The organism is Chryseobacterium sp. UF-290 (genome assembly GCF_058245615.1).
The window spans coordinates 1-87,463 of record NZ_JBSICB010000020.1; the positions used below are offsets into that span (position 1 = coordinate 1).

74 protein-coding genes, 3 tRNA genes and 1 riboswitch are annotated in these 87,463 nt (G+C 37.8%); of the genes, 50 read left to right on the plus strand and 27 right to left on the minus strand.

What is annotated here, in order from left to right; translation table 11 throughout:
- Together AC4IF5_RS18195 and AC4IF5_RS18200 are read left to right on the plus strand one after the other, a co-directional pair.
- A tRNA-Lys gene (locus AC4IF5_RS18195) sits at nt 1–72 on the plus strand.
- 66 nt (nt 73–138) lie between these two features.
- Nucleotides 139–211: transfer RNA gene (locus tag AC4IF5_RS18200), tRNA-Lys, on the plus strand.
- Between the two features lie 46 nt (nt 212–257).
- On the opposite strand, the gene AC4IF5_RS18205 is transcribed toward AC4IF5_RS18200, so the two are convergent.
- A complete protein-coding gene (locus AC4IF5_RS18205; RefSeq protein ID WP_490737021.1) occupies nt 258–734 on the minus strand; it encodes a GNAT family N-acetyltransferase in 477 nt (158 codons plus the stop codon).
- A 286-nt stretch (nt 735–1,020) separates the two neighbouring features.
- Here AC4IF5_RS18205 and AC4IF5_RS18210 point away from each other — a divergent pair, with 286 nt between their 5' ends.
- The 4 genes from AC4IF5_RS18210 to AC4IF5_RS18225 all read left to right on the plus strand — a co-directional run bounded on the left by AC4IF5_RS18210 (nt 1,021) and on the right by AC4IF5_RS18225 (nt 11,807).
- The gene (locus AC4IF5_RS18210; RefSeq protein WP_490737023.1) at nt 1,021–2,460 is read left to right on the plus strand and encodes a tetratricopeptide repeat protein; all 1,440 of its coding nucleotides are present in this window, start codon (nt 1,021–1,023) and stop codon (nt 2,458–2,460) included.
- Nucleotides 2,461–2,607: 147 nt separating this feature from the next.
- On the plus strand, nt 2,608–4,026 hold the full coding sequence (locus tag AC4IF5_RS18215; protein WP_490737025.1) for a tetratricopeptide repeat protein: 1,419 nt from the start codon (nt 2,608–2,610) through the stop codon (nt 4,024–4,026).
- A gap of 811 nt (nt 4,027–4,837) precedes the next feature.
- A complete protein-coding gene (locus tag AC4IF5_RS18220; protein ID WP_490737027.1) occupies nt 4,838–7,861 on the plus strand; it encodes a reprolysin-like metallopeptidase in 3,024 nt (1,007 codons plus the stop codon).
- An 898-nt stretch (nt 7,862–8,759) separates the two neighbouring features.
- The gene (locus tag AC4IF5_RS18225) at nt 8,760–11,807 is read left to right on the plus strand and encodes a reprolysin-like metallopeptidase (protein WP_490737029.1); all 3,048 of its coding nucleotides are present in this window, start codon (nt 8,760–8,762) and stop codon (nt 11,805–11,807) included.
- 92 nt (nt 11,808–11,899) lie between these two features.
- Here AC4IF5_RS18225 and AC4IF5_RS18230 read toward each other — a convergent pair whose 3' ends face one another.
- Entirely contained in the window at nt 11,900–13,069 is a 1,170-nt protein-coding gene (locus AC4IF5_RS18230) for an FAD-dependent oxidoreductase (RefSeq protein WP_490737031.1), read from the minus strand.
- A gap of 25 nt (nt 13,070–13,094) precedes the next feature.
- Nucleotides 13,095–13,850 (minus strand): DUF6597 domain-containing transcriptional factor, encoded by a 756-nt coding sequence (locus tag AC4IF5_RS18235; protein ID WP_490737033.1) that lies wholly within the window; start codon nt 13,848–13,850, stop codon nt 13,095–13,097.
- Nucleotides 13,851–14,222: 372 nt separating this feature from the next.
- Between AC4IF5_RS18235 and AC4IF5_RS18240 the strand changes: the two genes are divergently transcribed.
- Complete coding sequence (locus AC4IF5_RS18240; RefSeq protein ID WP_490737035.1) at nt 14,223–15,170, plus strand: NADP-dependent oxidoreductase; 948 nt, start codon at nt 14,223–14,225, stop codon at nt 15,168–15,170.
- Nucleotides 15,171–15,292: 122 nt separating this feature from the next.
- Here AC4IF5_RS18240 and AC4IF5_RS18245 read toward each other — a convergent pair whose 3' ends face one another.
- The 5 genes from AC4IF5_RS18245 to AC4IF5_RS18265 form a co-directional block, all read right to left on the minus strand.
- Entirely contained in the window at nt 15,293–15,469 is a 177-nt protein-coding gene (locus AC4IF5_RS18245) for a hypothetical protein (RefSeq protein WP_490737037.1), read from the minus strand.
- 403 nt (nt 15,470–15,872) lie between these two features.
- Entirely contained in the window at nt 15,873–16,220 is a 348-nt protein-coding gene (locus AC4IF5_RS18250; RefSeq protein ID WP_490737039.1) for a 4Fe-4S dicluster domain-containing protein, read from the minus strand.
- 170 nt (nt 16,221–16,390) lie between these two features.
- Entirely contained in the window at nt 16,391–16,960 is a 570-nt protein-coding gene (locus AC4IF5_RS18255; RefSeq protein ID WP_490737041.1) for an NADPH-dependent FMN reductase, read from the minus strand.
- Nucleotides 16,961–16,966: 6 nt separating this feature from the next.
- Nucleotides 16,967–17,467 carry a DUF2480 family protein gene (locus AC4IF5_RS18260; RefSeq protein WP_490737043.1) on the minus strand — a complete coding sequence of 167 codons (501 nt, stop codon included), beginning with the start codon at nt 17,465–17,467 and terminating at the stop codon, nt 16,967–16,969.
- A gap of 12 nt (nt 17,468–17,479) precedes the next feature.
- Nucleotides 17,480–18,106, minus strand: coding sequence for a superoxide dismutase (locus tag AC4IF5_RS18265; protein ID WP_490737045.1), 627 nt, complete (start codon nt 18,104–18,106; stop codon nt 17,480–17,482).
- A 194-nt stretch (nt 18,107–18,300) separates the two neighbouring features.
- On the opposite strand from AC4IF5_RS18265, the gene AC4IF5_RS18270 reads away from it, so the two are divergent.
- Nucleotides 18,301–18,921, plus strand: coding sequence for a helix-turn-helix transcriptional regulator (locus tag AC4IF5_RS18270; RefSeq protein ID WP_490737047.1), 621 nt, complete (start codon nt 18,301–18,303; stop codon nt 18,919–18,921).
- Nucleotides 18,922–19,022: 101 nt separating this feature from the next.
- Here the strand turns inward: AC4IF5_RS18270 and AC4IF5_RS18275 are convergent, their stop codons facing one another.
- Nucleotides 19,023–19,649 carry an RNA polymerase sigma factor gene (locus AC4IF5_RS18275; protein WP_490737049.1) on the minus strand — a complete coding sequence of 209 codons (627 nt, stop codon included), beginning with the start codon at nt 19,647–19,649 and terminating at the stop codon, nt 19,023–19,025.
- 241 nt (nt 19,650–19,890) lie between these two features.
- On the opposite strand from AC4IF5_RS18275, the gene AC4IF5_RS18280 reads away from it, so the two are divergent.
- From AC4IF5_RS18280 to AC4IF5_RS18315, 8 genes are all read left to right on the plus strand, one after another.
- Nucleotides 19,891–20,838 (plus strand): FecR family protein, encoded by a 948-nt coding sequence (locus tag AC4IF5_RS18280; protein ID WP_490737051.1) that lies wholly within the window; start codon nt 19,891–19,893, stop codon nt 20,836–20,838.
- A 48-nt stretch (nt 20,839–20,886) separates the two neighbouring features.
- Nucleotides 20,887–24,168 carry a TonB-dependent receptor gene (locus AC4IF5_RS18285; RefSeq protein WP_490737053.1) on the plus strand — a complete coding sequence of 1,094 codons (3,282 nt, stop codon included), beginning with the start codon at nt 20,887–20,889 and terminating at the stop codon, nt 24,166–24,168.
- Nucleotides 24,169–24,516: 348 nt separating this feature from the next.
- A complete protein-coding gene (locus AC4IF5_RS18290) occupies nt 24,517–25,815 on the plus strand; it encodes a beta-helix domain-containing protein (RefSeq protein ID WP_490737054.1) in 1,299 nt (432 codons plus the stop codon).
- Between the two features lie 78 nt (nt 25,816–25,893).
- Complete coding sequence (locus AC4IF5_RS18295; protein WP_490737056.1) at nt 25,894–26,817, plus strand: T9SS type A sorting domain-containing protein; 924 nt, start codon at nt 25,894–25,896, stop codon at nt 26,815–26,817.
- Between the two features lie 174 nt (nt 26,818–26,991).
- On the plus strand, nt 26,992–27,732 hold the full coding sequence (locus AC4IF5_RS18300) for a hypothetical protein (protein ID WP_490737057.1): 741 nt from the start codon (nt 26,992–26,994) through the stop codon (nt 27,730–27,732).
- Nucleotides 27,733–27,739: 7 nt separating this feature from the next.
- Nucleotides 27,740–29,092, plus strand: coding sequence for a S41 family peptidase (locus tag AC4IF5_RS18305; protein WP_490737059.1), 1,353 nt, complete (start codon nt 27,740–27,742; stop codon nt 29,090–29,092).
- Between the two features lie 47 nt (nt 29,093–29,139).
- Entirely contained in the window at nt 29,140–29,409 is a 270-nt protein-coding gene (locus tag AC4IF5_RS18310; protein WP_490737061.1) for a hypothetical protein, read from the plus strand.
- Nucleotides 29,410–29,745: 336 nt separating this feature from the next.
- Nucleotides 29,746–30,468: a sterol desaturase family protein gene (locus AC4IF5_RS18315; protein ID WP_490737062.1), complete on the plus strand. Its 723-nt coding sequence runs from the start codon at nt 29,746–29,748 to the stop codon at nt 30,466–30,468.
- A 49-nt stretch (nt 30,469–30,517) separates the two neighbouring features.
- Here the strand turns inward: AC4IF5_RS18315 and AC4IF5_RS18320 are convergent, their stop codons facing one another.
- From AC4IF5_RS18320 to AC4IF5_RS18345, 6 genes are all read right to left on the minus strand, one after another.
- Nucleotides 30,518–30,907 carry a phytase gene (locus tag AC4IF5_RS18320; RefSeq protein ID WP_490737064.1) on the minus strand — a complete coding sequence of 130 codons (390 nt, stop codon included), beginning with the start codon at nt 30,905–30,907 and terminating at the stop codon, nt 30,518–30,520.
- Between the two features lie 91 nt (nt 30,908–30,998).
- Entirely contained in the window at nt 30,999–31,382 is a 384-nt protein-coding gene (locus AC4IF5_RS18325; protein ID WP_490737066.1) for a hypothetical protein, read from the minus strand.
- A gap of 189 nt (nt 31,383–31,571) precedes the next feature.
- A complete protein-coding gene (locus AC4IF5_RS18330; protein ID WP_490737068.1) occupies nt 31,572–32,105 on the minus strand; it encodes a Crp/Fnr family transcriptional regulator in 534 nt (177 codons plus the stop codon).
- Between the two features lie 46 nt (nt 32,106–32,151).
- Nucleotides 32,152–32,691, minus strand: a complete 540-nt coding sequence (locus AC4IF5_RS18335; RefSeq protein ID WP_490737070.1) for a TetR/AcrR family transcriptional regulator — start codon at nt 32,689–32,691, stop codon at nt 32,152–32,154.
- Nucleotides 32,692–32,772: 81 nt separating this feature from the next.
- On the minus strand, nt 32,773–33,486 hold the full coding sequence (locus tag AC4IF5_RS18340) for a hypothetical protein (RefSeq protein WP_490737072.1): 714 nt from the start codon (nt 33,484–33,486) through the stop codon (nt 32,773–32,775).
- 128 nt (nt 33,487–33,614) lie between these two features.
- Entirely contained in the window at nt 33,615–34,496 is an 882-nt protein-coding gene (locus AC4IF5_RS18345; RefSeq protein WP_490737074.1) for a cupin-like domain-containing protein, read from the minus strand.
- A 190-nt stretch (nt 34,497–34,686) separates the two neighbouring features.
- Here AC4IF5_RS18345 and AC4IF5_RS18350 point away from each other — a divergent pair, with 190 nt between their 5' ends.
- From AC4IF5_RS18350 to AC4IF5_RS18365, 4 genes are all read left to right on the plus strand, one after another.
- Complete coding sequence (locus tag AC4IF5_RS18350) at nt 34,687–37,254, plus strand: M1 family metallopeptidase (protein ID WP_490737076.1); 2,568 nt, start codon at nt 34,687–34,689, stop codon at nt 37,252–37,254.
- Nucleotides 37,255–37,601: 347 nt separating this feature from the next.
- Entirely contained in the window at nt 37,602–37,775 is a 174-nt protein-coding gene (locus tag AC4IF5_RS18355) for a bacteriocin-like protein (protein ID WP_490737078.1), read from the plus strand.
- Between the two features lie 326 nt (nt 37,776–38,101).
- On the plus strand, nt 38,102–39,097 hold the full coding sequence (locus tag AC4IF5_RS18360; RefSeq protein ID WP_490737080.1) for an MsnO8 family LLM class oxidoreductase: 996 nt from the start codon (nt 38,102–38,104) through the stop codon (nt 39,095–39,097).
- A 92-nt stretch (nt 39,098–39,189) separates the two neighbouring features.
- Entirely contained in the window at nt 39,190–39,750 is a 561-nt protein-coding gene (locus tag AC4IF5_RS18365; RefSeq protein ID WP_490737082.1) for a DUF6624 domain-containing protein, read from the plus strand.
- An 89-nt stretch (nt 39,751–39,839) separates the two neighbouring features.
- Here the strand turns inward: AC4IF5_RS18365 and AC4IF5_RS18370 are convergent, their stop codons facing one another.
- On the minus strand, nt 39,840–40,172 hold the full coding sequence (locus AC4IF5_RS18370) for a nuclear transport factor 2 family protein (protein ID WP_490737084.1): 333 nt from the start codon (nt 40,170–40,172) through the stop codon (nt 39,840–39,842).
- A 317-nt stretch (nt 40,173–40,489) separates the two neighbouring features.
- On the opposite strand from AC4IF5_RS18370, the gene AC4IF5_RS18375 reads away from it, so the two are divergent.
- Nucleotides 40,490–41,269 (plus strand): hypothetical protein, encoded by a 780-nt coding sequence (locus tag AC4IF5_RS18375; RefSeq protein ID WP_490737085.1) that lies wholly within the window; start codon nt 40,490–40,492, stop codon nt 41,267–41,269.
- A gap of 32 nt (nt 41,270–41,301) precedes the next feature.
- Here the strand turns inward: AC4IF5_RS18375 and AC4IF5_RS18380 are convergent, their stop codons facing one another.
- Nucleotides 41,302–42,456, minus strand: coding sequence for a tetratricopeptide repeat protein (locus tag AC4IF5_RS18380; RefSeq protein WP_490737087.1), 1,155 nt, complete (start codon nt 42,454–42,456; stop codon nt 41,302–41,304).
- A 263-nt stretch (nt 42,457–42,719) separates the two neighbouring features.
- Here AC4IF5_RS18380 and AC4IF5_RS18385 point away from each other — a divergent pair, with 263 nt between their 5' ends.
- The 9 genes from AC4IF5_RS18385 to AC4IF5_RS18425 all read left to right on the plus strand — a co-directional run bounded on the left by AC4IF5_RS18385 (nt 42,720) and on the right by AC4IF5_RS18425 (nt 56,184).
- Nucleotides 42,720–44,492 (plus strand): S41 family peptidase, encoded by a 1,773-nt coding sequence (locus AC4IF5_RS18385; RefSeq protein WP_490737089.1) that lies wholly within the window; start codon nt 42,720–42,722, stop codon nt 44,490–44,492.
- A 556-nt stretch (nt 44,493–45,048) separates the two neighbouring features.
- Nucleotides 45,049–45,462 (plus strand): type VI secretion system tube protein TssD, encoded by a 414-nt coding sequence (gene tssD / locus AC4IF5_RS18390; protein WP_490737090.1) that lies wholly within the window; start codon nt 45,049–45,051, stop codon nt 45,460–45,462.
- 210 nt (nt 45,463–45,672) lie between these two features.
- The gene (locus AC4IF5_RS18395) at nt 45,673–47,835 is read left to right on the plus strand and encodes a type VI secretion system Vgr family protein (protein WP_490737092.1); all 2,163 of its coding nucleotides are present in this window, start codon (nt 45,673–45,675) and stop codon (nt 47,833–47,835) included.
- Nucleotides 47,836–47,840: 5 nt separating this feature from the next.
- Nucleotides 47,841–49,109 carry a tetratricopeptide repeat protein gene (locus AC4IF5_RS18400; RefSeq protein WP_490737094.1) on the plus strand — a complete coding sequence of 423 codons (1,269 nt, stop codon included), beginning with the start codon at nt 47,841–47,843 and terminating at the stop codon, nt 49,107–49,109.
- An 8-nt stretch (nt 49,110–49,117) separates the two neighbouring features.
- On the plus strand, nt 49,118–53,854 hold the full coding sequence (locus AC4IF5_RS18405) for an RHS repeat-associated core domain-containing protein (RefSeq protein WP_490737096.1): 4,737 nt from the start codon (nt 49,118–49,120) through the stop codon (nt 53,852–53,854).
- Nucleotides 53,855–53,876: 22 nt separating this feature from the next.
- The gene (locus AC4IF5_RS18410) at nt 53,877–54,467 is read left to right on the plus strand and encodes an SMI1/KNR4 family protein (RefSeq protein WP_490737098.1); all 591 of its coding nucleotides are present in this window, start codon (nt 53,877–53,879) and stop codon (nt 54,465–54,467) included.
- Nucleotides 54,468–54,507: 40 nt separating this feature from the next.
- The gene (locus tag AC4IF5_RS18415) at nt 54,508–55,137 is read left to right on the plus strand and encodes a hypothetical protein (RefSeq protein ID WP_490737100.1); all 630 of its coding nucleotides are present in this window, start codon (nt 54,508–54,510) and stop codon (nt 55,135–55,137) included.
- Nucleotides 55,138–55,302: 165 nt separating this feature from the next.
- Nucleotides 55,303–55,575, plus strand: a complete 273-nt coding sequence (locus tag AC4IF5_RS18420; protein WP_490737102.1) for a hypothetical protein — start codon at nt 55,303–55,305, stop codon at nt 55,573–55,575.
- A 114-nt stretch (nt 55,576–55,689) separates the two neighbouring features.
- Entirely contained in the window at nt 55,690–56,184 is a 495-nt protein-coding gene (locus AC4IF5_RS18425) for a hypothetical protein (protein WP_490737104.1), read from the plus strand.
- 338 nt (nt 56,185–56,522) lie between these two features.
- Here the strand turns inward: AC4IF5_RS18425 and AC4IF5_RS18430 are convergent, their stop codons facing one another.
- From AC4IF5_RS18430 to AC4IF5_RS18445, 4 genes are all read right to left on the minus strand, one after another.
- A complete protein-coding gene (locus tag AC4IF5_RS18430; RefSeq protein ID WP_490737106.1) occupies nt 56,523–57,329 on the minus strand; it encodes an SDR family NAD(P)-dependent oxidoreductase in 807 nt (268 codons plus the stop codon).
- A gap of 59 nt (nt 57,330–57,388) precedes the next feature.
- Nucleotides 57,389–58,531 (minus strand): alkene reductase, encoded by a 1,143-nt coding sequence (locus AC4IF5_RS18435; RefSeq protein WP_490737108.1) that lies wholly within the window; start codon nt 58,529–58,531, stop codon nt 57,389–57,391.
- 11 nt (nt 58,532–58,542) lie between these two features.
- Nucleotides 58,543–59,406, minus strand: coding sequence for an alpha/beta fold hydrolase (locus AC4IF5_RS18440; RefSeq protein ID WP_490737110.1), 864 nt, complete (start codon nt 59,404–59,406; stop codon nt 58,543–58,545).
- Nucleotides 59,407–59,468: 62 nt separating this feature from the next.
- A complete protein-coding gene (locus tag AC4IF5_RS18445; RefSeq protein WP_490737112.1) occupies nt 59,469–60,056 on the minus strand; it encodes a TetR/AcrR family transcriptional regulator in 588 nt (195 codons plus the stop codon).
- A 186-nt stretch (nt 60,057–60,242) separates the two neighbouring features.
- On the opposite strand from AC4IF5_RS18445, the gene AC4IF5_RS18450 reads away from it, so the two are divergent.
- The 7 genes from AC4IF5_RS18450 to AC4IF5_RS18480 all read left to right on the plus strand — a co-directional run bounded on the left by AC4IF5_RS18450 (nt 60,243) and on the right by AC4IF5_RS18480 (nt 65,249).
- Nucleotides 60,243–60,773 carry a hypothetical protein gene (locus AC4IF5_RS18450; RefSeq protein ID WP_490737114.1) on the plus strand — a complete coding sequence of 177 codons (531 nt, stop codon included), beginning with the start codon at nt 60,243–60,245 and terminating at the stop codon, nt 60,771–60,773.
- 190 nt (nt 60,774–60,963) lie between these two features.
- Nucleotides 60,964–61,923, plus strand: coding sequence for a hypothetical protein (locus AC4IF5_RS18455; protein WP_490737116.1), 960 nt, complete (start codon nt 60,964–60,966; stop codon nt 61,921–61,923).
- Nucleotides 61,924–62,125: 202 nt separating this feature from the next.
- Complete coding sequence (locus tag AC4IF5_RS18460; protein ID WP_490737118.1) at nt 62,126–62,755, plus strand: hypothetical protein; 630 nt, start codon at nt 62,126–62,128, stop codon at nt 62,753–62,755.
- 11 nt (nt 62,756–62,766) lie between these two features.
- Entirely contained in the window at nt 62,767–63,717 is a 951-nt protein-coding gene (locus tag AC4IF5_RS18465; RefSeq protein ID WP_490737120.1) for a phage tail-like protein, read from the plus strand.
- Between the two features lie 68 nt (nt 63,718–63,785).
- Nucleotides 63,786–64,304, plus strand: coding sequence for a hypothetical protein (locus tag AC4IF5_RS18470; protein ID WP_490737122.1), 519 nt, complete (start codon nt 63,786–63,788; stop codon nt 64,302–64,304).
- Between the two features lie 10 nt (nt 64,305–64,314).
- Nucleotides 64,315–64,743 carry a transposase gene (locus AC4IF5_RS18475; RefSeq protein ID WP_490737124.1) on the plus strand — a complete coding sequence of 143 codons (429 nt, stop codon included), beginning with the start codon at nt 64,315–64,317 and terminating at the stop codon, nt 64,741–64,743.
- 140 nt (nt 64,744–64,883) lie between these two features.
- Nucleotides 64,884–65,249, plus strand: coding sequence for a helix-turn-helix domain-containing protein (locus tag AC4IF5_RS18480; RefSeq protein WP_490737126.1), 366 nt, complete (start codon nt 64,884–64,886; stop codon nt 65,247–65,249).
- 238 nt (nt 65,250–65,487) lie between these two features.
- Here the strand turns inward: AC4IF5_RS18480 and AC4IF5_RS18485 are convergent.
- From AC4IF5_RS18485 to AC4IF5_RS18505, 5 genes are all read right to left on the minus strand, one after another.
- Nucleotides 65,488–65,572, minus strand: a tRNA-Ser gene (locus AC4IF5_RS18485).
- Between the two features lie 252 nt (nt 65,573–65,824).
- A complete protein-coding gene (locus tag AC4IF5_RS18490) occupies nt 65,825–67,318 on the minus strand; it encodes a hypothetical protein (RefSeq protein ID WP_490737128.1) in 1,494 nt (497 codons plus the stop codon).
- A gap of 189 nt (nt 67,319–67,507) precedes the next feature.
- Entirely contained in the window at nt 67,508–68,452 is a 945-nt protein-coding gene (locus AC4IF5_RS18495) for a 3',5'-cyclic-nucleotide phosphodiesterase (protein WP_490737130.1), read from the minus strand.
- 192 nt (nt 68,453–68,644) lie between these two features.
- A complete protein-coding gene (locus tag AC4IF5_RS18500; protein WP_490737132.1) occupies nt 68,645–69,274 on the minus strand; it encodes a dioxygenase family protein in 630 nt (209 codons plus the stop codon).
- A 71-nt stretch (nt 69,275–69,345) separates the two neighbouring features.
- Nucleotides 69,346–70,185, minus strand: a complete 840-nt coding sequence (locus AC4IF5_RS18505) for a LytR/AlgR family response regulator transcription factor (protein WP_490737134.1) — start codon at nt 70,183–70,185, stop codon at nt 69,346–69,348.
- Nucleotides 70,186–70,478: 293 nt separating this feature from the next.
- Here AC4IF5_RS18505 and AC4IF5_RS18510 point away from each other — a divergent pair, with 293 nt between their 5' ends.
- The 8 genes from AC4IF5_RS18510 (at nt 70,479) to AC4IF5_RS18545 (ending at nt 82,933) form a co-directional block, all read left to right on the plus strand.
- Nucleotides 70,479–73,562, plus strand: a complete 3,084-nt coding sequence (locus tag AC4IF5_RS18510) for a DEAD/DEAH box helicase (protein WP_490737136.1) — start codon at nt 70,479–70,481, stop codon at nt 73,560–73,562.
- Between the two features lie 421 nt (nt 73,563–73,983).
- Nucleotides 73,984–74,169, plus strand: a riboswitch (cobalamin riboswitch).
- A 172-nt stretch (nt 74,170–74,341) separates the two neighbouring features.
- Complete coding sequence (metE, locus tag AC4IF5_RS18515) at nt 74,342–76,645, plus strand: 5-methyltetrahydropteroyltriglutamate--homocysteine S-methyltransferase (RefSeq protein WP_490737138.1); 2,304 nt, start codon at nt 74,342–74,344, stop codon at nt 76,643–76,645.
- Nucleotides 76,646–77,250: 605 nt separating this feature from the next.
- Nucleotides 77,251–77,847 carry a hypothetical protein gene (locus AC4IF5_RS18520; RefSeq protein WP_490737140.1) on the plus strand — a complete coding sequence of 199 codons (597 nt, stop codon included), beginning with the start codon at nt 77,251–77,253 and terminating at the stop codon, nt 77,845–77,847.
- Nucleotides 77,848–77,945: 98 nt separating this feature from the next.
- Nucleotides 77,946–79,202, plus strand: a complete 1,257-nt coding sequence (locus AC4IF5_RS18525) for a phage tail-like protein (protein WP_490737141.1) — start codon at nt 77,946–77,948, stop codon at nt 79,200–79,202.
- Between the two features lie 115 nt (nt 79,203–79,317).
- Entirely contained in the window at nt 79,318–79,752 is a 435-nt protein-coding gene (locus AC4IF5_RS18530; protein ID WP_490737143.1) for a helix-turn-helix domain-containing protein, read from the plus strand.
- Nucleotides 79,753–79,821: 69 nt separating this feature from the next.
- Nucleotides 79,822–80,139 carry a helix-turn-helix domain-containing protein gene (locus AC4IF5_RS18535; RefSeq protein ID WP_490737145.1) on the plus strand — a complete coding sequence of 106 codons (318 nt, stop codon included), beginning with the start codon at nt 79,822–79,824 and terminating at the stop codon, nt 80,137–80,139.
- Nucleotides 80,140–80,392: 253 nt separating this feature from the next.
- Entirely contained in the window at nt 80,393–81,337 is a 945-nt protein-coding gene (locus AC4IF5_RS18540; RefSeq protein WP_490737147.1) for a helix-turn-helix transcriptional regulator, read from the plus strand.
- 951 nt (nt 81,338–82,288) lie between these two features.
- Nucleotides 82,289–82,933 carry a DUF1062 domain-containing protein gene (locus AC4IF5_RS18545; protein ID WP_490737149.1) on the plus strand — a complete coding sequence of 215 codons (645 nt, stop codon included), beginning with the start codon at nt 82,289–82,291 and terminating at the stop codon, nt 82,931–82,933.
- Between the two features lie 345 nt (nt 82,934–83,278).
- Here the strand turns inward: AC4IF5_RS18545 and AC4IF5_RS18550 are convergent, their stop codons facing one another.
- Nucleotides 83,279–84,205, minus strand: coding sequence for a Dyp-type peroxidase (locus AC4IF5_RS18550; protein ID WP_490737159.1), 927 nt, complete (start codon nt 84,203–84,205; stop codon nt 83,279–83,281).
- Between the two features lie 210 nt (nt 84,206–84,415).
- Between AC4IF5_RS18550 and AC4IF5_RS18555 the strand changes: the two genes are divergently transcribed.
- The 5 genes from AC4IF5_RS18555 to AC4IF5_RS18575 all read left to right on the plus strand — a co-directional run bounded on the left by AC4IF5_RS18555 (nt 84,416) and on the right by AC4IF5_RS18575 (nt 87,363).
- Nucleotides 84,416–85,165 carry a sulfite exporter TauE/SafE family protein gene (locus AC4IF5_RS18555; protein ID WP_490737150.1) on the plus strand — a complete coding sequence of 250 codons (750 nt, stop codon included), beginning with the start codon at nt 84,416–84,418 and terminating at the stop codon, nt 85,163–85,165.
- A 21-nt stretch (nt 85,166–85,186) separates the two neighbouring features.
- A complete protein-coding gene (locus AC4IF5_RS18560) occupies nt 85,187–85,429 on the plus strand; it encodes a MoaD/ThiS family protein (RefSeq protein ID WP_490737152.1) in 243 nt (80 codons plus the stop codon).
- A 55-nt stretch (nt 85,430–85,484) separates the two neighbouring features.
- Nucleotides 85,485–85,901 (plus strand): molybdenum cofactor biosynthesis protein MoaE, encoded by a 417-nt coding sequence (locus tag AC4IF5_RS18565; protein ID WP_490737154.1) that lies wholly within the window; start codon nt 85,485–85,487, stop codon nt 85,899–85,901.
- Nucleotides 85,902–85,948: 47 nt separating this feature from the next.
- On the plus strand, nt 85,949–86,821 hold the full coding sequence (gene fdhD, locus AC4IF5_RS18570; RefSeq protein WP_490737156.1) for a formate dehydrogenase accessory sulfurtransferase FdhD: 873 nt from the start codon (nt 85,949–85,951) through the stop codon (nt 86,819–86,821).
- A gap of 167 nt (nt 86,822–86,988) precedes the next feature.
- Complete coding sequence (locus AC4IF5_RS18575; protein WP_490737158.1) at nt 86,989–87,363, plus strand: GxxExxY protein; 375 nt, start codon at nt 86,989–86,991, stop codon at nt 87,361–87,363.
- Nucleotides 87,364–87,463 lie beyond the last annotated feature (100 nt).

Sequence of the window (87,463 nt, forward strand, 5' to 3'; positions counted from 1 at the left end):
ACTCGGTAGCTCAGCTGGTAGAGCAATACACTTTTAATGTATGGGTCCTGGGTTCGAATCCCAGCCGGGTCACAAGAGAAAAGAAGTACTGTTTCAGTCGTTTTCTTTAAATAAAAAATTACTTAAAAATAAGTGGCCGACTCGGTAGCTCAGCTGGTAGAGCAATACACTTTTAATGTATGGGTCCTGGGTTCGAATCCCAGCCGGGTCACAAGAAAAAAGGAATTACTGAACTTCAGTAATTCTTTTTTATTTTATCATGGATATTTCATAGTAAAACTATGGATGTTTCCTTCCGTTTTATTCCCAATTTCTTTAAATCCTGCTTTTTTATACAGAAAATAGGCTTTATCATTTCCGGAAGCTACTTCCAGAACAATTTCAAGATCACCAAATCTTTCATCAGCTTCATGAATGACAGCTTTTATCAGCTGTAAACCTATATTTTTACCCTGAAATTCTTTTTTTACATACATCTGGTAGATACTTCCCGCATTGTTTTCATTTTTCACAAAAACACAAATGCCGATAAGCTCCTGATCAGCAAATGCACCCATGACAAACTTATCCTGTGTCTGATCTTCAATATCACTTTCTATTCTTAGTTTTTGGGTGTTCAGCGCTTCCTGGTAGTCTGCAGAAAAAGCTTCCGGAAATCTTTGAAGACTTTCCAGGCGGATGTTCCGGTACATTTTACTTTCTTCCGGGAGAAGTTTTCGATAGGTGATATTCATGATCTGTTTTCAGATGTAAGGGTTCAATTCTCAAATATAATCAATTGTTCAGGTTTTTATCTGTTGGAACATTTATTTCTATTTAAGAAGTGATTCGTGGTTTATGATATTAATATTTGAAAGAATTAGATATATTTTTACTTAAATTATGTATATTTATGACTGAGATTATTAAAATGGTCTATTTGGATATGATTAGGTAGGTATAGGTAATAATGTATCTATATCAAACTATAACAAATCAAAATTTGATGATATTAAAAATAATAAAATATATTCGGAAATCATGATGAAAGCTTTGATCTGCTCATTTTGTGTAGGTTTGTTACTGTTGATGATTTCATGCGGTCAGAATTCTACCGAAAAGGATAGAGAAAAATTCGATACTATTCTGTTGAACCGGAACTCAGAACTCCATCTTTCCGGTGAATATGAAGCTCTTATTGCTTTTAATATGGAATATCTGAAAAAAGCGGCTAAAATGGGATATAAAGAAGGAAGAGGACTGTGTTATCTCAATTTAGCCGATGTAAATGTTTCCGCAGGAAATTATGAAAAAGCGTTGTTCTTTTTCAATAAAGCCGGGAAAGATCTGGAAAGTTCCGAAAATCCGTTTCATAAAACATTATTCTATAATGACTATAGTATGTATTATTCTTATCTTGAGTTACCTGATAAGGCTATAGTCTACAATAATAAAGCGTTTTACCATATTAAAGGGGCAAAAAAATCTGAGCTTAAAGAAAAATTGCTGCCAAGGCTCTATACCAACCGTGGAATTTATTTTGCAAAAAAAGGATGGTTTGGAACCTCTCTGAAGTGTTTCCTTAAAGGGAACGAATTGGAAAATTCGGCTTACAGCAATTGTATGGTGGCTCAGTATTATCTTTTTACCAATCAGCCGGATTCAGCCGGAATTTATATAGCCAGGGCGGATGAAAAAATGTTCAGTCAGAAGACAAGTGATGTGGAGTCTCTCTGGGTATATTATACAATGGGTTATTATTATAATGAAGTTGATAATAACGATGAAGCTGAAAAAAATCTTAAAAAAGCCCTTGAGATCAATATAAAAACAAGACGTACCTATTCTACCCATATAAACGGTGTATATAAGTCTTTGGCAGAGCTGTACAAAAAAAAGAATGACGGAGGTAAGGCATATTACTATTTGAAAAGGTATATGGAAGAGGAGGGGAAGCTCGATGTTGCCCGGCTGGCTTCGATGAATAAGGCTACGGAAGACTTTATTCTGGAAATGAAAAAAGAATCTGACTGGCACAAAAGTGAGCTGCCACTATTTATAGCTTTATCAATTGCCGTACTCACTATCTCAGGAGTGTATGTAAGGAAGGTGATCAATATGCTGAAGCTGAAGAAAAGAGATTTGAAAATAGAAACGGATCAATTGAAAAGCTATGTTCACACCAAAAAGCTGAAAGAAGTTATTGAACTTGCTAAAAAAAATGATTCTTCTTTTTTACTGAAATTTAAAGAATTATATCCTGATTTCATAAGTGAGCTTCTCAAGATCAATCCCGATCTTGAAAACTCTGAGCTTACTTTCTGCGCTATGCTGAAACTACGTTTTTCATCCAAGGAAATTGCTGACTATACCTTTGTACAGCACAGATCGGTCCAACAGAAAAAATACAGGATCAGGAAAAGGCTCAATATTCCGGGAGAAACGGATATCTATGATTTTTTTGAGAATATAAAAGTATAAAATAGTATAGCGGATTTTTGTTTTGTTACCAATAGTGCCAATATTATCAGTAATTTAGATCATAATTAAAAAAATATAATTTTTGTTTCTTATAAAAAATAATGTTTTATTACTTTATACTGAATTTAGCTTAAATAGAGGATATAGATGATGCGTATTTTTCTTGCTGTTTTATTGATTACCTTGATCTCATGTCATTCTCAGGAAGAGTATGAAAAAAGTTTTGACGTTCCCTTAATGACACAAAATGAAAAGTTCAGGCTTTTGGGAGAATACGATTCTCTTGTCGATCTCAATAAAAAATATTATAAAAAAGCGGAAGAAATAGGATATGAGGATGGTAAGGCATTGTGCTATATAAATCTGGCACAGATCAATATATCCTTAGAGAACTATCAGAAATCAAAAGTTCTCTTTGATAATGCCGAAAAGATACTGAAACATTCAAAAAATAATATACATAAGGCTATATTTTATAATAATTATGGAAGGTTTAATAATGAACTGAGAAGAAGGGATAAAGCATTTGAGTATAACAATAAAGCCTTAAGCAGTATTCAAAACAGTAAAAGCTCCGGACTAAAAAATACAGTTCTTTATAATATTTATATCAGGCAGGGTGAATATTATATACAGAAGAACCAATACAAAAATGCATTAGAATATTTTCATAAAGCGAGAAAATTTGATAGTACCGGTATTGCTGATTGCGGCATAAGTGATTATGTATATATGCATAAAAATAAAGACTCTGCCTATAAATATATTACAAGGGCCTATAATAAAATGATTTTAGCAAAAAGAAATGATGCTATTGCCCTCAATATACATACGATCATGGGAGAGTATTACCTTACCTATGGAGAATATGAGAAGGCAGAGAAAGAGTTTTTGCAAGCTTTGGAGATCGATAAGAAAACCAGACGCATTTTTTCACAGTATAGTAAATATATCTACAATGATCTGAGGAACTTGTACAATCAGATGGGAGATCAGGAAAAGGCCTATTTTTACCTCAATGCTTATACTGAAGCAAAAAATAAAATGAATACATCTCTACTGGCAACGATCAATCAGGATATGGAATCTTTTATTGCGGTAACACAGGAAGATACGGAAAAGCATAAAAGCAATATACAATGGGTGGTGCTTTTCTCGCTTGCCGGCCTTTCGTTATTAGGGATATATGCCTGGAGGGTTATCAGCCTGCTCAGAAAAAGAAAAATGATCCTTAAGAATGAGGCAGAACATCTGAAAACCCATATGAATGATAATAAGCAGGAGGAAATTATGGAACTGGCCAGAAAAAATGATCCTGAGTTTCTGGATCGTTTTAAAGAAGTATATCCGGGATATATTGACAAGCTTTTAGCGATTAATCCAGGTCTTGAAAACTCTGAGCTGGCCTTCTGTGCTATGCTGAAGCTACATTTCAGCTCCAAGGAGATCGCTAATTATACCCTTGTTCAGCACAGAACGATTCAACAGAAAAAGTACAGGATTAGGAAAAAAATGAATATCCCTGCAGAAACGGATATTTATGTTTTCTTTGACAATATAAAATGATCATCATCAGTACCGTACCTGAAAAACATAGATAATAGAACTTGGAAAAAAGTATCATATTTCTGTATTCATTCTTACATATTCCTTCTTTTATTAGTTTCATTCCGAAGACTCAATATTCCCATAGAAGATGATGTACTTATCAGTTTTTTGGTTGACTGGATTAATTCCAAAAAAAACTGTCTGATTCATGTCAGACAGTATTCGAAATATATTTTTTTTTCGCCACTTGAATTTTTTAGTGGTCTCTCATTCAAAATTGAAAATTTTTAGCCAAATAAGAAAAAATATTTCTACTACACGAATACTACATCTTGTATTTTTGTATTTAATTCATTGATATTCAGTTTTTTGATTTTGCATGAATATGATGCCTCTTTTTGTACAAATAATGGAAGTATACCAACATATATCTGGTAATGTTGAAATATTTGTATCATTTTCCTCCATATGTTTCTCTGTATTTTTTCTATTCTTTTCATAAAAATATATCATTACAGGCTGCATTTATTTTTTTCTGTTCAGATAGATAATCTGTAAAACGGGTTTTGTACATTATTGATTTTCAAATAATTGCGTGGGTGGTGTATTAATGTAGTAGGGTATTTTTTTACTTTTTTGAATTTAAAATATATATTTGTGTTAAGAACTCAAAATAGGATATGGATAGATAAATGACATATTTGTTATTGTATTGATTGTTGAGCTGATTTTTGTTTGTGTATTTAATATTAAAACTTAAAGCATATTCATTTTTTTATAAATGTCCTGATTGGGTCCACTCAAAAAAAACATAAAAACAAAAAAATCTATGAAGAAAAAAGTATTATTGATGAGTGCATTGGCTATAGGAATGATAAGTGTATATGGCCAGAGATGGGAACCGGCTTCGCAAAGAACATCTCAAATCAATAAAAACACTGAAGTTCAGTATTCTTACAGGGTCGATCTCCAGACATTGAGAAATCTTCTGAAAGATGCTGTGGAAACAGGGAAAGACGCAAAACCTGTTATAATTTCTCTTCCTACGGTAGAAGGGAAGATTGAAAAATTTGCAGTATACAGCAATCCTGTTATGGAGAAGTCTTTAGTTGACCGTTACCAGCTGGGCTCTTATGTTGGGATTGGAGTAGATGATCCTTCTAAATATTTGAGATTCAGTACTTCACCTACGGATATGCAGTCGATGATTATCAAAGATGGTAAATTTCAGTTTATAGAGCCTATCACTACTGATAAGCAGACCTATGGCGTTTTCTATAAAACAAAGGAGGTAGGAGAACATGGCTTTACATGTGAAACAGGAGAACACAATTTTAAGGATATCAGTAAGTTAGCTGATCATGGTAAAAAAATGCTTTCTGGTGTAGGCATTACCCGCAGACCAACGAATACAAGATATAGAGATTTTCGGCTGGCCATATCAGTAACTGGTGAATATACTCAGTTTCATGGAGGAACAGTGGCTGGGGCTCTTACTGCTATCAATAATACAATAACCCGGGTAAACGGTATTTTTGAAAGAGATTTTGGAGCTCACTTTACAGTACAGGATTTTCCGGCAATTATTTATACAAATGCGGCAACTGATCCTTATACAGACAATCTGAATTTGCAGCTTCAGCAAACACTGACTTCTTTAGTGGGCAATAATAATTATGATATTGGGCATGTGTTTAATGCAGCAGGTGATAATGGAAGTGCCGGTGTTATTGGCTCAATTTGTGATAATCCTTCAAATAATACTTCTTTAGGAAAAGGTTCTGCATTTTCTCAAAATGCTCAGCCGGTAGGTGATGGTTTTGACTTGATTGTTGCTCATGAAATGGGACATCAATTGGGGGCTAACCATACGTTTTCAACTTGGTCTGAGGATGCTATTACTGGTGCTAGAGCCAATGTAGAACCTGGCGGAGGCAGTACATTAATGAGCTACCCGGGCGGAAGAACGATATCTCCTGTACAGAATGATTTTGATGTTAGATTTCATTATAAATCCATAAGTCAGGTGCTTAATAATCTGGAAAGTAAACCTGGATGCGGGATTCAAACGAACATTGCTACAAATACCGCTCCTGTAATAAGTGCGCTTACAGCATATACAATTCCTAAAGGAACAGCTTATTACCTGGATGCAACAGCAACAGATGCTGAAAATGACCCAATTAATTATAGTTGGGACCAGTATGACAGTGTTGGTGGTAACAACTCCATATCAGGAGATAGTGGGGATGGGTACAACTCAGAAGGCGCATTGGCCAGATCATATATAGGAACGGTAAGCGGGAGAAGATATTTTCCTAAACTGGAAACCATAATGAACGGAATACTTACAGATAAAGCAGGGTGGGAAACCGTTTCTTATATCCCAAGGGTATTAAACTATGCTGTGACAGCAAGAGACGAAAACCCACAATTGCCTATGCTTTCCACTGCTGAGACAACAGTAACTGTAGCTGATGATGGCCCTTTTAAGTTCAATGGACTTTCTACATCGTCTGTATTGTATAATGATGCTTCTAATATCATCAAATGGGAAGTGGCCAATACCAGTACAGCGCCTTACAATGCTGCAAATGTTAAGATAGATTATACCACAGATAACGGAGTTACATGGACGGACCTGGTGGCTTCTACCCCTAATACAGGAAGCTATACAGGACAAATGCCGGCTAATTTAAGCGGAAGTGTTAAACTGAGAATATCGGCAATAGGTAATATTTTCTTTGCTATTTCTCCTGCAGTTACTGTTGGATCTGCTCCTACCTCTATTACAGCTGCGCCGACCGGAGTCTCTGCAACAGAGAAAGATATCACTAAAACAACAGCAATAGTATCCTGGAACAGTGTACCTGGTGCCGCATATTCTATTAATTACAGGAAAGAAGGAACTACGAACTGGACAAATACTACAAGTACTACCAATTCCGTATCGTTAACCTCTCTTGAAGATGAAACAAATTATGAAGTACGGGTTGCCGCTGTGGTAAATTCTGTTACAGGAGATTTTTCAAATAATTATACTTTCAAGACCAAAGGATTAAAAACAGGAATTGATTACTGTTTAATGACTACCGGCGGATCTATTTTGAGTGACAATCATTTGATCAGCGGACTTCTTCAGATGAGTTTATCCAATTTATCATACTCCTCAGGAAATGTAGCCAATGCCTTAAAAACATATTTGGATTACAGTGAGGATCCTGATAGAATAATTAATTTAACCAGAGGAAATCAATACACTTTACAATATGCAAATGTTGGTAATAAAGCGAATCTAAATGATTGGATTGAAGTTTGGATAGATTACAATAGAAATGGAACTTTTGAAGCCTCAGAGAAAATTGTTTCCAAAAGTGCCGTTCCTGTCAATAATCCGGGGTTAGCCGGCTTTAGAGTTCATATAGGAACAGCTACCTTTACAGTGCCTGCTAATGCCTATTCAGGAGATAAAATTTTGAGAATGAGAGTGGCAAGTACTTTTGGCAATGCAGCCAGTGGCCCTTGTGGCAGCCCTGTTATACAAGGCCTTTCAATAGGATCGTTTAAAGATTTCTCAGTAAGAATTACAGACAACACCGCTCTTGCAGCAAGAGAAATAGAAAATATAAGCTCTGAAGTATCCATCTATCCAAATCCTGCAGATACCTTCGTGGAAGTGAAAAATCTGAAAGGAAAGGCAGATTATAAAATCTATTCTGCTGACGGCAGATTGATTCAGGAAGGTAAGATTGATGGGCAGAGAATTAATGTTGCCTCTTTGTTGAAAGGAATGTATGTCGTTACGATAAAAGATGATAAAAATACCTACAATACCAAGTTGATCAAAAAATAAAATTCAAACGAAGCTCCAAAAAGGAGATAAGGAGCATCAGCTTTTAGTTGGGAAAATAGCTGTTTCAAAAATCTGAGGCAGCTGTTTACACCCACTGATTCTATTGAATACGTTTTAAAATATCATTTCGTTTACAAAATGATACAAGAATACAAGAAAAGACCTTTGTAACAGCAGAAATTCTATACAAATTTCTGAGATCATTGCTTTTTCTGGTGTGGTGGTACCCGTTGTATAGCTATTAATCTTAAATACTTTTTACTGCTCAAAAATTATAAATAACTAACGAAAAAACACAAATGAATCTCCCGTATCAGGATCTAAGGGAGAGAAAAAATATTTATTTTTTTAGAGGGAAAAAGTGGCTGTCTCAGAATAGAGACAGCTTTTTTTATTAATTAACAGGAATAGGTGTTGATGTAATGAAGATACTCCATTTTTTGAGTACCACTGTTGTTGGGTTTAAAGTAGTCTTTTTCATCCCGGATTTTTAGCTGAATTTTTTCAAAGCAATACGTTGTAATGTAGATAAATCTTCTTTGAACAATTCCATATGGAAATAATGCTATAAAACATTTTTTTATATAAATCTTTCCGGATAACTAAAATGATATTGCTTGTGGGGATTTAATATGTTGTTTTTTATTTATTTGATATTCAGTTATTTATATAAGTGTTGTATTAATGTAGTAGGGCATTTTTTTACTTTTTTGAATTTAAAATATAGATTTGTGAGTGCAATTCAAAATGATATATAGTTAAATAAATTGTATGTTTTTTATTTTATTGATTATTAAAATCCTCTTTGTTTGAGTATTTGCTATTGAAACTTAAAGCGGATCTATTTTTTTACCATTCTGAATTGTGGCATATTAAAAAAACATAAAACAAAAAATCTATGAAGAGAAAAGTATTATTGATGGGTGCATTGGTCATAGGATTGACAAGTGTATTTGGTCAGAGATGGGAGCCGGCCTCACAAAGAACGTCTCAAATCAGAAAAGAAGTGGAGGTCCAGTATTCTTACAGGCTAGACTTACAATCACTTAGGAATATTTTAAAAGATGCTGTAGAAACAGGAAAAGGAGCACAGGCAGTGATCGTTTCTCTCCCTACAGCAGAAGGGAAAATTGAAAAATTTGCCGTATATAGCAACCCTGTAGTAGAGAAATCCCTTGCAGACAGGTATGAGCTTGGATCTTATGTTGGGGTTGGAGTGAATGATCCCTCTAAATATGTCCGATTCAGTACCTCTCCTGCCGGAATGCAGTCCATGATTATTAAAGATGGAAAATTTCAGTTTATAGAGCCTATTTCTTCAGATAATCAAATCTATGGAGTTTTCTATAAAACGAAAAGAACTTCCGGAGAGCATGGTTTTGAATGTACTACAGAAGAAAAGAATTTCAGGGATATAAAATCATTGGAAGCAAACGGTAAAAAAAAACTTTCTAATGTAGGAATTACAAGCCGCCCTTCCAGTACAAAATTCAGAACCTACAGACTGGCTCTTTCGGTAACCGGAGAATATAGCCAGTACCATTTAACAGCAGCCAATACCCCTGCAAATGCTACAGATGATGTAAAAAAAGGAGTAGTTCTTTCAGCGATGAATAATACCATGACCCGTGTAAACGGAGTTTTTGAAAAAGATTTCGGGATCCAGCTGATCGTTCAGAATTTACCCAACATTATATATCTGGATTCTGTTTCTGATCCATATTCAGATGCAGCAGAGGGTGTTGATGATGCTTTATGGAGTCCCGAACTTATGAATACTCTTCACAACATTGTAGGTGATGGTGCTTTTGACGTAGGGCATCTTTTCGGGGCTTCAGGTGGAGGAGGCATGGCAGGATGTATAGGATGTGTATGTAGCAATGATATGTCGGTAGATCAGAACGGCCTTCCGGAAGATTATAAAGGGTCAGGCTTTACTTCTCCCAATGATGGTGATAATCCTGTAGGAGATTCTTTTGATATAGATTTTGTGGCCCATGAAATGGGACATCAATTTGGAGGTAATCATACATTCTCAAATAAAAGTGAACCTTATGGTGCGAATGTAGAGCCTGGAGGGGGAACAACTATTATGGCATATGCCGGAATTACAAGTGACAATGTTCAGGCAAATTCTGATGCCTATTTCCATTTTAAATCTATAGATCAGATTTTAACTAACCTGGAAGGTAAACCAACATGTGGTACTTCAGAAGCAATTACAACGAATACTCCGCCTGTAATTACTATGCCACCTGCATATACTATTCCTAAAGGAACAGCTTTTTATCTTGAGGCTTCAGCAACAGATGCACAAGGAGATCCAATTAAATATACATGGGAACAGAATGATAGTGTAACCAGCCTGGCTACAATCTCAGGAGATAGCGGATGGGGCTACAATACACAAGGAGCTCTGACGAGATCCTATTTTGGGACCGCCAGTGGAAGAAGATATTTTCCTGGTTTGCAGACTGTAATGGATGGACAGCTGACAGATAAAGTAAATTGGGAAACAGTATCTTATATTCCAAGAGTATTAAACCATGCAGTAACAGTCAGAGATGAAAACGCACAGAGACCGATGTTGTCTTCTGAAGAAGTACTTACCACAGTAGGTGAAGATGGGCCTTTCAAATTTAATGGCTTGACAACAGCTTCAAAACTGTATAAAAATGCAAATAACGTTATTCAGTGGGAAGTGGCAAATACAAACAATGCGCCATATAATTCGCCAAATGTAAAGATAGATTACACCTCTGATAATGGTGTTACCTGGACTGATCTTGTTGCTTCTACCCCAAATACAGGGAGCTATACTGTTCAGATGCCAGGTACCATTAATGCACCTATTAAATTGAGGATATCAGCCATTGGAAATGTTTTCTATGCTGTTTCTCCTCAAATTACGGTTGATGATGCACCTACTTCTACGACAGATGCACCAACAGGAGTTTCTACAATTGATACAGAAGTCTTCAAAACAACAGCCAGAGTATCTTGGAATAGTGTACCGGGTGCTACTTATTCTGTCAACTACAGAAAATTAACTGCTTCTAACTGGACAAATGTTGCCAGTCCGACAAATTCTGTAGTTCTGACGGGACTTGAAGATGAAACAAACTATGAAGTACAGGTTGCTGCTGTTGTCAACTCTGTTACAGGAGATTTTTCAAATAATTATACGTTTAAAACAAAAGGTTTAAAAACAGGAATTGACTATTGTATACTAAACACAGGAACTTCTTATGTTGGAGCAATCAGAAGAGTAACTGTTGCCAATATTGCTTATGATGATTCTTCACTAAGATCTTATAAAGATGTATCTGAAAATCCGAATCAGATTATCAATCTGGTTCAGGGGAACTCATATGATCTGACTCCCGTAGTTAGACAAGCATTTAGTAATAGTAATGTTCCTTTAAATGTTTCTGTGTGGATTGACTACAATAGAAATGGAGTTTTTGAACTATCGGAAAGAATAATTTCTGTATCCGGAGGTGTTCCGCCAGGAAATATAAGTTTTGGAGCACAAAGTTTTACAGTGCCTACGACAACATATGCTGGAGATAAGCTATTAAGAATGCGGGTTGTATCAAAATATAATACATCTGCTTTAACGAATGCGTGTGGAGAGATTACCAGCGGTGGTGGTGGAGTTATGGATCTGCCTGTTAGAATTACAAGCACTTTAGCGGTAAACGAAACAAAAGATGCAAGATCATCCGAAGTATCGATCTATCCGAACCCTGCCGATACTTTTGTAGAAGTGAAAAATCTGAAAGGAAAAGCGGATTACAAGATCTATTCCGCTGACGGAAGACTGGTTCAGGAAGGTAAGATTGACGGGCAGAGAATTAATGTTGCTCGATTGTTGAAAGGAGTATATGTTGTTACTATCAAAGATGAGAAAGATACTTACAATACCAAGCTGATCAAAAAATAAAACACAAATGAAATCTCCCGATCAGGATCTAAGGGAGATACGAAATTAATTTTAAAGTGGCTGTCTCCATATGGGGACAGCCTTTTTATGAATTACGGCATTAAATGTCCGTTAAAAAATTCCAGCATTTTCTTTAATGAGGTTTCAGAATGCATCAGTTCTCCGTTTTCAAGAGATTCCTTTGTCGCGGTTGCGGCTCGTTGTCGCATACTATTCTCATATAGTGAAATAGCCTCCTGTAAAGTATTGCAGTCATTGCCTGTTAAATATTGGCTTAATTCCAGAGCGTCAAGCATGGCCATATTGGCCCCTTCTCCTGCAAATGGGGGCATTACATGAGCTGCATCACCTATTAATGTTAGATTGGACATCGGTTCCCAGGATTGCTCTGGCGGTATGTAGTAAATAGGACGGGGAATAAAAGGAGTTGCAGTATTTTCAAATAATTCGTACCAGACATTACTCCATTCTGAATAGGTTTGCTTGAACCATTTCAGTATCTGCTGCGGATCAGAAAGATCCAGACCACTGTTTACAGCCCAGTTTTCATCAGCCTTAAAGCTTGCATAAAAACCCAGGTCACCGTTTCCCTTTTGTCCGAGCAATATATTCTTAGTATTTCCGAAAGCCATTATTTTACCGCCTTTGGCCATTGTACTAATATGGGGAGCTTTTTCCTTTGAAGTATTTCCTTCAAGCATGATAACTCCGGAATAAACAGGTTTTTGATCTGTCAGATAAGGGCGTACTTTAGAATTGGCGCCGTCTGAAGCGATTACGAGATCTGCGTAGGCTGACATTCCGTTTTTGAAATGAAGCAGCCAGCCGTCATGTTGGCGTTCCATAGATATAAAATGACTGTCCCAAATTACTGTTTCCGGCTGCAGGGAGTTCAACAGCATGCTTCTTAACGGGCCACGGTCTATTTCAGGGCGAAAATCTTCCGAACCGAAATCTTCATCCGGCTTGGTTTCATGATCACTGAAAAATATTTCTGCCTGTTCATTCACAATCAGTGTTTTATCTGCTCCGGGACGGAAATTTTTCTTAAATTCTTCCAGCAGTTCAGCCTGACGTATCGCTTCAAGTCCGGAATCTTCATGCATATCGAGAGGAGATCCCTGAACACGGGCATACCTATTTGCATCTCTTTCATATACTTTTACATTTGCATTTGCATTTTTCAGCTGTAAAAGTCTTGCCAGGGTCAGTCCCGCAGGACCGCCACCGACGATGGCTATTGATTTATTGTCTATCAGCATTTAATTTAAATTTTACAGGACAAAATTACTTTCCTCTCAGTACTGATAATAGTATAAATCGGTCGTTTTGGTTTTTAGATAATTCTTTGGGAGCAACCCCTGAAAATTTTTTGATCTCCTTGATGAAATGGTTTTGATCCGTATAGTTGAGTTCCGGAAAAAGCTTCCCTTGTGCAATATGTTCCAATGATGATCTGAAACGAAGGATCGTAGAATAGGCCTTTAACGATAATCCCAGCTGCTTCGTAAAGTAGCGATTGATCTGTCTGCTGCTCCAGCCTGTACTGTTTGAAAGCTCCCTTACGCTCATTTCGCCTTTTGAGGAATAAATGAGGTTAAAAAGTTTTCGTTTTCTTTCATCTATTTCCCCGGGTATCATCTCTTTTATTTTTTGTGTTGCTTTTATACAGCAAAGTTCAAAATCCTGCAGATCATCGGCTTTAATATCCCAAAAGCCGTTAGAAAGGTTTTTACCTGTATTTAACAGATCCGCAATAGAGGTTTTTAAAATATACTCAACAGCAATGGGCTTGAAGCTGACAACAAATGCGGTGGTGTGGGAGTGAATTTCTCTTTGCTCAGGATAGGTTTCCAGTCCGATGAGACTAACCTGAAAAGGAGCAGAAGGAGATTGCATAAAAAACAGATCTACCCGCCCGTCAGGAATGATGACTACTTCCTTAGGCATATCTGAGAGGTTCTGAAACGTTCCGAGGTTTTCTACGAAATCAGCAATGCTTTGATCAGGTTCTATAAAATTATATTGAAAGTCATTATCCATTGTGATGAGTCGCTGTATTTTTTAGGATTTAAATTACAAAAATAAGGTTGAGTTACGGAAAATAATTTAGTAAATCGGACTTAACTAAAAAATACCAATCAAATGACTGTAGATGAAACCTATCACCTTTGACGGAAATTCAGATGCAGGGTTTATCCGGCATCTGAAATTACAGGATACCAGTCTCTCGGTACACACAAATTAAAAAACATTCGTGCATCCGTGCAAATGAAATAGACAAGGCGGTTTTGAAAAATACCATATTGTTTGTGTCCGGCAGAATATTGTATCCAAAATATACCCAAATATCCTTGAAATATACCTGCTTTAAAGATATATTTCAGTCTATTTTTGTGATATGATAAATGGATTATGAAAGTAATCATATTGGAAAAGTTGGGTGGAACAGAACATCTTCTTTTGAAAGAAATAGAAAAACCGGTGATAAAGAATAATGAAGTTCTTGTTAAGGTAAAAGCAATCAGCATTAATCCTGTGGATGTCAAGGTTCGAAGCCGGAAAGCTCCGTTAGCTGAAGAATTGATACAATATGATCCGTTGATTCTGGGCTGGGACCTGTCGGGAGTAATTGTTGAGAAAGGAGATGAGGTGATTCAGTTTCAAATCGGAGATGAGGTTTTTGGGATGGTAAATTTTCCCGGACATGGAAAAGCTTATGCGGAATATGTAGCCGTTCCGGCAGATCATCTGGCTATTAAACCTTATAATATTACTCATGTTGAAGCAGCAGCAAGTACATTGGCGGCGCTTACTGCCTGGCAGGCATTTGACAGCTATGGTAAGCTGAGGCCTACAGACAAAGTGCTTATTCATGCGGCGGCAGGTGGCGTTGGGCACTTTGCTGTGCAGATAGCGAAGCATATTGATTCCTATGTTATTGCAACCTCTTCGGAGTCCAACCGGGATTTTGTATTGGGACTGGGTGCGGATCTGCATATTGATTATAAGGCAGTCCGCTTTGAAGAAGTCCTTCATGATATCGATTTTGTGCTGGAAACTGTTGGAGGAGAAAATTTTCAAAGATCAGTTCAGGTCCTGAAATCTTTCGGGTCGATTGTTGCCTTACCTTCCGGCCATACTCAGGAAGATGAAAACGTGGCTTCTGCAAAACATTTGCATGCCTGTTACTTTATGGCTGTTTATTCCAGTGGTCGGGATATGCGGAATATTGCTTTCCTGCTGGAAAAAGGAATTATAAAACCACATGTTTCCCATGTATTCGGGTTTGATGAAATGGCGGAAGCACATCTGCAGATAGAGACAGGACGTACCATTGGAAAAGTAGTTGTGGAATTGTAGATGAACTACCGGATAAACCATTTTCAGGGAAAGGCAGGTCAATCGTTTTTATGCTGATGAGAAGAAGCAAAAACTATTGATTTCCCTGATAACCACTGAGCTTGCAAAAAGAAAGAACCGTTCTAGTTGATCAGATAGTACAGGAATTTTCCGAAACTTTTCCCGGCATTGAATATAAACAAGGCAGAAAGAGCTATGACGATAATTCCAAACGCTGGACTTTTCTGGGATTTTTCTATTAAAAACGGAATAAGATCTTTTGCTTTTATTTTTTTAAGGTCGTTAAATATATTTTTCATAGTATGCTGTTTATCAATTAGTAGATCATACCACATATTTGTTACAATAAAATGAGATCTGGAGAAAAAGATGCTTTTTAAATGAAACAGATAAAATAAAAATCTGCGTAATCAGCCCAATCAGCAAGATTAAAAAAATGCTTTTAGATCCTATAGATTTTGGCTGAAGTCAAAGAAAGCATATGATTCAGGCGGGTTTTAACCCGCCTGAAGTGATACTAAATGGTATCAGAAATAGAAATTTAAAATAAAGAGAAACGCTTGCAGATCTAACAGATTCCGCAGATTTATAGATATTATTGATTGTAGAAATTTATTATAAAGCTAAAATTAGTGTTGTCTGATTAATTTTTATAATCCTCTGATCCAAAATTCATCATCTAAAATCCAAAATTTAAAAAAATCAGTGATGCAGAAATTGCTGGCGGCTCAGCAGAACATCCTCTGTTTCCCGGTGGTCAGGATCATCGATGCAGCAGTCTACAGGGCATACGGCCTTACATTGTGGCTCTTCATGAAAACCTTTGCATTCGGTACATTTTCCGGATACAATATAATAAACCTCATCTGAGACGGCCTGGTTGAAAGCGCCGGCATCTGCTTCCGTACCATCAGGAAAGATTACATTCCCTGATAATTTTGTTTTGTCCTGCCAGCGCCAGTCGATGGCTCCCTCATAAATGGCCGAGTTGGGACATTCAGGCTCGCAGGCCCCACAATTGATGCAGTCATCAGTTATTTTTATAGCCATATCATTTATTTATCGTGTTTGAAAAAGGGATTTCTTCAACATTATTCAACTTTTGAAATCCTTGCTAAACTTAATTGAAAAAGACCAGTGGTTTATGCGCATTATAAACTGTTCAAAACTGTGTCTTCAAATCAGGCATCAATGATCAGTAATATGTCTGTTCTGCTATATTATGATTGATTTATTGTCGTTTTTTCTATCTTTTTAGACGTTGCAATGCTGATAAGTGTGTCGAGTTTTACGGAATAAAAGTCTGAGATCTTTGTTTTGTTCTCACCGTCAAATAGAGAAGATTTCAGAATAGGAACGCTGAAAGGAAGCGGCCATGCCCGTAGTGACTTGGCAATGGCATCCATTGTATTGATTCCCTGCATGGCCTGCAGACCATCTGCCCAGCATACTAAGCCTACAGTTTTGTCTGTAAGATAAGGTTCATAGGCATTAGCCGTTACCTCAAGCCAGTCCAGGCAATTCTTCATGACTCCCGGGATACTTCCATGATAGAGAGGGGCCAGCCAGAAATGAAGGTCGGCATCCCGGAACATTTGGGTCATGCGTTCCACAGCCACAGGTGTTTGGGTAAGAGTGACATCGAATAGAGGAATTCCGGAATCGGCAAGGGTAAAAATATCAGTCTGAATTCCCAGTGCTTCAAGCCGTTCAGAAAAATACCTCGAAATAAGTCCGGAGGTAGACTCTGTTCTTCTTTCCAGAGATCCGTTAAATATGATTGCTTTCATTTTGGTTTATTGTTTGAAAATTACTTTTGGCAGACCTATTTCACCATACATAAGGCTTTTAACCAAAGGTTTCAGAAGTCCGGCTGCCAGTAAATACAGAGCAGGATCATGATCCGAATTGGCCCTGACCACCACTTTCTGATTCTTATAATGTTTCAGATCTGCGTAGATAAGACGGCGTTTCCAGAGGTCAAGCAAAATTTGTTTTGCATTGTTCAGGTCTGCATAGACAGCATAAGGAGAAAGCTTTTCCATGAGCAGCATATAAGCCCAAGGCGGAATGATAGCATCTGTAGAACAGATTATTCCTACCGCTTTTCCTTCATAGATGGAAAAGTCTACGGCAGCAATGGATTCTTTAAACTCTTTTTCCTTGACGATCATTCCCATAAAAAGATGATCTTTGAGATCAAGTTCTACAATCTCCGTTGTGGGCTTATAATCTAAAAGATCAAGAGCAATGATACCCGAAGCTTTTGCTTTATTGATAAAAGTTTTCTGATTCATAATGTATGCGGACTATCTTAGGTTTGAAAGGACTTTTTCATATTTTCCTTCAACAGAAGACCAGTCCAGTACAGACCAGAATGCATCCAGGTAATCTGCTCTTTTATTCTGATAATTCAGATAATAGGCATGTTCCCACACATCTATTCCAAGGATTGGGAAGCCTCTGTTCGTCGAAAGAACATCCATCATAGGGTTATCCTGGTTAGGTGTGGAGCTTACTGCAAGAGAGCCATTGAATTTTACGTACAGCCAGACCCATCCGGATCCGAACTGAGCCAGACCGGTTTTCTTCATTTCCGCCTTGAGATCTTCAAGACTTCCAAAAGTTGCTGTTATGGCATCATTAAGCTGTCCTTCAGGATTTAACTTGGGCTGTGGAGAAAGGATCTCCCAGAATAAAGAATGATTATAGTGACCTCCGCCATTATTTCTTACAGCCGGACTATATTCACTTATTCTTTGTAGAAGGGAGTCCAGATCAGGGCTGGTCTCATTGGTCTGTGCTAAGGCGGCGTTCAGATTGTCCACATAGGCCTGATGATGGCGCTGATGGTGGATAGTCATTGTTTCTGTATCTATAAAAGGAGCAAGAGCATCATAAGCATAAGAAAGCTGTGGTAGTGTAAATGGTTTCATTGCATTTATTTTTTTGATTAATGTATCACAAAGGTAATAATATATTTAAATAAAACAACTTTTTAGTTGTTTTATATATGAAACGGTCTTAACATTGAAATTATTGTAAATGATGTATTTAAGCCTTTATTTTTGAGATTATAGAAAATGACTATCTTTGTTGTTGAAAAATAAAACAACCTAAATATTGTCAAATGAAGAAACCGGCGGCAGATCGTATCCTGATGTTTTTAAAAATGAGGGGAGAAGCCACTTCACTTCTTATTTCTGAAGAACTGTCGATAACCAAAGAGGGTGCGAGAAAGCATTTGCTGAACCTTGCTCAGGAAGGGCTGATACAGCCTCATGTGAAAAGTGAGGGAGTTGGCCGCCCGTCGACTTATTATGCGCTTACTGAAAAAGGATTAGCCCAGTTTCCGGATACCCATGCGGAAGTTACGGTTCAGCTGCTGAAATCGGTTAAAAACCTTTTAGGTGAAAACGCGCTGGATCTGTTGATCAGTGACCGGGAGAAAAATACGCACGAACGCTATGAAAAAGCTCTTTCCAAAACAAGATCCCTGGAACAGCGTCTGAGCGCCCTTGCTGAAGCACGAAGCAGAGAAGGCTATATGGCAGAATGGAAAAAAGAAGGAAAAGAATATTTTCTTATAGAAAATCATTGCCCGATATGTGCAGCAGCAGCAGAATGTCAGGGATTCTGTCGTGCCGAACTGTCGAACTTTCAATCTTTAATAGGAAAAGAATATACGGTTGAAAGGATCGATCATATTATTTCTGGAGGGCAGCGTTGTGTTTATAAGATCAGCTCATGATATAATAAAGCGGGTGGTGAATAGTGAATCTGCTTAGCAGTGAATTGTTATAACCATTATATTTGATTGCCGGTTACATGGTAAATCATTACTCATACTGATCAATACCTTGTCAATATTTCCATCAGCATCAGGATAGAAACCAGTTTTTTAGAAGACTGATATTCCGGGCTTAGCTGTTCCCTGATTTCGCCCAAAGCTTTGCTCAATTTATTGCTTACGGTTTTATTGCTTATTCCTAAGGCTTTAGCTGTTTCGTCTACAGACTTATTTTTCCGGATCCTCATATCATATACCTGCTGCTCTGTTGGGGAAAGCTGTGATACCACTTTATCAATCATGGACAATAAAGCTGAGATTTCATTTTCTTCCAGAATCTCAAAGTATTCTGTATCTGAAATATCCATTTCTACAGGCAAGTCAAACTCGTCAATACTTAGTGTTGAAGGGGATTTCTTATAGCTATTATAGTAATCCAGTATCCGATAATGCAGATGGCGGAGCAGATATCCTTTCGCGCTTTCCGATTCATCTGTTTGTATGGTATCCGTATTTTCAAGGATCTTTACCCATAGATTCTGAAGCAGCTCTTCCGAAACCTCTTTGTCCCTGGTTCTTACAAAAACAAAGCTGTAAAGACCATCCCAATACCGGTCATACAGCATCATAAATGCAGGGCGGTCGCCTGATTTTATTTTCCTTAATAAAGTATAGTCTGTTAGGTCCATATTGTTCCAACAAAATTACCTAAAGGAAAATTAACTTTTTGTGAACTTTGGTTATGGTAAAGTTAAATATTTCTGAAAATCGATGCTCAAATATGAATCTAATGTTGAATAAATGTAAAATAGGTTGAAAATAATCCAAATTACTATCTCAATATAAACAAAACGTTAAGAATTCTCTGGGGAAGTTTTTCATTTTCACAGTCTTATAGGTAGAAGCATCTGTGAATACGATGAAAATTTTATGAAACATCTGAACTATAAAAATATTGAGACTTTTGTTTTCAAATTGTGGGAGCGGGAAGTTTCGGGGCATAAGATCTCTGAAAAAGAAAACGAGATTTTAAAGGAATGGAAGAACCATGCAGAAAAAGATCTGGACCCATTTCATAGAATAGAGGTGAGAGAAAGAGTCCTTGCCGGCCTCGAACATTATTTTGAACTACCTGAAAGAAAAAAATATGGAAGAAGCTTTCAAAAGAAAGTCTATAGGATCGCAGCGATAATTGTCCTGCTGTTTTCATTAGGAGGGTTCTTTACTTATCATACATTTATCAGGCCGGATGTTTACCTTGCCGGACAGGGAAACCGTATCGTTCATCTTGAAGACGGGTCTGTTATTACCTTATTGCCCGGTGCAAAGCTTACTGTCGCAAAATCATTTCCTGCCTCTACCAGAGTAGTAAATCTGAAAGGGGATGCCGTTTTTTTCATAGCAAAATCAAAAGCGCATCCTTTCATTGTGCACGCAGACGGATTCAGTACCAGAGTATTGGGAACAGTATTTAAAATTACCCAATCCGGAAGGAAAAAGGCTGTGGATCTTTACGAAGGTAAGGTCGCTGTATCGTCTGAAGGAGTTCCTGTTTCTTATCTTAAACCTCATCAGAAATGGACCAATCTTGGAGTGGCCCGTACTACTGCTGTCATTTCATTTGCTCCTTCCAAAACTGTAGGAAAGCAGGTTCCTGAGCTTCTGTCATTAAGTTTTAACGATGTTCCTTTAAAAGAAGTTATTATGGTTCTGGAAGGCAATTACAGTACAAAGATCTATTATCCGAAAGAAGCTGAAAATAAAAAGATCACCGCAGATTTTACAGGCGGTACAATGGGAGAGAATATTGAATCACTGGCCTTTATACTGGGATTTGAAGTACAGAAAAAAGATAATACATACACCCTCAGAAAATAATTAAAAAGTAATAATCAGATAATCTTTAATCAAAGAGAACACTCACGTATGAAAAGTTTGAAATGTGGTCTTACCATAGCGGCGTTATTTTTTACTGTTGCGTCAGAAGCGCAGGAGCTGGTTCAGAAAGTATCATTTTCAGTACCGTCAAGCAGGTCATTAATTGAAGTTTTGGAAGAATTTGCCGGAAAAACAGGGATGAGGCTGGCCTATTCAAAAGTAGACATTAAGGAGCTGAAGGTAAAAGGAGTAAAATGTGAAAATTCCTCTGTCAATAACTGCCTGAAAGATATCATCAACGGACTTCCTGTAGTATTCCGTCTCCATGGAGATCTTATTTCAATAAAATATGAGCGTTCTAATGTTTCAATGCCGGGAAACGGACGAATCTCCGGGAAAATAGTTGACGACGTGGGAAATCCTGTTGCAGGAGCAGAGGTTAGCATTGCAGGAAAAACCATTGTAACAGATAATAATGGTGATTTTTCAGTAGATCTTCCTTCAGGAATCTATAACCTGACCATCAAAGCAGCTAAGTATTATACGCTTCGGGTAGAAAAACTGACGGTCATCAACAGAGAGACCAGTACAGTTTCATTCGCATTGAACAGAGCTTCTGATAAAATTACAGACATTAAAGAAGTGGTCGTTACTGCTACACGCAAAGCCGATACCCAGGCCGGATTACTGGCTCAGCAGAAAAAAGCGGCACAGATGAGCGACGGAATTTCTGCGGAGCAGATCGCTAAAACACCTGATAATGATGTGGGAGGAACCTTAAAAAGAGTAACGGGGATCACCACCATTGATAATAAATATGTAGTTGTGCGGTCTATGGGAGAACGTTGGAATACAGCTGCCATGGACGGGATCAGCTTGCCAAGCACAGAAACATATAATCAGAATTTCTCTTTTGATATTATTCCTACGGCCATGGTAGAAAGTGTAGTGGTGAGTAAATCTGCAACGCCTGATATGAATGCCAATTTTGCCGGAGGTTACGTGGAAGTAAGAACAAAAGATATTCCCAATGAAAACTTCACAACAGTAAGCATGGGAACATCCTATAATGACCAGTCAGCATTTAAAGAATTTCTTACCCGTAAAAGAGGTAAATATGATTATTTCGGATATGACGACGGAACAAGAGATTTCCCGAAAGGGCTTGAAGCGATGAGCTGGAATAATCCCGTGTTTTTTGAGCAGTCCAGGCAATTTACGAATGACAATTTCACCACGTATAAGACAAAAGGAGATATGGGTTCCGGTTTACAATTGGCATTAGGAAGAACTTATGCTCTTAAAAACAATAACAAGTGGGGATTTGCCGGAGCGTTTATTATCAGAAATGAACAGAATAAACTGGATATTGACCATACAGGAAGGGGAAACTGGCTGGATACGACCGGAGTACCTGATGCCGATGGAAAAATTCCTTTCTATAATTTTAAAAACCAGGGAGCATCCTATAATTATAATTCTACTGTAGCCGGAATGCTTAATTTCGGGTTACAGCTCAATAAAAGCAGAATCTCCTTTCGTAATTCATACACCCATATTTATGATAATACACTCACAAGAATTACAGGCTGGGACGAATATACAAGCGGAAGCGGTCTTCCTGCCAATGCTGAGGCTTCGTATAATTATTTTTATCATGGAATTATTCCTGATAATGATCCTTCACAAATTCAGTTTTTAGATAAGCCTTTCACCGGAAATACGAATTATCCTGTTTATCAGATGTTTTTGCAGAATAAACTGGAGGGGAATCATAAGTCCGGAAATATGGAAATCAACTGGTTTGCCGCCAGAACGGGAGTTTCATCAGATACCAAAGATTATACCCTGCACGAGACTCTGTATAGCTTTGTAGGACGTGAAATCTTAAGCTATCATGAGATCAATAATTCCTCAAGTGGCTTTGCAAGAGGATATATTGCCAGTAAAGAAACGGATTACAATTATGGAGCTTCTTTCAAATGGAATCTGGACAGGGAGAATTTTAAAAACGATATAAAAATAGGCTATGCCGGGGCTTCAAAGACTAATACAAACCGGCAGCAGAAGTTTTTGCTGAGGGTTGATGAAAACAGGAATGTTTCGAATCCCAATATTCTAAGCTTATACGGGGCTCTTGCCGATTGGTTCGATGGGTCCCATTATATACCCGGAGGAATCGGTTGGCAGACAAGGCCTCTGTACAGTAACGACAAATATGAAGGTAAGGTGGAGCAGCACGCCATGTATGTGATGTTTGATAACCGTTGGAAAAATAAATTCCGGTTGGTCTGGGGATTACGGGCTGAATATTTTAAATATGACCTTATTTCTCAGCAGTTGGAAGATCAGGATTCCAGGAATTTTACCCGATATGGCATTGATGATCAGCCATGGCAATGGATGCCCTCTGCCAATTTCACTTACAGCCCTACCAATAAAATGAATCTGAGGTTGGCTTACGGCAAAACTGTAATTCGCCCCCAGTTTAATGAAAGAACAGGATTGCCCTATTTTGATCCGATAGCCAATGGTCAGATCTATAATACAGAAATGGTATCGTCTGTGGTGAATAATTATGATTTTAAATTTGAATGGTTTCCGGGGCTGGGAGAAATATTCTCTGCAGGAATATATTATAAGAACATAGATCATCCTATTGAGCGTGAAGGTTTCATCTCCAATGAAGGGAATCTTTACCTCTATAATGGGAATTCAAAAAATGCGAAGCTGAAAGGGCTGGAAGCGGAAGTGAGAAAGAATTTAGGCTTTATTGCTCCGGACTCTTTTTTATCAAAGCTTTTTGTTAGTGGAAATTTTACCTGCAATGATACCAAAGTAATAGCCTTTAAAGACAGGGAAAAGAATGGAGACGGCGATGCTACCTATGAAGTGGACAGACCGCTTTACGGGCAGACCCCTTATGCCTATAATTTAGGATTAATGTATGATGGGGAAAGATTGGGGCTGAGCTTTTTGTATAATGCGAAAGGTGACCAGTATATCACAGTAGGATATGCCTATAACGGAGAGGAAATACAACGGGCGTATGCTGTGGCAGACGCACAGGTCTCTTATAAATTCCTCAGGAGCAGAAACCTTGAAGTGAAGCTGAACGTCAGAAACCTTTTCAACAGGGTAAAAGAATATTATAACAATTTTAATTCCTATGTCAGCAAAAAAGATGCGGGAAGTAATCTGGAAACAGTAAGAGAATCTATGGAACTGCTGCCCGGGGCAACGAATAAGTATGACAGGAATATTGACAAAATTCTGTTTCGTGCTTATAGTGGAAGGATATTCGGGCTAAGTGTGAATTATACTTTTTGATCACTTACTGTTGTAGAATAAGATTTTAAAAGCAGAGATTTTGGATATCTGGCTTCCTGCTTTGAAAAGATAAAGAGCTCTTGATATAGAAATGTACAGGTTTCGGTAGCCTGAACATGACCCGGATCAGTACTGATGATGCGCACAGCAGTACCTGGGCAGCCAAAAACCGGACGTTGCTGTATTTTCCCGGGCAGTAACGGATCCACAGGGAACCCGGCAGACCAGCTCCTCCTGGGATGCACAGGGCAACAAAAACCAAATCGCAGAAATATAGAGGCGGATATTTCTGAATATTAAAAATTTCCGGATACAAAATATACAGCCGGATCTATTAAAATTATAACAATGAAAAGATTAACTCTGATTGCAGCTGCTGCATTATCTCTTACTGCTTGTCAAAACGATCATATAGCAGACTCTTCAACTCCCTTCGAGATGAAACCTACTTCAGCTGAATACCTTACAGCCTCTTCACTTCCTGTCACTACAGTGAGTGGTCCGATTACTTCCAACACCACATGGAGCGGTGTAATAGAGCTTGATGGTACTGTAGCCGTTAAGAATGGAGCAACACTTACGATCCAGCCCGGAACTTTTATCAAAGCAAAACCTAATGCATCAGGGGAAGGTTCAGGGATCCTGGTTATTACTAAAACAGGTAAGATCAATGCTACAGGAACTGAATCTCAGCCGATTGTTTTTACAAGCTACAACCTTTTGGATGGAGACGAAGATACAACAGCCTCTCCAGGTGATTTCGGAGGAGTTATCCTTTTAGGTGATGCTCCTACCAATGTACCTTCTACAACAACGATCGAAGGATTAAGCGGTAGCGATTACTATTTCGGAGGTACCAACCCTTCTCATAATGCAGGAACAGTGAAATATGTACGTATCGAGTTTGCGGGTTATGACTTCGTGGGAGCGAACTCAGGTAATGAAGTGAACGCTTTAACCCTGGGCGGTGTTGGAAATGGAACGACTTTAGATCATATCCAGGTATCTTATGGGCAGGATGATTCTTTCGAATTTTTCGGAGGAACGGTTAATGCTTCCAATCTGATCTCTTTTGCTGCAGAAGATGATAATTTTGATTTTGACAATGGATATACCGGAACCATTACCTGCGCCCTTTCTTTAGCTGATTACAATTCGGCACATACTGTAAGCGGTGGAAGCCCTGATTCTAACGGTATTGAGCTGGATAACAATGCAACAGGGACAGCTACCTCACTGATTACAAACCCTGTTATCAACAATCTTACCATCATAGGAGCTAAATTCGGAACATCAGGGCAGGGAGCAGCATACGAAAATGCAATCCACATCAGAAGAAATGGTAAATTAACTTTAAATAACGCTGTAGTAACAGGATATCCTGTAGGAATCAGGGTAGAAGGAACAGGGTCTGAACTTTCTTCAGCATCTAATCTTTCTTCAATTCAGGTTCACGGCTTTACCACTTCCGTTATAGGAGCAGGTACTGCCGGAATCCCTGCTGCCAATCTTCTTACAGGAAGTACAGCTGCATTATGGGGAATGAGCCAGCCGTTCTTTAATGAAGGAAGCTGGAACGTATCTCCAAGAAACTGCGGAGGATTCCAGGGAACCTGGACAAAATACAATTTTGCGATTGTAGAATAAAAAAACTTCAAAAGCAGGGAAACAGTGTATGCTGATTCCTTGCTTTTATTCTTTAGAAAAATCTTAATAATCAGTATCATGAAAAAAATAATTTTATCATCTGTTCTTTTTTTGTCTCAACTGGCTATGGCGCAATCCCTGGTGTGGGAAAATACCTTTGATACTCCTGCTGATCTTCAGGGATGGACGTTCCATGATCTGAATAACAATAACAACGGATGGATTCAGGGACAGAATATTTATCACAACGGTACTTCTTTGGTTTATGGAAGTACGGGGGTTCTCAGACATTCTATGAGCCTGGTGCCGACTGGAAGTGCTACAGGATTTGCCACAGAAAATGACTGGATCATTTCTCCTCAGATAGATCTTACCAATACTGCAGGAACAATCACTCTTGCTGCCTATATCGGAAGACAGAGAGCTACACATACCATTCTTGGACGGGATCTTTACATCTTTGTAAGTACTCCTCAAAAAGAGGTTCCGGATTTGGCTGATTTTCAGGCTATGACAATAGATGCGTCAGGAAATGATTTGCCAAGTCCATATAAGATACAGGTGGGGGGATCAGACAATCCTTTTCCGGCTGATCTTACTCAGTTTGTAGAAAATCTTATCGATCTTTCAGCTTTTGCAGGAAAGAAAATCTATATAGGAATGTGGTCAAACAGAAAGCCGAACGGTAATAATATCCAGAATATCAATATAGATGAAATGGCTATTTATGCTACATCATTCCTGAATACAAAGGATATCAAAAATAAAGAGAATCTGACGAAGATAGCAGAAAACCCGGTAAAAGAATACTTATTACTAAAGCTTAGTCCGGTATTAAAAGAAAGCACAACAGTGGTTAATATCTATAATGGGGCCGGGCAGAAAGTCCTTACGGCTCCGTATTCCAGGTCTATCCATATAGAAGGTTTATCTGAAGGGATATATATAGCGGAAGTGACGGATGGAAAAATCACAGAGCGGCTGAATTTTATAAAAAAATAGTAAAAACAAAAACTGTTCTTTAGAATACTATGAAATTTTAAATATACAATAAAGGAGGTCTGTCTTTGAAAAAGAAAGGACGTCCGGAACATATCCAATTAGTTTTTTTATAATAATATATTGCCCTGCACAATGGGTGGGGCAATATTTTTAAAGCTCAAAATAAGATTAAAGATGAATAAGATCTTTGCATTACTATTATTTACCGTATTGTTTTCCTGTACAGACAATACTGTAATGGAGAAGTATGATAAAATACAAAAGCCGGGAGAAGTGACGGTTAAAGGATATTCTAAACCCGATGTTATTCAGCTGAAGTTTAACGGGGAACCTGTATCCATTAACGGACAAACTTCCTATACCAATAAAATAGAAACCAAGCTTCAGTTTGTACTGGATCAGGGAGAGATCAACAGGCTGGCAATATATAATAATGAAACAGGCTCGGAAATTATGAAATATAATATTACCTATGATAATGTTGAAGACTTTAAAAATTTATATTTCTTTAATTTACCGGATATCTTTTTGCAAACCAATGTTGTAAAGCCACAGGTAAATCTGGGAAAAGTAGGCTTTGAGTTTATTTTCCCGAACCTGGGTGAATACTCAGGATCCTCTCTGAAAAGCGTCAAAGGAGTTTTGAAAAGAGAAAATGGAGTAGTGCTGGCAGAATTTGATGATATTGGAAAGGATAATTTCACTCCCGTAAAAATCTATACTTCTTTCAGCTCAACGGCTCCGGTCTATCTTGAACTCTATAAGCCCGGAACTGCGGAACCTTATATCGGATCAGAAATAATAAATGTTAAGTTAAAGCAGCATATGGGAGCTAATATGATCGTACTTCAGGAAAAATCCGAAAATGGAGTATGGGTGGTAAAAGGGGACATCGATGTATCAGAATATCTGTAAACGGAATATGAACAGCTTTTTAAAAATTCAGCTTATTATCGCCATAGCTCTTCTCATCTCGTGTACGAACAATGATGAAGGAGCACCTGTATTTCCTGAAGGAAGTACAGAATCCGTCAATGTCTGGGTACAGGACAGTATGAGAAGGTATTATTACTGGGCAGATCAGATGCCCGCACAGCCTGATTATCATCTTCCGGTAAAAGATTTTTTTAAAAGTCTGCTGGTACCGCAGGATCGCTTTTCTTTTATCGTTAATACTGAAGACCCCTCCAGCTATCCCCGTTCCATCCGGAATATGTATGGCTTTGATTATACCGTTATTCAACGGGCAAATGGAGAAGTAGTTACTGTGGTTAAACTGGTTCTTAACAATTCCCCTGCATTCAATGCCGGACTTGAAAGAGGGATGATCATTACCAAAATCAATGGAAAGACACTGACAGCAGCTAATGCGGAAATGATGACTGCATCTATGAAAGATTTTATGGTTCTGGATCTTAGTGTTGGAAACTGGAAAGCTGGAAATATTGTTGATGAGAAGGAGATAAAAGTATATTATGGTTTCTCTTTTGAACAGCCTGTATTGTCTAAAATATTTCAAAAAAATGGTAAAAAAACCGGTTATCTTTATATTTATGACTTCCCGGACGGGATGACTCCGGTACTCAACCAGAAATTTGCAGAATTTAAAGCAGCCGGAGTACAGGAGCTGATCCTTGATCTGCGGTACAACTATGGAGGATCGGTATCTGCGGCGGCGGCTCTTTGTGCTCTGATCCCCTCGGGAATTTCCTCCGGTTCTCCGTTCATTATCTTTAAGGGAAATAAGAACGGAGGTGAAGTAAAAAGAACCTTCTCCCAACAAATCGCTTATGAACCTAAAATTATTGACTTCAATACATTACGTTCAAATGCACTGGCATTAAGCAGAATTTATATTCTTACATCAAACAGTACAGCTTCTGCAGCTGAGATCGTTATCAATAATCTGAAACCTTACCTGCAGGTTATCCAGATCGGAGATCTGACTTTAGGTAAAGATATGGCCGGATTTACAGTGGAAGACAGACGTAAACCCAGAAAAATTCCCTGGCAGATCCATCCTGTCATTTATAAGGTTTTTAATGCTGATGGTGCAGGGGAGTACAGCAACGGAATTCCACCACAGGTTGCTGTTAATGAATATGCTGTATTGCCTTTATTACCGTTGGGGAATCCTGATGAAACCTTAATTTCTTCTGTTCTGAACGGAACTTATCTCAAGTTCGCAGATAAAGAAATATCTCCCGAAGAAGTTAGAATTTTGTACCAGAGTGATGTACCTCCTATAGACGTGGGCAAAAGTGCGAAAAGATAGTAGTTCGCCTTTTCATTTACACTGAATTAATAATTAAAAAAAAGACCATGCAGGGAATAGAGCCAAAACTTCATACGAGCCTGACCAGCCGTATCGAATATTACCGCCTGCTGATAGAGGCGGCAGATGATTCTGAAATCCGGTCATCCGATATCAGCACACAGATCTCAGAATTAAGTTATCTGTATGATGAGTATTTGCTCAATAAGAAGAATCTTGAGCAAAGCATTAGAAATTATAGAGCGTATCATAATGATCTCAGAAAAAAACTTACTGTAAGGCTTCGGGAGCTTAAAAGAAAGGCGAAGCAGAAATAATCATGATATAGTGGTCAAGCAATCTCTTAAATATTATTATTTAAAAAACTTAGAGCCTGTTTAAATTTGTATTACAATATTATTTCTCGCTGATTTTGCAAATCTCGCTGATTTGATTTACGAATAATGATCTGCTGAATCGGCAAAATCAGCGGGAAAATAAAAAAATAAAGCATTAAATTAATTAGACAAAATGATTAGCAATTAAATTTAAACAGGCTCTTAATGATTTTCAGCCTGAAAGTTCTCTTCCAGATTAAGTTTTGACCGGCTTTTCCTACTTATTTATCCCGAAATTCATACATTTATGACATCAAATTGAAAGATGATGAATTTATGGATTTGAATCATACAGAATTATCCGGTTATTTGCATCTGTTTTGGAAATTTTCCTGGCTTCAATGGATCGCATTCAGTCTTATGATCAATGTTCTTCTCTATCTGTTTTCAATAGGACTGTATCTTTTCATCGATAAGACGTGCCGCAAAAATATGTTGCAGGAACGGGACCATCCTGTTACAGGATCAGATTTTTATTTCAGCCTTCTTACCATTATCTGCAATACTTTGGTGTTGCTTATTGGTGTCCTCTTATGGAAAAATGGTTGGATTGTACTTGGAGATGGGGGTTCAGTACCTATGGTCATTTTAGAAGCTGCCACACTGCTTTTTTTGATGGATCTTTTGATGTATTTCTTCCATTATGCCGTTCATTTACCTTTTGCCTATAAGCTTCTGCATGGGAAGCATCATGAGCATGTAAGTACCAATTATCTGAGCCTTTTTGTCCTTCATCCGCTGGAATGTGTTGGTTTCGGATTGATGATATTGGTTTTGCTGATGGGATATGACTTCTCAATTATTTCCGTTTCAATTTACCTGCTGATCAACCTTATCTGGGGAACAATAGGGCATCTGAACAGAGAGTTCTTTCCGGCTTCCTTTGACAGGCTTTTCATTGGAACGACCAGATTTCATAATCAGCACCATCTTGATGGAACTAAAAACTTTGGATTTTATACTTCTATCTGGGACAGGCTGTTCGGAACTTATAAGTGAGTGAAGAAAATTACAATATTCACAGGTAGCATGAAGCTTTGCGTTTCCATTAATTCTGTTTACTCAGAGCTGCTTTAATGCTGTCTTCAACGATTCTCCAGTCATATAAATGAAATACTCTGCCATTGCTCATCGCAACAAATACTCCTTTGGGAAACTTAGCTCCCAGATTAACATGAGCCACCTCAGAGCCATTGCTTTCACTTGTAGAAACCGGGATCTTAGCAATTTTTCCTTTTGCAGGATCCTCTCTCAGATATACATTGAATGTATCATTCTGCTGATTGGAGACCAGAATATATCCCGTTTCTTTGGACGTGGGATAAATGGGAATTCCTTCCACATCAGACTTAAAATCCCCCTTTCCAAACACCAGTAACTCTTCATTTCCCTTGTTCGGATCTGCAATATGGAAGCCACTGAAATGTAGCCCAATCAAAAGAACAGCTTTTATTAACCGGTGAAAGCTGTTCTGTAAACTTTTAAAGTATCCTCTGAACCGTGCCTGAAACCTCCATTCATGGCCCCTCTTACTTTTCAGATCCCAGGTTCTTCGCAATATGATCTCCTTCCATCAGAAAGGTCAGTTCATCACATCGTATAATCTGATCATCCTTAATCGTAAATTCAGCCAATACTTTATGGGATACCATACTTCCATCCTTTAATACAGATCTTACCACATGATTGGTGAAGATGATATTTCCATTTTCAGCATGGTTCAGGATTTCAACCTTTTGCCCGGCTGTCTTTTCTTTCAGCTTTTGGATATGCAGGACAAATTCGTCATAGTTCAGCCGGGTATGATCTACAAGCTGGACATATTGTTTGGAAAAGTACTTATCAATCAGGGCCGGATCAAAAACAGGGTTCTCAAGAACCTCAGTGAAAACCTGTTGGATAAAATGTTTCATAACTTTATTATTTTAAAACAAAATTACTTCCGGGTTTGATGACCGAACGATAACAATTGTAAAGAATTTACCGTTGATAAAACGATTTGATGCTTTCAAAAAAAAATGATCATAAAAAATGCCCTTAAGCCTTGATTTTCTCCTTATGTGAATTAAAGCGCTTCAATGAAATCTTTTGTGATAACAGTATTATCTGCGGTTCCTGATTCTGCTCAGTGAAACACTGGTAATTCCAAGATAGGATGCAATATAATGCTGGGGAAACCTGAGAAGAAGCTCCGGCCTGTTTCTGAGAAGCTCTTCATATCTTTGCTGAGGAGAATCTCTGATAAAGGACATAAGCCTTTTACTGATTTCGCTGAACCGTTTGTAAAACAGCATGTTGAAATTCTGCTGAAACTCAAATGTTTTCATCCATTCCCGAAACATTTCAACGGGGATTTCATAAACGACTGAAGGTTCCAGGGTTTCTATCAGAAACTCACTACGGGTTCCGTTCAGAAAGCTGTCAAAAGAAGCTACTGCCTGGTTTTCTGTGATAAATTCAAGGGTAAGCTCACGTCCATCGCTGTAAAAATATTCCCTTAATGCCCCGCTTTTGACCAGAAACATCCTGGCTGAGATCTGACCTTCGTTGAGAAGCAGGGTTTTTGCCGGATATTTTACTTCCTGAAACAGGTGGTTTTGAGCATTGATGAAGGCTTCTATGTCGGGTATTTGCATGGCTGAGATGATGAGGTTTCTTTGACCAACTGAAAGGACAGAAAATTCAGTGTGAAGAAGATAAGAGCAGCTCTTTTACTATTATTTTAGATTTTTCGATTAATTCATTTGATCTGTAAAGCTGGCTGGTAAGGATAGCGCTTTCAAAAAGAAGGTAAATATGATCTGATACAATGTCATTGTTAAGATCCATGTAAAAGGCATCTCTCAATGTTTTTTTATGACGGCGGATTACATTATGAATTTCTACTTTTTCACCCGGTATTTCTGATAGTATATTCAAAAAGCTGCAGCCTCTGAAGTCTTCTTTTTCATTCATATGGATGAGAAAATCAAATGCTTTCAGAAATTTCTCTTCAAGCGTCTGTGCTCCGGATACAAAACTTTCCAGCTCAGATACCCAGTAAGCATATCTTTTGTCGAGAAATTCGATACACAAATCGTCTTTTGATTTGAAATGCTGGTAAAAGCTTGCTTTAGATACGTCAGCATCATCAATGATCTGGTTGATACCGGTATTGTTATAGCCTTGTCTGTGAAACAGAATCATGGCGGTATCTAATATTCTTTCCCGGGGTTTTGCCATGGAGATAAATGTTTTTACAAATTTAAATAAAATAGGAACAGACTGGTCATTAATCCTTACTGTAAATGCTTAAGCCGGTTTTTACATGAATCCTCTTGAGTAATAAAGCTGTATAAGAAAAAACAATAAGGTAAAGAACCATACGATATAAGAGTGATACCGGAAGTTTTCCTTTAGGATATAGTGCAGGGCTTTAAATAACTTAAAGAGACCAATAATTCCTATAACGATAAATACCAGAAAAACAACAAAAAATATATAATCCCGGAAGCCATAGGTGCTGAGTTTATCAAAATGATCCAGATAGGACTCTACATTGATCGTATGTCCCAGAAACATTGCCGAAAGGATTAATATAAAAAACGGAGTTGAGGTATAGACGGTCGTATAGATAAAGGAAAAAAGTAATGTACGAAAGGTTGTTGTATTTACCTTTTCCCCCTTATACCATAATAATATCACACTGAATGATACGGCTGTAAAATTATTGATCAGAAATATGAATAAGGCTTTTTCCACCATACTCAATTCTTTGATCTTCGAAATAAAGTTTTGCTCTCCGCTGTAGTCCATCAAAAGTACGGAAACAATTACCGATGTATAAACCGAAAGCTTGATAGGAGAAAGGTAATCCCGGAAGCGTTCTGTTTCTTCCTTTTCCATTTCATGTACAGAAAAGTCATAACAACGGCGGGGGTCCTGAAACAATTTGTAAATAGTCACGGGAACCAGCAAAATTTCAATAATGATCTGCAGGCAAAGCTTTTCAAAGCTGTCAATCAGTTTTTCAAACATACACGAGTATTAAGGGAACAGGTTCAATATGCAATTTAAATAAATTTTAGATTGCCTGTCAAATAAAACAGGTGAACTTTAAAAATACAGGTGTGTTGATAATAAGGATAAACCGTGGGGAGAAGCTGTTATTTCGGAAGTCCTTTCTTCAAAGCGATATTGGCTTTTTCAACAGCTTTTCTTTCTTTCCAGTCCATATACCTTTTCTTGTATCTTCTTTTCATGAAATTATCAAAGTTACGCTGAATGGCAAGATTCCAAAGGGAATGTGCTTTTACAGCCCAGCTCTTGTCCCAGGCACGCAGCGAAATAGAGAAAGAGCCATCCAGGTATTTCATCCAGTGCCACCAGCCGGTCGGCATAAACAAAGTATCTCCGTGTTCCAAAAAGCATTCTATCCCTTCAATTCCATTCAGAGCCGGGAATTTTTCAAAGTCCGGATTGGCGATGTCGTAGTCTTCCAGGGCATAGGTTGCATAAGGTAATTTGTATAAACGGGTTTTCCATTTGTATTCGAAAAGGAGAACATGCTTTCTGCCGTTAAAATGGGTATGGAAGATATGAGGCATATCGATATCATAATGCAGGAAGGTTACCGAACCCTTACCTCCGAAGAACATACTCGGGTATTTATCCAGGAAGCCCCCCATCAGGTTTTTGGGCGGAATGTAATCATCCAGCAGTTTAGGGGCAAATTTAATAGGATCGAAAAAAAAGATCCTGAGGTCTGTAGGTTCCCGTTGGATAAGGTCTACATACTCACTGAATGGCATTTGGGTAGTCGGGGTATTGATAGGAGCGGCAGGATCAGCTTTGGAGCTGTCATATAAGGGCACTATTACATCTCCCACAACTTCTTTCATGTACTCCATTGTCCATTTTTGATAGGCAGGCCATTTTCTTGCCATATTTTTGATTACCACTGGCTTGCATGGCTTTAGATATTTTTCACGAAAATCTTCTTGTGAAATATCATCTACAATATCAATAGGTTTAAGGACTATTCCCATTCGTTTCAATTATAAGGCTAAAATATTAAATATTTATGAGAATGAATGGAAAGAATCTGATTTATTTGGAATTAATATAAATAAATGAAAAAAAATTGTAATAAATAGACCCTTCTGATAAAAGGAGGGATGAAAAGCCGGTTTTTCCTACCCTGGATCACAATTCCGATTCTATTCTTATATTTGATCTATGAAAAAAGGTTTACTCGCATTATCTTTCGTCGTTTTAAGTAACGGATATTTTGCTCAAATAAAATCCCAGCCCAAATCAGAATCCGGGGTCTCATATGAATTGGCTCAGTTGAGAAAAAGCACATTAAGTGATATTAAATATGAACTCAGTCTTAAGATTCCTGAAAGTAGATCAGAAAGAATTACCGGAACAGAGATTCTGTCTTTCCACTATAAAAAACAAAATGAAGTCCCACTGTCAATAGATTTCAAAGAAGAAGCTGCATCCCTGACCTCTGTTTCTGTCAACGGACAGGCTATAAAGCCGGTTCTGGAAAATGAACATATTATCATTGATGCAAAATACCTGAAATCAGGATCTAATCAGATCAGATTTAGCTTTCTTGCCGGTGATTCAGCCCTGAATAGAAGGGAGGGCTATCTGTACACCTTATTTGTGCCGGATCGGGCCCGAACCATGTTTCCATGTTTTGACCAGCCCAACCTTAAAGCGAATTATTCCCTGACTTTAACGCTCCCGGAAAAATGGAACGCTATAGCGAATGGCAAACTTAAAGAAACAACCGTACAGCAAGGAAACAAAACTCTTTATTTTGAAACCTCAGACCTGATTCCTACCTATCTGTTTTCTTTTGCTGCCGGGGACTTTAAAGCCTTTACAGAAAAGATTGGCCTTCAGGATTCCAAAATTTTATACCGTGAAACCGATTCTGTGAAAATAAAGAACAGTATGGATTCTATTTTCACCCTGTACCGGAATTCGTTGGACTATTTTGAAAAATGGACGGATATTCCACATCCTTTCCAAAAGCATGGAATGGTTGCTGTTCCTGATTTTCAGTTTGGAGGAATGGAGCATCCCGGAGCAATCTTATTTCAAAACTCTACTTTATTCTTAGATAAAAATGCTACTCAGAATCAGCTGAACAACCGTTCCAACCTTATTGCCCACGAAGTCGCCCATCTCTGGTTTGGAGATATGGTGACGATGGATTGGTTCAATGATGTGTGGATGAAAGAGGTTTTTGCCAATTTTATGGCGGACAAAAGTACGGGAGCCGCTTCTGATAAAAAGGTCTATGATCTGAAATTTTTAACGACTCATTTTCCGGCGGCTTATTCTGTAGACCGTACATTGGGAGCCAATCCGATCAGGCAGGTTCTGGATAATCTGAAAAATGCAGGAATGATGTACGGACCGATCATTTACAACAAGGCACCTATTATGATGCGCCAGCTGGAGTTGCTGACCGGAGAAGAGAACTTCCGGAAGGGAATTGGCGAGTATCTTAAACAATATGCTTACAGCAATGCAACCTGGCCGGATCTTATTGAAATTCTGGACAGAAACACCAGGGAAGACCTGCAAAGCTGGAATAAAGTATGGGTCAATGATCCCGGAAGACCTATCATTGATTACAATGTGAGATATAAAGATGGCAAGATCGAAGCTTTTACGATTTCCCAGCATCCCGAATATGGAAAAGAACAAAAGATCTGGCCGCAGGAATTTGAAATAAGCTTATTTTATCCTGATAAAGTTGAAAAAGTTAATGTAAGACTTTCAGGAATACAGCAGGAAATATCTGAGTTAAAGGGAAAAAAGAAGCCTCTTTTTATCCTGCAGAATTCATCAGGCATAGGATATGGCGTATTCAGCATTGATAAGACTGTAATGGCTGGTTTCTCATCAATAAAAGAGCCCATACACCGTGCCAGCGCCTATATTTCGTTATATGAAAATATGCTGAACGGTTCGGGAATTACTCCACAGGATTTATTGCATTTCCTGGCCGGACAGCTTCCAAAAGAAACGGCGGAACTCAATATTCGTCTTATCACCGACTATATTTATACGATGTATTGGGAATTTTTACCTGAAAATAAAAGGATAAAAGAAACTGAAAATTTAGAAAATATAATATGGAAAGCATTACAGACACAAACGGCAAAAAATAATAAAAAGATTTTGTTCGATTGCTATCAGGGAATTTTTCAAACTCAGCAGGCATACGATAACCTGTATAAAATATGGAAATTCCAGACTCCGCCTCAGGATGTTTCCCTGAATGATGATGATTTCACCGGTCTTGCTCTTTCCTTATCACTGCGAAATAAAGACAATAACGAATTATTACAGGAACAGTTAACCAGAATTAAGAATCCGGACCGTGCAAACCGTTTTAAGATCATTATGAAAGCGGCTGCTTCGGATCAAAAAGTTCGTGATGACTTTTTTAACGGTCTTATTCAAAAGCAGAACAGAACCAATGAGTCGGCTGTTGGAGCTGCATTGTCTTATTTACATCATCCATTGAGACAAAAGACGTCCATTCATTATCTTCCGAAAACTTTAGACCTGTTGCAGGAGATCCAAAGAACAGGAGATATCTTTTTCCCGGACAATTGGCTTCGTTCCACGTTTGGCAATTATAAGGATCCGAAAGCCCTTGAAGTGGTGAATCAGTTTCTTTTGCAAAATCCGGATTATAATACCATCCTGAAGAATAAAATCTTACAGGCTACGGATAACCTGAAAAGAGCTCAGACATTGGTAGCAGATTGATTCATTCTTTGATAGGGATCTAATTATTTCAATGCCTTATTTGTTATTGCCATATTGAAAATTTCGCTTTTTCAGAGCAATTGGATGTCAACTTATAATTATGTTATCAATTGGTACGGGAGGAACGTCCGCACCGGTGGAAAGATTTTTATTTTTGATTTGTCATTCCTTAGGAGGGTGGAAATCTTCGATTGTTGCAAAATGGAAAGACTGAAAAAATATACCGGAAAGGAGATTTCAGTGAGTTGAATGCACTTAAATTTTAACCATTTAAAAAAATAGGATTAATAAATAGGTATTTCCATAGTTTTTATTAAATTACAACTACAAATTATAACGTATTTATTATGAAAAATTTAATGAAAATCTCAAGAGAAAATTTAAAAACGATTACAGGAGGACGTCCACCGGCAGGCAGTGAATGTGAGGCTTGCGGCTGCCCTGCAGGAACAACGGTATGCTACTACAAAAATGGAAATGGCGGCGGCGGTGGCTGTGCGGACATTCTTTGTGTAAGATAATCCATAAAAAATCCTTCCGGAAATAGAGTACCCCTAAAAAGTTAGATACTTTTTAGGGGCATTTTTTATGATGTTTAAAATAAATGGAATACTATCAGAGACTTTACGTGCTGTAAACCTCTTAGATCATACACGCAAAAAAAAAGGAAAAAGCGATCCCGGTTATTGAAACCATTATGAAGTTCGGCTATGATCTGATAAAAGACGAAGGAATTGTTTTTCCGCCGGGAGAAGAAAAGAAGGCAGATTAGAAATTTAGGTTTAGGATATAAACCGGTGCTCTTTTTTCATAACTTCACAATTCCTGAATAAAATTCCTTAATACGATGAAGCTGAAATTAGGTATACTTGATCAGACACCCATTGCCATGGGGAGCAATGCCGCAGAAGCATTGAATAACAGTATCAGTCTTGCCTTATGGGCGGAAGAAACAGGATTTCATAGTCTTATGTACTCCGAACATCATGGGGTAGAAGCATATGGAAGCTCTAGTCCTGAGCTCCTGGCTGCGATTGTTCTCAGCAGAACAAAACGGATCAAAGTAGGGACTGCCGGAATTATGATGAGAAACTATTCTGCTTATAAAATTGCAGAATGGGCCAAAATGCTGGGGACGATCTATCCCGGCAGGTTTATCCTCGGCTTAGGAAAGGCTCCAGGTGGATTGAAAGATGCTGTAATGGCGCTGAACAGTCATAAGCTGACCGTTTTATCCAATCAGGAAACCAAGCTGGAAGAGATCCTCCAATTCGTAAAAGAGGAAAGAGGGGGTTATGAAGGACTTATTGCACAGCCCAAAAATGTACAGCATCTACCGGAGATCTTTTGGCTGGGATCAGGAATGACATCAGCAAACGAAGCGGCAAAGCATGGGATAGGATATTCTTTTGCAGCCTTTATGAACAGTGATAATGGAGCAGAAAATACAGGATATTACCTCAATACATTTGACAATACACAATACGCTTCTCAACCTGCATTACAGATTGCCGTTGCCGTATCTGTTGCTGCTGATCGTCAACAAGCCAGACGAAATGCTTACGGGATGGCCTATCAGTTTTTGCAGTCCAGACAATTGATGAGCCCTGATGTCCTGTTTCCTCCTGAAATTGTAGAACAGAAGATTTTAGGAAGCCAGAATGAAAAAGAATTTTTTACGATCTTAGACAGGATAATCGCAGAGACTCCTGATACGATCTCCGGAAGACCAAAGCAGATGGCAGAAAAATATAACACTGATGACCTATTGATTCTATGCAATATGTACCGCGAAGAAGACAGGATCAATACTTACAAAAGCATCATCGGAAATAATCAATAATTTCATTGTATAAATTGTATAATTAGAAACCCCGTTTGATGCTGAGTTATACTTACATTATTTATTTAATACTGATGAAAAAACTATAGGAGATGAATGACAGATTAGCTAGAGAATTAATAAAACTGTCAGATGAGGATTGGGCTGTAAGAGAAGAATTGCTGGCTGCTGGAAAGTTGTCACACGGATATCATCCCGAAATGGAGAAGGTACATAAAGACAATGCGAAACGGTTGCGTGAAATAATAGCAGAAATAGGATTCCCAACCATCTCAAAAGTAGGAAAGCAGGCAAGTGATGCAGCCTGGCTGATTATCCAGCATTCTATTGGTGAACCCGGTTTCATGAAACAATGCTATAAAATGATGGAAGAGAGCCTTCATGATATTGATCCTAAAAATAAAGCGTATTTATACGACCGGATTCAGGTTTTTCAGAGCAGGCCGCAAAAATACGGAACACAGTTGACTGCTGAAGGCATCCCTTATCCGGTACAAGATAAAAAGCACCTGAATGAAGAGCGGACAAAAGTAAACCTGCTTCCATTATCAGCAGAAGAAATAAGCCGGATATCCGACTCTGATAGCATACCGGAAATAGAGGCGATGGATAGCAGTTATAATGTCTGGAGAAAAAAAGTGGGGTGGCTGTAAAGGAGCTAAAATTTAAAGTTCAAGGTTAATATTCCCCACAGATTTCTCAGATTTTCTCAGACTTATATTTTCTTTTTTTAAATTACTGTTTATCCTAGTAAAGGTCTTGGATCAAATAGCACCCTTAAAGAACGGATCTTTCCATCGATCACCTCATACCATCCGGAGGCCGGAACGCTTTTTTTACCCATATCGATATGATACCAGAAACAGACATTTTCACCTGCAGTAAAGGTCTGAAGGATCTGATATTTAAACTTCATCTGCTTCATATCATTGATATAGACTGAAGCATTTTCCCTGCTGCCCAGCACTCCTGTAAACTTAAATTCAGGGTCGAGGCAGCTTTCTGCCTTATCAAAATTTTCTTCATTTAAATACTGAATAAACTCCTCTGCGACATTGTTGGCTGTATTGCTCATAAATATTGTTTTTGTGTAAGACAAAATTAGTGGATCAGAGGCTCTTCTTTCTGTGACTATCGTCACAAAATTTTTTTTATTAGCCTTTTTCTATAGAGTATTCCATGTAAAATTAAGATCGTTTATAAGGTTTTAAGCTGCCGGAAACCTTTAGAAACAGAACTTTAAAATCATCAATATACAATAAGACATAGAGCCAATTATCAGAAAGATGATCTTTCCAGATTCAACTTAAATGAAATGATACCGGATATTTTAATGAAAAATATGAGACTGAATTCCCGAAAAGTGTAAATTTGGCTATCATCACAAAAAATATGAATAACAAACATTCTTATTTCACAGGATTGAACTGGCTGTCCGCCCTTTCATTGATTTTGATCTTCAGCTGTTCAAAATCGGATAAAAAAGAAACAGTAACAGGAAATAAAACAGATAGAAAGGTTACTGTTGATACCATCGTACAGGATAATCCGGTTGCTGAAACCAAAAAAGAGATCACTGATTTCGTTCCCGAAGGTTATTATCTTTTTGAAAAATCCTATGGAGATCTGAATAAAGACGGAGTAAAAGACTGTATACTCATTATCAAGAAAATTGATGAAAAAAACATCATTACCGATGAGACCCGTGGCAAGCTGGACCGCAACCGCCGTGGAATTATTGTACTTTTCAAAACAGATAAAGGATATAAGCTGGCATCAGAAAATGACAGTTGTTTTTCATCAGAAAATGAAGAAGATGGTGTCTATTATGCTCCCGAACTGATGGCTTATGAAGAAAAAGGAAACCTCAATATTCATTATGCCCATGGAAGATATGGCTACTGGAAATATATTTTCAGATATCAGAATTCTGATTTTGAGCTGATTGGCTATGAAAGCAGTTCAAACAGCGGACCCGTCGTCAACAACACAACCAGTATCAATTTCTCCACTAAAAAGATGCTTACGCAGGAAAATACCAACAAAGACGCAGACAGTGGAGAAGAAGTTTTTGAAAAAACATGGACCCATATTAAAATAGACAAACTGTTTAAGCTTTCAGAAATCAAGGATTTTGATGAGCTGGAAATGGAGTCAATGTATCGGAAGTGAATTTCCGGTTTGAGGGCAGTTCAATAGCGGTTCTATTTTGTTCCTGTCAAAGCTGTAATCCTGCTTTTAGCATAAGCGATCTGTTCTTTTTCTTTTTCCTGATCAGGCTTATTTTTAAGATAGAGCTGATAATAGCTCACCGCATTTTTAGGCTGTTTCAGATTGAGGTCATAAAGAAGACCTAACCGGTAATAGATGATATTGCTCTGACCAAAAGTTAATCCTCTTTTATAAGACTCTAATGCTTCGTTATACTGGTTTTTATCTTCATAAATACCTGCCAATGCCGCATAATATAATGTTGTATGGTCTGAGATCGCTTCATCGATGGTCTTTTGAGCATAGACGGCTGCATTATTATAATCCTTTAATGCCCGGTAGCTCAAGGCCATATAATATAAAGTTCCTTCATTCTGTACACCAAGTTCTTCCAGAGTTTTATACATGGTAATGCACTTATGATAATCTTTTACATAGAAATAGGCCTGACCTAAATCATTGATGATATTAGGATCAGTATTGATCTTCAGCAGCTTTTCACCCGTTTCTATAACTTCCTGATATTTTCCGAGTTGATTGGATAAAGGCAATTGTGCCTGTTGCAGGCTAAAGTTCTCCGTATCAGCTGCAATCGCCTTTTTTAATACATCATAGGCCTGTTGATATTGCTTCAGGTCACGATAGACCATAGAAAGGTCATAGGCTACATCAGGATCGGTGGCATTGAGCGTATTGGCTTTTTTAAGATAGTTTAGTTTAGCTTCGGAAGAATCTTCGTAAGCAGCTATTTGCTTGTAAGCGCTAAAGTTCATGCTGTCCAGCTTAATGATCTGCTGAAGGTATGATTTCGCTTTGGCAGCATTGCCACGTCTGGAGTTGATGTTGACCAGGCTGAATAAGGTCGGTAAGTTATCAGGTTGTATAGCATTGACTTTCAGGTAGCTTTTTTCTGCTTCAGGCAGTTTGCCTGCCATCATATTACAATAAGCGATCTGGCCAAGTGCCTTGATATCCTGAGTATCATCAGTGTATATACTCTGCAGGTATAAGGCGGCATCAGCATAGCGTTGTGTTTCATAATATTCAAGCAGCTTTTCAGTATTGATTTTTGCTGACTGGGCGGTCATGTTTTCGAAACTTATCAGGACGATAAGCAGAGAAATCCAGGGTTTCATTATCATCATCATTATTATTTTTTAACTAAGATATCAGTTATTGAATAAGTTCCCAAATTTTTTGTCACCTGATGGTGAATTTTTTAAATGATTGGAATCATTTATATTAAAAATTGGATCTTCTGCCATAACATTTCTTATATTCACAATACAGAAACAATATAATAATCTGATTGAGCTCCGGGAAAATGGAAATAAGATCTGTAAAATCATTCATCAGCTATTATGAAAAATAAGGTGGGTTAATTTGTATATTAGCCGCTAAAAAAATAACAATGACCAAACCTCTTATCATTCCTTTATTACTGCTGGTAAACTCTGTATATGCCCAAGCAGGTACTGAACTGAAACCTGGAGATACGCTGAAATATTCTCTCCGGTCTGATAAGCCTGCCTGGATATCGGTACAGTCCACTGATGCTAATGTCGCCGTATCTCTTTTTATGGATGGTAAAAAAATAAAAGAACAGGATGACTCCAGAGGAATAAAAAGTGTGGAAAGGCTATATTACAGGCCGGAAAAAGGCCGGAAATATGAGCTTAAGATCTGGACTAAATCTTACCTGGAGAAGAGCAAAACAGCCAGAGTTTCTATCAGCGAATCTAAAAACGTTGATGTCCTGAAAGGCCAGCTCAGCCCCGATCAATTTGTAGAAGATCTTCATGTCTTTCGTTCTATCAGGGAGGAAGTAAATTCCGGATTGTATGTATACAGAAGCAAAAACCAGATCGACAGCATTTATCAGCAGGCGGAAACAGAAGCAAAAAACTGTAAAACGGTCTTTGATTTTTATAAAGTGATCGCTAAGCTTACAGGATTTGAGGGCAGCTGTCATAATTATACGGATCTTCCTAACCATGCATCCTATTACCTGACCCAGAAAGAAGAGTATCTGCCGGTTACCTTAAAAAATATTGATGGACGTTTGTTACAGGACTCAAAAGATACAGCTTTACCTGTTGGTGCTGAGATTCTCTCTGTCAACGGAATTCCTGCCAAAGAGATGATCAGCCGTTTGGCCCGGTACTATTTTTCTGATGGATTTTCAATGCCTTATAAAGAAACTACAGGCTTTGAAAGGGGAATGCTTGACAAATTTTATATAGAATTCGGAACGCATAAAAATTATGTGATCAGCTACAGGTGGAACGGAAAGGTCAATGAAGTTTCTCTGCCAGGAATATCTTTGGAAAGCTTTAAAAAACTTCAGGAGTCCCGCCACTCACTTGCCTTTGATAAAAAACTGCTGTCAGAGAAATATAGCTTCACTAAAGAAGGAGAGGGAATATACCGCTTATCCTTAAGAGGTTTCGACTTTGCTGTGGGTAAAGAAGATCCTGCCTACAAGAAGTTCAGTGCATTTCTCGATCAGATGATTGATACTCTTGAAAAAGAGAAAATTGAAAATCTGATCGTCGATTTGAGAGGAAATACGGGAGGTACGGGGGCCCTTTATGAAAAAGTTTTTACTTATCTTACCCAAAGACCTTTCCGTGACAGCCATTACGCCTATACGAAATTCAATGAGGTTCCCATGGAAGAAAAGCTGGTGATCACCCCTCTTTTCCTATCCAATGGAGTAACAGATAAACATGGTCTGAATGCTTACCTGAAATCACTATATCCCAAAGCGGTTCAGGGAAAATACTATTGGGCAGATGACAAGAACCCTTCGATTTTACCGAATGAAAAAACATTTAAAGGCCAGCTTTATCTGTTGGTAGACCAGCGTGTCGCTTCAGCCGCTTCGCATTTGGCCTCTTTGATTAAGTCTTATACCAATGCGATTGTCATTGGAAAAGAAACTGTCGGAGGATACTATGAACACAACGGACATCTTCCGCTAGTTTATGAACTCCCGAATACCGGGATTCAGACCGGCTTTTCTATTGTTCATGTGATTCAGGATGCTCAGAATCTTTCGGATCAGAAAAAAGGGCAGGGGATTATTCCCCATATTGAAGTGCATCAGACCGATCAGGAATTTTTGGACCAGGCCGATCCTTATTTGAAAAAAGTTTCAGAGCTTCGAAACAGTAAAAAGTAAGGAATGCTGGTCTGAATTTAAATAACCTGAGTTTGAGATAAAAAATAAAGGTTAAAGGAGTTCGGAGCTGGAAGCTGGAGGCTAATATTGCAGGAATAATTTCTGCAATTATTGTAAAGCTCGATGAAGTACGTTTTAAAATATGGATCAATTGAGCTTCATCTTTTCCTATCCAATTTAAAATAAAATGCCTCATGCCGTACTCAGGCTAAATAATAATAAGTTAAGGGTTTTGCTGCTTGTCGGTGAAACCCTTTATTTATTTCTGATGACTGTTAGTCGTTTTTAAAGAGCGTGCCCTATTTGATTATTTCTCTGCATAGTGTGCAATTTTTTGTTTTTATTATCTTTAAAATAGTTAAATACTTAGCTGATATATAGCTTGTTGTTTGTTTTTTTTAAATCAATCATTTTAGAATTATTATACAAAAGTCGTAGAACTACTACAAATTTTCAAATTGAGGTCTTAAAATTTTTTGAATATAAATAACCGTTTTATCTTTGTTATACAATCACACAATTACAATATATTATTAACCATTAAAATTTACTAATCATGGCTGAAAGAAATTCAAGAGGAATTTTAAAATTCAACGGAGGCGAAGGACAAAAGCTACTAAGACTCAACTACAGTGTATCCAGATCTACTGATGTATCCGGACGTGTAGCGTCTGATCCTTCCAACGCGCTCATCAAACTTACAGTAGAAGCTACTGAGAAGTCTGATATCTTGGAAAGCCTGCTGAACGGAAAATACAAGCCGACAAGCGGGGAGATCACATTCAACAAATCCCATGAAGAAGGAACATTGATTACTCTGAACTGGGAAAACGGATATGTGATCCAGCATGAAGTTGACTTTGATGCGATAGACAGCAATAGTATGCTGATCAGCTTTATTGTGAGCGCAGAAAAGATCAACTACGGAAACTCTGAATATGACGGTCTATGGCCGGCAGTGGCGATGTAGCTTATCATCCGTAAAACAGTATTGATACAGAACAGCCGACTTCACCGGAATATGCTGTTCTGTTATCCCTTTTTACAAATATTCTAACCTGTTTTTGAAATTGTTATTTCATTGAATGCAATGGAATAGAAAAAAAGGCATCTGATCATTAGTCTCAGATAAATTTTAGCATTAAGAATACGACATCCAATCAATCAAAATAATAAAATTATGTTTCAGGATGATAAGTCAACTAAAATATCCGGTTTTCAGAACGGAATCTCCCCTGTAGATAATGTCAGGGAAACCGTAAAGAACCAGGCGGTCACTAAAACAACCCAGGAAATTCAGGAGAGATCTGGTGAAAAAATGAAGAAGGCAACGGAGAAAATGGCCCAGGCACAACCCTATATGGGAATGGTCCAGAATGGTTCACAAATGTTTATGAACCAGGTGAAACAGCCGAATTCTCCAACTTTGGTGGAAGATAAAGTCTGGTCAAAGCAGCCGACATCAGGGATATATAACGCCAATACCATTCCCGGAAACGAAGTTTTAGGGATCAACCGGGTTGTAAAACTTGAAATTGTGATTGACGGAAAGGTCATTAAACATTTCAAGCATTTCAAATTAAAACAAAGCGCCGTAAAGCATCATGAATTTGATCTGATGCTGGCTCACGATACCTTAGGAAGCTCCGAAAACCATAATCTTGAAGGATCTCAGAATTTCCTCGGAAAGCGGATTACCGTGATCTTCAGGTATAAAGATGTGGAAGACGGTCCTGAAAGAAACTTTGTGGGAGTCATTACCGAAGTAGGCTTCAGCCAGGAAAAAGGAAGCCTGGGAAATATTGTGCTTACAGGATCAAGCCCTACTGTTCTATTAGATGCAGCCCCTCATATCCAAAGCTTTGGCGGAGCACAGGAAATCAGCCTGAACAGCATTGCAGATCAGGTGATCAAGGAAGGATTAGGGCAAAATACATTTGACTTCAGAGTAGATGCAGCGCATGGAAATGTTTCATACAGCTCCCAATACGAAGAAACCCATTACAACTATCTGGCAAGAATTGCAGAAGCCTATGGAGAGCAGTTCTACTACGATGGTGAAGTCCTTCATTTCGGAAAGCTTCCGCCACAGGAAAAGCCTGTGAAGCTTACTTATGGAAGCAGTGTAAGTGATGTAAAGATCAGAATGAAAGCCCAGCATGTGAATCCTACATTCTATGGCTATAACAGCAGTAAGAATGAAAAATTAACTGCCGGAAATTCGAAGATCAACCATACTTCAGATATCGCCAAACGGGCATATGAGATTTCAGAGAAAACTTTTGTTACCCCGTCTTTAAGGGTGGCTCCGATCAAAGCAGTGTCCTTTATGGATGTGGAGACTTCCCAGAAAGGAACAGCCGGAAGCAAGGCGTCGGAAGTTTTTGTGATTTCAGGAACAACGACAGTTCCTTTCCTCTATCCTGGCTGTATCGCAGATATTGAAATGAGGAAAACAGAAAGTAATGAAACAACCTACTTTACAAAGCTGATGATCACAGATATGTATCATGAGGTGGATGCGAGAGGATATTATACCGGAACATTTGAAGCCATTGCTTCCGATACAGGATTTATTCCACGTCCGGAATTTCATACCCCGAAAGCAGATTCCCAGTTTGCCAAAGTGATTTCCAATACAGATCCTATGAATCAGGGACGTGTACAGGTGCAGTTTGACTGGCAGAACGGATCTACCACTACAGAATACATCCGGGTGATGACTCCTGATGGAGGAGGAAGCGAGAAAGTGAGTAAAAACCGAGGATTTATGGCTATCCCGGAAGTAGGCGACCAGGTGGTTGTCAATTTTGCCCATCAGCACCCTGACCGTCCGTTTGTAATGGGAGGAATGTTTCATGGAGGAGTTGGAGGCGGCGGCGGAAGCGGAAATAATATTAAAAGCCTAAGCAGTAAAAGCGGACATACCGTGAGTCTGGATGATGGAGGCGGAATTACCGTAAGAGATAAAGATCAGAATTCAGTTTTTCTGGATGGAGCCGGAAATATAAGTATTGATAGTAAAATAACCATTACACTGACATGTGGAAGCAGTTCCATTTTTATGGATAAAGAAGGAAATATTCAGATCAAAGGAAAAGAAATCATGGTGCAGGGCGAAAATATCGGAGTTGGAGGGACCACAAGTGTAGGAATTGGAGTAGGCCCCGAAAACGGAGACCCTACCTCAGGAGTCGGAATTAAATCTGATACTTTAGATGTGGGTACCACCACACTTTCCATGAGAGGAGATACAGAAGCGAATCTCAGCAGTGGAGGAAAGATCAATGTAGGTGGCGGAAGTGAAACCAATATCGTAAGTGGAACCGTAAAACTGAATTAAAGCTGATGAATCCTGTAGATCTGGAGTTGGTAAAACTAAAAAGACAATGGCAGAAAGTTGTTTCAAAGAACGGGGAAAAGCCAATGCTGATCTGTTTAGGCGAAAAACATGAAACCGATCTTTTTGATGGATTTATAAAATCAAGGCTGTCTGAAGATGAAGAAAGTGACGATATTTTTTTGCTTCACTATCAGGAATTTAACGGGATGAATTCTTTTGGCCAAACCTTATGGGATGAATGGAAGGAATATTATGAAATATTGGAAAAAAGTGAGGGGAAAATGCCGCAATGGGAACTCAGTGCTCCGGATCAAAGGTTTAAAACTGATGCTTATAAAGCATTTTATCCCTTACTGGAATTAAAGAAAAACTTCCCCAATATTCAGGATTCCAGAATTTACCTCTATATCGCTCCGGTAAGGATCAGTGATATTGAAGAACTCTCTTTATGGGTGAAAGAATGGTGCAGGATCTGTCAAACCTCAGGAAATCAGGATATAAAACTGGTATGGGCAGAACATCACACCTATAAAACCTTACCTCATAACCCTTTGGCCTATAGCTTCAGAGTGGAAGTGGATATTCATCAGCTGATGCAGAATACCGCAGCACATACCAACCGAAAGAAAAACAGTGTGGATACGGATTTTCAGCAGCAGATCCTTATCGCAAGCAATCATTTAAGTAAAGGAAGATTCAGGGAATCGGAACATGCATTAAAAACCGCTGTAAAGCTGGCCAAAGAACAAAAAAATAAACAGGGGGAGATCTCTGCATACTTTATGCTTACTCAGGCTTACGTTGCCGACAGGAAAAAAGATAGGGCGGAAGATACTTACCGGATCATATTTGCAGAAGTGGAGCCCGATTCACCGTTGGAAGTTCAGATGTATATGAACTACGGAAGTCATTTATTGGGTAATTCTAAAAAAACTAAAGCTGAAAAAGCATTTGAAAAAGCAGCGGAGATAGCACAAACCATTGGTGAATATGCTATGGCAATTGAATGTTACAGGATTATCGGAACATTGAATGATTCTGTTCTGACAAAAGATAAAATGATAAGGTATTTTGAGAAATGCCTTGAAATAGCGAGACTGATGGAACCTTCAGCCAGAGAGCAGAGCAGCATACGGTTTGTAGCTTCATTGCTTGCTCTCAAATATGAAGGAGATAAAGATAAGAAAACAGCGCTGGAAAGCGAAATGCAAAATTATTTTGGTGATGACTGGAAAGTGAATGTAGAAAGGCCAAAATCTGGTAATCTCAAATAAAAAGTATCATGGCAGATCAGAATAAAAAGCAGATCAAAACAATAAAGGTCGCAAAGCCGGATATGAACCCGGACCGTTCTCTGAAAGTTAATACAGACGTTACTTCAGTAAGCTGGGACAAGACCACACAGGGATGGAAGAACGGAATGAAAAATAATTTCGATTCCCTGAATCCGGTTTCTATGGCTAAATCTATTGCCGGAGGAGACAGCGGACCATCACAGGATAGCGGCAGCGGAGGAGGAAGTGGTGGGGGATCTGTCACCGCAGAAAAAGCAGCACCCGAGAGTAAGGTAAAGCTGATCAAGGTTAATGCGCCAAAGCTTACTTCCACTGCCGTTCAGCATACCAGTAAGCATTTTGATATTGTACTGGCGATCGATATTCACTGGACACTGATCCCGCCGCCACCTTCATTTATGCTGATTCCATTGCCGTTACCGCATCCGTTTATCGGAATTGTCTTTGATGTGATGGATTATATTACGATTCCCATTCCGGTTCCGCAATTTGTGAGAAATGTTTTTCCTTCACTTCCTGAAAGTATCCCGATGGGAGGATCCATTTTTGTTCACGGCAGGCATAAAGCTACGACAACAACGAGTGTTATGGGGGTAGTGATTCCTTTCCGGCATGTGACTTCCCTGATTCCTGTTTATCTGATCCCCTTCCTTCAGGAAGCTCCCCATGAGGGAGAAGTATATTACGGTTCACAGACAGTATTGGCACAGGGAAGTAAAATGAGCGGAAACCAGCCGCAACAGGTTCTGACCTGTATGGGACTGCCTTTCGGAATGACCATGCTGCCTGCAATGCCGGATAAACCGAAGAAAAACCCGCTTGCCTATTTTGCATTTTATAATAACTTTTCCAGCATGTATATCCAGATCAATACGGGTGGTCCCGTATTGGTAGGCGGTGCTTTTGTTCCGCATGTCTATACCCCTGGCGAAATGCTGATGCGTCTTGCCGGTATGGCCTTGATGAAAGGACTAACAAAAGGTTTGGGGAAATTAGGCTCAATTGGCTTAACCAAATTAAATAACAGTGTTCTTAAAAAAGGTCCTTTAAGTAAGCTTAAAGTATCTCAGGCTTTATCCAAAAAATTATGCAAATGGGGATTTGAACCCGTTAATTTTGCTACAGGAGCAATGGTTTTTGAATGGGATGATTTTGAAATTCAGGGAAGCACTCCGTTGACCTGGAGGAATATGTGGCACAGTGACAGGCCATATGATTTCGGACCGCTAGGAAACGGTGTTTTTAATAATCATGACCTGTTCATCCTGCCTGACGAAAACAACCAACTGGCAGGCTGGATGCATCCTGACGAAAATATGGCCATGCTGATTCCGGCTCCTGAGATAGGAGAGGAAATGACCTACTTCAGAGACCAGAAAATATGGCAGTACAGGCCCAATAACAGTATCTGGATGATCCGTAAAGGAACGGATATTTATACTTACAAACGTTTCCTTCATCCTGCAGAAGGACCAATTTATAAAGTGATCCATGTTGAATATGGTGACGGAACTATCAGGGAGTATGACTACCAGGATCACAATATTGTTTTAAAAAGCATTAAAGATGTCAAAAGCGGATTCAGTATAGAAACAGAAATCCATCCCGAACTTAAAAAAGTAACGGAAGTATATTACTGTTACAAAGATCAGAGAGATCTGCAGGTTCGCTATAATTATGATGAACGAGGGAATCTTACCCATATCTGGGACATCCATAAAAAAGCTATTCTTTTCGAATATGATGGTGAAAATCGTGTCATCAGAAGAACCAACCGGAATGAAATGAAATACACCTGGGAGTATGATAAAAAAGGAAGAGTAGTTCATACCAGGGGAATGGACGGATTCATGGAAGGAAGGCTCCGTTATGACGACGACGAAGGCCTTACAGAAGTGATCTATCCGAAACAAGGCAATAAAACAGAACAATACCACTACGATGAAAATTTTCTGATCTATAAAAAAGTAGATGGGGAAGGAGGTGAAACCTGGTACGATTATACAGTTCACAACGAACTGAAGATGATTGGAACCCCAGAAGGAAGAGTTCAGGGGTATACTTATGATGAAATGGGAAATATTAAGATCTTTCACAGTCCGGATGGAGAAGAATACCATTATCAGTATAATGAATTCGGACAGGTAACCGCCCGTTTCTCTCCTTCCGGTGCCTCGGAAACATGGAACTATGATGAAGACGGAAGACTGATCAGCTATACTGATCCTGCAGAAGAAAGCATACACTATGAATATGCTTACGGGGAAAAAGTTCCTGAAAGCAGCGTAAGACAGAATATTGTCACACATTACGAGTACAATCAAAGAGGCCAGCTTATCTGCCTGACCAATAGTGCCGGGGCTGAGCAGTACTGGAAATATGATGAGTACGGAAGACTGCTGGTCTTCAGTCCAAAACCTTTAAACAGAACCCTCTGGAACCGGGATAGGATGGGAAGGGTGATTGAAGTGAACGAACAGGGACAATTGCCATTAAAACTTCGTTATGATGCTTATGATCTTCCTGTATACGCTACGGATGGGCGGGCGGAATGGCTTATGAGCTATACCCCGATGGGAAGTCTGAAACGTCAGGTTCGCCGGAATGCGCTGACCTATAAAAAAGAGGAAACCTTAGTCTTCGGATATGACGCTTATGAAAACTTAATGAGCATTACGAATGAAAAAGGAGAAATCTATCAGTTTGAAAGAAATTATAATAACGAAATCACTGGAGAAACAGGTTTTGATGGGCAGAAAAAGTTTTTCATCAGAGATAAAGACGGCCTGGTGAGCCAAAGCCGGACTCCTCACGGAAAAAATATATTTTATGAATATGATCTGGCCGGCCGATTGACACAGGCACATTACCCTGACGGAACCTGGGAGGCTTATCAGTATGACACTTCAGGATTATTGGTAAGGGCAGATAATGAGAGCAGCAGTGTGGCCTTTCAGAGAAATAAATTAGGACAGATTACCAGTGAGAAACAAGGAGAACACTCCATTCAATATGAATATGACAGTCAGGGGAATTTGATGGGTCTAAAGAGCAGCCTGGGAGCAGAGATCGATTATTCTTACAATGATCTTGGCCTGCTTAAAAAGGTAACCGCTGCAACTCAGGAAGTTCATGTACCCTGGAAGATGAATCTTGATATCAGCCGCAATGGACAGATGCATTCCCGTGAAATGATAGGCGGAGTAGAAAGCACCTTTGAATTTGACCATATCGGAACGCCTATAAGCCAAAAAGTAACAATCAATACAACAAATACCACTTTTCATAAAGATTATGACTGGGGTGCTGGAAGCCGTTTGTTACATGTTCTGGACAGAGTGATTGGCGGAAGGACAAGGTTTGATTATGATGCTTTCGGAAGCCTGGTGGCAGCAGAATACTCCAACGGGGAAGTACAGTATAAAAATCCGGATGAAACCGGCTGCCTGTATGAAAGTGTCAAACGGACCGATCGGATCTATGACAAAGGTGGAAAGCTGATGCGGGATAAAAACTGGTTTTACCATTACGATGAAGAAGGAAATTTGCTGTTGAAAAGTAAACGCCCGGTCAATAATATCAGGCCGGAGCCTGCAGAAGAACAAAATACGATCCATCCTTATTATAAAACCATTGCTTCAGATTGGCTGAACCATCCGAAAATGCAGGATGGAACTGTTGTATCTGATGTACATACAGATCCTTCAGCAGAAATCCAAAACCCGGAATGGGAATCCGGAGACTGGGCTTATTCCTGGAATGCCAACGGAATGCTGAGGAAAGTGAAGCGCCCGGATGGGAAGGAAGTACATTTTGAGTATGATGCGCTGGGAAGGCGAACTTCAAAAATTGGCTTAAAGAAAATAACTCGCTATATTTGGGATGGTAATGTTCTTTTGCATGAATGGAGCTATGATATTGAAGATAATCCTGTAACAGTTGTGGATAATGACGGAAATGTCATTACTGGCAAAGAACCGGTGGAGAATGTGGTGACCTGGGTGTATGAAAGGGGAAGTCATGTGCCATGTGCTAAACTACTCAATGAAGAAAAATTTAGCATAATTTCTGACTACATTGGCAGACCAATACAATCATATAACGAGCAGGGACATTTGGTGTGGAGTACAGAATATGATATTTATGGAAATCTTAAAAACTTAAAAGGAGATCAATATTTTATTCCATTCAGACAGCTTGGACAATATGAAGATATAGAAACAGATGGTCTTTATTATAATCGTTTTAGATATTATGATAGTGAAGCAGGAAATTATATTTCTAAAGATCCTATTGGATTACTAGGAAGTAACCCTACAATCTATGGTTATGTTAAAGATGTAAATGCATGGATTGATATTTTTGGATTACATGAAGTGATAGGAGCACTTGATGGGGTTCCTGTAACAACTCCTAAAGGAGGTTATTCTTGGTATAGTACTCCTGGTTCATCCAAAGCACCATTTAATGGATTTGGAGCTAAAGGACATAGTGAAGCAAAATTATTAGAACACTTAGAAAAAACAAAAGGAGGAAGTTTGAAAGGAACTAATTTAGAAATAATATCAATGGGGCAAATGACTCAAGGAGGAAAAGGACAACTATCTACTTTGCCACCTTGTGATAGATGTTTGAAGGGGCTTGAGGCTTTTGCGAATAAGCATGAAATGGATATCTCTTACAAATGGGAGGGTGGAGAAGTTACATTTAAAGGATATAAATAAATTTACTATAATACAGAATAAAATGAACATAGATTACATAAAAGACAAACTCAATTTCTTGCAATCAAACCCAGACAAGTTAAATATAATAATACCAAAAGAGTTCTTTCTTAATCCTGTAATTCCTGAATCAGAAGTTCTTTCTATTGAGAGTAATAAAAATATTAAGTTTCCCAAAGATTACAGAGATTTCATTACCAAAATTGGGAATGGTTGTATTGGACCAGATTATGGACTTTTACCATTACAGGAATCAATGATTGACTTTAAACTTAAAACAAAACCTACGATTGATTTATCATTACCATTTCCCTATTCTGAAAGCTGGAATGAAGACTGGATTTTTGATATTGACTGGGATAGTGGAGAAAGACCAGATGAAAGTCAGTTAAATCCATATATGGATACTAGTCATATAAATGGTTGTTTACAGATTTGTCATATTGGGCATGGCTGTACTTATCTTCTGGTTGTAAATGGAATTGAATATGGAAATATTTGGACTGATGACAGGGCTGATTATGGTGGAATAAATCCTTTACTGGATGATAATGGTTTGATAATGTCTTTTGAAGGTTGGTATACCAATTGGCTTGAAGAGGTTATTAAGTAGCAGAAAATATGCAAACGCAGAAAATGATCATTCCATATAAATGAAAGAAACTTTTATAGAAATAGTAGAATTACTAAAGACGAAGCTTGAAAAATATGATTTTATTCCTAAAGGTAAAGATACGTTTGTAAGGAAAAATAAAGATTTTAATAGGGAAGATAGAATTGTTTTTAGTTACAGAAAAGGTAAAGGGGCAGGTTTTGAGAATACGATTTACATAGCTGCTATTGCTAATATTACTTTTCCGGATGTTAATAAAGAGGAAAAAATAATTATTAAGGATCATTTGTCTGCATATCCTTTAATTGCCGGCTCTATAAAGCATTTTTATGATCCTGACCCGGGATATCTTTCAATACAGGTTGATGGAAATACAAATATTGACAGTGTTGCTAAAGAAATAATATATTATGTAGAAAATGGTGCTTTCAAATTATTTGAAAAATATAAGTCGTTCGGTGATATTCTTCATGCAATTGATAATGATGATAAGAACTTTAATGACTTCAATAAGTTTTTAGATTTCAGAAACGCGATCAGGGTGGCTACTATCAGATATATTATAGAAGGTAAAGAAAATGCGATTTCTTGGTTTGAAAAATTAGAAATTCCCAGTGATGATCTTAACAAAGATGAGATTTTAGAAAAAATGAAGTCAAACTGGAAGTAGAATCATATTATAATTCTTAGTTACGCTTTTAAAGAAGTAGGATTATAGGCAGCTTTATAACAGAAAAAGTAATATGCCATTAAATTACATCAATAATGGATAAAAACAGAGTTATTTCTAAATTAGGTTGGTTTACACTTGTAGATTCAATCCTACCTTTAACAGATGAATATAAAGATAGGCAACGCCGTTTTTTTGAAAACGTTATTCATTTTTTACAAGATAACAGCAAAAGTAATATTAAAAAAAGGTGAAAAAGCGACTGATGAATCAGAAATTAAAATTGGGGATTTAACAGACGAAGGCTTTAAATTCTATCCGCCGGGCATAAGAAAACGGAGAGAAAAATATGATAAGGCAAAGGACAAAGAGAAAGCCATTAATGATCTTGAATTTATTGACAAGAAACTAAACGAGTTCAGGGAAAAACAAAAGTAAAATTAAAGAGCTTTTATTTTATAATGCTTAAAAATTCATAAAGCTTGGAATTTATCTTGAATTTTAGGTGATGAAAAAAATAAAATGTAAACCAAATCTTATCAAATATATACTATGAAAAAAATATTTTCTGAACTTAAAGGTTTTGTGATTTATAGTCCGGAACTTTTAGCAGGATATCTGCAGGAATACAATTTGCCGGGTAATAATATTTTAAAGTATTTTGTAGAAAACGAGCATGGAGACGAGATAACAAAGCTGGGAATTGCTATTCCGGTTATAGGAGTAGAAGAGGATTACTATTCGTTTCAGGTTTCTGCTGGTGAAGAACGTATTTTAGACCTTAATGAAACTGAGGTACAATCTGAAGGCTGGATATTTCAGACAACCAATAATCAGGTGAAGATCGTAGGTATTGGCTATTTAAAAGATATTGCCTTAATCAACGATGAAAACAGCATAACCCTTCCTCTGGAAAACGGATGGTTTTCGTTGAAGATACGTGCCGGAAGAAAAAACGGTGAACGGCTGTTTGAGCTGAATATGAAAAAACAGGATGTTCAATTGGACTTCAAGGGAGATATTACCACTGAATATTATTATGAGTAAAAATTGATAGCATAACGATTATAAGTCCATTTTTTGTTGACTTAATATATATTTTCAGCAGCCCATATCACAAGGGCTGCTGTTTATTTTTATATTTTTAATTTCAATGTCTGTCCTTCAATAAGCGGTCCTCTTGACAGTTCTTATTTTAGGTTAATATTCATATAATCATAAACAAACGCCTGAAAAACAGTAGCGGGAAAATTATCTCTCTGACCACATTCTGCTGCATGGCTAAAGCATGTTCATCTAATTATGTAAATATTTAAGTTTACTATAGATCATCATATCAAGTCCTGTTAGCACAAATTGTTCTAACTCTAAATCATAACCTTCAGTTATCCATGCGCTGCAATGGAAATTTCGTTCCAGTCCTGCCAAAGCTCCAATTTTTGTTCGTATTGTTGTTTGACAAATGGAAATGCAACTTTTCCCAGAAATAACCGTAATGGAGGATTTTCTGTTTCTGCCAGTTTGATAAGGGCGCCAGTAGTAGCTTCTACTTGGCCAAATTCTATTTCTGATGCTGCAAGAGCATTTCTCAATCCATCATATACCGGAATCTCTTGTGCTTTAATTCCTGTATGCCAGATGTTGCTGGCGTAGCCATTGGGTTCTACCAATGTCACCCGAATTCCAAAGTCTTTCACTTCAGCAGCCAGCGCTTCTGTAAGACCTTCCACCGCAAATTTAGATGCACTATAAAGCCCAAAGGTTGGTAATGCTGCTAAGCCCAAGATCGAAGATACCTGAATGATATGGCCACTCTCTTGTTCTCTCATGATGGGTAGCACAGCCTGAGTAAGCCAAAGTGTACCAAAGAAATTTGTTTCTAATTGGGCTCTTGCTTCCTGTTCACTTGTTTCTTCCACAGTTCCGACCAACGAATATCCCGCATTGTTGATCAATATATCAATTGAACCAAAATGTTGATAAACCTCCTTTACTACCCACAAAGATTCTTCGCGGTTATCTACGTCCAGTGTAAGAGTTAATATATGATCCGTGTATTTATCCTTGAGATCTGCTACGGTGGATAAATTTCGTGCTGTAACGGCTACGTTATATCCTTTCTCTAAAAATGCTTCTGCCCACACGCGTCCAAATCCTTTTGATGCGCCTGTAATTAATACTGTTTTTGCCATTGTTTTTCTTATTTGATTATATGTATATATGACCATCAGGTCAATAAATAGACTGTTTTTTATTGATTATTTTTAACATTCTGTATCTTAACATTACAAAATTCTTTATTAGAATCTTTTCCGTAATTGGGATAGTCTGTGTAGCCATGTTCGGCACCACCGTAAAAAAGTGTACGATCGGCAACCGCTAATTCCCAGTTATTCTTCATTCTTTCCGGAAGATCCGGATTAGCAATAAATGGAAATCCAAATGCTGCCAGATCAGCCAAACCTTCTTTAAGCAAAAATTCAGACTTTACTTTTGTCAGGCCTCCAGCAAGTATAATCGTTCCACTAAACCAACCCCTAAATCTTTCTAAGAAACCTGTCGGAAATGTATAGCTTCCCCAAGATTCCTGATCCATTAAATGGAGATAGGAAATATTCCGCTTGGACAGCTCCATAGCCAAATACTGATACGTATTTTCTAGATCATCATAATGCTTCATGTCATACAACCCACCATATGGGCTTAATCGAACTGCAACCTTATCTGATCCTATTTTTTGGATACAAGCATCTATTACTTCTAACAGAAATCTACTTCTGTTCTCCAAAGTACCACCATATCGATCAGATCGTGTGTTGACATGAGGATTCAGAAATTGCTCGATCAAATAGCCATTGGCACCGTGGATTTCTATACCGTCGAATCCTGCTTCAATGGCATTTACAGCAGCATTTGCATAATCTCTGACTATTTCTAAGATTTCAGATTCCAATAAGACTCTTGGCTGAGAGGTAGGTACTAAACTAATCGTACCATTTTCATCCAAAATGCGAACCCTACTATTTTCTGCGCGGATATCCGAAGGACTTACCGGCGATTGTCTATTGGGTTGCAAAGAAGTATGGGAGATTCTTCCGACGTGCCATAACTGGGCAAAAATTATAGCATCTTTACTATGAACAGCAGTAGTGGTTAATTTCCATCCTTCAACTTGCTCTTTGGTATAGATGCCTGGAATAAAAACACTTCCTATTGAACTTGTAGATATGGCTAAGCCTTCTGTTACAATCAATCCCGCACCAGAACGTTGTTGATAATAATCAGCATTCATGAGATTAGCTATCCCATTTGGATTTCGCGACCTTGTCATAGGAGCCATCACAATACGATTTTTAAGTTTTGCTCCCTTTAAATTATATTCTTGAAATAACATATATATGAGATTTAATTACCCAAAAAAGATTCCACTTCTCTCACAAAATCCTCATGATATTGAAACAATGCGCCATGCCCGGAATCACTCCAAAGTACCAGTTTGCAGTTGGGAATGTGTTTAACCATATCAAATGAATTGATGCTGTCCACCATGATATCATTTTCCCCATTGACAACAAGTGTAGGTTGTTTGATAGATTTTAATTGTTTGAAATGCTCATTGTCCTGATGACCATAATCTACGATTGCTTTGGCCTGATTTGAAAATGATTCATCGCTCAGTACAACATCCCTATCTTCAGTTCTTGATTGAAGTCGTATCAGGAATTCTTTTCCTGCTCTGACACTTGAATCCGTTTGGGAAAAGAACAGATTGATAAGGATATTTTCAGGACCATCCTTCTGCGCAAATTCCAGATGGGAAAATAACTGACTGATAGATTTACCACCTACAGTACTTGTTCCTGCAAGAATCAGCTTTTCAATCAAATCGGGATTTTCAGCAGCTATTTTTTGAGCCAAAAAACCACCCATCGAGAAACCTAATAAATGGACTTTTTTTAAACCGAGTGCTTCAATAAAAGCAACCGCGTCATCGGCCATTTGAGAGATATTATCAGGAGTAGTACCTTCTGAACTTGCTACGCCTTTGTTGTTGAAAATTATAATTTGATGGGTTTTAGCCAAAGGATTTAAGACAGCTGGATCCCAGTTATCCATAGTACCTGCAAAGTGAACTAAAAAGACAATCGGTATTCCGCCTTGTCTTCCAAATGTACGGTAAGCATATTTGTGTCCATTTACATTAATTTGCTTAGTGGGTGCAGTTTCATGAGTTAACTCATTTAATGCAATGTTTTCCTTGTTTTTCATTTTGATGTATTTAAATTGTTAATTATTAAATGACCGAACGGTCATTTTTATGGTAAAAAAAATTATAGCACTTGCTGTATAATCATTTGTTTTAAAGTTTTTGATATGATTTTAGCACTGGAGTCATCTTTTGTAATCCTACTGATCATTACTCCACCTTCTATCATTGAGAAAGCCAATTTGGAGAAATCCTGGTAATTCCATTCAGGTTTAAACTCTCCGGCCTGGATACCTTTTAATATTATTTCTGAAATTAGACGATGCGATTTTTGAATTTCTGAAGCAATCTTTTTGGCAATAGCAGGATCGGTGTCGTCGGCCTCAATACCAAAATTCATCATCGGGCAACCTCCAACAACAGGCGGATTGTGAATATCTGTTAAAACGTCTATATAAGCAAAGAGACATTCTTTAGCGGAATTATATTTATTAATGTTGGAAACAACACTATCGGTTAATGTTTTCATATTGTATGAAAAAACTTCTGCAATAAGCTCCTGCTTATTTTTAAAATGTACATATAGAGTTCCCTTGGAAAGCTTGGTAACTTCCATGATATCACTCATTGCCGTTGCCTCCATACCTTTTATATTGAAAACTGGTGCTGCTTTCTTGATTATAAATTCTCTTGTTAATTCTCCTTTAGACATTTTATTTAAAAATTACAATGCAAATATATGACCGATCAGTCATAAAAGCAAATGTTTTTTAATATTTTTTTAAAACTTCAAGATAATGATATACTAAAATGTACCAAAAGTTTTGTTTCTTCAAAATTGTAAAAGGAATTATATAGCAGTATATTGAAGTATTGTGAGTGTAGTCTAATTTTATTATTGGTACATTTAAATATATTAGCAACTTATTTTTATGGTCAGACCATTGTTACAGGAATGGAAAACATCAGTGTCAGCATCGGAACTGTTGTCAGCATTAAAAACTATAGTGATAACGGGATCAGCTACAATGAAAGAATAATCCAGGATGTTGAAGATAAGGATACCTTGACAATTAGATTTACTAATAAAAAATATTCTAATAATAATTTTTTAAAAGCCAAAACAAAAACACTTGGGAAAGTAAAAAAGAAGAGTAGGACGGTATATAAAACACCACAACCTCAGAAAATAAAATTCGTTAGCAAAACATTTCCTAACGGTTCTTCATTTTCCTTAAGCCCAGGAAATCAGATTATGGTATTTTCTGTTGATTTTCAATGGAAAGTGATTAGTCTTTATGAGCGTTTTAATTTCAATATTGTTTATATTCCCGAAAGTAGCAACGAATTCTTTCGAAAAGAAAATATTCTCTTTTATCATTATTTCTCAAATATTTTTTTGCGAGGCCCTCCAATTAGTTATACATGAAAAGGATCACTGCTTGGCTTCTGTATCGTATCATCCAGGATAATAGACAGCATAAAAATCTTAATAATCCTAATAACCTAATAAATTGATTCTGTTGGATCAATATCACCATAGTAAATCTCTCTGAACGGAAAATCAGACAGCATATACGTTGTTTATTAATGTAAAAATGAAAAAAAATAATAATAAAATGAAAAAATATAGAATATTAATTATAGTACTAATTATAAGTACAAATGCTTTTGGACAGGTCGGTGTCAATACGCAGTACCCTAAAGGAACTTTTCATATAGATGGCGGGAAAGACAACCCTGCAGATAATAGCAATCCCGACCCTGCTCAAAGTGCAAATGATTTCATCGTAATGCCAGATGGCAAAGTAGGACTAAAAAATGCAAACCCTGATCATACGCTGGATATCTATCAGAATGTAACAACCGGGAATGCTACTATGCAATCTGTACCCAATATAGCTTTACGTTTAATAAATCCCAACAATGCAAAATCTATTATACAACGATTCACAGCATACAATTCAAGCGGTGTGGAAAAAACATTTCATCTGGGAATAGCACCGGATGTTTTAGGCGGAAATGGGGTGATTTCGATAGGTCGTATAAGCGCAACTGATCTGCGTATTAATCTTGTTAACGGAAATATCGGATTAGGTGCCGAACCTAACGATATAAGAAAGCTTCTGGTAGGCGGAAGTATGAAGGTAAACAATGATAATTCCAATAAATACGTAGTAACATTTCGTTTAGGAGCAGACGGTTCCGGCTATGGTAACAGTGGTGAGAACCGGGGAATTCAATTTATTTCGGAATCAACTACTGCAACTGGAAACCCATTTATAGCATCCATTACCGCCGGGTCTACAGCTCCCACTGGATGGACGGCAAACGGAAGATATATGAGTCTCAATTTGTATGATGATACCAATCCGGTTCTCACATTAAAAACAACTGATGCCGGGGTTACCAAACGTGTGGGAATTGGGACCACTACTCCTGCCACATTGTTAGATGTCAATGGCTCTGTTAAAATAGGCAATGACGGAGATACGGGGCCGGAAGGAACAATCCGGTACAATTCTGCTCTGAAAAAGTTTCAGGGACGTACGGATACAGGGTGGGTAGATTTGAATTAACAGAAACTGAAACTGAAACATACATTTGTTAGATCTTTTCTCAGTTTTCTGGGACACAATTTCTTAAAGAACTGCATATGGCTGTTAATAAAATGTTAACCTTATAATACTGCCAATACTGTATGTTATTTATTCTGAAAAGAATAGACAGATGTGCTGAATGGAATGGATTTTTTAATTTTCTTCTGAACAAAAAATAAAAATGATAAAACGAATTATACTATGCTTATTTTTCCTGATAAGCTGTCTCAATTTAAATGCCCAATGTACATTGCAAAGGGTGACGAACCCGACGTTTTTGTCTAATGCCTCTGGCTGGACGAAAACGGCTAATGTACAACCTGGCAATCCTGGTGTTAATTTTGGTGTTGATAATAGCACTGACTATATTTACCAAGACTTAACCAATGTAAACCCAAACGGGGTTTCACCAGTAATAAATATGTGTGTTGGAACCAGAGATGCTGTTCCGTTAGGAGTAGGCAATGTGTCCGGATGGGCAAGGTTAGAGCTTTGGTACGCCGGTACACTATATGTCACTATGACGAACGCGGCCGGTCCTGTTAATGATGTCGGGACACCCGGAACTGTAGCATACCATGCTGGAGCAACAGGAAATACTAATACCCTGATCAAAAATACCCTGGCTGAAATTAATAGTATATGTAAAAATAGCATGACGGTAACTCTACCTTCTAATGCTCCGAATAACGGAAGGCTGGAGTTCAGGTATTTCACGCAACAGAATAATCCTGCACATAATGGAAATCCTCAGGCAGATGACGATTTCTATGTTGGAAGCGTAACCGTAAGTACAAGGATGATTTACTGATTTCCGGAGCTGTGGGGCAAACCTATGATGCTGGCACTACCGGCATCTATACTGTAAAAGTAATATCAGGAGGATGTGTGAGTGCTGCATCTGCCGGAGTAAGTGTTACAGTTTATAATTGCCCTCCTATAGGATGTCCTGACCCGCAGGAAAGAATATCCAACGGAATCTTTCCAACCACTCCTGCCGGAAATACCAATACCATTCCGGACTGGACAGTGGGAGGAACCGCATCCGGAAACAGGATACAGATCAGCTCAAAAGGCATCAGATTCTTTAAGGATGGCAGCGCAACGACAACGCTTACCCAACCTTTAACCAATGTTTCTGATGGAGCTGTTATACAGTTAAAAAATGCATATTGGACAAGAACTGGGCAAAACAATGCCACAGCACATTCAACCTTTACGGTAGCCTATGCGGGTGTAGTGTACGCCACCTTTGATATATCGGGAACCAATCCTACCATTACAGGGCAAAACGGAGCTTTAGCTCTTCCGGGTAGCATGCCGGCTGTTGCAACAACTTATACGGATTCTACTCCGATTGATATTAACATTTATTTACCATCGGCATTGCCATTAGCAGGAAATCTAGTATTGACTTTAATAGCAGGTAGTTCCGTAACTGAAGCAAGGGATTTCGGATTAAGCGCAATCTCGTTAAAATCCTGCGAATATTACTGCGTGAAACCGGGTGACTTCTCCTCAGGTGGGACATTTACTAAGGTGGGAATTACCATTCAGAAAAAGCTTATGGGGTGGCCGGAAAGCGTACCAAATGGTTTTATTGCTTTAGAATCCAAAACCAAAGGCTTCGTAATCACAAGAGTGCAGAACTCAGGTGCCATTCCGGTCACTGAAGCTAAAGAAGGAATGCTTATCTACGACATCGATGCCGATTGTGTGAAACTCTACAACGGAAATAAATGGAAATGTATAGCAAGAAGCTGTAATGAATAATTTACTCTAGTATAATCAATGTTGTTAGGGCTTTAGAGTCCTAATAACATTGTAAAATCAACAAATAAATGAAAAACACAATATATACGACAATATTCTGCTTATCAGCACATTTTGCTTTCGGGCAAGTCGCTATAGGAAAGGAAAATATTGATGGTAACAATACCATTCTGGACTTTAACAATACGGCAGGGAACACTCGGGGGATTATCCTTCCTGCAGTGGACAGTGCACCCTTGTTAACAGCTGCCAATAACGGAACATTTCTGTTTGATAAAGAAGATAAGAAAGTAAAGATGTACGAAAAAAATATATGGGTGGAATTAACCGGTAAAGGTAGTATAACCACAGCTCTTGCTGCTAACGAAAATACATCCGCAGAGGAAGGGGGTGTGATTATCGGTGCGGAAAGCAGTCCTGCTGTCGGAGTCCTGGTTCTGGAATCTCAGAATAAGGCAATGATTCTGCCAAAGATTGCCAATCCTCATACCATTGTGAAAAGCCCTTATCCGGGAATGATGTGCTATGATACAGTAAGCAAAACACTTGCGGTTTTCGACGGAGCAAACTGGAATTACTGGAAATAAAACTTTTGATGTGAGATTTAAAGAGATTTGTATAGGAGGTCTTATCAGCCAGAAAGTTACAGAAAGCGGGGTAGAAATATCCCGGATCTGTAATTTTTTTAAATGCAGTGAAAAAGAAATAAACGAAATGTATTCTTCTCAATCATTGGACGCAGAGATATTATTAAAATGGTGTAAATTGTTGGAGTACGATTTCTTCAGAATCTATTCCCAGCATTTGATTTTATATGCTCCACCTGCAGCCAACGAAAAAATAGAACAGCAAAAAGATAAAAAAACGAACCTGCCTCAATTTCGCAAAAACATCTACACCAAAGAAGTGATAGACTTTATTTTGGAATTAATTGCAAATGGAGAAAAAACAAAAAAACAAGTAATTGAGGAATACAGAATACCTAAGACCACTTTATACAAATGGATAAGCAAATACAAAAATTAGAGAAGCTGGTTAAAGAAATTTTTAACAAAACCAAAAGCCAGACCCGGATGAATTTCGAAGCAGTTTCTAAAAGCCCCTACGCTGGGTTTCATCTGAGTACATCCGGAGAGCAGGTCGACAATTAAAATTGAATATAACAAATGACACCAGATTATAAACGCATCTACTCTGATATTCTTACCAGAAAATTTTCTCATAAGAAAGAAGAATGCAGAGCATTGCTTAATAAAGATGATTTGTCTGTTCTTAATATTATAGAGCTCAATCAGAAGATTTTCGGAATAGCAGATAAACAAACCGAAAATTTTAATCAGAAGCATCGCTCATATAGCAAGTCTGACATCTTGAGAATATTAGAGTATCAGAAAAAGTACAAGCTCAATAACATTCAATTAGCCAATCACTTTAAGCTCAGCCGGAATACGGTGACAAAGTGGAGAAAATGTTTTCTTCCGAATCCTAATCTAAAGAAAATACAGGAAAAAAATAGCAAAAACATATCTTAAAATTGACGAATATATTGGTTGATGTTTAGATTTGCTATGCGTTTACTTTCAATTAGTTACGTGGTATTTTGTGGCGCTTTTTGCTAAATTTAAAAATTGCCACAGAATTGCCACAAACTTTTAGGTTATTTTTGAACATTACAGCAATTGCCATAAACAAAAAATCCTGCAAAATCAATGATTTGCAGGATTTATCTATTTTTTGATGCTTTCTGAAAACTTTCATTTTCTTAGCTTGCGGAGAGTGAGGGATTCGAACCCCCGGACCTGTTACAGTCAACAGTTTTCAAGACTGCCGCAATCGACCACTCTGCCAACTCTCCCTGAACTCCGGTAGTACCGTCGTTTTCAGTGGTGCAAATATAGAAAGTTTTTTAATACTGACAAAATGTTTTTTTAATAAAATTGATGTTTTTCGTTTGCTATGAAAATTTATTTTAATTGAAAAATAAAAAGCAAATTTTTAAAATCTAATATTCAGGCATTTAAAAATAAAATTGATTTATAGTGTACAGCCTGAATTTTATTCAATGAATAGTCCCCAAATTGTTTCCGTTGGATTTGATATTGAAATTTCAATCATTTTCGTCCTTGTTCTCCAATTCAAGAAAGAAAATCAGAATATCCTGTTCACTCGGAATGTTTAGCTTTTTTCTCAACCTGTATTTCTTCTGCTGGGCAGACTTATGCTCAATCGACATATAGGAAGCAATCTTTTTGGAACTGAGATCCAGTCTGATCATAGCACACAAACGAAGATCTGCTGCAGACAGATCACTGTTTCTTTTTAGAAGCTTTTCTATAAAGCCAGGATGGATCTCCTGGAATCTTGTAAGAAAAGATGAATCATTGCTTTGAAGAAGGTGCATAAGCTCGTTATGGCTTTCGCTGACTTTATTACTCAAAACTTCAGTCTCAGTCTGCAGATTCATCTTATATTCTTTCAGATTGGAGTTTTCCTTTATCAGCTGGTTTTTGGTGTTTTTGAGTTTTTTGTACAGCAGAAGGACTACCAGCATTATAATGAGTACAATTAATCCTGCAAAAATAATGGTGTTGAACTTAAAAGTCTGTACTCCAACCTCTTTTTCTGCCAGCAGTTTATCGATCAGCAGATTTATTGTATGGTGCTGATCCTGAGATAGCTTTTCCTTTGCGTGGATATACTTCTCATTAAACTCAGCTTCTTTCTTCTTATCACCCAAATAACCGTAGGTCTCCGCCATTGCTTCATATATAAAAGGAATATTGTAAACCTTGCGGGTTTGGATAAAAATATCCAGTCCTTTCTGATAATATTTCAGAGATAATGAGTCGTCCTCCCTGGCCTTATAATAATCTCCTGTAATCCGGTAAACCTGTCCTCTCTGTGAATTGCGCATACCATTTTGTTGATCCGGAAAAGCCAGTGCCCGTTCAATATAGAATTTTGCTGAATCCATTTGTTTGGTATAATACATATGGTGCTTTGCAATCAAGCTGTTAGACAGATCTGAATTATCGACCCTCAGAGCTTTGTGAAAGTACATCAGAGCGGAATCATTCTGCTTTATTTCATAGAGAAAATCTGCACGGTTTGAAAAGACCTTTTGTAGAAAATACTTCTTTTTATCTGTTTCTGAGCATCTGCGGGTATAATAAAGTGCTTTTGCATTGTAATCCAGCGCAGTTCTGTCTAACCTGGTGACCTTGCTCATCTGGCCGTATTCCTGAAAAACCCGTGCCTTGAGAGCCTCATTAGCTGACCCTTTGAGCATAGCTTCTGCTTTCTTTAAAAATACCAGCCCCTTTTCATAGTTTCCGATGGCAGCAGATATATTAGACAGATTGATGTAGCAAAGTGCTTGTCCGTCACGATAGCCGCTTTTTTGAGCCAGATGGAGATACTCCTGATTAAGGTCAAAACATTTTTGATAGTCTCCTGTAAGACGAAGAGTCTCATTCTTCTGAAGAAGCGGATAGTCGAAATTTTCTTTTCTCTGATTTTGCTGTGTACAGCTGTTCAGCAGTAAACAGTAGAACACAATAAATGCGGCGAAGTTTCTTTTTAGAAAGTCGATATTTTTCATAGGCAGGATCAGCGGTAAACTTAAGAATAAATAGAACGCAATACTATACTGTACAAAAAGATTTAAGAAATTGAGAAAGGAAAGCGTTTTTAATGAAGTATATCACCGATATGCATTTGAAAATAAATATTCATGCGAGAGAGTAAAAAAGATGAAACAAAATCTTTCCCCATCTTTTATTCATAATTATTAAGGCAAGCTGATTTTTTTACCTTGTTCAGGGAAAATATACTGTACTTTCAAGGGATTGTTTTCCAGGAGCTCTTTTTTTATGATCTCAGGATTATCTTTTGTCGGTTTTCTATGGGTGACTACAATACTGAGGTTCTTCAGATTTTTTTGTCCGGTTTTTTCTTTCAGTCTGGTCAGTTCTTCTGTCAAAAGATTGGGGGTAAGGTGGCCAAACAGGAGATGTTCAGGTTGGCTGTTAGGAAAAGAGACTTCTATAAGTATCGTATTTAACTGTCCTTTTTTTATCAGCGGAGCTATATTTTCCCAAAGAGTATTCAGCCGGTCTGATTTTTCAATCCTATCAGAACCGGTATCTCCTAAATAGAGCAAATAATGGTCGTCTTTTCTGACAAGGGCGGCACTGCTTTTATAAGGGTTGACATGGCTTAGCTCATATCCCGTTATAAAGAACGGAGTTCTTGGTGCAGGAATTTCTATTCCTTCCCGAAGTTCATTATAATGATACTTGCCAAGGGTAGGTTTCTGCCCCTGATCAGCAAAATTAATCCAGGTATCTGTGACAAAGTAATGATTTTGTAAAATCTGGAGAACTGGTGCTATTCCGAAAATATCCTTTTTAGAGTCAACAGGGGAGTTGATAATAAGGCCGGATAAATGATCCAGATGACCATGTGAGATAAAATATCCTTTTATCTGGTCCTTAAGAACAGTTTCTTCCGTTCCGTTAAGGCTTTTCAGCTGAATGGCTTTTCGTATACCGGCATTTACAGTACCGGCATCAAGGCAGATATAAGCATTGTCTTGCGGGCCCCCGACTAAATAAGCTGATAAATTGTCTTCTTGCTCCCCACCATATATGCCTAATGGAATAAGATCAAAATTTTGGGCCTGACAGGCAAAATGCAGGAAGAAAGCTAATAAAGAAAGTACTGTTTTTTTCATTATATATAACTAAAGAAATCTCATCCTTTTTGATAGGATAAGACAAATTTACATTATTTTTTACCGATTATGTCCCGGTTGTTCCCAGATGTGATGCTAAGAAAATGAAAGTCACAAGCTTAAAATCGCTTTTAAGTAAACTTTTAAATCCTGCAATTAATGAAAATTGCAGGATTTAAAAGTAGTTTTTGGTTATTCATAATCCGGGATATTTTTTCCCAGAATAATATTTCGTTTGATAGTCAGGATTCCGCCTTCCATCTTAGGCTTTACAATTCCTGAACCGCCTCTATCTGGTAACTTGTTTCTTATGGCCTGGGTTAATGACGGATCATCGTCAAAAAGATATTCATCCAGATAGTACTCATTCTTGTCGGGCTCTTTTATGGTTATGTGAATATGCTCAGGTTCACTGTGGTCAGGATAAGCTGCTGGTCTGAAGGTATAGAATGTATACTGACCGTTTTTTCCTGTTTTTGCCCAGCCCCGGATGAATCCGTGTCGTTTGGCCCAGCCTGTTTCGTTGCCTTTGGTTTCATAGATGCCCCTCCTGTTGGTGTGATAGATATAAATAATCACATTCTCTGCAGGAGTTTTCCCGTCTTTTTTGAAAACGGTGCCTGTCACCTTTAGTTTAGGCTCGCTTTGTTGAAATTTAGGGAGCGTATCAGCAGGAGCCAATCTCTTATTCCTGTACTCAAAAATGGCTTCACACCCTTCGCAGGGACCACCTGCATGCTTTTTGCTCTGGCCCTGACATGAGATTAAACCGGATATTATCAGAAGCAGCCACCAATAAATAATTCTGTTTTTTAGATCCATAATTTTTATGTTTTAAAATGAATATGCAGACAAAATTATGGACAGAAAAAAGGGGAGAAAAATAAAATACTTTATCCTGATGAGTTGATATGCTGACCCGATGACCTTGTGCTAAAGCGGTTTTTAAAATCCCTGGCATAGGTTCTGCTTAATCTTACAGAAGTACCGTCTGACATCAGCAAATCGTAGTCACCGTTCAGCCGGGATTTGAATGAATGGACTTTTGAAAGGTTGACAAGAGCTGATTTGTGTACTCTGACAAAAATATTACCGTTTAATTGCTCATGAATGGATTTCAACGTTTCCGAATGTAAATATTTCTTGTTTTCAAGATGAACGGAAACATAAGGGGTAGCAGAAGTAATCTGTATAATATCTTTTACATAAACTATTACATTATCCTTCCCATTATTGATGACCAGGGTTTCTGTATCTGTATTGACAACATCCTGTTTCCTGGTAGAAATATGCCTGTAGCCTAAAACAAAACCTTTATAAACAAGAATTAAGGTATAAAAATCGTGCGCTAAGGCATATGAAAAGAATTTGAAAAAATCATATCTCCCTTCATAGAAAAGCATTGTAAAAATTTTGGCTACACAGGGAAATATGAAAAGATGGGCGGTCACAGGCAATACAATGAATAATACTGTTTTTAAAAAGCTGTTCAATACCTCATTTTTCAACCTTTTGTATAAAACAAGCAGTATGGGAGCATACAGAAGCCAGACAATCTTGAACAGTACAGATTCACTGAAATAAAAGGTATAGCTGTTTCTCTTTGATTCTAAAAAATCCTGAAAAATACTCAGGCTTATCATGGATACGATGACTCCGGAAAGTATTAGATATAGCTTTCCGGTATTCAAAGAAAAACCTGGTTGCGGCCTGTTATTTGAAATGGGATACATCGTCCTTTTATTTTTTATTCATGTTTCTGAGCTGGGACTGCCGGTTTTATGCTGTTCGACGGCTCACTTTTCTCTTATCAAATATAGCAAAAAGGAATAAAATGCTGGTTCTTATTAAATGAAACGATTACGGCTTTCCGCAATGATCTTGCCTTATGCTTTGATATATTTGCATATATTTATATTATATCGGTTTTACATATAATCAGTTTAAATCATTGATCTCCGGCTGATAATTGTTTTGTATATTGCAAAACACCAAAGTTTAACCGGCACCAGCAGATTTTATCACATTGAAACAACAAAATATTTTACAGTTCTGGAGGAATGTTGAAATTTTTGACCTTCCTGATTTTAATAAAAAAGCATCAGTACTTCATGACGATATCGTTCTTCCCTGGTTAAGGGAAGAAAGAGCATCGGTCAAAAAAGACTGGAAGTGGCAGTATACTCTTATTTTCGGAAGAATAGAAAAGAAAATGATCATAGATCATATTGATCGTTTACTGGGGACTCAGGATGAGATGCAGGATTGGAAAGATCCTATAACAGGGCACACCTGCTTATCCGCTTTGATTCTGGATGAAGAGGGAAGACCTGATGAAAGGAGCTATGTGCCGGCAGCCTATTTCTTTGGAATCAGGGTATTGCAGCAGGATCAGAATTTAACGGAAGTTTCCCGTGAACTTGATTCCGCACAGGCAGATTTTGAATTGAGATATAATGTCATTGAGATCCCTTTCTCTGAAAATCCGGAAGAAAAACCATTAAAGAGGGGAGATGTGATAACTCCTTTGCATCTGAAAGCTGAAACAGACTATCTGGGTAAAATGGTTTCCGGCTGGCACGAACTGCCAATAGGCGTTTTCCTGGTGGCCCAGCAGGTCCCTAAAAAAGCACAATCCGATCCGGAATTATTAAATAGTTTTTACTTAAGCGATCTGAATTATTTATCAGGCTTAGAACCTTCATCCTACAGTAAAACACTGAAGGAATATCTGAGTCTTCAGACAAATGAGAAAAACAGAAAAGATATTATTGCTGAAAAAAAATATTTATTGGATACTATTAATCCGGAGCTGATGACAGCCGGAAGATGGCCTTCATCCATTAATTATGGTCTTTATACTGCACAAAACGGAGCGGTGAACACTATTTTTTCAGAAATAGGTATACAATCTGGCTTGCGGGGAGTAAACGGCCCTCCGGGTACAGGAAAGACCACTCTTTTATTAGATGTTATTGCAGAAATCATTGTGAGAAGAGCTAAAGTACTATCTGAGTTGGGACCTCATCATATTTTTGAAAACAGATACCAAAAGATAGAGAAAGAAGATGGATATTTTGAATTAACCTGCAATATAAACAAGAAACTGCTCAACGATTTTGGAATCGTGGTGGCAAGTAATAATAATGCTGCTGTTGAAAATATAACCAAGGAGCTTCCTGCAAAATCAAAGATAGATTCAAAAACCTTTTCTGAGGCTGATTATTTTGCAGAATGTTCCAGAGCGCTTATCGAAGAAGAAAGTTGGGGAATCCTAAGTGCAGCGCTGGGGAATTCAAAAAACAGGATTGCTTTCAGAAATGCTTTCTGGGGAACAGAAAATAAAGAACAAAGAGAAAAGAAAGGAGTTGGTTTCAAAGAAACTCTCTCTGCTGTTTATCAGGATAAAGAAAATGATAAGACCTCATATTATCTGGGGCAGTTTGAAACAACAAAAGATGAACTGAAACGGTTACATAAACGTTTTGCTGTCTTTAAAAAGAAGGCAGGAGCTTTCCACACATCACTACCTTTATTCAAAAAAAATAAAGATGCGAAGCTTGTTTTGGAAAGTAAAGCTTCGAGCCTGGCTATCGAGATCAAAAAGCTGGAGGAAGATGAAAAAGAGCTGATGGTTCAAGAGCAGAGTAATAAAGAATCTATGGATAAAGTTCAGGTTGCCATGAATTTTTTAACAGCCAATAAGCCTTCTTTCTTTACCTTTCATAAAATTTTTAATTCTAAAGCTTACAGGAAATGGAAATCACAGGCTGATGCCTATCTGAATGAATATAATGCTTATCTGTCAAAATATAATGATATTAAAAAGCTATTACCGAAGATCAAAGCAAAGATAGAATCAGCCACTTCCGAATTGAATAATGTATCTGCAGAAATTATTACGCTCCGAAAAGCAATACATTCATATCTCAGTCAGGCAGAAACACTTCACAAAGAGTATGGAATAGATCATAAGCAGCTCTGTGACGAGAATTTTGAATTATTGTCTTTGGATGAAATTCATTTGAGGATGCCTTATTATTCTCCGGAAATAGCCCAATTAAGAAGTGATATCTTCCTGCTGAGTCTTGAACTTCATCAATATACGATCCTCTCCAATGCGAAAAAAATAAGGTTCAATCTTGAAACTTTCTTCAAAATGTTGACTGGGCAGGCAGATGTTACTCCAGATATATCAGAAAACTTATGGAGTACTTTTTTCCTGTGTGTGCCTGTAGTTTCCACCACTCTGGCTTCAGCCGGCAGACTGTTTCCAAACCGGGTTCAGAACCAGATTGGCTGGCTTCTGATCGATGAGGCAGGCCAGGCAACTCCTCAATCTATTGCGGGGAGCCTTTACCGCTCAAAACGAAGCATTATTATCGGAGATCCCTTGCAGGTAGAACCGGTAGTGACCATTCCTACGGGGCTGGTTTTCAAATTGAGAAAGCAGGAAAATGTAGAGTCCATATGGTCTCCGTCACAAACTTCTGCCCAGCAGCTGGCTGACAGAATTTCTGTAAAAGGAACCTATATGAAGAACGGTTCTTCTGATATCCCCATCTGGACAGGATTTCCGTTGCGTACGCACAGAAGATGTGATGATCCGATGTTTACTATTGCTAACAAGATCGCTTATGGAGGACAGATGGTGAAAGCTACCGTTGATGAGGTTGATAAAGAATATCTTGGGAAATCGCAATGGTTCCATGTGGCAGATGAAAATCCTCCTATTAATAAGCATGCATTAAAAGATGAAATAGAAGAACTGAAGCTTAAAATAGACCAGCTTCAGAAAACAGGATATAATGGGAATATTTACGTTATTTCCCCTTTTAAATCTGTGGCCGACAAATGTAATCAGGAATTTCATTACAGCTCTCAGATCTCCTGTGGGACCATTCATAAATTCCAGGGGAAAGAGGCAGATGTTGTATTCCTGGTATTGGGAGGGGATCCAAAATCTTCCGGAGCACGAAATTGGGCCTCCGAAAAGCCCAATATGCTGAACGTAGCCCTTACCAGAGCGAAAAAAAGAATTTATGTCATTGGAAATAAAACATTGTGGGGGCAGTGCTCTTATTTCGATGTGATGGCCAAAACACTGTAGTAGAGAAGATGTCCGGTTGGCAAATGGTAAATTGGAGACATATGTGGTCATATCCCGGAGCTGAGCTTTCAGAAGGAAATCAAAATCTCCTGAGATCATATGTGACTTTCCTTTTTTAATTAAAACAGACGAAGGGAGAGAGATTATCTTAGGATCTTTACCGTTAGTTTTGCATTTTTCGGAGGAGCCTTGGTAACAGTATATTGTTGTCATCGGATTTTTCCGCAGAATATTATTCTTTTAAATTACTAAAATAGCTTTTGTTTTAGAATTATATTCTTTTTAATTCTGTTTATTGAGTTTAATTTGCTTAATATAGTGGATGTTGTTGTTTGTTTATTCTGTATGATTAATTTTACACAAAATTAAAATCTTTTTACATCTATCGAATGATATGGGTAAAAGATACAGTTCTTTATCAACTTCATCAAACAGGAAAGGTTTTACTTAAGGTAGATTAATAGGGAATCGTGTGAGAATCACGAGCTGTCGCGCAACTGTAAGTAACATACGAGAGGTTTCTGTCCCTGGATATCCACTGCCTGAAGCGGGAAGGATGACGGAAACCGTTACAAGCCAGGAGACCTGCCTTTACTGAATTGACAATGCTTTCGCGGTTTGAAGCTTAGGGTCATACAGATGATATGTTGAGTTGTGCATTTTCTTTGAAGAGAAATTGTATTGTTCAGTATGTCATTGTTTTCCAGAAATTTCCGTAAAAGCATTGCGAAGCGTTTTAAAGAGCTTGAAAATTAAGTTTAATTAAAAAGTTTAAAAAAATGCAAACTCACATTCTGGGCTATCCGCGTATTGGTAGCAAGAGAGAACTTAAAAAAGCCTGCGAACAGTATTGGTCAGGCAAAATTGTTTTGGAAGAACTTCTTACTATAGGAAGAAATATCTGTAACCAAAACTGGAATATTCAGAAAGAAGCCGGTATAGATCTTATTCCCTGTAATGATTTTTCATATTATGATCAGGTTCTGGATATGAGCTTAATTGTAGGGGCTATCCCTGCACGTTATCACGAAGTAGTGCTTAAAAAAAATAATTCTGAGCTGGATCTTTATTTTGCAATGGCAAGAGGATATCAGAAAGAAGGATTAGATATCACAGCCATGGAAATGACTAAATGGTTTGATACCAATTATCATTATATTGTTCCTGAGTTCTACAAAGATCAGCAGTTTAAGCTGAGTTCAGATAAAATATTCAACGAATTTGCCGGAGCCAGACAGGCTGGGATCAATGCGAAACCGGTAATCATTGGACCTGTTTCCTATCTTCTTTTAGGAAAAGAAAAAGAAGAGGGGTTTGATAAACTGGATCTGGCAGGAAACCTTCTTCCGGTTTATACGGAGATTTTAACAAAACTTCAGGAGCAGGGGGCAGAATGGATACAGTTTGATGAGCCGTTTTTGGCTTTGGATATAACGGAAAAAGCAAAAGAAACATATCGGTGGGTCTATTCCGAACTAAGAAAGTATTTTCCGAAGCTTAAGCTTATTGTTGCCACTTATTTTGAAGGATTAAAGGATAATCTATCTCTTGCCGTTTCACTTCCTGTGAATGTTCTTCATATAGATCTCGTTAGAAATCCGGAGCAGCTGGATGATGTGCTCAAGGTGATCCCTGAAAGCTTAAGCCTTTCATTGGGGCTTGTTGACGGAAGAAATATCTGGAAAAACGATCTTGAAAGATCTCTGAATTTCATTAAAAGAACAGCCGGGAAGTTAGGAAAGGAAAGAGTTTTTATAGCACCGTCCTGCTCATTGCTCCATTCACCATGTGACTTGGATTTTGAGACGGGTCTTAACGCCGAAATTAAAAACTGGCTGTCTTTTGCAAAGCAGAAAGTGAAAGAAGTGGTCATCCTTAAAGAGCTTATTGCCGGAACGGAGGATAAAAATATCCTTATAGATTTTGAAGAAAATAAAAAAGCGGTTGCAGGAAGAAAAAGCTCCTCTCTTATCCATAATGAAAAAGTGAAGCAAAGAGCTAAAGCCGTTACTGAAGAAGATGCTCAAAGAAAAAATGACTTTAAGATCCGTAAACAGGAGCAGCAAAAAGTATTACAGCTGCCTTTGTTTCCTACAACCACGATCGGTTCGTTTCCACAGACTGCAGAAGTAAGAAGCTGGAGGGCCAGATTCAAAAAAGGAGAGCTGACCTACGCACAATATGATGCTTTGCTGAAAGAAGAAACCCAAAGAACGATTCGCTGGCAGGAAGAGATAGGAATTGATGTATTGGTTCACGGAGAATTTGAACGGAATGATATGGTGGAATATTTCGGAGAACAGCTGGAAGGATTCATATTTACCAGGAATGGCTGGGTACAAAGCTATGGAAGCCGTTGTGTAAAGCCTCCCGTTATTTTCGGTGATGTATCACGACCGGATCCGATGACGGTTTACTGGTCTCAATATGCTCAATCTCAGACTCAAAAGTGGGTGAAAGGGATGCTGACAGGGCCTGTTACTATTTTGCAATGGTCTTTCGTGCGTGATGACCAGCCCCGCTCTGAAACCTGTAAGCAAATTGCTTTGGCGATCCGTGATGAAGTGGTGGATCTTGAAAAAGCAGGGATCAGGATCATCCAGATTGATGAGCCGGCTATCAGAGAAGGACTGCCTTTAAGAAGAGCAGACTGGCAGCGTTATCTTCAGTGGGCGGTGGAAGCCTTCAGGATCTCAGCCAGTGGAGTGGAAGATGCCACTCAGATCCATACCCATATGTGCTATTCGGAATTCAATGATATTATTGAAAATATTGCAGATATGGATGCTGATGTGATCACCATAGAATGTTCCCGTTCTCAGATGGAGCTATTGAATGCCTTTGCTGATTTCCAATATCCGAATGAAATAGGCCCAGGCGTCTATGATATCCATTCACCAAGAGTTCCATCGAAAGAAGAAATGATCGAACTGCTGAGAAAAGCCCAGAAGGTAATCCCTGCAAGCCAGCTCTGGGTAAATCCTGACTGCGGATTAAAGACAAGGCATTGGGAAGAAACCGAAAAGGCTTTAGTAGCGATGGTTGCGGCGGCAAAAGAAGCTTCAATTGAGTATGCTATTTAAAAGAATTACAGATATTAATACTCTTCCATAAAGTTCAGAACGTGTCATGATATTCATGGCACGTTCTGTTCTTATATAGAGCAATAATGTATGAATATATTATATTTTGTCTTCAACATTTTAGAAGCGATATCAGTTTTAAAGAATGCTGTCTTTAAAGAATATCTGCTACAGATCAGGATACTTCCACTGCAATGATCTCCTTTTTCCTTTCCCTTATTTCGGGTGGAGGATCAGGTTGGGTGGTGTAGGGAAAAGACATTCAGTTTTGTGTGGAAAGCTTTAAAGAAGATATATATTAAAGGTAGTAATTATGGAGGGTATTTTACTAATACTTATTTTTATTTTCCCTCTTTTTAAATAAGTTGAATTCACAATTTATTACCACACATCACTTTTTTTAATACCCCAAACTCTAATTGGATCAAAACATGGGGCTAATTTATATTTTATTGTAAATCAGTGTTTTGTAAAATTATTTTTTACTTTTAACGTATCTGTGACGTATGTTATTGTGCTCTTGAAGGGTACTTGTAGCGTATCTCATTTCTTGGGCTGTGATCAAAATAACTCTAATCTTGCACATGATTTTTTAAACGATCAATATGCATTTAAAAAGAACAGTTACAGCCATAATGAAAGCACCCCGGATGCTTCTTTTGCTATGCTGTTTTTTTTACCCTATGTGTGCACAGGTATATATTGAGAAAGGAACTGAGCTGAGTATAAAAGATAGTGCTTTTTACAGCATAGAAGAAAAACTCTCTAAACCGGATCCGGTACTGTATATCGTTGAAGGAACTGAAATCCATAATGTGGAGAAGATTTCTGATGTTAAAATAATAGCTCTCCGCAAAGCTGAATCAGGAGATTCAAATAGATCTCTTTTAACTAAAACTGATAGAAGAAATGCAGCAATACCGAAAGTAACAAGAGAAAAACAGAAGGCCGAAGTATTGTCTGTACAGCCTGAAGCTTATATATCACAAAATGGATCTTCTGTTCTTAATGTTTCTGAGTATGCTGAAGGTAGTGTGGTCTTTGCAGCTAATACTTTTCAGGTAAAGCAAGGCATTGCTTCTGAAAAATATAAGGTTTTTATCATTACCACTGAAGAAGCTTTTGTATCCATTTATTCAAGAAAAGAATATGTCAGGAAAATAAATTCTCTTATTGTAAAGATCCGTCCACCTCCTTTCTGACAGACCGGAATGGTAAGACACTATGAATAAATATACTGATCTGTCCTGGCTTTTATAACAGGCAGATTGATCCAGAATTATCTTAAAATCAACAAATAATGAAAAAGTATTTTTTGCCGTTAGCAATAATGGCTTGCTCACTGACTTATGCACAGGTGGGCATAAACACAGCAAATCCTCAGGGGATCTTTAATGTAGACGGAAAAAAAGACAATAATACGACAGGAGCACCTACAGCAGTACAGCAAGCGAATGGCTTTGTGGTCACAGCAGATGGAAGTGTAGGGATCGGGACCATATCACCTGATGGGTCATCAATTTTAGAATTGAACGTCAGCCAGTTGGCTTCAGGAAAACAAAAAGGCTTTTTAGGACCAAGAGTCGCATTAAGCGCTTATAACGACTCATCTACCATCTCGAACCCTGCAACAGGCCTGTTGGTTTATAATCTGGGAACACAACCGGGCTTTACCTATGCAGGATATGTATACTGGGATGGCTCCCAATGGAGACCTCTGGACGGGCGTACCCTGCAGCAGGGAAATATAAATACCCTGAGATGTATGGATGCCAACCTCGATCCTTTGACCTATACAGCAGGAATTTCATTCCAGGGAACCATGACAATTCCCTATACAGGAGGAAACGGAGGAATATATGGCGCTCAGACTCTTGGGCCCGTTAATGGTCTTACTGCTACTATCACACAAGGAAACTTTGCCCAGGGATCAGGAACTTTGATCTATACAATTTCCGGGACTCCAACGGTTTCCAGCCCAAATACAACAACATTTCCTATTTCCATTGGCGGACAGACCTGTAATGTGGAAGTAGGAGGGGGTAAAAAGCTTTCAGCTGGGGAATATCAGTTTTTTACTTATGAAGTATCGGCTACTACCACAGGCTTATTAAGCTCCATGATTTCAAATCCCCCTATTTTAGGAGGAAAAGTACGGCTTGATCTTAACTTCTCGGCCAGTTCCAATACGGGATCCGGGGGAGTCACCTACAATCCCAGATTAGTGAATGTATCTTCAAATAATGTTAAAATGTGGTATGCTGCATTATCAAGTGTAGACCGCTACCGTAGGGCCAACATTCTGGTAGCTCCCGGAGGATATGTGGAAACAGATAACGGTATTTATCTTAACTGGGGAAATAATATGAACAGTACTTCACCACCTATTACCTCTCTAAGCACTTCTGATGATTCACAGGAGATCGAAACTGTAGATCTTGCAGTGGATGGAGTGTGGTACAGGCTGACTATCTTTGCCTATGTAGATAATCTGAATGATACAAATGTGTCCAATAATATCAGACGTATTCATATTACCGTACAGAGAATGTCTTAATGGTTGGGTTCCGGCGGGGCGGAGCCCCGCCGGAATCTTAAAACCTAACACAAATTATTAAAATACAGTTTTATTCTTCTGAAAGAGAAGGTTATTTGAAAATGATAAATAAGGGATGAATTATAAAAGTATCCATATTGGAAGCATGGTTGAAAAGGCTGTGTCTGAGTGTGGGATAGATGTGTCCCGCATCTGTAAATTTATGCGCTGTACAGAAAAGGAAATAAAAGAAATGTATACCTGCCGCAGCCTGGATGCAGAGATATTACTGAAATGGAGCAAGCTCCTGGAATATGATTTCTTCAGAATCTATTCGCAACATTTGATCCTTTATGCTCCGGCCAACCCGAAAATAAAAAAAATAACCCGATCAGAGAAAAAAACGACATTACCTCAGTTCCGGAAAAATATTTATACCCGGGAAGTGATCGATTTTATCCTGGAACGGATCAAAAAGGGTGAAATGACCAGACAAGAAGTGATAAAGCGGTATAAAATCCCTAAAACTACACTCTATAAATGGATTGGAAAATACAACAGTAAAAGCTAGCGGTAATCATCATTAAGAATATAACTTTTCAAATGCTATAGGTAGCAACTCAATATAATGAATCAAAATATGGAAAAATATAAGCACCCTGATTTTAATCTGATCTATTACGATATCATTACTCAGAAATATCCGCAAAAATATGCTGTATGTAAATATCTGCTGCTAAAAAAAGAGCTTATGGCACTGGATATCCTGAAGATCAATGCCCTTATTTTTGGAACCTCTGAAAAGAACAGTCAGCAATACCGATCCTATTCAAAAGCTGATATTCTCAGAATACTGGATTATCAGGAAAAAAATCAATTAAGCAATACCCAGCTGGCCCTCCATTTTAAGTTGAGCCGAAATACGGTGGGAAAATGGAAAAAAAATTTTCTGGGGTAATATGATTTCTGTGAAAGAGCAGAAGAAATAGGTATCTATTTATTATGGTACAGAATATATCAAATGATATTTAATTTTGAAGCATAAATAATTATGTGTGTATTTTGTTTCTTTTATTGTAAAAAGAATATTGTTTTGTTTGTGTCTAAATAAATCGTTTATTTTAGTTAAGTGTTATGGTTTTGATAAAAAATAAAAGCATTTTGTTTATTTTTGTATTGAAATTGATATTATCGTAAAATTATTTACAATTATGTTTCGTCAAATATGGGATTATATAGCGAACAGGCATATTGCTCCCAATGCAGACCCACTTGAGCGCATTGAAGCTCAAAGGATGAATTTATTCTCATTTTCTATCGGAGCTGTTCTGGTTTTTAACGGATGCAGGGATCTGGTGTTTGGATTGAAGACTAATTTTTTTGCTTTATCAGCGCTGGGATTGTTTTATCTTTTTCTTTTCTTTTTTACAAAAGCACGCTATAACCATTTTGCAATCCTGTTCAGCCTGGAGTTGTTTCTGCTGCTGATCTTCTTTTTTTCATCAACTACCGGTTTTGAAAACGGATTGTCTTTGTACTACTTTGTCATTATGCTGGCTTCTCTGTTTATTTTTAATAACAAAAAGACTGTTAAATATAATATTATAGTATACGCTACGACTCTCATTCTTTTCAGTATAAGCCACTATTATGATTTCAGGATATTTACTATAGAAGGGGCTGACTCTGTGCTGTTTTCTGAAAACCAGAGGCTGATTACTTTTTTACATGTCTTTTTGGGAGTGACTATTTTGGGATACTATATCCTGTCAAAACAGTTTAAGGTTGTGAAGCTGTATCAGCAGGCTTTGAGAAGTGAAAGCATCATTGCTGAAATGCGGTCAAAGCTTAACAGTAAGGACCAGATTGATTTGGAAGGAGTGGTAAAGCTGGCAATGAATGATGACATTGCTTTTATTCCTAAAGTAAAATATGTTTTTCCTGATTTATATGACAATCTTATCCGTATCAACCCGGATATGACGGCGGATGAATTTAAGCTTTGTGCTCTTATTAAACTCGGATTTACTACAAAAGATATTGCAGAATATAACCATCTTGCGGTTAGGACTATTCAAACAAGAAAAAGCAGGTTGAGAAAATCATTCCGTATAGCTGCAGAGACTGATTTATACAAATGGATCGATACGTTGTAATAAAGATCCGGAGTATCGAAAGCAAATAAAGAACGATTGCTGAACTCTTGTTCAGGAATTTCTGCTGTCAGCTTTTATCTTTTCAATATAAGTCGTTTTCATTTTTACAATAAGGTTTGGGGTAAGATTAAAAACAAGTTTGAGAATTTTTATTTGATTCCTTGTGGTTTTTAAGTTTAAAATATTTCATACTGTTTATTTTCATTCATCTGTGCATATCCGTGTAATCTGCGGGAAATTTATTTATATAAAACCACAGATCTCCTCAGATTAACACAGATTTTATAAATGTGCAAAAGAAAACCTACATCATCTCCAAAATCTGCGAGCCAATCATATTTGTTTTTTATAGAATAATTTGAGTGATTTGTATTTCAATATATTTCATACTGTTTATTTTCATTCATCTGTGCATATCTGTGTAGTCAGCGGGAATTTTTTATATAAACCACAGATTTCCTCAGATTAAAACAGATTTTATAAGTGTGCAAAAAAATCTGCATCATCTCATAGAGCTGTGAGTGGATCATATTTGTATTTTTGTGAGCTAATTGTATTTCAAAATAAAAAGTCAAAAAAAGCATTCCGTATTTATTAAGAATTGAGTACTTTTAACACAACCAAGTAAATAACTCGTTTTGAGAACAACTCTTAAACTTATTATAGCTTAGTATCAGTCTTAGCAACCACAGGCTGATCATTCTTTTGTTCGGATAATTCTGTATCTGAACAGGTTTTCATTTATCATATTATGTATCGCATTGCCTGCAAAGGCATCTGTATTTGTTGTTCCGGCTTTTAAGATCATATTGATCAAAGGCTGGAATATAGGATAGACTATAAGTCGGAACAACTTAAAGACTCTCAATCTTTACATCAAAATAACCTTCCGGTAATGCGTGAATACTATGTAAAAAATCTTACAAAGAATATTAAGCACGATTATAAGTAATGAGTATACAACCGTATATATGGGAGGTGAAAGCGAAAAATACTCCCCTTTTAAAAAAGAAATGCAACCATTGTGACAGCGACAGATTCCACTGTAGTGATAAATTCAGATTGAACGCCCAGAAAAAGAACATCGATATCTGGTTAGTTTACAGATGTGTAAAGTGTAATAGCCGGTATAATATGACTCTGTTTTCCAGAATCAGAATGGAGTCTATCAGTAAGGAATTGTTTAATAAGATGTCTGAAAATAATATTGAAGTAGCCTGGGAATACGCATTTTCTCACGAAACAAGACGGAGAAATAATATTGAAGCAGATTGGGGAAGTGTGGAATACGACATTCATTATAAGGAGATTCCAATAGAAGAGATGACCAGTTTTGATATGGAAATGCTCACTTTTAAAATTATCTGTCCTTTCGATTTTAATCTTAGAATGACGATGGTGGTCAGAACATGTTTAAAACTTTCATCTGGAAAATTGAATCAATTAATTGAAATGGATGGGGTTTTTGTTCATGAAAGGCCTTTACAAAAAAAATATAAAATTAAAAATGGAGATATTGTTCAGATTCATAAGGATAAATTGAAAAGAATTCTCTGCTGTAGCGAAGTAAATGTTGAAATATCAATTCCTGAATAGAAAAATGGACCGTTTCAAATGAAATGGTCCATTTTATATGATAAAGCTGTTTAAACTTTTCCAATGAAAACCAAAAAAGCCAAAAAAAGATTAAACACTTAAGTTGCTTTTAAGTCACAAGATTGCTGCACAATAAGTACACTTGAGCTTTATGAAAATCTTTGATTTTCTTCTTATGTAAACTTTTTATACAGTATCATTTTAAACTAACTTAAGTGGACTGAAGTGTTTAGAATAAAAGCTTTTTCAAGTCAAAAAATAGCTGTGATTCTTATAAGATAAAAAGTTTAAACAGATTCAATAAGAAAGAGTTGTTAATTAATTGGAAAGCATTTTTTGATCAGATTATGAAGAAAAGTCATCTAACATATCCGCTGATGGAACAAAAAATAAAGTTCCTGTCTGCGCTGTACTGAAATCCAGAATCCGGTCATAATTTCCCGGAGGATCACCAATGAACATATTGGTCAGCATTTTTTCTACTGTACTGAAAGTACTGGCGTAGCAGATAAAATAAGTTCCCATTTCATTAGTGGAAACATTTCCGAAAGGCATATTATCCCTGACAACCTTAAAATCGTCGCCTACATTAGCTAGTGCGATATGGGAGTTTTTAGGCTTCACATCATCATCCATCTCAATGTCCTGTTCCTTTGATCTGCCGATTACTTTTTCCTGATCTTCTGTAGAAAGTGATTTCCAGGCATTCATATTATGAATGTATTTCTGGGTAAAAAGATAGCTTCCTCCTTCATATTGAGGGTCTGCATCTCCAATAATGGCAAAATAATCCCGGTCTTTCCCATGCGGATTTTCAGTTCCATCGACAAATCCTAAGATCGATCTGCTGTCCCAATAACGGAACCCCTGGACTTCTACAACACAGTCAGCAATATCTTTCATGAAATCCGAAATGGTAGAAGCCATGTCATAGGCAAAGCTTTTCTCATCGGCACGGATATGGAAATGGATATCTCCTCTGGTACTTACTGCAGTATGCTTACTGCCCTTTATTGCTTCAAACTTTTTAAACTCTTTAGGTAACGGAGTGGGCAGTTCCAGCTGTAGCCAGGCTTCATATCCGATCCCCATTACGCAGCTTGCTTTTGAATCCGGAAAACGGTCGAGCGCAGAATTGTTCAGATTAATGACCAGCGCGCACATTCTCTGAAATACCGATTTGATTTTAGAAGGATCTGCATCCTGCTTAAAGTTCCAAACCAGAAAATAGGTGTTGTTATTAGGATAGTCAGTGACATTTTGGGAATTCATGCTTTTGGGTTTTTCGTTGATTGACATTTCTAATGATTTCTAATGAATCAAATTTAACAAATGATAAAGGTATTACATTACTTTTTTCCTGAGATAAACAATTTATGACATTTTTTTCACAAATTACCGTATAGACTTTTGTATTTTTTCTCATTAATCAAACGCTAAAATGAGTATTATTGTAGCATAATTAATCTTTAACAAAATAGTATGGAACATTGGGAGATCTTGCTGTTCTTTTTGATAATAGCCTTTGTGTATTCGTCAGTAGGATTTGGTGGTGGTTCCAGCTATCTGGCCGTATTGGCCATGTATAACCTCCCTTATCAGGAAATACGCTTAACGGCATTGATCTGCAATGTAATTGTAGTTGTGGGGGGAGTCTGTATCTATATTAAAAATAAACAGATCGACTGGAGGAAAGTACTCCCTATAACCCTCGTCAGTGTTCCTATGGCCTATTGGGGTGCTGTGCTGAAAATAAGCCAGGAGACCTTCTTTCTGATTTTAGGAATCACCCTTATCATTGCAGCGATATTATTATGGGTAAAAACAGAGACCAAAAATGATGAAAAAACATTGCAGGATTCCAGAACCTCATTGTTGGGAAACAGCTTTTTAGGAGGAGGAATTGGCTTTCTTTCCGGATTGGTAGGAATCGGTGGCGGAATTTTTCTTTCCCCTTTGCTTAATCTGATGAAATGGGATACGGCAAGAAAGATTGCGGCAACCTCCAGTGTTTTTATACTGGCAAATTCTATATCGGGTATTTTCGGACAATTGTCAAAATTATCAGTAGATATGGACGTTTTTAGAATTCTGAGTTTATGCCTCACTGTGCTTGTCGGAGGACAGATCGGTTCCAGAATGTCTTTGAAATGGAATCCTTTGATCATAAAAAGAATGACCGCAATACTCGTATTGGTGGCAGGTATAAATGTTTTAACAAAATATTGGTAAAAATTGCTTTAAAAAAATAAAATGAAACTTAAAATATTGGCTTTTGGAATAACGAAAGACATTTTGGGAGCATCAGAAAAAGAATTGGAAACAGGAGATGTTCTGAATGTCAGACAGCTAAAAAATATACTGGAAGAAAATTTTCCGGAGCTGAAAAAGCTGAAATCCTACTTTATCGCATTGAATGAAGAGTATGCTGAGGATGATCAGACTGTCGTAAATACAGATGAAATTGCGATCATACCTCCTGTAAGCGGAGGATAAAGCACTGCAAACACATCATAAAACACTTTGTGGATGCATAGAAAAAAGAAAAGAAATGACTGATATCAGAATAACAGAAAATACACTGAGTATTACCGAATGCCTTGCCGCCGCTCAGGATCTGAGCAGTGGAGGTGTTGCAACATTTATAGGAACTGTGCGTAACATGACCAGAAATAAACCGGTGGTCCGGTTGGAATACGAATGTTATCAGTCTATGGCAACCAAAGAAATAAAAAAGGTAGTAGATCAGGCTATCTCCTTATTTTCTGTACGTAATGTAATTGTTCACCACCGGACCGGAATCTTATTTCCCGGTGATGCTGCAGTGATGATTGTGGTGAGTGACGGACATAGGGATGCTGTTTTCGATGCCTGCCGTTATATCATTGATACCATAAAAGAAACGGTTCCCATATGGAAAAAAGAAATTTTTGAAGATGGAGAAGAATGGGTTTCTGCACATCCGTAATTTGAAGAACGAAATTTCGTATATTTACTATAACCGATTACGCAGATATGAAAACCCCTATATCAGAAAACAGATCTGTACGGCAGATAGATATTGTCAAAGTGAAAGATAATGACAATTTTCCCTATATTGATGATGTTTCTGTAGAAGAACCTCTGGAAATCCGTATGTCTTACGGAGCTAAGGACCAAAGGGAAAGTAAAAACATATCCGTAACGATGAGAACGCCCGGCAATGATGCTGAGCTGGCAGCTGGTTTTCTGTTTACCGAAGGGATTATTTCCGGGTATCACCAGATCAGAAGTATTGACCATCCTCAGGCGGATTGTTCCAGAAACAGGGAAAATATAATTGAAGTGGAATTGGCCGAAGACTTTGTTCCTCAGTTGAAAAATGCAGACAGAAATTTTTATACCACATCCAGTTGTGGAGTATGCGGAAAAGGCTCTATTGAATCGATAAAAACCGTAAGTGCTTTTCAGAATATTGAACGGGAACAACGTGCTATAACGCTTGAAACCCTGTATCAGCTATCAGGTAACTTGCAGTCTTTCCAGAATAACTTCAGCGCAACGGGAGGTATCCATGCTTCAGGGATTTTTGACTTTGATGGGAATTTACTTGCCTTACGGGAAGATGTCGGAAGACATAATGCATTGGATAAACTGATCGGGCATGCGTTATTTACGGAGCAGCTTCCCCTTAAAGACATCATTTTAGTGCTAAGCGGAAGAGCCAGTTTTGAACTGATCCAGAAAGCTGCTATGGCCGGAATTTCGATTGTTGCAGCAATAGGAGCGCCATCCAGTCTTGCAGTAGATCTGGCTAAAGAATTTGATATGACTTTACTGGGATTTCTCCGGGATAACAGATTTAATATTTACAACGAAAGCAGTTCCCTCGAAATTCTTAAAAGATAATATGCACCACGAACACAAAAACAATTCGTGCATTCGTGGCAAAAAAACTATGATACTTTTATATATGAATTAAAAATAATGCCACGAATGCACGAATAAGAATGGTTTATGGATTAATGTACGAATAAAAAGTAGGTGAATTTGTAGCAATTAAAAACAAATGATGAATGAAAGACTTAGTTTACAAACAGGAATCCTATGCAATAATCGGGATCTGTATGGAAGTACATAATGGCTTGGGAGCAGGATTTTCAGAGGTCGTTTATAAAGATGCTCTGGAATATGAAATGAGACATGCCGGTATTGTGTATGAAAGAGAAAAAGAATATAGGGTTCATTATAAAGAAACTGTGCTTCCCCATAAGTTTTATGCGGATTTTGTAGTGTTTGACAAAATAATATTAGAGGTAAAAGGAACATCAGATATAGCGAATGAGCATATCGCACAAGCTATTAATTATTTAAAAGTATCAGAAAACAAACTTGCATTAGTTGTAAATTTTGGAGAACTAAAATTGAATTACAAACGAATCGTCTTATAGCTACAAATACACCAACAAAATAAATTCGTGTATTCTAAGACATGTGCAAATTATATCTTATTAAATTTACAAAAGGTTCCTCTCTTTTTACCACTGCAAA

Bases quoted from the DNA above. Each gene is read 5' to 3' on its own strand.
- AC4IF5_RS18205 (WP_490737021.1), bottom strand. From the start codon at position 734: ATGAATATCACCTATCGAAAACTTCTCCCGGAAGAAAGTAAAATGTAC.
- AC4IF5_RS18210 (WP_490737023.1), top strand. From the start codon at position 1,021: ATGATGAAAGCTTTGATCTGCTCATTTTGTGTAGGTTTGTTACTGTTG.
- AC4IF5_RS18215 (WP_490737025.1), top strand. From the start codon at position 2,608: ATGATGCGTATTTTTCTTGCTGTTTTATTGATTACCTTGATCTCATGT.
- AC4IF5_RS18220 (WP_490737027.1), top strand. From the start codon at position 4,838: ATGAAGAAAAAAGTATTATTGATGAGTGCATTGGCTATAGGAATGATA.
- AC4IF5_RS18225 (WP_490737029.1), top strand. From the start codon at position 8,760: ATGAAGAGAAAAGTATTATTGATGGGTGCATTGGTCATAGGATTGACA.
- AC4IF5_RS18230 (WP_490737031.1), bottom strand. From the start codon at position 13,069: ATGCTGATAGACAATAAATCAATAGCCATCGTCGGTGGCGGTCCTGCG.
- AC4IF5_RS18235 (WP_490737033.1), bottom strand. From the start codon at position 13,850: ATGGATAATGACTTTCAATATAATTTTATAGAACCTGATCAAAGCATT.
- AC4IF5_RS18240 (WP_490737035.1), top strand. From the start codon at position 14,223: ATGAAAGTAATCATATTGGAAAAGTTGGGTGGAACAGAACATCTTCTT.
- AC4IF5_RS18245 (WP_490737037.1), bottom strand. From the start codon at position 15,469: ATGAAAAATATATTTAACGACCTTAAAAAAATAAAAGCAAAAGATCTT.
- AC4IF5_RS18250 (WP_490737039.1), bottom strand. From the start codon at position 16,220: ATGGCTATAAAAATAACTGATGACTGCATCAATTGTGGGGCCTGCGAG.
- AC4IF5_RS18255 (WP_490737041.1), bottom strand. From the start codon at position 16,960: ATGAAAGCAATCATATTTAACGGATCTCTGGAAAGAAGAACAGAGTCT.
- AC4IF5_RS18260 (WP_490737043.1), bottom strand. From the start codon at position 17,467: ATGAATCAGAAAACTTTTATCAATAAAGCAAAAGCTTCGGGTATCATT.
- AC4IF5_RS18265 (WP_490737045.1), bottom strand. From the start codon at position 18,106: ATGAAACCATTTACACTACCACAGCTTTCTTATGCTTATGATGCTCTT.
- AC4IF5_RS18270 (WP_490737047.1), top strand. From the start codon at position 18,301: ATGAAGAAACCGGCGGCAGATCGTATCCTGATGTTTTTAAAAATGAGG.
- AC4IF5_RS18275 (WP_490737049.1), bottom strand. From the start codon at position 19,649: ATGGACCTAACAGACTATACTTTATTAAGGAAAATAAAATCAGGCGAC.
- AC4IF5_RS18280 (WP_490737051.1), top strand. From the start codon at position 19,891: ATGAAACATCTGAACTATAAAAATATTGAGACTTTTGTTTTCAAATTG.
- AC4IF5_RS18285 (WP_490737053.1), top strand. From the start codon at position 20,887: ATGAAAAGTTTGAAATGTGGTCTTACCATAGCGGCGTTATTTTTTACT.
- AC4IF5_RS18290 (WP_490737054.1), top strand. From the start codon at position 24,517: ATGAAAAGATTAACTCTGATTGCAGCTGCTGCATTATCTCTTACTGCT.
- AC4IF5_RS18295 (WP_490737056.1), top strand. From the start codon at position 25,894: ATGAAAAAAATAATTTTATCATCTGTTCTTTTTTTGTCTCAACTGGCT.
- AC4IF5_RS18300 (WP_490737057.1), top strand. From the start codon at position 26,992: ATGAATAAGATCTTTGCATTACTATTATTTACCGTATTGTTTTCCTGT.
- AC4IF5_RS18305 (WP_490737059.1), top strand. From the start codon at position 27,740: ATGAACAGCTTTTTAAAAATTCAGCTTATTATCGCCATAGCTCTTCTC.
- AC4IF5_RS18310 (WP_490737061.1), top strand. From the start codon at position 29,140: ATGCAGGGAATAGAGCCAAAACTTCATACGAGCCTGACCAGCCGTATC.
- AC4IF5_RS18315 (WP_490737062.1), top strand. From the start codon at position 29,746: ATGGATTTGAATCATACAGAATTATCCGGTTATTTGCATCTGTTTTGG.
- AC4IF5_RS18325 (WP_490737066.1), bottom strand. From the start codon at position 31,382: ATGAAACATTTTATCCAACAGGTTTTCACTGAGGTTCTTGAGAACCCT.
- AC4IF5_RS18330 (WP_490737068.1), bottom strand. From the start codon at position 32,105: ATGCAAATACCCGACATAGAAGCCTTCATCAATGCTCAAAACCACCTG.
- AC4IF5_RS18335 (WP_490737070.1), bottom strand. From the start codon at position 32,691: ATGGCAAAACCCCGGGAAAGAATATTAGATACCGCCATGATTCTGTTT.
- AC4IF5_RS18340 (WP_490737072.1), bottom strand. From the start codon at position 33,486: ATGTTTGAAAAACTGATTGACAGCTTTGAAAAGCTTTGCCTGCAGATC.
- AC4IF5_RS18345 (WP_490737074.1), bottom strand. From the start codon at position 34,496: ATGGGAATAGTCCTTAAACCTATTGATATTGTAGATGATATTTCACAA.
- AC4IF5_RS18350 (WP_490737076.1), top strand. From the start codon at position 34,687: ATGAAAAAAGGTTTACTCGCATTATCTTTCGTCGTTTTAAGTAACGGA.
- AC4IF5_RS18355 (WP_490737078.1), top strand. From the start codon at position 37,602: ATGAAAAATTTAATGAAAATCTCAAGAGAAAATTTAAAAACGATTACA.
- AC4IF5_RS18360 (WP_490737080.1), top strand. From the start codon at position 38,102: ATGAAGCTGAAATTAGGTATACTTGATCAGACACCCATTGCCATGGGG.
- AC4IF5_RS18365 (WP_490737082.1), top strand. From the start codon at position 39,190: ATGAATGACAGATTAGCTAGAGAATTAATAAAACTGTCAGATGAGGAT.
- AC4IF5_RS18370 (WP_490737084.1), bottom strand. From the start codon at position 40,172: ATGAGCAATACAGCCAACAATGTCGCAGAGGAGTTTATTCAGTATTTA.
- AC4IF5_RS18375 (WP_490737085.1), top strand. From the start codon at position 40,490: ATGAATAACAAACATTCTTATTTCACAGGATTGAACTGGCTGTCCGCC.
- AC4IF5_RS18380 (WP_490737087.1), bottom strand. From the start codon at position 42,456: ATGATGATGATAATGAAACCCTGGATTTCTCTGCTTATCGTCCTGATA.
- AC4IF5_RS18385 (WP_490737089.1), top strand. From the start codon at position 42,720: ATGACCAAACCTCTTATCATTCCTTTATTACTGCTGGTAAACTCTGTA.
- tssD (WP_490737090.1), top strand. From the start codon at position 45,049: ATGGCTGAAAGAAATTCAAGAGGAATTTTAAAATTCAACGGAGGCGAA.
- AC4IF5_RS18395 (WP_490737092.1), top strand. From the start codon at position 45,673: ATGTTTCAGGATGATAAGTCAACTAAAATATCCGGTTTTCAGAACGGA.
- AC4IF5_RS18400 (WP_490737094.1), top strand. From the start codon at position 47,841: ATGAATCCTGTAGATCTGGAGTTGGTAAAACTAAAAAGACAATGGCAG.
- AC4IF5_RS18405 (WP_490737096.1), top strand. From the start codon at position 49,118: ATGGCAGATCAGAATAAAAAGCAGATCAAAACAATAAAGGTCGCAAAG.
- AC4IF5_RS18410 (WP_490737098.1), top strand. From the start codon at position 53,877: ATGAACATAGATTACATAAAAGACAAACTCAATTTCTTGCAATCAAAC.
- AC4IF5_RS18415 (WP_490737100.1), top strand. From the start codon at position 54,508: ATGAAAGAAACTTTTATAGAAATAGTAGAATTACTAAAGACGAAGCTT.
- AC4IF5_RS18420 (WP_490737102.1), top strand. From the start codon at position 55,303: ATGAATATAAAGATAGGCAACGCCGTTTTTTTGAAAACGTTATTCATT.
- AC4IF5_RS18425 (WP_490737104.1), top strand. From the start codon at position 55,690: ATGAAAAAAATATTTTCTGAACTTAAAGGTTTTGTGATTTATAGTCCG.
- AC4IF5_RS18430 (WP_490737106.1), bottom strand. From the start codon at position 57,329: ATGGCAAAAACAGTATTAATTACAGGCGCATCAAAAGGATTTGGACGC.
- AC4IF5_RS18435 (WP_490737108.1), bottom strand. From the start codon at position 58,531: ATGTTATTTCAAGAATATAATTTAAAGGGAGCAAAACTTAAAAATCGT.
- AC4IF5_RS18440 (WP_490737110.1), bottom strand. From the start codon at position 59,406: ATGAAAAACAAGGAAAACATTGCATTAAATGAGTTAACTCATGAAACT.
- AC4IF5_RS18445 (WP_490737112.1), bottom strand. From the start codon at position 60,056: ATGTCTAAAGGAGAATTAACAAGAGAATTTATAATCAAGAAAGCAGCA.
- AC4IF5_RS18455 (WP_490737116.1), top strand. From the start codon at position 60,964: ATGAAAAAATATAGAATATTAATTATAGTACTAATTATAAGTACAAAT.
- AC4IF5_RS18460 (WP_490737118.1), top strand. From the start codon at position 62,126: ATGATAAAACGAATTATACTATGCTTATTTTTCCTGATAAGCTGTCTC.
- AC4IF5_RS18470 (WP_490737122.1), top strand. From the start codon at position 63,786: ATGAAAAACACAATATATACGACAATATTCTGCTTATCAGCACATTTT.
- AC4IF5_RS18480 (WP_490737126.1), top strand. From the start codon at position 64,884: ATGACACCAGATTATAAACGCATCTACTCTGATATTCTTACCAGAAAA.
- AC4IF5_RS18490 (WP_490737128.1), bottom strand. From the start codon at position 67,318: ATGAAAAATATCGACTTTCTAAAAAGAAACTTCGCCGCATTTATTGTG.
- AC4IF5_RS18495 (WP_490737130.1), bottom strand. From the start codon at position 68,452: ATGAAAAAAACAGTACTTTCTTTATTAGCTTTCTTCCTGCATTTTGCC.
- AC4IF5_RS18500 (WP_490737132.1), bottom strand. From the start codon at position 69,274: ATGGATCTAAAAAACAGAATTATTTATTGGTGGCTGCTTCTGATAATA.
- AC4IF5_RS18505 (WP_490737134.1), bottom strand. From the start codon at position 70,185: ATGTATCCCATTTCAAATAACAGGCCGCAACCAGGTTTTTCTTTGAAT.
- metE (WP_490737138.1), top strand. From the start codon at position 74,342: ATGCAAACTCACATTCTGGGCTATCCGCGTATTGGTAGCAAGAGAGAA.
- AC4IF5_RS18520 (WP_490737140.1), top strand. From the start codon at position 77,251: ATGCATTTAAAAAGAACAGTTACAGCCATAATGAAAGCACCCCGGATG.
- AC4IF5_RS18525 (WP_490737141.1), top strand. From the start codon at position 77,946: ATGAAAAAGTATTTTTTGCCGTTAGCAATAATGGCTTGCTCACTGACT.
- AC4IF5_RS18530 (WP_490737143.1), top strand. From the start codon at position 79,318: ATGAATTATAAAAGTATCCATATTGGAAGCATGGTTGAAAAGGCTGTG.
- AC4IF5_RS18535 (WP_490737145.1), top strand. From the start codon at position 79,822: ATGGAAAAATATAAGCACCCTGATTTTAATCTGATCTATTACGATATC.
- AC4IF5_RS18540 (WP_490737147.1), top strand. From the start codon at position 80,393: ATGTTTCGTCAAATATGGGATTATATAGCGAACAGGCATATTGCTCCC.
- AC4IF5_RS18545 (WP_490737149.1), top strand. From the start codon at position 82,289: ATGAGTATACAACCGTATATATGGGAGGTGAAAGCGAAAAATACTCCC.
- AC4IF5_RS18550 (WP_490737159.1), bottom strand. From the start codon at position 84,205: ATGAATTCCCAAAATGTCACTGACTATCCTAATAACAACACCTATTTT.
- AC4IF5_RS18555 (WP_490737150.1), top strand. From the start codon at position 84,416: ATGGAACATTGGGAGATCTTGCTGTTCTTTTTGATAATAGCCTTTGTG.
- AC4IF5_RS18560 (WP_490737152.1), top strand. From the start codon at position 85,187: ATGAAACTTAAAATATTGGCTTTTGGAATAACGAAAGACATTTTGGGA.
- AC4IF5_RS18565 (WP_490737154.1), top strand. From the start codon at position 85,485: ATGACTGATATCAGAATAACAGAAAATACACTGAGTATTACCGAATGC.
- fdhD (WP_490737156.1), top strand. From the start codon at position 85,949: ATGAAAACCCCTATATCAGAAAACAGATCTGTACGGCAGATAGATATT.
- AC4IF5_RS18575 (WP_490737158.1), top strand. From the start codon at position 86,989: ATGAAAGACTTAGTTTACAAACAGGAATCCTATGCAATAATCGGGATC.